The 92080-nt window shown below is 67.7% G+C and carries 106 protein-coding genes; 50 read left to right on the top strand and 56 right to left on the bottom strand.

The window, feature by feature from the left end; genetic code table 11:
• The 9 genes from AC07VC_RS14595 to AC07VC_RS14555 all read right to left on the bottom strand — a co-directional run.
• Nucleotides 1-194 (bottom strand): manganese catalase family protein (locus tag AC07VC_RS14595; RefSeq protein ID WP_494724482.1); only part of this gene is annotated, 194 nt, incomplete at its 3' end.
• Between the two features lie 111 nt (nt 195-305).
• Nucleotides 306-1415 (bottom strand): GAF domain-containing protein, encoded by a 1110-nt coding sequence (locus AC07VC_RS14590; protein WP_494676597.1) that lies wholly within the window; start codon nt 1413-1415, stop codon nt 306-308.
• 455 nt (nt 1416-1870) lie between these two features.
• Nucleotides 1871-2302: a MarR family winged helix-turn-helix transcriptional regulator gene (locus AC07VC_RS14585; RefSeq protein WP_494676598.1), complete on the bottom strand. Its 432-nt coding sequence runs from the start codon at nt 2300-2302 to the stop codon at nt 1871-1873.
• Nucleotides 2303-2620: 318 nt separating this feature from the next.
• On the bottom strand, nt 2621-3301 hold the full coding sequence (locus tag AC07VC_RS14580) for a GDSL-type esterase/lipase family protein (protein WP_494676599.1): 681 nt from the start codon (nt 3299-3301) through the stop codon (nt 2621-2623).
• An 887-nt stretch (nt 3302-4188) separates the two neighbouring features.
• Entirely contained in the window at nt 4189-5292 is a 1104-nt protein-coding gene (locus AC07VC_RS14575) for a fatty acid desaturase family protein (protein ID WP_494676600.1), read from the bottom strand.
• A 135-nt stretch (nt 5293-5427) separates the two neighbouring features.
• A complete protein-coding gene (locus AC07VC_RS14570) occupies nt 5428-6216 on the bottom strand; it encodes an alpha/beta fold hydrolase (RefSeq protein WP_494676601.1) in 789 nt (262 codons plus the stop codon).
• Nucleotides 6213-7202, bottom strand: a complete 990-nt coding sequence (locus AC07VC_RS14565) for a diacylglycerol/lipid kinase family protein (RefSeq protein WP_494676602.1) — start codon at nt 7200-7202, stop codon at nt 6213-6215. The genes AC07VC_RS14570 and AC07VC_RS14565 overlap by 4 nt, the downstream gene beginning before the upstream one ends.
• Before the next feature lie 109 nt (nt 7203-7311).
• Nucleotides 7312-7593 carry a hypothetical protein gene (locus AC07VC_RS14560; protein ID WP_494676603.1) on the bottom strand — a complete coding sequence of 94 codons (282 nt, stop codon included), beginning with the start codon at nt 7591-7593 and terminating at the stop codon, nt 7312-7314.
• A 152-nt stretch (nt 7594-7745) separates the two neighbouring features.
• On the bottom strand, nt 7746-8087 hold the full coding sequence (locus AC07VC_RS14555) for a hypothetical protein (RefSeq protein WP_494676604.1): 342 nt from the start codon (nt 8085-8087) through the stop codon (nt 7746-7748).
• 226 nt (nt 8088-8313) lie between these two features.
• Here AC07VC_RS14555 and AC07VC_RS14550 point away from each other — a divergent pair, with 226 nt between their 5' ends.
• Nucleotides 8314-8616 carry a DUF7882 family protein gene (locus tag AC07VC_RS14550; RefSeq protein WP_494676605.1) on the top strand — a complete coding sequence of 101 codons (303 nt, stop codon included), beginning with the start codon at nt 8314-8316 and terminating at the stop codon, nt 8614-8616.
• Nucleotides 8617-9135: 519 nt separating this feature from the next.
• Here the strand turns inward: AC07VC_RS14550 and AC07VC_RS14545 are convergent.
• A complete protein-coding gene (locus AC07VC_RS14545; protein WP_494676606.1) occupies nt 9136-9483 on the bottom strand; it encodes a hypothetical protein in 348 nt (115 codons plus the stop codon).
• Between the two features lie 761 nt (nt 9484-10244).
• Between AC07VC_RS14545 and AC07VC_RS14540 the strand changes: the two genes are divergently transcribed.
• From AC07VC_RS14540 to AC07VC_RS14520, 5 genes are all read left to right on the top strand, one after another.
• Entirely contained in the window at nt 10245-10922 is a 678-nt protein-coding gene (locus AC07VC_RS14540; protein WP_494676607.1) for a GAF and ANTAR domain-containing protein, read from the top strand.
• 14 nt (nt 10923-10936) lie between these two features.
• Nucleotides 10937-11659, top strand: a complete 723-nt coding sequence (locus tag AC07VC_RS14535) for a GAF and ANTAR domain-containing protein (protein WP_494676608.1) — start codon at nt 10937-10939, stop codon at nt 11657-11659.
• A gap of 543 nt (nt 11660-12202) precedes the next feature.
• Nucleotides 12203-12517 (top strand): hypothetical protein, encoded by a 315-nt coding sequence (locus tag AC07VC_RS14530; protein ID WP_494676609.1) that lies wholly within the window; start codon nt 12203-12205, stop codon nt 12515-12517.
• A gap of 373 nt (nt 12518-12890) precedes the next feature.
• Nucleotides 12891-13394 (top strand): hypothetical protein, encoded by a 504-nt coding sequence (locus tag AC07VC_RS14525; RefSeq protein WP_494724479.1) that lies wholly within the window; start codon nt 12891-12893, stop codon nt 13392-13394.
• Nucleotides 13395-13804: 410 nt separating this feature from the next.
• Complete coding sequence (locus AC07VC_RS14520) at nt 13805-14839, top strand: pentapeptide repeat-containing protein (RefSeq protein WP_494676610.1); 1035 nt, start codon at nt 13805-13807, stop codon at nt 14837-14839.
• A gap of 316 nt (nt 14840-15155) precedes the next feature.
• On the opposite strand, the gene AC07VC_RS14515 is transcribed toward AC07VC_RS14520, so the two are convergent.
• From AC07VC_RS14515 to AC07VC_RS14505, 3 genes are read right to left on the bottom strand one after another with little or no spacing between them, the layout of a single operon-like run.
• The gene (locus AC07VC_RS14515) at nt 15156-16901 is read right to left on the bottom strand and encodes an SAVED domain-containing protein (protein ID WP_494676611.1); all 1746 of its coding nucleotides are present in this window, start codon (nt 16899-16901) and stop codon (nt 15156-15158) included.
• Between the two features lie 23 nt (nt 16902-16924).
• The gene (locus tag AC07VC_RS14510; protein ID WP_494676612.1) at nt 16925-18388 is read right to left on the bottom strand and encodes a HesA/MoeB/ThiF family protein; all 1464 of its coding nucleotides are present in this window, start codon (nt 18386-18388) and stop codon (nt 16925-16927) included.
• Nucleotides 18385-19392: an SMODS domain-containing nucleotidyltransferase gene (locus AC07VC_RS14505; RefSeq protein ID WP_494676613.1), complete on the bottom strand. Its 1008-nt coding sequence runs from the start codon at nt 19390-19392 to the stop codon at nt 18385-18387. Before AC07VC_RS14505 ends, AC07VC_RS14510 begins: the two co-directional genes overlap by 4 nt.
• Nucleotides 19393-21250: 1858 nt before the next feature.
• Here AC07VC_RS14505 and AC07VC_RS14500 point away from each other — a divergent pair.
• From AC07VC_RS14500 to AC07VC_RS14490, 3 genes are all read left to right on the top strand, one after another.
• Nucleotides 21251-21493 (top strand): antitoxin VbhA family protein, encoded by a 243-nt coding sequence (locus AC07VC_RS14500; protein ID WP_494676614.1) that lies wholly within the window; start codon nt 21251-21253, stop codon nt 21491-21493.
• On the top strand, nt 21493-22332 hold the full coding sequence (locus AC07VC_RS14495) for a Fic/DOC family protein (protein WP_494724478.1): 840 nt from the start codon (nt 21493-21495) through the stop codon (nt 22330-22332). The genes AC07VC_RS14500 and AC07VC_RS14495 overlap by 1 nt, the downstream gene beginning before the upstream one ends.
• An 86-nt stretch (nt 22333-22418) precedes the next feature.
• The gene (locus AC07VC_RS14490; protein WP_494724477.1) at nt 22419-22907 is read left to right on the top strand and encodes a hypothetical protein; all 489 of its coding nucleotides are present in this window, start codon (nt 22419-22421) and stop codon (nt 22905-22907) included.
• 28 nt (nt 22908-22935) lie between these two features.
• Here AC07VC_RS14490 and AC07VC_RS14485 read toward each other — a convergent pair whose 3' ends face one another.
• Nucleotides 22936-23331: a hypothetical protein gene (locus AC07VC_RS14485; protein ID WP_494676617.1), complete on the bottom strand. Its 396-nt coding sequence runs from the start codon at nt 23329-23331 to the stop codon at nt 22936-22938.
• Nucleotides 23332-23646: 315 nt separating this feature from the next.
• Between AC07VC_RS14485 and mobF the strand changes: the two genes are divergently transcribed.
• A complete protein-coding gene (mobF, locus tag AC07VC_RS14480) occupies nt 23647-27471 on the top strand; it encodes a MobF family relaxase (protein WP_494676687.1) in 3825 nt (1274 codons plus the stop codon).
• 31 nt (nt 27472-27502) lie between these two features.
• Here the strand turns inward: mobF and AC07VC_RS14475 are convergent, their stop codons facing one another.
• From AC07VC_RS14475 to AC07VC_RS14430, 10 genes are all read right to left on the bottom strand, one after another.
• The gene (locus tag AC07VC_RS14475; protein ID WP_494676618.1) at nt 27503-27940 is read right to left on the bottom strand and encodes a DUF4913 domain-containing protein; all 438 of its coding nucleotides are present in this window, start codon (nt 27938-27940) and stop codon (nt 27503-27505) included.
• Nucleotides 27930-29186, bottom strand: coding sequence for a type IV secretory system conjugative DNA transfer family protein (locus AC07VC_RS14470; protein WP_494724481.1), 1257 nt, complete (start codon nt 29184-29186; stop codon nt 27930-27932). The genes AC07VC_RS14475 and AC07VC_RS14470 overlap by 11 nt, the downstream gene beginning before the upstream one ends.
• A gap of 33 nt (nt 29187-29219) precedes the next feature.
• Nucleotides 29220-29645, bottom strand: a complete 426-nt coding sequence (locus AC07VC_RS14465; protein ID WP_494676619.1) for a hypothetical protein — start codon at nt 29643-29645, stop codon at nt 29220-29222.
• A gap of 34 nt (nt 29646-29679) precedes the next feature.
• Nucleotides 29680-30759: a hypothetical protein gene (locus AC07VC_RS14460; protein WP_494676620.1), complete on the bottom strand. Its 1080-nt coding sequence runs from the start codon at nt 30757-30759 to the stop codon at nt 29680-29682.
• Nucleotides 30760-30771: 12 nt separating this feature from the next.
• Nucleotides 30772-32262, bottom strand: coding sequence for a putative type IV secretion/conjugal transfer ATPase (locus AC07VC_RS14455; RefSeq protein WP_494676621.1), 1491 nt, complete (start codon nt 32260-32262; stop codon nt 30772-30774).
• Complete coding sequence (locus AC07VC_RS14450) at nt 32259-33878, bottom strand: SCO6880 family protein (protein WP_494676689.1); 1620 nt, start codon at nt 33876-33878, stop codon at nt 32259-32261. The genes AC07VC_RS14455 and AC07VC_RS14450 overlap by 4 nt, the downstream gene beginning before the upstream one ends.
• A 91-nt stretch (nt 33879-33969) precedes the next feature.
• On the bottom strand, nt 33970-35403 hold the full coding sequence (locus AC07VC_RS14445) for a hypothetical protein (protein ID WP_494724476.1): 1434 nt from the start codon (nt 35401-35403) through the stop codon (nt 33970-33972).
• 11 nt (nt 35404-35414) lie between these two features.
• Complete coding sequence (locus AC07VC_RS14440) at nt 35415-35876, bottom strand: hypothetical protein (RefSeq protein WP_494676623.1); 462 nt, start codon at nt 35874-35876, stop codon at nt 35415-35417.
• Between the two features lie 274 nt (nt 35877-36150).
• Nucleotides 36151-36465 carry a hypothetical protein gene (locus tag AC07VC_RS14435; protein ID WP_237582511.1) on the bottom strand — a complete coding sequence of 105 codons (315 nt, stop codon included), beginning with the start codon at nt 36463-36465 and terminating at the stop codon, nt 36151-36153.
• 2 nt (nt 36466-36467) lie between these two features.
• Nucleotides 36468-37661 (bottom strand): ParA family protein, encoded by a 1194-nt coding sequence (locus AC07VC_RS14430; protein ID WP_494676624.1) that lies wholly within the window; start codon nt 37659-37661, stop codon nt 36468-36470.
• Nucleotides 37662-37971: 310 nt separating this feature from the next.
• Here AC07VC_RS14430 and AC07VC_RS14425 point away from each other — a divergent pair, with 310 nt between their 5' ends.
• Complete coding sequence (locus AC07VC_RS14425) at nt 37972-38841, top strand: hypothetical protein (protein WP_494676625.1); 870 nt, start codon at nt 37972-37974, stop codon at nt 38839-38841.
• 215 nt (nt 38842-39056) lie between these two features.
• The gene (locus tag AC07VC_RS14420) at nt 39057-39680 is read left to right on the top strand and encodes a hypothetical protein (protein ID WP_494676626.1); all 624 of its coding nucleotides are present in this window, start codon (nt 39057-39059) and stop codon (nt 39678-39680) included.
• A 281-nt stretch (nt 39681-39961) separates the two neighbouring features.
• Here the strand turns inward: AC07VC_RS14420 and AC07VC_RS14415 are convergent, their stop codons facing one another.
• On the bottom strand, nt 39962-40279 hold the full coding sequence (locus AC07VC_RS14415; protein ID WP_494676627.1) for an ArsR/SmtB family transcription factor: 318 nt from the start codon (nt 40277-40279) through the stop codon (nt 39962-39964).
• Nucleotides 40280-40352: 73 nt separating this feature from the next.
• On the opposite strand from AC07VC_RS14415, the gene AC07VC_RS14410 reads away from it, so the two are divergent.
• From AC07VC_RS14410 to AC07VC_RS14390, 5 genes are all read left to right on the top strand, one after another.
• The gene (locus tag AC07VC_RS14410; protein WP_494676628.1) at nt 40353-40697 is read left to right on the top strand and encodes a hypothetical protein; all 345 of its coding nucleotides are present in this window, start codon (nt 40353-40355) and stop codon (nt 40695-40697) included.
• Between the two features lie 37 nt (nt 40698-40734).
• Complete coding sequence (locus AC07VC_RS14405; protein WP_494676629.1) at nt 40735-40974, top strand: hypothetical protein; 240 nt, start codon at nt 40735-40737, stop codon at nt 40972-40974.
• A gap of 249 nt (nt 40975-41223) precedes the next feature.
• Complete coding sequence (locus tag AC07VC_RS14400; RefSeq protein ID WP_494676630.1) at nt 41224-41469, top strand: hypothetical protein; 246 nt, start codon at nt 41224-41226, stop codon at nt 41467-41469.
• A 206-nt stretch (nt 41470-41675) separates the two neighbouring features.
• Nucleotides 41676-43598 (top strand): helix-turn-helix domain-containing protein, encoded by a 1923-nt coding sequence (locus AC07VC_RS14395; protein ID WP_494676631.1) that lies wholly within the window; start codon nt 41676-41678, stop codon nt 43596-43598.
• 887 nt (nt 43599-44485) lie between these two features.
• Nucleotides 44486-45016 (top strand): ParB/RepB/Spo0J family partition protein, encoded by a 531-nt coding sequence (locus AC07VC_RS14390; protein ID WP_494676632.1) that lies wholly within the window; start codon nt 44486-44488, stop codon nt 45014-45016.
• On the opposite strand, the gene AC07VC_RS14385 is transcribed toward AC07VC_RS14390, so the two are convergent.
• Genes AC07VC_RS14385 through AC07VC_RS14375 form a run of 3 tightly spaced genes read right to left on the bottom strand, consistent with a single transcriptional unit; the run spans nt 44982 to nt 45686 of the window.
• Nucleotides 44982-45191, bottom strand: coding sequence for a hypothetical protein (locus AC07VC_RS14385; protein ID WP_494676633.1), 210 nt, complete (start codon nt 45189-45191; stop codon nt 44982-44984). The two genes, AC07VC_RS14390 and AC07VC_RS14385, sit on opposite strands and share 35 nt — an antisense overlap.
• 13 nt (nt 45192-45204) lie before the next feature.
• On the bottom strand, nt 45205-45405 hold the full coding sequence (locus tag AC07VC_RS14380) for a hypothetical protein (protein WP_494676634.1): 201 nt from the start codon (nt 45403-45405) through the stop codon (nt 45205-45207).
• Nucleotides 45402-45686 carry a hypothetical protein gene (locus tag AC07VC_RS14375; RefSeq protein ID WP_494676635.1) on the bottom strand — a complete coding sequence of 95 codons (285 nt, stop codon included), beginning with the start codon at nt 45684-45686 and terminating at the stop codon, nt 45402-45404. The genes AC07VC_RS14380 and AC07VC_RS14375 overlap by 4 nt, the downstream gene beginning before the upstream one ends.
• Nucleotides 45687-45768: 82 nt before the next feature.
• On the opposite strand from AC07VC_RS14375, the gene AC07VC_RS14370 reads away from it, so the two are divergent.
• From AC07VC_RS14370 to AC07VC_RS14355, 4 genes are all read left to right on the top strand, one after another.
• Nucleotides 45769-46137, top strand: a complete 369-nt coding sequence (locus AC07VC_RS14370) for a hypothetical protein (RefSeq protein WP_494676636.1) — start codon at nt 45769-45771, stop codon at nt 46135-46137.
• A gap of 354 nt (nt 46138-46491) precedes the next feature.
• Nucleotides 46492-47262: a ParA family protein gene (locus tag AC07VC_RS14365; protein WP_119372054.1), complete on the top strand. Its 771-nt coding sequence runs from the start codon at nt 46492-46494 to the stop codon at nt 47260-47262.
• Nucleotides 47259-47639, top strand: coding sequence for a hypothetical protein (locus AC07VC_RS14360; protein ID WP_494676637.1), 381 nt, complete (start codon nt 47259-47261; stop codon nt 47637-47639). The genes AC07VC_RS14365 and AC07VC_RS14360 overlap by 4 nt, the downstream gene beginning before the upstream one ends.
• Nucleotides 47640-47692: 53 nt before the next feature.
• Entirely contained in the window at nt 47693-48724 is a 1032-nt protein-coding gene (locus AC07VC_RS14355; RefSeq protein ID WP_494676690.1) for a PDDEXK nuclease domain-containing protein, read from the top strand.
• A gap of 232 nt (nt 48725-48956) precedes the next feature.
• Here the strand turns inward: AC07VC_RS14355 and AC07VC_RS14350 are convergent, their stop codons facing one another.
• From AC07VC_RS14350 to AC07VC_RS14315, 8 genes are all read right to left on the bottom strand, one after another.
• Nucleotides 48957-49373: a hypothetical protein gene (locus tag AC07VC_RS14350; protein WP_494676638.1), complete on the bottom strand. Its 417-nt coding sequence runs from the start codon at nt 49371-49373 to the stop codon at nt 48957-48959.
• A 699-nt stretch (nt 49374-50072) separates the two neighbouring features.
• Complete coding sequence (locus tag AC07VC_RS14345) at nt 50073-50420, bottom strand: histone-like nucleoid-structuring protein Lsr2 (protein WP_494676639.1); 348 nt, start codon at nt 50418-50420, stop codon at nt 50073-50075.
• A gap of 63 nt (nt 50421-50483) precedes the next feature.
• Entirely contained in the window at nt 50484-51173 is a 690-nt protein-coding gene (locus AC07VC_RS14340; RefSeq protein WP_494676640.1) for an SOS response-associated peptidase, read from the bottom strand.
• A gap of 14 nt (nt 51174-51187) precedes the next feature.
• On the bottom strand, nt 51188-51427 hold the full coding sequence (locus tag AC07VC_RS14335; RefSeq protein WP_494676641.1) for a hypothetical protein: 240 nt from the start codon (nt 51425-51427) through the stop codon (nt 51188-51190).
• A gap of 73 nt (nt 51428-51500) precedes the next feature.
• On the bottom strand, nt 51501-52550 hold the full coding sequence (locus AC07VC_RS14330; RefSeq protein ID WP_494676642.1) for a hypothetical protein: 1050 nt from the start codon (nt 52548-52550) through the stop codon (nt 51501-51503).
• A gap of 39 nt (nt 52551-52589) precedes the next feature.
• A complete protein-coding gene (locus AC07VC_RS14325) occupies nt 52590-53405 on the bottom strand; it encodes an abortive infection family protein (protein ID WP_494676643.1) in 816 nt (271 codons plus the stop codon).
• A 71-nt stretch (nt 53406-53476) separates the two neighbouring features.
• Nucleotides 53477-54022, bottom strand: a complete 546-nt coding sequence (locus tag AC07VC_RS14320; RefSeq protein ID WP_494676644.1) for a hypothetical protein — start codon at nt 54020-54022, stop codon at nt 53477-53479.
• Entirely contained in the window at nt 54019-54633 is a 615-nt protein-coding gene (locus AC07VC_RS14315) for a recombinase family protein (protein ID WP_494676645.1), read from the bottom strand. Before AC07VC_RS14315 ends, AC07VC_RS14320 begins: the two co-directional genes overlap by 4 nt.
• 182 nt (nt 54634-54815) lie before the next feature.
• Between AC07VC_RS14315 and cmtR the strand changes: the two genes are divergently transcribed.
• Together cmtR and AC07VC_RS14305 are read left to right on the top strand one after the other, a co-directional pair.
• Nucleotides 54816-55169: a Cd(II)/Pb(II)-sensing metalloregulatory transcriptional regulator CmtR gene (cmtR, locus tag AC07VC_RS14310; protein ID WP_494676646.1), complete on the top strand. Its 354-nt coding sequence runs from the start codon at nt 54816-54818 to the stop codon at nt 55167-55169.
• Nucleotides 55166-55849: a cation diffusion facilitator family transporter gene (locus tag AC07VC_RS14305; RefSeq protein WP_494676647.1), complete on the top strand. Its 684-nt coding sequence runs from the start codon at nt 55166-55168 to the stop codon at nt 55847-55849. The genes cmtR and AC07VC_RS14305 overlap by 4 nt, the downstream gene beginning before the upstream one ends.
• A 22-nt stretch (nt 55850-55871) precedes the next feature.
• Here the strand turns inward: AC07VC_RS14305 and AC07VC_RS14300 are convergent, their stop codons facing one another.
• Together AC07VC_RS14300 and AC07VC_RS14295 are read right to left on the bottom strand one after the other, a co-directional pair.
• Nucleotides 55872-56792, bottom strand: a complete 921-nt coding sequence (locus AC07VC_RS14300) for a cation diffusion facilitator family transporter (RefSeq protein ID WP_494676648.1) — start codon at nt 56790-56792, stop codon at nt 55872-55874.
• Nucleotide 56793: 1 nt separating this feature from the next.
• Nucleotides 56794-57147: an ArsR/SmtB family transcription factor gene (locus AC07VC_RS14295; RefSeq protein WP_494676649.1), complete on the bottom strand. Its 354-nt coding sequence runs from the start codon at nt 57145-57147 to the stop codon at nt 56794-56796.
• Nucleotides 57148-57280: 133 nt separating this feature from the next.
• Between AC07VC_RS14295 and AC07VC_RS14290 the strand changes: the two genes are divergently transcribed.
• The 8 genes from AC07VC_RS14290 (at nt 57281) to AC07VC_RS14255 (ending at nt 62425) form a co-directional block, all read left to right on the top strand.
• Nucleotides 57281-57727 (top strand): hypothetical protein, encoded by a 447-nt coding sequence (locus AC07VC_RS14290; RefSeq protein WP_494676650.1) that lies wholly within the window; start codon nt 57281-57283, stop codon nt 57725-57727.
• Nucleotides 57728-57974: 247 nt separating this feature from the next.
• A complete protein-coding gene (locus tag AC07VC_RS14285) occupies nt 57975-58649 on the top strand; it encodes a DsbA family protein (RefSeq protein WP_494676651.1) in 675 nt (224 codons plus the stop codon).
• Nucleotides 58650-58728: 79 nt separating this feature from the next.
• On the top strand, nt 58729-59007 hold the full coding sequence (locus AC07VC_RS14280) for a hypothetical protein (protein WP_494676652.1): 279 nt from the start codon (nt 58729-58731) through the stop codon (nt 59005-59007).
• Entirely contained in the window at nt 59007-59627 is a 621-nt protein-coding gene (locus tag AC07VC_RS14275) for a TlpA disulfide reductase family protein (RefSeq protein ID WP_494676653.1), read from the top strand. The genes AC07VC_RS14280 and AC07VC_RS14275 overlap by 1 nt, the downstream gene beginning before the upstream one ends.
• Entirely contained in the window at nt 59624-60361 is a 738-nt protein-coding gene (locus AC07VC_RS14270) for a cytochrome c biogenesis CcdA family protein (protein WP_494676654.1), read from the top strand. The genes AC07VC_RS14275 and AC07VC_RS14270 overlap by 4 nt, the downstream gene beginning before the upstream one ends.
• Before the next feature lie 47 nt (nt 60362-60408).
• Nucleotides 60409-60843 (top strand): DUF3093 domain-containing protein, encoded by a 435-nt coding sequence (locus tag AC07VC_RS14265; protein ID WP_494676655.1) that lies wholly within the window; start codon nt 60409-60411, stop codon nt 60841-60843.
• Nucleotides 60844-60845: 2 nt separating this feature from the next.
• Nucleotides 60846-61772 carry a cytochrome c oxidase assembly protein gene (locus AC07VC_RS14260; protein ID WP_494676656.1) on the top strand — a complete coding sequence of 309 codons (927 nt, stop codon included), beginning with the start codon at nt 60846-60848 and terminating at the stop codon, nt 61770-61772.
• Between the two features lie 47 nt (nt 61773-61819).
• Complete coding sequence (locus AC07VC_RS14255; RefSeq protein WP_494676657.1) at nt 61820-62425, top strand: copper resistance CopC family protein; 606 nt, start codon at nt 61820-61822, stop codon at nt 62423-62425.
• 87 nt (nt 62426-62512) lie between these two features.
• On the opposite strand, the gene AC07VC_RS14250 is transcribed toward AC07VC_RS14255, so the two are convergent.
• From AC07VC_RS14250 to AC07VC_RS14220, 7 genes are all read right to left on the bottom strand, one after another.
• The gene (locus tag AC07VC_RS14250) at nt 62513-62689 is read right to left on the bottom strand and encodes a hypothetical protein (protein WP_494676658.1); all 177 of its coding nucleotides are present in this window, start codon (nt 62687-62689) and stop codon (nt 62513-62515) included.
• A 79-nt stretch (nt 62690-62768) separates the two neighbouring features.
• Nucleotides 62769-63461 (bottom strand): M23 family metallopeptidase, encoded by a 693-nt coding sequence (locus AC07VC_RS14245; protein WP_494724480.1) that lies wholly within the window; start codon nt 63459-63461, stop codon nt 62769-62771.
• 316 nt (nt 63462-63777) lie between these two features.
• Entirely contained in the window at nt 63778-64359 is a 582-nt protein-coding gene (locus AC07VC_RS14240) for a DUF305 domain-containing protein (RefSeq protein WP_494676660.1), read from the bottom strand.
• Between the two features lie 94 nt (nt 64360-64453).
• Entirely contained in the window at nt 64454-64939 is a 486-nt protein-coding gene (locus AC07VC_RS14235; protein ID WP_494676661.1) for a hypothetical protein, read from the bottom strand.
• A 204-nt stretch (nt 64940-65143) separates the two neighbouring features.
• Nucleotides 65144-66079, bottom strand: a complete 936-nt coding sequence (locus AC07VC_RS14230) for a M23 family metallopeptidase (protein WP_494724475.1) — start codon at nt 66077-66079, stop codon at nt 65144-65146.
• Between the two features lie 83 nt (nt 66080-66162).
• The gene (locus AC07VC_RS14225; RefSeq protein WP_494676663.1) at nt 66163-66750 is read right to left on the bottom strand and encodes a DUF305 domain-containing protein; all 588 of its coding nucleotides are present in this window, start codon (nt 66748-66750) and stop codon (nt 66163-66165) included.
• A 98-nt stretch (nt 66751-66848) separates the two neighbouring features.
• Nucleotides 66849-67334 (bottom strand): hypothetical protein, encoded by a 486-nt coding sequence (locus tag AC07VC_RS14220; protein ID WP_494676664.1) that lies wholly within the window; start codon nt 67332-67334, stop codon nt 66849-66851.
• Between the two features lie 203 nt (nt 67335-67537).
• On the opposite strand from AC07VC_RS14220, the gene AC07VC_RS14215 reads away from it, so the two are divergent.
• From AC07VC_RS14215 to AC07VC_RS14180, 8 genes are all read left to right on the top strand, one after another.
• The gene (locus AC07VC_RS14215; RefSeq protein ID WP_494676665.1) at nt 67538-69661 is read left to right on the top strand and encodes a heavy metal translocating P-type ATPase; all 2124 of its coding nucleotides are present in this window, start codon (nt 67538-67540) and stop codon (nt 69659-69661) included.
• 103 nt (nt 69662-69764) lie between these two features.
• Nucleotides 69765-70067, top strand: a complete 303-nt coding sequence (locus AC07VC_RS14210) for a MerR family transcriptional regulator (RefSeq protein WP_494676666.1) — start codon at nt 69765-69767, stop codon at nt 70065-70067.
• 775 nt (nt 70068-70842) lie between these two features.
• A complete protein-coding gene (locus tag AC07VC_RS14205; protein WP_160448269.1) occupies nt 70843-71031 on the top strand; it encodes a hypothetical protein in 189 nt (62 codons plus the stop codon).
• Between the two features lie 207 nt (nt 71032-71238).
• Nucleotides 71239-71832 carry a recombinase family protein gene (locus AC07VC_RS14200; RefSeq protein ID WP_494676667.1) on the top strand — a complete coding sequence of 198 codons (594 nt, stop codon included), beginning with the start codon at nt 71239-71241 and terminating at the stop codon, nt 71830-71832.
• An 8-nt stretch (nt 71833-71840) separates the two neighbouring features.
• On the top strand, nt 71841-73226 hold the full coding sequence (locus tag AC07VC_RS14195; RefSeq protein WP_494676668.1) for a TnsB C-terminal domain-containing protein: 1386 nt from the start codon (nt 71841-71843) through the stop codon (nt 73224-73226).
• Nucleotides 73226-74029, top strand: a complete 804-nt coding sequence (locus AC07VC_RS14190; RefSeq protein WP_494676669.1) for an AAA family ATPase — start codon at nt 73226-73228, stop codon at nt 74027-74029. The genes AC07VC_RS14195 and AC07VC_RS14190 overlap by 1 nt, the downstream gene beginning before the upstream one ends.
• A gap of 213 nt (nt 74030-74242) precedes the next feature.
• Nucleotides 74243-74746: a hypothetical protein gene (locus AC07VC_RS14185; protein ID WP_494676670.1), complete on the top strand. Its 504-nt coding sequence runs from the start codon at nt 74243-74245 to the stop codon at nt 74744-74746.
• Nucleotides 74743-75063, top strand: a complete 321-nt coding sequence (locus AC07VC_RS14180; RefSeq protein WP_494676671.1) for a transcriptional regulator — start codon at nt 74743-74745, stop codon at nt 75061-75063. The genes AC07VC_RS14185 and AC07VC_RS14180 overlap by 4 nt, the downstream gene beginning before the upstream one ends.
• A gap of 49 nt (nt 75064-75112) precedes the next feature.
• Here AC07VC_RS14180 and AC07VC_RS14175 read toward each other — a convergent pair whose 3' ends face one another.
• The 3 genes from AC07VC_RS14175 to AC07VC_RS14165 form a co-directional block, all read right to left on the bottom strand.
• Nucleotides 75113-75352: a hypothetical protein gene (locus tag AC07VC_RS14175; protein WP_494676672.1), complete on the bottom strand. Its 240-nt coding sequence runs from the start codon at nt 75350-75352 to the stop codon at nt 75113-75115.
• Between the two features lie 136 nt (nt 75353-75488).
• Complete coding sequence (locus AC07VC_RS14170; protein ID WP_494676673.1) at nt 75489-76481, bottom strand: NADPH:quinone oxidoreductase family protein; 993 nt, start codon at nt 76479-76481, stop codon at nt 75489-75491.
• A 28-nt stretch (nt 76482-76509) separates the two neighbouring features.
• Nucleotides 76510-77277: an NADPH-dependent F420 reductase gene (locus tag AC07VC_RS14165; protein ID WP_494724474.1), complete on the bottom strand. Its 768-nt coding sequence runs from the start codon at nt 77275-77277 to the stop codon at nt 76510-76512.
• 81 nt (nt 77278-77358) lie between these two features.
• Between AC07VC_RS14165 and AC07VC_RS14160 the strand changes: the two genes are divergently transcribed.
• The 6 genes from AC07VC_RS14160 to AC07VC_RS14135 all read left to right on the top strand — a co-directional run bounded on the left by AC07VC_RS14160 (nt 77359) and on the right by AC07VC_RS14135 (nt 81399).
• On the top strand, nt 77359-77943 hold the full coding sequence (locus AC07VC_RS14160) for a TetR/AcrR family transcriptional regulator (RefSeq protein WP_494676675.1): 585 nt from the start codon (nt 77359-77361) through the stop codon (nt 77941-77943).
• A 192-nt stretch (nt 77944-78135) separates the two neighbouring features.
• Nucleotides 78136-78591 carry a MarR family winged helix-turn-helix transcriptional regulator gene (locus AC07VC_RS14155; RefSeq protein ID WP_494676676.1) on the top strand — a complete coding sequence of 152 codons (456 nt, stop codon included), beginning with the start codon at nt 78136-78138 and terminating at the stop codon, nt 78589-78591.
• Nucleotides 78588-79346, top strand: coding sequence for an SDR family NAD(P)-dependent oxidoreductase (locus AC07VC_RS14150; RefSeq protein ID WP_494676677.1), 759 nt, complete (start codon nt 78588-78590; stop codon nt 79344-79346). Before AC07VC_RS14155 ends, AC07VC_RS14150 begins: the two co-directional genes overlap by 4 nt.
• Nucleotides 79343-80050 carry an NAD(P)H-binding protein gene (locus AC07VC_RS14145; RefSeq protein WP_494676678.1) on the top strand — a complete coding sequence of 236 codons (708 nt, stop codon included), beginning with the start codon at nt 79343-79345 and terminating at the stop codon, nt 80048-80050. Before AC07VC_RS14150 ends, AC07VC_RS14145 begins: the two co-directional genes overlap by 4 nt.
• Before the next feature lie 31 nt (nt 80051-80081).
• A complete protein-coding gene (locus tag AC07VC_RS14140) occupies nt 80082-80336 on the top strand; it encodes a hypothetical protein (protein ID WP_494676679.1) in 255 nt (84 codons plus the stop codon).
• 388 nt (nt 80337-80724) lie between these two features.
• The gene (locus tag AC07VC_RS14135) at nt 80725-81399 is read left to right on the top strand and encodes a hypothetical protein (RefSeq protein WP_494676680.1); all 675 of its coding nucleotides are present in this window, start codon (nt 80725-80727) and stop codon (nt 81397-81399) included.
• Nucleotides 81400-81602: 203 nt separating this feature from the next.
• On the opposite strand, the gene AC07VC_RS14130 is transcribed toward AC07VC_RS14135, so the two are convergent.
• A complete protein-coding gene (locus AC07VC_RS14130; protein ID WP_494676681.1) occupies nt 81603-81899 on the bottom strand; it encodes a hypothetical protein in 297 nt (98 codons plus the stop codon).
• A gap of 13 nt (nt 81900-81912) precedes the next feature.
• Here AC07VC_RS14130 and AC07VC_RS14125 point away from each other — a divergent pair, with 13 nt between their 5' ends.
• The gene (locus AC07VC_RS14125) at nt 81913-82734 is read left to right on the top strand and encodes a hypothetical protein (RefSeq protein WP_494676682.1); all 822 of its coding nucleotides are present in this window, start codon (nt 81913-81915) and stop codon (nt 82732-82734) included.
• Nucleotides 82735-82946: 212 nt separating this feature from the next.
• On the opposite strand, the gene AC07VC_RS14120 is transcribed toward AC07VC_RS14125, so the two are convergent.
• From AC07VC_RS14120 to AC07VC_RS14110, 3 genes are all read right to left on the bottom strand, one after another.
• The gene (locus tag AC07VC_RS14120) at nt 82947-83687 is read right to left on the bottom strand and encodes an SGNH/GDSL hydrolase family protein (RefSeq protein ID WP_494676683.1); all 741 of its coding nucleotides are present in this window, start codon (nt 83685-83687) and stop codon (nt 82947-82949) included.
• Nucleotides 83688-84030: 343 nt separating this feature from the next.
• Nucleotides 84031-84459 carry a MarR family winged helix-turn-helix transcriptional regulator gene (locus AC07VC_RS14115; protein WP_494724473.1) on the bottom strand — a complete coding sequence of 143 codons (429 nt, stop codon included), beginning with the start codon at nt 84457-84459 and terminating at the stop codon, nt 84031-84033.
• 30 nt (nt 84460-84489) lie between these two features.
• Nucleotides 84490-84966, bottom strand: a complete 477-nt coding sequence (locus AC07VC_RS14110) for a MarR family winged helix-turn-helix transcriptional regulator (protein WP_494676685.1) — start codon at nt 84964-84966, stop codon at nt 84490-84492.
• 515 nt (nt 84967-85481) lie between these two features.
• On the opposite strand from AC07VC_RS14110, the gene AC07VC_RS14105 reads away from it, so the two are divergent.
• The 4 genes from AC07VC_RS14105 to AC07VC_RS14090 all read left to right on the top strand — a co-directional run bounded on the left by AC07VC_RS14105 (nt 85482) and on the right by AC07VC_RS14090 (nt 88763).
• The gene (locus AC07VC_RS14105; protein ID WP_494724472.1) at nt 85482-86360 is read left to right on the top strand and encodes an AraC family transcriptional regulator; all 879 of its coding nucleotides are present in this window, start codon (nt 85482-85484) and stop codon (nt 86358-86360) included.
• Between the two features lie 146 nt (nt 86361-86506).
• Nucleotides 86507-87397 (top strand): hypothetical protein, encoded by an 891-nt coding sequence (locus tag AC07VC_RS14100; RefSeq protein WP_494724471.1) that lies wholly within the window; start codon nt 86507-86509, stop codon nt 87395-87397.
• 408 nt (nt 87398-87805) lie between these two features.
• Nucleotides 87806-88534, top strand: a complete 729-nt coding sequence (locus tag AC07VC_RS14095) for an SGNH/GDSL hydrolase family protein (RefSeq protein ID WP_494676593.1) — start codon at nt 87806-87808, stop codon at nt 88532-88534.
• 46 nt (nt 88535-88580) lie between these two features.
• The gene (locus AC07VC_RS14090) at nt 88581-88763 is read left to right on the top strand and encodes a hypothetical protein (RefSeq protein ID WP_494676594.1); all 183 of its coding nucleotides are present in this window, start codon (nt 88581-88583) and stop codon (nt 88761-88763) included.
• Nucleotides 88764-89042: 279 nt separating this feature from the next.
• On the opposite strand, the gene AC07VC_RS14085 is transcribed toward AC07VC_RS14090, so the two are convergent.
• The 4 genes from AC07VC_RS14085 to AC07VC_RS14070 all read right to left on the bottom strand — a co-directional run.
• Nucleotides 89043-89606 (bottom strand): DUF3618 domain-containing protein, encoded by a 564-nt coding sequence (locus AC07VC_RS14085; protein ID WP_494676595.1) that lies wholly within the window; start codon nt 89604-89606, stop codon nt 89043-89045.
• Entirely contained in the window at nt 89603-90022 is a 420-nt protein-coding gene (locus AC07VC_RS14080) for a phage holin family protein (protein ID WP_086520053.1), read from the bottom strand. Before AC07VC_RS14080 ends, AC07VC_RS14085 begins: the two co-directional genes overlap by 4 nt.
• A complete protein-coding gene (locus AC07VC_RS14075) occupies nt 90019-90891 on the bottom strand; it encodes a hypothetical protein (RefSeq protein ID WP_494676596.1) in 873 nt (290 codons plus the stop codon). Before AC07VC_RS14075 ends, AC07VC_RS14080 begins: the two co-directional genes overlap by 4 nt.
• A 433-nt stretch (nt 90892-91324) precedes the next feature.
• The coding region (locus AC07VC_RS14070) for a manganese catalase family protein (RefSeq protein WP_494724470.1) at nt 91325-92080 on the bottom strand (756 nt) is incomplete at its 5' end.

Raw genomic sequence — 92080 nt, 5'->3', positions numbered from 1 at the left:
TCCGCGCCGATGCCGTAGAGCATGTCGCGGTACTTGCCGGGGAGCTTCGAGTTCCAGGACTGGAAGCCGTACTGCATCGCGACGGAGATCTCGCCGTACTGGCCGCCGAGCACCTCCTGGAGGTGGCGGGCGTAGATGGGATCGGGCTTGTCGGGGGTGGCGGCGTGCTGCAGCTCCTGCTTGTGGAAGAACATCGTGACCTCTCGTTGAACCATCGACGTGTTGACTCGGCCGGGAGTGGCCGAGTCACCCCTCAGGCTCTGCGCGCACGACACGAGCGCCTACCCCCTTGACGGGCGCCGCTTTCAGGTCCTCGGGAGTCGCCAGAGGTGGTCCTGGGCGAGCTGGGCGAGCCGACGCAGGAGGGCTGCCTCCTCGGCACTGAAGTGCCGGGGCTCGGCGTCCATGATGCAGAACGCTCCGATGCGATATCCGTCAGGAGATTCGATGGGGTAGCCCGCGTAGAACCTGAGCGCGGGGTCACCCGGGACCGTCGACACGGGGTCACGACGGAGGTCCAGGGCGGCGTCTTCGATGACGAGGTGCGTGGCCCGGCGGATGGTGATGTCGCAGAACGACTGGTGACGGGGGATGACCGCGGGCTCCCTGCCCGCAGCGCTCATCATCGTCAGCACGTCGCTGTGGATGAGCGTGATCATCGCGCTCGACGTGCCGAAGGCGTCACGCGCCGTCCGCGTCAGGGCGTCGAGGACAGGGTCCGCAGCCACGCTCGCCGCCCCTGACCTCCTGATCGCGTCCACCCGTCCCGCCTCGTCCACCTCGGCGGTGCTTCCGGCGGGGATCCGGTCGGCATCGAGCTCGGCGCTGACCTGTCCGGCGATCCCGTCTGCCCACACCCGGTACGAGTGCGCGTCCTCTGCCTGGAACTCGAAGGTCCTCGCGTCGCCGATCAGCGTCACCCCGGCGACCCCCTCGACGAGCTCCCGCGTCACCGCGTCCAGCTTCCGCGCGCGCGCGTCGAGCACCCGCGCAAGACCAGGAGGGAGCTCCGTGCGGGGTCCGAAGACGGGGATCGGGAGGAGGAAGACGCTCGTCGCTGCCGGCACCCGGTCGCTGATCTCCTTCAGCAGGGCGTTGACGCTGATCCGCCACGTCCGGGAGCTCATCAGGTGGAGCGCTTCGTTGTGCCCGAGGGAGAAGACGATGACGTCGTACCTGTACAAGTCGATGTCGGTGAGGGCCCGAAGGCAGGTGCGGACCGTCATGCTGTCGTCGACGACGATGTCGACATCGGTTGCACGGCCTGTGCGCGAGGTCAGACTCCGCGCCAGGTGACCCGGGAGGCCGAGGTCGTGCGTGCGCACGCCTCGTCCGGTCGCCACCCCGTCGCCGGCGAGCAGGACGCGATCGGGGTTCGTCCCCGGTGCGTGCACATGCGGGGAGTCATCCGCCATCACGCTGTGCCGCCAGGAGTCAGGACTGTAGGCGAGCCAGAGCCGGATGAGGGGCCGAGCAAGGAAGACCGGGATCGAGCGAGCCACGAGACGCCTTCAGATCGACCGAGAGGCCGACTCCAGGATGCTGGCGTCGGTTCACGTCCACGGGCCACTCGAGAGACGCGTCATGCGACAGGAGCCCAACCCTGCGATTCCACGCCGGGCGCGCACGCCCGACGGTGTCAACGTACGCCCGTCCGAGCTCGACTGCCCGTGCCCGGGAGGGTTGCTCTTCCGCGTCGACGTCCCCGCGGCTCGGCATCGCTGATGACGGTCCGACCTGCGGCCGACTGGGCGTGCGCTCCTCCGCTCAGGAGATCCGTGTCGGAGACCACCGCGGCGGCGTCGAATCCCCTTTCGATCGGATGCCACCCGGTCGACCGGCGCAGGGACGACCGACGAGCGGTCGGTGATCAGACCGCGGCTTCGACGATGTCGCCCAGCATGCGGTGCAGCTGACCGGTGGAGGTCGTGGAGGCGGCCAGAGTCCGCTGCACGTGCTCACCGATCGTCTTCAGCTCCGGCAGGAGCCCACGGCCGCTGGCGCTCAAGGAGATCTCCTGCCGGCGTTCGTCCCGTGGATCGCGTCCGCGCAGCACGAGGCCCAGCGCGTCCATGCGCTGCAGCAGGGGTGTGATGGTCGCGCGCGCCAGGTGCAAGCGCGACCCGAGCTCGGCGCAGGTCTGTGGGTCCGGCCGGTCGAGAGCGAGGAGCGCGAGGTACTGCGGGTGCGTCAGGTGCAACGGCCTCAGCAACGGCCGATAGAAGTCGACGACAGCACGAGCCGTGGCCCCGAGCAGGGCACCGCTCCCGTGCTCGAGGAGGTCGTGAGATCGTGCGGACATCGAGGTCCTCGGCTCATCGTCCCGGCGACCGGCCCGCGGGAACCCCCGACGCGACGCCATGTGCTCGTCGGTTCGCGGCGCATCGTCTCGGTGATGCGTCGTCGGCCGGATCACGGCTTGCGGCGTCGCCGTCGCATGAGACCCCGGAGCACCCGAGGGCGCCGAGAGCACCGGGCTCCATGTCGTCCTGCGTCCTGCGACCTGCGTCGTGGGCGAGGGCGCAAGTAGCTCGAGGTCGAGGCGCGGCGGCGCGCGGGAACGCACGAGCGACATATGGGTGTAGGCCCCCCTCGCCGCACCGACGTCTCTCTGAGGACCTCACGGCGTCAGGTACGGGGAGAGGGCGATCGCCCATTCCGCGTGCATCGCGCGGAACGAGAATGCGCGAGCGGTGCGATCTCGATCCTGCCGAAGCGCGGGAAAGGGTACCCAGATCACGCCCGTCTCCAAATGCTGCATGTTCCTGGTGGCGTCGTTCAAGCGCTTCACCTGCCACCGAAGGAGAGTGCGGGCGACCGGCGGGACCGCCCGGAAGTGGTGCATCGGCGCGATGCCAGCCAGGACGATCGCGCACTCCTCGCCGGCTTGCTCCCTGACGCTGTCGATGACATCGGTCAGCTGCCGCTGCCAGGCATCAGGTGAGGTCATCAGGAGGGCATCGGGAAGACCCAGCGCCAGAACGGCGACATCGAGTCGACGCGCCTTGTCCCGCACGCCAGTCAGCGCCTTCTCCGCGGTCATGTCGAAGGCAGAGACGGTCGTGCTGATGCAGCCGCGGTTCGTGAGCCCGGCGAGCCGAGCGGCGGCTTGCGCGGGCATCGCCATCCCCGGGAGGAGCACGCCATACCCAGCGACCCCTATGTCTCCCACGAAGAGGACCCGGTGAGGATCGGGTCCCAGGACCATGCGTTCCCGGTCATCGACCGGGAACGCTGCCGAGGACATGGCGCGGGTGTACAGGAAGAGGTGGAGCCGCAGATACGGCTTCGCGAGCAGCAAGACAGCATCCAGAGCACGGTCCGCGACCTTGTCGTGTCGAGGCATAGCCGAGCTCCGCTCCAATGACGACGCCACTGGATGTCAGGGACCGCCCGTTCGGATCCACGCGGCCACCGGTAGCGACCAAGGATCAAGCGCTTCGTGCACGCCTGCTCGAGGTCTAGGAGCTGTGTCCGACGTTACGCCCGCACCGGACCGCGCTCGATCGAATGTCCGCTCACGGTCAGGCAGCGCCACGCGAGATGCTCGTCATCGCGGAGGACCACTCCGCGTCGTCCACGTGCGCCGCACGCGGCGCTCTGCGGTAGGGCCGGCTCAGTTCTCATCACGCTCAGGACAACCTCGAGGGTGTGTCGATCGGCAGCCGGAACACCCGGTGAACTTCGGATCCGGAAGGCGTCCCGCACACGCCGTCTGCGGACAGGAGCCTGCCCGCGGAACGCGCGAAGCGAGTCCCGCATACGCGCGCACCCCGCCACATCGAGATGTGCGGGGTGCGGAGTGCGCGATGCAGCGCTCAGCCCGAGGGGTTCTCGACGGGCTTGTCCTCCTTGTCCGTGCCGGTGTGAGGGTCTACCTCCTCGGGATCGCTGGTCGTCTCGGGCTTCGGGCTCGTGTGGGCGTCGCTCATCGCATGCTCCTCTCGGGGATCGCCGGCGGGCAGCCGGTGATGTCTGGACCGTACTCCCGGAAGGCCCGCACCGCGGAGGACGTCGAGCCGGGCGCCTCCGCACGCGCCGACAGCGCAAGCCAGCCCGGCTCGGCGGGCCTCCACGAGGGACGGCTCGAGAGGATCCCTGGCGAGGGGAGGTCCCGGTTCGTCGCCGACGAGCATCGCAGGGCTACGCGAACGCGGACGCGGACGCGGACGCGTCCGGTATGCGGGATCAGCGGCCGAACGCCGCCGATGCGGGGCAGTCGAACGCGTCGCCGCCGGCGGAGACGCCGACGCGGTTGAGGTAGGCGATGACGATGCCGTACGAGGCCAGCAGCGTGGTCTCGGTGTACGGGATGCTGTGCGTCGCGCAGTACTCCTTGGCGATGATCTGCGCCTTCTTGAGCGCGGGCCGCGGCATGTTCGGGAAGAGGTGGTGCTCGATCTGGTAGTTGAGCCCGCCCATGTAGATGTCGGTCAGCCACGTGCTCTTGATGTTGCGCGAGGTGAGCACCTGGCGGCGGAGGAAGTCGACCTTGGAGTCCTTGGGCAGGACGGGCATGCCCTTGTGGTTCGGGGCGAACGAGGCGCCCATGTACACGCCGAAGACCGCGAGCTGCACTCCGACGAAGGCGAACGCCATGCCGAGGGGCAGGAAGAAGAAGACGACCGCGAGGTAGGCGATGATGCGCGTGGAGAGCATCGAGATCTCGAGCCAGCGCTTGTCGACCTTGCCGCGGCCGAAGACAGTGCGCATGGACGTGACGTGCAGGTTCAGTCCCTCGAGCGTGAGCAGGGGGAAGAACAGCCAGCCCTGTCGGCGGATGATCGCGCCGGCGAAGCCGCGGGCGCCCTTTGCGTCCTCCGGGCGGAACACCAGCACGCCGGGCGCGATGTCGGGATCCTTCGCGACCACGTTCGGGTTGGCGTGGTGACGCGAGTGCTTGGTCATCCACCAGGAGTAGCTGATGCCGACGAAGAGGTTGGCGAGCGTGCGGCCCGCGATGTCGTTGGCCTTGCCGGACTCGAACACCTGGCGGTGCGAGGCCTCGTGGGCGAGGAAGGCGAACTGGGTGAAGATGATGCCGAGCCCGGCGGCGATGAGCAGCTGGAACCAGCTGTCGCCGAGGAGCACGAACACCGCGCCGAGGCCTGCCAGCGCGAGCGTGATGCCAGCGAACGCCATCGCGTAGAAACCGACCCGGCGCTCGAGGAGCCCGGCCTCGCGAACGGCGTTCAGCAGCCCAGAGTACTCGGTGGTGGGGTTCGCCCCGCCGCCGCGTCTCGCCCGAGTGAGGATCACGCGAGGCGCGGGAGTCTGAATTTCGGTGGTCATGCGGTTCTCGCTGCTCTCGGATGCTTGTTCGGCACGGAAGAAGCCATACGGCTCGTCCCGTGGGCTGGCGTCGTCGTGGCGGGCACGGAGATCGCGGAGCCTGGGTCCGGGGCACCTGACACCGGTCTACTCCGGTCAGCCATGGTGCTCCTGTGTGAAGACGGCGATGGCCGTCCCGACCTCATGCGGGTGCGAGTGCGGGACGTTGTGGACGGCACCCGGCACGTCCACCGTCCGTCCGTCGCGGACGAGCGTGCTCAGCCGTGCGGTCCAGGGTCCCGGGGCGACGGGATCGCGCGCACCGCGCAGGACCAGCAGCGGCGAGTGGACGCTGCCGATGCGCGCGACCGCCTCGTATCGGAGCATCGAGGTGACGCCGGCGGCGAAGGAGAGCAGGCCGCCGCGCAGGTAGTCGCGGGCGACCATCGCCCCGGTGACAGGCGGCTCGAGCACCATGTCCGCCATCAGCCGACGAGCCTGCCCGATGGCGCTTGCTGCCTCCGGGTCGACGACGGGTCCGATCAGCACCAGGCCGCGCGTCAGGAGCGGCCGCCGACGCGCCACCTCGATCCCCACCTCGGCTCCCAGCGAGTGCCCGACGACGACCAGGCGGCCGGCCCCTATGGATCCGTCGTCCAGGCGGGGGAGCAGGGCGTCGGCCATCTCCTCGATGCCGACGCGGCGGCGGGCACCGGGTGCGCGCCCGAACCCGGGCAGGTCCGGCGCGATGACCGTGCCGTGCGCGATGAGCACGTGGGCGAGCCGGCTGAACGACCGGTGGGAGAGCCCGACGCCGTGGATCAGGAGGAAGACCGGTCGGTCGTCGTCGCTCGCGGGCTCGCGCGCCGGCGCGTGGAACCAGGCGACTCGGGGGAGAGCGGCGGCGGCGGACGGGCGATCCGACTGCGGGCGGCGACGGGTCACGCCGTGTTCGCGTCCTGCGGCACCCGCACGCGCAGCCCCTGCGGCGCGATGGTGGCGCGGAACGCGGTGGCCTCGCCGAAGCCATCGCCGTCGAGCTCGATCTCCTCGGGTCGGTTGAGCTCGACGCGGAGGTCCTGGCCTTTCACGTAGTTCAGGGCGTCGACCTCCTTCGTCATCATCTTCCGGCCCAGGCGCGTGCGGCGCAGGACGCCGTTCTCCCACAGGACCTTGACGAGGATCTGCCCCCAGCCGATGGCGCCCTCGGGGCGGAGCATCACGATCTCGAACTGCCCGTCGTCGATGACGGCGTCCGGCAGCAGGAGGACGTTGCCCGTGAGGGTGCCGCAGTTGCCGACGATGATCGTGTGGGCGCGCATTCCCTTGCTCCGCTTCCCGTCGAGCGTGTAGCGCAGGCGCAGCTGGTTGCGGTCGAAGACGACCTTGGCGATGGCGGCCACGTAGGCGAGCGGACCGATCTTGGTCTTGAGGTCCTCGTCGGTCGCGGCGAGCATCTTCGCGTCGATGCCGGCGCCCGCCATCACGAGGAACGCGTGGCTGCTCGTGGATCCGTCCACGTGGGTGATCTCGATCGTGCCGAGGTCCACGCCGCGGACCCGGCCGGTGAAGGCGGTGCGGATGGAGTGCGGCAGGTCGTCGAGCGTCAGCTTCATGTTGCGGGCGAGCAGGTTGCCGGTGCCGGAAGGCAGCAGGGCCATCTCGACGCCGCGCTCGTCGACGACCTCGGCGATGGCGCGGACGGTGCCGTCACCGCCGGCGGCGATGATCAGGGTGGCGCCGGCGTCGATGGCGTCGGTCGTGGCGCCGCGGCCGGGATCCTCCTTCGAGGTCGGGAACCAGAGCGTCTCGGGCCAGCCGGCGGCGCGCTCCTCCTCGGTGACGACGGCCTTCACCGCATCGAGATCGATCTTGATGGGGTTGTAGACGACGGCGGCGCGCTGGTCATGGGTCTCGGTGCTGGCGGTCATGGCTTCCTCGGAGGGGTCGTGCGCGATCGGGGTGGTGGTCGGACGACGAGGGCCTCCCGCGGTGCGGGAGGCCCTCGTGGTGTCAGCGCGCTGCGCGACGGGTGCTGGGTCAGCGGCGGTCGGCGCTGGCGTCGCGGTCGTAGAACTCGCGGCTGCCCGACTTCGCGATGCCGCGGCTGATCATGTAGCCGACGGTCAGCACGGTCGCGTAGAGCCAGGCGTGGTCGGCGCCGAAGCCCTGGCCGTCGTCGCCGTTGTCGACCATGGCCGACGCGACGAAGATCCCGATGAGGATCGCGATGTAGGCGAAGAACTCGGTGGTCTTGAACGAGGCCTTGGTCTCGGTGGAGAGGCGGGCCGTGCGTCCGGTGGTGGCGGGGGTGCTGCTCATGGAGGTGTTCCTCTGTGTCCGGCCGCTCGCGGGATGCCGCGAGCAGTGCCGAGGACGACCATAGTCATTGATTGGCCCACAAACTAATAGTGGACTAAATGTGGGAATGGGGTTGACTTGCGCGGTTGGCAGCCGGGCGCGACCGAGGCGGATCAGAGGTCGTCCGGGATGCGGAGGACGGCATCGGCTTGGTCGGCCATCTGAATCGGACCCGACGAGTGGACGTCGAGGAGGCCGACCCTTCGCATGACGTCGTCGACGAGGTCCTGATCCAGGAGCTCGACGCCGACGGCGTCCGTGCGCTCGAGCACGATCTGGCTGGCCGGCCCGATCAGGAGCTCCAGCTGCCCATCGGTCCCGTCGTCGCGGCGGAACGGCATGGCGACGGTGTCCGAGGACTCGGCGCGCGCGAGCGCCTTGGCGTACTCGATGACCGCATGCGCGACGGCATCCCCGGTGACGTAGGTGGCCTCGCCGTAATGGATGATCTGCATGCTCGCGAGTCAACTCGCGTACGGAGGACGCAGCACGATGTGTCGTCCCGGGTTGACAGCGGGCCCGTCGAGCGCGACGTGATGCGGAGCGTGGACGTGGGGTGGACGGCGTAGCCTCGTCAACAAGTCCCGCGTGAGCGAGATCCACGCGTGCATCGACAGCCACGCGCATGCGCTGCGATCCGCAGGTCCCGTGTGGTGTGCATCACTCACGAGGGAGCGCCCGATGGGCCAGCTGATCTACGACACGCACGTCCGGACCGAGATCGAGGACCGCGCCCTGGCGCACCTGCAGATCGTCATGCTCAACAAGCTCCGAAGACGGGAGAGCTTCGCCTTCTCGTGGAAGAACCCCGCAGCCGAGGGCGACGGGCGCAGCACCATCTGGGTCGCGCCCGAGCTGTCGCTCTGGTTCAAGTACTCCGGCGGTCGGCCGCCGAGCATCAACGCCGCCTGGGTGCAGGCCCTGATGGTGGAGGCGAATACCGCGGCCGGCCTGCACCTCATGCCGGAGCCGACGGCCTCTTAGCCAGTCGCAGGGGGAGGCGACCGGCCACGTGCTGCGCAATCGAGCTCCGCCCCAAAGCGATCGAGCCATATCGCGCTGCAGTAGCGCCGCCTCTCAGGCCGCGTGCGCTGGCTGACGAACGATCCTGGGAGCTGGCCGCACATGGACAAGCCGTGCGACGTCATGGAGTGGGAGCACGCGGGCCGAGACGGAGCGGAGCAGGTGCTCTCAAGGCCATCGTTCGACAGTCACGGCGCGCCCGCTTCGCCCGTTGGGTCCACTAGAGCCGCCTACCGGCGGTAGGCGGCACCGCCCACATCCCCAGGTGAGCGGCCGGCCACGCGCGCGACGGTGGCGAGCGGGGAGGGGCTGAGCCTCAGCGCGCGGATATGCGAGGAGGGCGAGGCCGAGCTGTTGAACGACGAGGCCGCCGGAGACGTCGTATGGAAGCGCGTCGGGTCGCGTGGACGCGAGCGCTCGTCTCTTGGCCTCAGGCCAGGTCTTGAGGGTCTTCGCGCTACGCGCCGTCGTGCTCCGGCCTCAGGTCGCCATCGCGGCGGGGTAGCTGAGCTGAATGCCGATGCCGTCGATCTCGCCGGTCCAGACCATGTCCGACCCACGGCGGGCCAGTGGCTCGTGGAAGACATCGATGACGTCGGCCAGGTCGAGGTCGGCGATCCACGCCTCGACGATGTCGCGTCGCACTTCGCGGGCGTATGCGTCGGCATGGCCGATGAACAGCACGTAGTCCGTGTCGCCGAGGTGCCAGGCAAGGGGCGAGAGCCCCCGACGGGCCCCGTCTTCGTTCCAGGCGACAGCGATCATCAATTCGATGTCCCGTCGTGTCGCTGCTCGCGGCGGACGGGCGTAGGCGTCATCGGAGCTCATCGGTTCCTCTTCCTTGCAGGTCCTCATCCATCGCTGACAGGTCAGCAGGCTGAAGAAGTAGAAAGGACCCGGCACGCGCGGGGCATCGGGGGAATGTCACGTGCCGGGCCCCTCTCCGCGTCTGCCGCATTCGGGTGGGCCGACGGGAGGTTCGGAGATACCCGTCAGGCGGACATGGGCGCGACGTGCGTGAGGATGCGCCGTCCGTCACGCAGGAAGATCGTCGCGAGGAAAGTGGCTCTGCGGAGCCCTGTGCTACTGCGAATCAACTGGATCGACTTCCGAGCCGGCGCATCAGCGACGAGACCCTCCGTGGTGGGGGCTCTCGGCGAGATGCGGGTGACACCCGGGGCCGTGTCGATACCCGGGCTGGACGGACGTCGACGGCTGGTCGAGGTCCGGTCGAGCGCTGCGGGGTCTGGGCAGGTGCACGAGGCGTTAGTGCACTAACACGGTATTACGGCAGGCTGCATGAGCGCTAGCCCCATTTCGCGACCCAGGGTCCAGGACGCCAACCGCTAGAGGAGCGACGTGGTCTTCGCGTCGGCAGCGTCTTACGGTGCTCGCGACCAACGTCACCAGCATCATGCGCCCAACGCCTACGCGCAGCGGGTATGGTCATCGTGCAGCTACCTCCACGACCCGGCGCTCCGCTCCTGTTGATCACGAGCACGCTCGGTAGACGCTCCAATGGCAGCGAGGAGATTGCACGTGCGATGCGGGGTGATTCTGTGAGCGGTCGTCGTCTGTTCGACGATGCAGTGTCCGCCATCGAGCGCGCCACCAGCCAAGACGCTGATCTGTGCCGTCCATTCGTCCGGGTGATCGAGGTCAGCGGGGCAGCCGTGTCCACACTCGGAAGGACTTTGGGGTCCGAGACGGTGTGCGCGTCGGACGCCCGGGCGGCCCGACTGGACGAGATCCAGCTCGATCTCGGCGAGGGGCCGTGTTGGGAAGCTCTGGCAACGCGCCAGCCCGTCCTCGAGCCTGACGTCCAGCACACGACGAATGAGACATGGCCGCTAGCCCGTCAGGCCATGCACGAAGCCGGACTCGGGGCCGTCTTCGCGTTCCCGCTGGTCGTCGCCGGCATCGACGTCGGCGCCATTGACCTGTACTCCCACAGGCCGCAGTACCTGTCGCGGCATCAGATCAGCGACGCGACGGCACTGTCTCGAGTCCTCGCCCGACAGGTACTCCGCCGCGCATTGGCAGCCGCTGCAACGCCTCAGGAGGGCGACGACGGGTGGAACGGAAGGTACTCGCGGCGGGAAGTGCATCAAGCCACCGGCATGATCATCGCGCAGATGAAGATCAGCCCCGCCGATGCGCTCCTCGTTCTCCGCGGACACGCTTTCGCAAGCGGACGACCGGTCCGCGACATCGCCGCCGACGTCATCGCCCGTGAGCTCGACTTCAGCCCTAACCACCGACCGTGAGGAACCGAGGAACCATGACGAACACGCGAGAGGAGCTCCTCGTCCGTGCCTTCGTCACGCTCGCCGACTCTCTGGTCAGCGACTTCGACGTCATCGACTTGCTCCAGAGCCTGGTCGACCAATCGATTGCGCTCTTTGACGCTTCGGCCGCGGGGATCATCCTCGGACTCGACGTCGATCACCTGGAGGTGGTCGTCTCCACCAGTGAGAAGAGCCACCTTGTCGGACTGCTTCAGCTGCGCGCCGGAGAGGGCCCCTGCGTCGAGGCGGTGAGCACGGGGGCCGTGGTCTCGGTAGCGAACACCGCGGCGATCGCGGAGCGGTGGCCGGCGTTCGCTGCCGAGGCTGCGGGCGCCGGCTACGTGTCCGTCCACGCCATTCCCCTGCGCCTTCGGGAGCAGATCATCGGATCCCTTAACCTGTTCCGCGAGCACGATGGGGCGCTCAACGCTGCAGACGCCATCGCAGCGCAAGCGCTGGCCGATGTGGCGACCATCAGCGTCCTACAGGAGCGGCTCGTCCACAGCACCAACGTGGTCGGCGACCAGCTCCGACATGCGCTCGACAGCCGTGTCCTCATCGAGCAAGCCAAGGGCATCATCGCTCAGGTTCACGGCGTCGACATGGACACTGCCTTCACCCTCATCCGCCAGCACGCCCGAGACCGACAGCAGACACTCCTCTCCGTCTCCCGCGAAGTCGTCAACGGAGAGACCGCCATCGGGGTGCTGCGGTGAAGCGGCAGGTCAACTGCGCTGACGCCTTGTATGTGACATAAGGTACATTATCGGTGACATTGTTGAGGCGCTGAGAGGGGGGCTAGAAGCTGTTCGGCGCGAGCAGCTCGCCGCCGTCTTCAATAACCTCCGGGCCGTCAATGGGTCGACGAATGAGGCGACGTCGGACCAGGGGCCGGCGGCATGGCCGGTGATCCAACAAACGCCGCGAGGGCGCCGGCGCAAAGTATCTCGTTGATATTCATATAATGCTGAGACTGCGGCGCAACAATGGCGACGCCGCAGCGAACCTACCAACGCGGCGTCTTCTGCAGAATATTTTAGCCACGACGCCACTCATGAGTCTATGAAGAGCTCCGCTCCGGCCCCGATCAATTGAGAGACTCGCCCTAGGTGCTGCCGTGCGTGTCACTGCGTTCGTCAAGTCCGCATTAATGAGGACCGCCTCTACGTTACGTAGCACTCGTGTGCGTCGAAGTGAACAGCCCGAACTGGGGTAGGCGAGGCAGGTGCGGCTCTGGTGGGGCGCAGTAGTATTTCGACGTGACTAGAAAAATTAAGCTGGGGTACCCTGACGGCCAAGTCGTCATTATCACGACCAATGACGACTGGCAGGTTCAAGAAGTAGAGCCCTCAGGCTGGGAATACCCCCAGGCGCGAATTGTAGGATTCGATGTTTGGCCTAAAGGTGAGGATATCAACGACAGGTCTGGCGTGATTGTAGACGATAATGTCGTGAGTAGTGCTTCGCTTATGGATGTTTCTGAAGACCCAGAGCTGGCCCGCGGCCTTTATCCTCGGCTGGACGCAAGCAAAGTTCCTATACTCGTTCCCGGACGGGTGATTTCAGTTACGTGACTCGTCGGCGGCCCTAGTGTGACACAACGTCTATTATCGGCGTAGGCGATTACTCCCGGAAGCGGGCGAGTTGATTAGCGGCGGCGTATAAAGCGGTGCTCGAAGCCGGCCTGGCTCACGGGGCCGTTCCTCACCGGCGGGATCAGCAGCCGCCTGCCAGCGATCGCCCGCCCGTCGCAGACGAGCCAACGCCTTGCGCAGGGCTGGGACGTCGCCACCTACTGCCTCGGTGGCACCATCGGTCCCACGGTCGTCGCGACGGCGACGGCGACGGCGACGGCGACCGCGACCGCGACGGGGCCGATACCGGCGCCGTCGCGACCGAGGCCACCCCGCCACTAATCCGGCTAGTTCCCCTATCGAGCCCGTGGCAATGGGCGTTGAGGTGCTGCGGCCGAGCGCGACCTTACAGATCTTCATCACCACGGCTCCACTCCGAAGCATCCTGTACGTCACCATGACCGTCGCGCTCTCGGCCGCCGTGCTGCCGATCGTCGCCGTGGCCTCTACCGCGGACCTCGGTCGAGCGGCCGGAATTGGGGGGGGGGGGCTTTCACCGCCGCGTACGGGCTCGGAGGCCTCGCCGGGGACGCTCGGGGTCATATTCCGGCCGATCCGCGGCAGCGTCGACACCGACATGCCCGCCCTCGTTGTGATCGTAGCTACCGCACTGGGCGCGGTCCCCCTCCCGACCGAGCTCGTCCTCGCCGTCATCATCCACGGCGTTGCCGGACTGGCCAACGCGTACTTCTTCGCCGCCACCCTCGTAGCCCGAAGTGAGCACGCACGCCAGGCGGCGCGCGGGCGGGTGTGCGTCTTGGTCGGCGCACTCAAGATCACCGTTGAATCCCCCGGCACAGGGCCGCCCGCGCAGTGATCGGCGCGGGCGCACACCTGCCCGTCGCCCTTGCCGCGACATCCGCGGCCGCCGTCTCCGCACTCGACCGTCGGTCGACACGATGACCGACGGTACAGCGTCCGAGTAGACACCCCATACGGACATTGCGTCCGGCTTCTGGTTAAGGTCAGACCGTGCGTACACGACGACCGACCCGACGATCGAGAACCGCAGGCGATATCGACTCCCTAGGCTCCTGGATATGGCCGCTACTCCTCGCCCTTTATGCCATCGGGTCCGGGTTTGCTGTGTGGTCGCTACCGCCGGCCCTGGTCACTGCGTCCCTCGTCGGGCCTGGAACCCGTCCCGGCGACGCTCTCACTTTGGCTGAACGAGCGGCATCGATCACGGCAGCGCGCCAGGTAGTCCTATTGGCGGCAGGTGGCCTCTTGGCCGTCATCACGCTTGCGCTCACACAGCGCCGAGATGCGGTGGCGCGCGCGCGTCACGAGATAGAGCGTGACGCCAATCGAACGACGCGCTACACAGAGGCCGTGAAGCAGTTGGGCGACGACAAGGCAGCCGTCCGCTTCGGTGGCATCTATGCACTCGGTCGTATTGCCGAGGACTCCGAGCGTGACCAGCGACCGATCCTGGAGGTCCTGATGGCATACATCCGTGAGGCCGCTCCCGTTGCTGCGGGCACGACAGGTGCTGATCGCGAGGTGGACGACGAGGAGGTCGAGAAGGACCAGACGCATCGCATAGATGGCCGCGACCTCCGTGGCCTGTCTGGATCTGTATCGGTCGTCGATCGCGAGGACGTTCGAGCTCGCGATGCCCGAGAGCTCCAGGTGAGCACCGCCAAGGCGGCTGTCGAGGTGGTGGGTAGAATTTCGCGGATCACGAAGTCTGAGAGGCCGAGCGTCATCCTGAGCCGCACCCGCTTGGAGAACGTCAACCTCGCACGCGCTGTCCTGCCGGCAGCAGGTTTCGAGGGCACCGATTTGACTCGTGCGGACCTCGGAGGCGCTGAGCTTGTGGCGGCACGATTTACGGACGCAGATTTGGAAGGTGCTGTCTTCTTCGAAGCCGTACTCATGATGGCGGACCTTACGCGGGCACGTGCTCCCCGCGCGGCATTCAGTGGGGCTCAAGCCAGCTCCGCTGCGTTCACTAATGGCGTCTTCACTGAGGCCAGCTTCCGAAAGGCCCGTCTAACTCACGTTCAGGCGCAGGGCGCGGACTTCACCGAGGCGGTGTTCGACGGAGCGAATCTCGATGGCGCCAATCTGTCGGGATGTATTCTCGTAGGGGCTTCCTTCAAGGGCGCCAGCTTGCGCGACGCGGACCTGACAGGGGCACTCACTAGTGGAACCAGTTTCCAGGAGGCCGACCTCCGAGGGCTAAAGTGGAACCGACTAATTTCTGAGCTCGGTAACACCACGGGGGTCCGCTTGTCAGACGACTTCATCGAAGGCTAAAGAGAGTCGGCGGCGGCGCGCGAAGCATCGTACGGTGCGACGGGCGAGCAGACGGGATCCGATGATGCCTCTCGTCCCAACATCGCGAACGCCCATGGCCACCAGCGTCTCGGATACCTAAGCGAGTGCGGCGATGAGCCAAGGACAAGCGGCGACGAGAAGGAGCGGGATGGAGTCATGCATCGACCTGCGCATCGCGACCCTGCGTAAGGCCAGTGGCCTTCCCCAGGCGGTCTAAGTGCCGGTCCGTCACGAACTGAACGCGGACGTCGCGGCACAGACGTACCGCGACGTCTAGGTCTGCTTAGATCCGTCGCTACAGGAGGATTTCGGTGATCGGACCACCGGCGACGCCGGGCTCGAGGGTGATCGCTGGCCGGTACCGGGGGCCGTTGATCATGTCGCCGTCCCATTCGTAGACGACGGTGCGGAGCGTGTTCAGGTACCTCCCGACGAGAACAGCCATGGGGAAGGGGCCGTGGAAGGCGAGATGTACTTCGGCCCGCCCGTGATCTGCGGATAGTCGCTTGATGTGCTGCGCGATGGTTTGGCCGAGTCGTCCCGCTTCCTGAGGATCGATGCGACTGGAATTCATGACGGAGACGATTTCTACATCGGCGAAGACCTCTGTGGATTCGTTTACCAGGCGCTGAAACGCAATGAGGTCCGGGGCGGCGGTAAGCGTAATGAAGATTGCGACTCTGTTCGAAGCCTTGCGCGGCTCGGAGACCTCGGTGTCGAGCGCCTCGGCTTTCAGTTCGGTGACGCCCGGATCGTTGCTTGCCGGTGTGGACTCCCAGGCCTTGTTCTCCACATCGAGGACCGCGACCTTACCGATCTTGGTTTCAGGCAATGCTGCGCCCAGCGCGAGCCCGATCGAGAGGTGTGCGCCGCCGGAGACCCGGACCCGCTTCGCGCCTGCCGCGAACACTGCATCACCGGTGAGCGGGAGCGTCCTTCGGAGGAGTTGGATGCCTTCGCGCGACGGGAGGCGCCCTTCGGGGGCCTCTTTTATCCGTAGGTGCAGGTCGTCGTCGTCGGCATCTATCGCGAAAGGGGCAGGGCGACTTTGAACTCGAATGGTGAAGTCTCGAGCCTCTGCGCGGATCCGAGGTCGGCGTTGTTCGATGCGACGCATGAGGAGGTCGCGAGCGATTTCAACCTCGCCGGCGGGGTCGAGCACGTTGGCCTGCTTCTTGTCTGCCAATGTTCGTGCCGGTGCGAGTCGCAGCAGACGGTCGGGGGCGTCGTAATCACATTGCGACTCGCTTCCCTCTCGTGCGACCGTATTAGCAATGCACAGGCTGAACGCGGGGTCCTCGTCGAGCTGGAGCAGTCGGGGGAGTTCGCGTTCGCGGACGATCTCGCTGTCGACAATGTCAGGCGTCACGACGAGCACGCCTGCCGAAAGCCCCTCGGTGAGCGCCTGTTCGAGACGGTCGGTGGTCGTACCTGGTCGCAGGTCGACGAGGTCTCTCCACACGACGAGACCAGCGGCCCTGAGCAAGTTCTCCAACGACTCTGCTTGATGCGTCCCGTCGGACTGGCGGTACGAGATGAACACGGGCCCATCATCGCGAATAGCGCCATCACGAAGCGGGCCCAGCGGACCGAATCGTGGTGCGGGGAGAGAGACGTTCGCATCACGCGTAACGACTCGGCCGAGCCGCTGGCGTCGTGCGATCAGGCCGAAGTACGCGCCAGCGTTGCCGGGCGTGAATACGAGGAGCGCGAGAGAACTGCCAGCGGCCTGGGCAGCGGCGCGCATTGCCTTGCGGTCGATTCCGCTTGGGCCAGACGGCGCGGGATGGCTGTGCCACTCGCCGACGTAGCCGATTGGGTCATCCTCTTCTCTATCCGAGAGGAATTCCGCGAGGCACTTGTTTGCCCGAACGTCGTCGCGGACATATCGGTTCCTTGTCGCGCCATCGCCTTCGACCACTAGCGCGTGAGTGATCACGACGTTGTCGGCCTCGCGGTATCCGAGCATAATCCCGCCGGTTTCAAGGGGCAGCCGTTTGGCTGTCTCGGATGCGATCGCCTCGTGGGCGTCAGCTCTCACGTCGATACTCGGAGCGGATCGAGTCATTGCGCTATCCCTACTGGGTTGACGACGTTTCGTACTTCCCCTGAGGGGTGAACGGGACGCTCGATAAGGAGACCGATGACGTGACGGACGGTTGCGGATGCTGTCTCGACCGCGACGTGGGGTGGTGTTGGCGAGATGGGGCTGCCGCACCCCGCTTCGAACACTGTGGGCCGCTGCTGATCGACTGCGACGCTCGAGCCGGTCAGTGCATCGGCGCCCCCAAGGGAAGGAAGTAGGTCAACGCGGAAGGTGGCGCCGTCGTTCTGAATCGAGGCAGAGATGATCCGCTTCCGCGCGGACGTCGCCGCGACATGCAGTAGCGCGGTCGTGGCAAAGTCGGCGCTGGTGTCTACGACGAGATCGTGATTCGTCAGAAGCTCCATGGCGACGTCGCCGGACGAAACAGCGTCGTCGAGCTCCTCGATGTTCTCTGCGGCGATCTCATGCCGGGAGACCAGATGCCGTTTGACCGCGGTGACTTTCGGCAGCCCCACCATTTCCGGTCCGACAAGGTGACGTATGAGGTTGCCGGGCGTGACGATGTCGTCATCGACGAGCGTCAGGTGTCGGATGCCAGCACGCACGAGCATGTCTGCGGCGAAGGAGCCGATCGCGCCGACGCCGACGATCGCAACCCGGGCTTCGTGAAGTAGAGGCGCCACTAGACCTGCGCGCGCCGTCTTGGCGGCCGAGGTGTCCGCGGCCGCGCGGAGGCGCCGAACGGTAGTTCCCCCGTCTTTCGTCGGGCGTACCTCGAGGACGATCGCGCCGTCATGGATGCCGCGGCGGTAGATAAGTACGACGATGTCGAGGAGGTGGTTTCGGATCCGGCGGTCGAGATCAACGGCGGGGGCGATGCGGGCCGCGACGTCCTGCCACGATCTCGGCGGAACGTCTATGTCGCCCAGCTCGGCGACATAGCCATAGCGGTCCTTGCTGTGCTTGGACGCCTTCGGCGGGCGGGTGCCGCTTCCAATCAGCATGGTGTTGTTGCGACTCGGGCGGAACCGCACGAAGCCGGTGGGGTAGCCAGCGGGGTCATCGTAGAGATACAAGCGCTTGTCCTCGGAGTAGTGGAAGTAGCGTTCGAGATCTAGGTCCGGCCGATCATCGGGCCACCCGGCATCCGCCTGCTCGAACCACGCGGTCACGTGCTCTAGGAAGGCCGGCGCCTCTGTCCACCACAGGTTGTCATGGTCATCTTCGGCCACCAAACAGAGCGCGCCGTCCAGCTCTCGATGCCAGGACCACATGACGGTGTCCGGGTCGCCGGGGACAACGCGTGGCGGCTGGAATGGAAAGCGAGCCCGAAACGAGACCACGACCTCCGTCGACCCACCCGGATGTGCGATCATGCCTCGCCAACCGACATCGCCTTCGATGAAGCCCGCGCGGATCAGTCCCTCCTCGAAATGCTGACGGCAGTATGCGACGTACTCGTCGTACTCGTCTATCGTCAACCGAAAGTCCTGGCGCCCGCCGGCACGACCCGCTTACCTGCGGAGATCGCGAACTCCCGCTTCGATCCGTCGTCGTTGAAGCCCGGCGGCATCGGGAAGACGGTATCGCCGTCGCCGTTCTTGCCGAGCAGCTTCTGGAAAGCCAGCGCAGCTTTGCCCTCGTCCTCCTCGTCGAGCGCTTCTCGTGCGTCTGCGGCGGCGTCAATAAATCGAGTCCGAGCTGCCTCCAGCTCATCATCGGTCGCGCGGATGTTGATGGTATGCCCGGGGATAGTGGGGTCGCTAACCGCAATGTCGTCGGTGACGAAAGTCTCGACGATCTTGCTCACTTCGTCCAGCGCCGAGACGTAGTACTCCGCGTGATCGCGTCCCGTCACGAGACCCGAGGCGAAGGCCTGGTACGCCGCGACCTCGAAGAAAAAGCCCCCTGGCTTCTTCTTGCCGAGAAGCGCGCGCCGGGTTTGGCGGAGCAGCTTCACCGTCGGGACATAGAAACCGTCGTGCGTGGTGTTCATTTCGGTCGACAATGACGTCAAAGACTCGGGGTTGGTGCGCACCCACTGGTTGTCGTCGCCCTTCTGCGGGATCTCCCAAGTCTCGCCATCCCAATGCGGGCGCGCGGGAACGGCGTCGACGTAGAGGTCGTAGTCCGGGAACGAGACCTGCAAACTGCGATCCTGTCGCGTGGTCCGCTGATGCCCATCGCCATCACGCCCGAACTCACCATGTAGGACGGTGAAGAACCGATCAAGGATCTCCTTCGACGTCACGTTGCTCGGCAGATCAGGAAGACGGACGAACACGTCGACGTCCTTCACGCGCTTGATTGACACGCTTCGCTTGTATGAACCGATCAGTACCGGGTTTACCCCGTACTCGGCGAGTTTGGCATCAGCCGTGAGCGCATCACGGACCAGACGATGCGCCTCTGGCGCATTGGCCTTGTCGTCGCCGGGCTCGATGGAGCTCAAGGCATCTTTGAACTGCTGCTTCAGGTGAGCCATTTGGCGCACTCCGATCCTGGTCGGGTTGATCTGTCAAGTTTACGAAGGGGGTCCGACATCGGGACACGGCGGTCGTGGACGCCGACGCGCTTGACCTCACGAACCTTCATAGGAAGGGCTGAGTTGATAGCGTGCCTCCTCAACTCCTGCTTCATGCCTATCGTTCGACGCGACGGACCAGAGGTGGCACGCCATGATATATGTCTCCTCATATATAGCCTATTGGAATGCCGGCTCTGCCCAGCCGGCACCCCCATGGCTATCTCGAGGTTCGTCAACATAGCTGATGAGGTCAATTCGAAGTGTTATTCGGATCACCTGGCGCAGGGCTACGTCAAGGTCAATCTGTTGGCCGTATGCGACATCTTCGGCTGCCAGTTCTTCTCCGGTAGTGGAGTTCAACACTTTGAATCGTACGACCATCGTCGTGTTCGAAGCATCATCGGGTTGTCCTATTGTGGCCGTGAATCGGGTTGCATTCGGCGGCACCAAGTACTCAATAGTTCCGAAAGTCTCCCGGTAGGCGATAGGGCAGGAAAATCCGAAGGCGTACGGAGTGCCGGCAATCGTAGAAATGCCGTTTTTCCAGGAAAATCCAGCTCCGTTTGACTGTTCACAGCGGCTTTGGGTGGTCGCATTGTCGACATTAAGTGCTAGATAGCCGCTCGGGGTTGTGCCCGGGTCGGTCCCGGCGGCTGTTGAAGAAGCCTCGATGGAGGGCCTAGGGGTTGCGGAGTCTGTCGATCCCGGCATCGAACTCGCGGTAGGTAAAGTTGTTAGGGGGTTGTCACTGCGGTTGCCGTTCCAATTGAAGGCCCAAACAACCCATGCCGCTAGAACCGAAGCGACAACTGTTACGACAATTGTGGTGAGTATAGCCCGCATCGGGGACTTGCTGGGAACGCCGCCACTGCTCATGAAGCATGCGCAGCGAATGTATTAGCATCGTTGTCGCTGTCTAGATTTGACATGTTCACACTAATTACCAATCAAGATGCTGTGCTTCGACATTGGAGACCGGGCCTTCGTGCTGCGCATGTCGACGCTCGGCGGGGTGAGTGAGGGAGTTTATACAGAGATCCGCATTTGAAGAGCGTGACCACCTCTTATTGCTTTCCCGCATGCGGGGGTGTCGGCGGTTCAAGAGCGGGTTGTTTACGCAGTAATAGTTTCCAGGAGCGATGATCAGGTAGGCGAGGGTTTGCGGGTGGCGGAAATTATGGCTCGGTCTGGGGGACGGATCATGCGGGTGAGACTGATGAGGTCAGTTTGCCGTGTCCCGGGCACAACCGATGGCCCGCTTTGGGGGGGGGCAGCCATCGTCAGGGCCAGCAGTTCCGTGGCGCGTACGAGACGCGGCGACTGGCGACACCCGGTACGCGGCCCTGCTCGTTGCCGGAGGTCATCCGCCGGTGGCTGAGGGGCGGTTCGGCCTTCTACAGGCCTTCGATGACTGAACGTCGACGTGTCGCCGCGGCGGCGTCGAGCCACGCGCGGGCGTCTTCACAGAGTCGCCGGTACCGACGGGCTCCTTCGAGCTCTACGCGACCTTCGGCGCGCTGGCAGAGTGCCTCGCCGAGCGGGACGGGTGACTCCCCCGGCCTGGACCTCTGACGCGCGGCGCTCTGTGGCGCCGGCTGTGTAGTGGGCGTCGACGCCGAGCCTCTCCCGCGACATCGCCCTCGAGGAGAGACCTCAGTCGTTCTGGGACTGTCTGATCTGGATCATTCTCAGCGGCCTCGCCCGCGCATCGGCCACCAGGCCTCCATAGTTGCCCTTGGGTCGCTGCCGACCCTTGCAGATCCCTGCGTAGGACTCCCCGATTTGGTAGAATATCTGCACCGTAAAGGGGGCTGTCATGGCTGAGAAGTTTGAGATCGAGCAGCGTTGGCCTGAGTTGTTCGCCCAGCTGGACGCGACGCAGCGACGGGTAGTCGTGCAGTCGCTCGCTTCGGCGTGGCACGAGGGCTGGAAGCCCAACCGCGAGGACGTTGAGAACCTGACGGACAAGGTGCGGGGAGCGATCGACCGCGACGAGTACATGCGGCGCTCGCGCGAAGCCGCGGAACGTCGCCGGAAGGTGACGGTCCTCGCCAGCTGATGGCAGCGGAGTGGGACCTCTGGGCGGGGTACTTCTACCCAGAGACCTACGACCCAGTCGCCATGACCGGCACGCTGCGCAACCACTTCGGTGAGCGCGACCGTGATGTCCTCGCGGGGCTCGAGTACGCGGCGACGATCGACCGTCAGACCGAGCTGATGAGCGGACAGGTCGACATCCCCCGGACGTTCGACGCCGACCACGTGCGGGCGATCCACCGCCACCTCTTCCAGGACGTCTACGACTGGGCCGGCGAGTACCGGACGGTCCCCATCTACAAGGGCACTCCAGTCGGCTTCGCCGACGTCTCGAGCGGCGCCATCGACCGCTACCTCACCGACGTGCATCGCCTCGTCGACGCGACACCGTGGATCGAGCTGGATCGCGACGGCTTCGGGGAACGCGCTGCAACGGTGTTCGCCTACCTCAACCAGGCGCATCCGTTCCGGGAGGGCAACGGGCGCACGTCCAAGGTGTTCATGGAGCACGTCGCCGAGCTCTCGAGTTTTACGCTCGAGTACGACCGCGTGGATCCCGACATGTGGAACGAGGCCTCGAAGTGGTCCGGCCCTGACCTGTTCGCGTACGAGCCGCATCCCGCCGAGCTCGTCCCCATCTTCTGGCAGATGGCCGTCGATCGGCCCGTCGAGCGCGCGCCCGAGGCTGCCCCGGGAGAGGACGGGTGCGACAGACGCGCCCAGCGCGATCTGGCTGCCCTCCGCGCGGCCCAAGGGCAGGCGTCTGCCCCGGCTGCTCGTACAGCCCTGCCCGAGCCAGCACGATATGAGAACCCGACCATGCGTGACTCGGCACGCGGCGCCGGAGACCGCGAGCGTTAGTCCAGCTCGCTCGTAACCCCTCCCGCGCGCAGTCATCACCGCGCGCCATCGTGTCCCCCGACATGCACCGCAGGACGATGGCCGCAGTGAACATCTCAGAGCAGGAACGGTTTTGGCGACACGTCGTCAAGGGACCCGACGTGCACGACTGCTGGATCTGGACCGGCGCCGTGTCCGACGACGGGTACGGGAGGTTCTGGATCGACGTCGCCGGGCACGGGCAGAGGGCCGTGCGGCCCTCGCGCTACGCGTATCAGGACGTCACCGGTGAGGTGCTCGCATCGTCGCATCTGCTGCTCCACTCGTGCGACGTCCCCTTGTGCGTGCATGTCGATGTCGACGCCGCGACGTCACACCTCGCGCCCGGTACGCATCGGATGAACATGCTGGATCGCGCGCAGAGGGGACGGCACTCCAACCGGTGGACGACGACGCCCTACCGAGGCCTCCCGCGCGCCGAGCGCGCCCGCCGCTCCCGCGAGCTCCGCGACGCGGTGAAGGCCCACGGGTGGGATCCCGACCGCATCCGTCGAGCCCTCAACGGCATCGGTCCAGATCAACCCACCCTGTGGTGATCGAGACCTAACGCCCACTACGGAGCCGCTACCCGTGCTCCCCATCGTGAGGCTCGTGCGCCTGCGCGTCGTTTTCATCCGCCGACGCGCTCTCGCGTGGACCCGCCGGACTCTTCTTGACGTCGCGTACTGCGATACCGAGCCGGTCGGCGACCTCCTTCCGGGAGACACCGAGCGAGAGCATCGTCTGGGTGACCGCGTCGAGCTCCATGGTCTTGGCCGCCCGCTCTGCGGCCGCGCGCTCGCGCACCGCCCGGATCTCCTGCTCCGCTCGCTCATCGATCTCGTCGAGCACGTCCGCCGCCACGAAGTAGTCGGCCGCAAGCTGCTCGAGTCGATCCTCTCGGGCGCGGAACTCGGCTGCCTGCGTGCGTGCGCGCTTGCGCGCCGCGACCTGTCGAGCGGACTTGCGGGCCTCTGCCATGTGGACCTCCTCGTGGTGTGGGCGGGCATCACTTTGCCGCCCCTCCCCCGACGCCCGTCCGGGCTGTGCACGAGTATGCGGAGCGCTCCGCGCCCGAGCTTCGGGCGAGCCGACCTTGGCCGGCTCGTCGGAAGTGCTACGACGCGCTCCCGCTCGCTCACTGACGGTTGTTCCTCCCTCGGCTCGCTTCCTCCGCGGTCGCAGCCCTTCCGACGCAGCATCTTCGATGCTGGCTGCCCCGGCTCGCTCGTCCCTTGCTCCCCTGTGCATCACACCTCTGGCATCAGTGATCAACGAGGTACCGTCCTGCCCGTGATGACGATGCACATCCTCTCCGCGGGGGACGGGTACGCGTACTACACGAGCGAGATCGCGACCGGTGACGTGCTCCGGGAAGCGGGCCGCGAGCTTGGCGACTACTACACCGCGGAGGGCAACCCTCCCGGCGTCTGGATGGGGTCCGGGCTCGACGCGCTGGGCGTCTCGGGTGCCGTCACGGAGGAGCACATGAAGGCGCTCTACGGCGAGGGCCTGCACCCTGACGCGGAGCGCATCATTGCCGAAGCGCAGGCAGCTGGCGCGAGCGTCGACGAGGCGACCGCAGCGGCCAAGCTCGGCCGCGCGTACTACGCCTACGGTGCCGGCGGCAGCGACCTCCGCCGGAAGATCGACGAGGGCTATGCCCGGTTCGAGCGTATGAACCGCCGGGAGCCCGACGACGCCGAGCGCCGCGCCATCCGCACCCGCGAGGGCGCGCAGGCGTTCCGCGACGCGAAGGGCCGCGAGCCCGCGGACAAGGAGGAGCTCGGCCGGTACATCACCGCCGCGTCACGTCCTACGCAGCAGGCCGTGGCCGGCTTCGACCTCGTGTTTTCCCCCGCCAAGAGCGTCTCCACGCTGTGGGGTCTGGGCGACGACGAGACCCGCCGCGCGATCGAGCAGGCCCACGAAGATGCCATCGCCGACACGGTGAAGTACCTCGAGCGCGAGGCCGTGGCCACGCGCGCCGGCCGCAACGGTGTCGCGCAGATCGACGTCGAAGGCGGGATCGTCGCGACGCGGTTCCGGCACTACGACTCCCGCACCGGCGACCCGCAGCTGCATGACCACCTCGTCGTCGCGAACAAGGTCAAGGGGTCCGACGGCAGGTGGCGCACCATCGACTCCAAGCTCCTCCACCGCCAGGGCGTGGCCGCATCTGAGTTCTACAACTCCCGCGTGATGGAGCGAGTCTGTGACGCCCTCGGCGTCACCACCGAGCACCGCGTCGTCACCGCCGGCAAGCGGCCCGTGGTGGAGCTCGCGGGCATCGACCGGGGCCTCCTGATGGGCTTCTCGACCCGCTCGACCGACATCCGCAAGCAGCTCGCCAAGCTCGAGCGGGAGTACACCGCCGAGCATGCGCGCACCCCGAGCCAGGCGGCCCGCATCAAGCTCGCGCAGCAGGCGACCCTCGACACCCGCCCCATGAAGGACAGCGGCCGATCCCTCGCCGCGCTCCGCGACGCGTGGCGCGCACGAGCGACCGAGGCCGTCGGGAGGCGCACGGTACGGGGCCTTCTCGCGAGCGCGCGGGCGGCCGCCGAGGCCCGTGCTGCGGGACCCCGGGAGCCGGAGGCTCTCGACGTCGACGAGGCCGCGCGGCAGGTCGTGGAGACCGTGTCCGAGTACCACCCCGTCTGGGGCCCGCACATGATCGAGGCCGAGGCCCGCCGCTACATCCAGGGCGCGCGCATCGCCGGCGTCGACGTCCCCGAGGACGCCGCGGAGGCCATCACCCGCCGCGCGCTCGGCACGGACTCCCTCGCCCTCACCCCGGACGGCCCGCACGCCGCATTCGCCCCGCTCACGCGCCGCGACGGCACCAGCATCTACGAACACAAGGGCCGGCAGCTCTTCACCTCGAGCACCGTCCTCAAGGCGGAGGACCTGCTGCTGGACGCCGCCCGCGACCGCACCGTCCGGCCCGTGAGCCGCGAGACCTTCGACCGTGTAGCGGAGGAGCAACAGGCCGCCAGCGCGCACAAGCTCGACGCCGGGCAGCTCGCCCTCGCTGGCGAGTTTGCGACATCCAGCACCCGCCTGCTCGTCGGATCCGGCCCTGCCGGCACCGGCAAGACGACCGCGCTCCGCGTCGCCGCGCGCGCGGTCGAGGCCGAGGGTGGCCGGCTCCTGGCGCTCGCCCCCTCGGCCGCGGCCGCGCAGGTCATGGCCGACGCGCTCGAGGTCTCCGCCCGCACGATCCACTCGTTCACCTACGGCCTCGGGAGCCTCGACGAGCTGAACCGGCACGAGGGTCCGATCGAGGGCGTCGACGTCTCCCCCGGTGACGTGATCGTCGTCGACGAGGCCGGCATGGCCGGCACCGTGAACCTCGCCAAGGTCGTCCGTGTCGCCGAGCTCCACGGCGCCCATGTCCGGTTCATCGGCGACGACCGCCAGCTCGCGGCCGTCGAAGCCGGCGGCGCGCTCCGCCTCCTCGAGCGCGAGGTCAGGTCCATCAAGCTCGACACGATCCACCGGTTCCGGAACCCCGACGGCTCCACGAACACCGCCGAGGCGGCCGCCTCGGAGCGCCTCCGGGACCCCCTGCAGTTCGGCGACCCGTTCGCCTGGTACCTCGGCGAAGGCCGCATCATCGCCGGCGACGTCGACCGGATGACCGGCGCCGTGTTCGGCGCCTGGCAGGACGACGTCCTCGCCGGCAAGGAGTCCGTGATGCTCGCGCAGCGGAACGAGACCGTGGCCGAGCTCAACGGCCGCGCGCAGGCGTTCCGCATGAGCGACGGCACCGTCACCGGCCGTGCCCGGGCCGACCTCCGCGACGGCCTCAGCGCGCACAAGGGCGACGTCATCGTCAGTCGCGTCAACTCCCACGAGCTCCGCACCGACCGCGGCCGCGACCGCGTGAAGAACGGCGACCGGTGGAGTGTCGACAAGGTCCTCCGCGACGGATCCCTCGCCGTGACCCACCTCGGGCACGGCGGCCGCGTCGTCCTGCCGGCCGAGTACGTCGCCAGCAGCGTCGAGCTCGGCTACGCCGCCACCGTCCACCGCGCACAGGGCCTCACCGCCGACACCTCCCACGTCCTCGCCGACACCTCCACGACCCGCGCGATGGCCTACGTGGCCATGACCCGTGGCAAGGAGTCGAACCGCCTCTACGTCGAGGCCGACGACGCGCAGACGATGGGCGATGTCCTCGAGCAGATCGCGAACAACTCCGACGGCATGCTCAGCGCGCACGAGACCATCCGAGCCGAGCAGACCCGCGTCGGAGACCTCGTCGTGCTGGTCGACCAGTACCAGGACGTCGCCGAGCGGGCCGACGCGACCCGGTTCGAGCGCATCGCCCGGCAGGCCGTGGGCCGCCGTGTCGCCCGCGAGCTCGTCGGCGACGAGGCGTGGGGCGCACTCGAGGCCTCGCTCCGTCGCGCTGAGCGCGCCGGCTACGACCCCGCTGATGCCCTGTACCAGGCGTGGGAGAAGGACACGCTCGACAACGCCCGCAACAAGCCGGCCGTGCTCGCCTCCCGCGTCGACGCCGACGTGCGCGCCTACACCGACGCCTTCCCGCCGGCGCCGCGCGACGAAGCCGTGCCGACCTGGATCGCAGATCGCGCACCCGTCGACTCCCGGCACACCGATCCCGCGTGGCGCGCTCACCTCGCCGAACGCTACGACTACCTCGCCGCCCGCCTCGAGGAGCGCGGTGAAGCCCTCGCGACGGAACCACCGGCGTGGGCGCAGCGCCTCGGCACCGTGCCCGAGGACGAGCGGCGCGCGGACTGGTCCCGTCTCGCGGCGGAGGTCGACTTGTTCCGGCGCCGCTACGGCATCGACGAAACCGAGCCCGACGCGGTGCCATACGACTACCGCGAGAAGTCCCTCGGCGCCGAGCTGCAGAGCCGCGTCACGGCCCTCCACAAGTCCACCGTGCTCCGTGAGCCGGCCGCGGCGGCGCCCCTCACGCTTGCTGACCGGCTTCGCGAGCAGAAGCGCGTGAAGGCCGAAGCTCGCCTCGAGCAGCTCCGCCATGCGGGCCTGACCGCCCATACCCAGGAGAGCACCACCGACGACCAGGAGCACCGGCTGCGTGACGACGATCGCGCTCGAGGGGATGACGGCCGAGAAAGGTAGCCGTCCCCCCTCGTCTGGTCGACACAGCGTCCTACTGCGTCGGGGTCGAGCGTCTCCAGCTTGGCGGGGGCCGCTCCGCTTCCACCGCGGGCACGTGCTTTCCATCGAAATCGTGCAGGTGTCCCAGCGCCTTGTCGCAATTGCGGAACGGCCCCGTGCGCGAGTCGAAAAGGATCGGCGCGTGGTGGTCCCAGTGGTAGATCCACCAGGACGAGACAGCCGCGAGGTCGTCATCGTTCGCGTAGGCCTGCGTCCGGGCCGTCCAGAGCGCGAACAGGCGCTCCACGGCCTCCGGATGCTTCCACCACTCCGGGCACCACGCCGGGCGCTTCTCGCTCCACACGTACTCCACGATCGAGCAGTGCTCGATCACCCAGTCCACGAACAGGTCATCCAATGTCGGGTCGGCAGCAGCATGCTCGCCGACGTCGTCGACCTCCTGGTCCGCATGACTCTCTCTACCCGTCATGCGCCGCTTTCTTCTGGGTCATGACCTGCTCAGCGATGTCGGCATCCTCCGCCAAGATCAGCGCGCGGATCCTCTTGTCGCGGAACCAGGGCAGCGCGTCGACGATCACCGGGCGGGTGTTCGAGTTGAACACCACCGCGCGCCACAGGGGCAGGTTGGCCAGGTCGTCGACCGAGAGGATCGGGATCCGTCTGGTGCTCGTCGAGGTCGACGACCCACCGGTGTCCTGCATGGATCCGCTGTACGTCACCTCGTCGCGCTCCCCGATCAGATTCGACAGTCCACGCAGGAAGTCGGGATCCATGGCGCCGCCGCCGAACACGCGGGTCACCGCGGCACCCCAGATCGCTCCCCACCCGTTCTGCCCGAACGCTTCTACCGCCTGGTCCTTCGACTGGAAGTAGGTGTTGATCGGCATGCCCAGCGAGCCGTAGAACGAGTACACGGACGGCAGCGCCGGCCAGCGCACGATGTTGGCGCACTCGTCGAGCTCGATCACCAGCGGGACCGGGAGCCGGCCGCCGGAGCGCTGGGCGATCCGCTCGCCGGTCTTGCAAATGGCGCGCACCAACGACGTGAGGATGGCGCCGGCGGAGCCAACTCCATCCTTCGAGAGCAGCACCAACAGGTCCTCCGAGCGCACGAACGCCTCGACGTCGAACCGGCGCACCCCCTTGGCCGACGTCCACTCGAGAAGCTCGTCGTAAGCGAGCGCGCCGGCCATGCGCTGCGACGTCGCGTAGACGCTCTGACGCGTCCGGTCGGCCCACTTCTCGATTCCCAGCAGTGTCTCCGCCGGCCCTCGCTTCCCGTGGCGGTTGAGGATCTCCACCACCGTGTCGGCGTCCTGCTTCGTGATCCACCGATACACCCGGGACAGCGGCAGCTCATCGAGTGCGGCCGCGAAGAGGAAGTAGGCGAGCATGTCGCGGCCCGGCTCGTCGAACTGCGGATCCCCGCCGCGGTCGCCCTCCTTCCGCGTCGACGCCTCGAAGATCTCCGCGAGCTCGCGCGCGTCTTCGGCTGAGGCCACGTACTCGAGCGGGTTGAACACGAAGTCGGGGCCGGCCTCGTGCCGGTAGATCCGGTTCGGGTCGAAGACGTACGCCTGGCCGCGGCCGCGGCGTCCACGCAGGACCTGCTCCACGCCGTCCACCTTGTTCGACGTCATGATTGCCGCCCCGGGCGCCTCGACGACATGGCGGACGACGACGCCCGACGTCTTCCCTCGGCGGGTGCCGAACAGGTAGACGCCCGTCTCCTCCCACCCCTGGTAGATCTACGTTCGCGTGCCGATGAGGCGGGCCACCTTCTGCCCAGGACCCACCTGCGGTGCGGTCGGATGCAGCCGCCGGGCCTCCGTAGACCGCACACGACGGCGCAGGATCGCGTTCTCGGGCGTCGCGGACATCAGCTTGATTGACGCCTTGTTGCGCCGTCGCGCCGTTCGTCGCGCCGACCACATCAAGACGGCCGTGAACCCGGCCAGAGCGAGGACGGCGAACACGACGGTCGCGATGGTGGCCGCCGTACCCGGCCACGGCGCACCACGGAGGAACTCGATCCCGAGCTGTGCTGCGTTCCACGAGTACGCCTCCCCGATCCCGGCGAGCTCCGCGCCGATGTGGACACCGAGGTACACGGCACCGAGGAGCATCCCGATGAGTGCCACTGTGAGGGCGTTCGCACGCGTCATCCCGTTCACGGGCAGCTCCTCTGTCTGTGCTCTGCGCCGGCCATCACAAGGTTCCAGATGCCGTCAGCTTCATCGGCTCGTCGCCCCACGGGTCGACCTGCACGTGGATGTGGTTGCAGGTGTCCGGGAACTGCGCCATCGGCAAGTCGAGTGCGTCACCTGCGGCCGCGCGGCACTGCGACTGGCCCGTGCCGGAGCCGTCGGCCATGACCGGCCCGAGCGTACGGAGCAGCTTGATCGCGTTCGCATCGGCACCCGTGGTCGGGGTCCCGTCGAAGGCGTAGAAGTCGACAGCGTGGCCGCCGCCGTTGACGACGTGCGCGGACGCATCGCCAGCGCCGGGCCGCTCTCCGCTGCAGAGCCGGTTCACGTCGGAGACCCCGACGGAGGAGAACGTACGGGTGGCCACGGTGATGACCTGCAGGATGCGGGTGTCGACGCCGCAGTTCGGTACCACCTGCCCGTCGGCGATCGCCTGCACCTCCGAGCGGTGCGTCGCCGACAACCAGGTCACCTTGCCCTGGGCGGTGAGATCCATGATGTGCGCCGCTAGCGCTCGGGCATCCCCGGAGACACCCGCGGTGCACGCAGAGGAGCCACCGCTCAGCGCTCGGACGACGGCGGTCGCCGCAGGGAAGTACGGGGCGTAGTGGTCCGGGTCGGCGTTGCGCTGGACCGCGTGCGCGGCCGCCGTCGGGGTCAGCGTGCGCCAGTTCGGCACCCGCAGGAGGCGCTGAAAGAAGACCGTCGCCGCCTGCCGCGGGTCCATTCGCTGCGCGAGGGTGCCCCAGGTGTCCCGCTGCTGGAACAAGCCGCGCGAGTCCGGACCGACGGCGTCACCGTGATCGATGTTCGTCAGCGACGACTCGCCCATCGCCGTCATGACGCCCAAGGCCTGCCCCTGTGCGTCGACGCCCAGCGCAGCCCCCGCGTTCATGATCGCCGCAGCGTTCGCGAGCTGGTCACCGGAGTACCCGGCGACAGCGTCATGAGTTGACGCCGCCTGGGGATCCGCGTTGATGACGCACGCGCCCTGCGCCGACCCGCCCCCGGTGATCAGCACGACACCGCCGAACACGACGATGAGGATGCACGTCAGCACGAGCATCAAGCCCTTGCTCATGAGGGCTCCCGCTCACGACTCGGCGTCATCATTGGGCTCGGCGCCGGTGCCGGCCATGCCGGTGTCCGTGTTCGTGACCGCGGCCTCCCACCTCGACCGGAGGTGGCGCATGTGGGTCTCGGGGTTCGAGCCGTACTTGAAGATGCAGTGCCCGGGGCGGAGGTTCATGAGCAGGTCCGCGGTGTCCGGGGCGAGGTTGAAGGTCTCCTGCACCCATCGCGCGTCCTCGGGGCGGTCCTGGCGGTAGGCGTAGATCGTCTGGGCCTCCTGGATCACGGTGTACCCCTCGGACTCCTTGGGGATGTCCGTGCCCTTGTGCATCACGAACCAGTTCGAGATCCCCAACGCCCGGGAGAGCTTCTGGTTCGACTTCACCAAGCGAGCCGACGGGCCGCCGATCATGTGCCAGCCCTCCTCGTAGACCACGTTCGTGATGAAGCCACGCTCGCGGCGCAGCCGCCCGAGGAGCCACTGGTGCCCCACGGCCATGACGGTCGGGATCGCCGGCCCAGCATCAGGGAGCTGCGAGACGTCGAACACGGTGAGCTTGCCCGCGAGGTCCACCTGCGCCGACGTCTCGCCATCGAAGACACCGGCATACGTCTCGAGCAGGTTCTCCAACCCGAACCGGATCGACAGACCCGCCTGATGGAAGCGCTCACCCGAGGCACCGGTCAGGCCCTCGTCGGCCGGCACCGTACCGAGGTACGGCATGAGGTCCGTCGTCGTGAACGACCGGGGCGACGTCTCGTGGTCGGCGTACATCTGCCGCAGCGCGAAGCGGGTCGCCTTCTCCTCCCACTCCGTCGCCGCGACGTCGTTCCGTGCGATGCGCGCCACGGCGTTGATGAGCTCCATTTGCCCCTGCAGCCCGGACCCCCGCATGATGAGCGGATCCAGCAGGTTCAGGCGCACCCCTCCCCCCGCCGGGTCGAAGCGCAACGGCTCCGCGCCGAGGCGGTGCGCCATCCCCGTGTACTCGCCGGCACCGCCCTCGTCCTTCTTGTCGAAGACGACCGCTCGACGATGCGCGAGCCCGAGCGGACGGGCGACACCCACGGTCTTCGTCAGCGACGACTTCCCGTAGCCGACCGTGCCGAGCACGATCACGTTCGGCGAGGAGATGAGCCGCTCCGGTGTCGTGTTGTACGCGGTCGGGGCGTCGAAGGAGATCATCGACTGCGAGAGGTTGTCCCGGCCGTTGACGATGCCCTCGTCCCCCGTGGGGTTGCCGATCACCGCCGTGTTGAGGATCTCCGCCTGCTTCGTCGTCGTCGGCGATCCGGTCAGACGCGGCGCGTACCAGCCGCGGCTCGCCGCTCGGGGCGAGAGCCGCAGCTGTCCGCCGGGCAGGTCGAAGGGCGCGACCTCGATGCCGGCGTCCGACGATCCCGGGGTGGAGGCGTCAGCATCATGCGCGAGCGCGGGCGGAGCCAGGAAGCGCAACCCGGGCACGTTCGCGTACCAGGGCGATCTCGAGGGCGTCTTCGTGTTGGTGCTCATGACAGGGCCTCCTTGTCGCCGCGACCCGCGAGCACGGACATCAACCGCGCGGCTGCCGACGAGCTGTGCGGACGCAGCCCCCGGCCGATCGGCCAGGTCGTGCCCGATGCCGCCGCCTGGAAGGAGTCCTGCCAGTCGAGGCGATCGATGCCCAGCCCCGTGTCGCACACGCTCTGCAACCGACGCGACGCCTGAGCCAGTTCCTCGCGCGTCGGCGCCGTGATGGTGACGTACCCGATCCACGCGACTCCGTGATGATGCGACCCCGCCGCGAGATCCCGACGTCGCCGCTCTGCCGCCGAGAGGAGCCCCTCGGACTCGTCCGACACCAGGACGCCCTTCTTCCTCTGCGCGTACAGGCCCGCAGCATCGCGCACGACGTCCTGCCGCGCGGCCGCCTTCGCCTCCGACGCCGGCACCAGATCCAGATGGAACGACACCGAGCGGATGAAGCCCAGCTCGCGCCCGATCATGAGGTTCAAGGTCCACAGCGGCGATCGTCCGGCACTGGCCAGGTCCTCGCCGTGGATGGCCGCGGTCCTGTGCCACCAGGTCACCGCGGGTGCCGCCTCGATCGGATCCTCCTCGCGCAGCACCGTCGGGTCGTAGCCGCCATCGACGATGTGAGCGGAGTACTCGTCGTGGGAGCCGATGCCGACGGCGAGCGGTGTGATGTGCCGGCTTGAGCGCATGTCGATGGGGATCGACGGGTTCTGCTGATGCATGATCAGCGCCGCCGTCTGCCGTGCCGTCAGGGGCGAGACCTGCCCCATCCGCGCCTCCCGCAGATCCCGCGCGGACGCGGCGATCTGCTCGGCCATGAGCTCCCGCCACCCGTCGCGTCCAGGACCGTACTTCGCCGCCGACTCGAGGAACGCGGGCGTCAGCGGCCAGGACAGCACCACGAAGTGCCGTTGCACCATCGCATCCGCTGCTGCACGCCGCCGCACCTCCGCGTAGGAGGACTGCTGCGCGTCGTACAGAGCCAACGCCTCCGGACTCACCGTCGCATCGCGAGGCTCGCGCATGCCGTCGTACCAGATGTCGTGCTTCGCCGTGTCCGGCGGGAGCACCCGCGTCAGCGTCTGCACGCCGCGGACGAGCGACACCGGTGCAGCGCAGTGCGCCAGGAACTTGCCCCACGACGTCGCGGCACGATGCAACGCACCAGCGGTCTCCATGCCGCGCAGCTGCCCGGAGACGGAGAACGCCACCGACAGGTACGGCTCCTCGCCGACCGGTGCATGCCAGGCGATGCCCGGCACGTTCGCACCGTGCTGGAGCCAGCCCATGCCGTCCGATCCATCTGGATTGGCACGCATCTGTCGCGCGGCGACTTCCGCGCGTCGCCGTTCGCGTCTGTCCTTGCTTCTCGCTGCAGCTTGGATCTGATCCCACCCGGCCAGCGCGAAGGGGACGAACGTGTCCGTTCCCAAGCGTTTGCGCGCCGCCCAGCGCGATCGCTTGCGGCGGCGCTCCTGGATCGTGCCGTTGTGCGTCCGCTGCGTCACCACCATGCTGAAGCCGACCCCGACCAGCCCGGCGATCAACGCGGGAACCCCGCCGCCCAGGATTAGCCACAGCATTGCCCCGCCGATGGAGAGGGCCAAGCCCACGACCCGCGTCGGTGACTGCGTGCCCCCGAAGAAGGATCGGTGCCCCGCCTCGCCGCCGACCCACCGGAGGTGCGGAGCCGTCTTCCGCCCCTCATCCACCGGTGGAATCCCGTCCGTACTGCTGCTCATGGTCCTCGACTGGACCGGCCGCCATGTCGGCGGTCGCGTTCGCTGCGCTCTGCGCCTTGTCGAGTGCAAGGGCCGCGGCGGCCACCATCATCGTCGGTACGCCGACGACCGCTCCGACGCCCGTCGATGACTCGGCAGCGCCAGCCGCAACTGCGCCCTCCTCCGCGGCCGCGGCCGAAGCGCTGTCTGCACCCGCGGCCGCGGCGCCTCCCCTGGTCGCACCGGCGGGCCCCGCTGCCGCGTCCGTCAGCGTCGTGCTCGACGTCTTCTCGGCTCCACCCGCATCGGAGGCGTCACCCTCCTCCAGCGAGCCCGTCTTCTCAGGGCTATACGAGCTCCCGGTCTGATCGGATGCCAGGTCACCGTCGTCATCCGACGCGCTGTAGCGCTGATCGGCTTCCTGCATCGAGTTCGAACCGATGCTCGGACCGCTGTCCGCGCTGGCACCGCCCATTGGCAGGACCGGGGCGAATCGGAACAGCAACAGAGGAGACAGCCCCGAGATGAGCAGCGACAGCATGGACACGACGAGGGTGACCGTCTTGTCGAGGCTCGCCGAGCTCGAGAACACGTCCACGTTCGCGCCGACGAAGGAGAACGTGATGCCGAGCATGAAGAACAGCAGTGGATGGGAGGCGAGGATCCCGAGCCAGAGGAACGCGATCTTCGACCCGAACTTCCGCTTCCGCGCGTCAACGATCCACACCCACCCCAGAGGGAAGAGCACGCCGGAGAAGTAGAGCCCGATGAGCTGGACGATCAAGACCAGCAGCGCCAGCAGCAGGGCGATGATCATGAAGAACATGAGGATCGTGCCGACGACGGCTCCTCCGACGATGCCGCTCGCGTCGTCGTCACCGATCATCGTCGCGAACTTCCCCGCGATCGTGCCCTCCGTCGTGGAGAGCATCGTCTGGATGAGAGCGTCCGAGAGGGCGCCGAAGAACTGGACGATGAACCACGCCACGGCTGGCCCGAAGATCCCGCCGATGAGGAAGGCCGGGCCGTACTGCGTCAGCGTCTCCGCGAGCTCCTGACCCGACATGCGGCCGCGCGCCGTCTCGACGAACTGGGTGACGAGGATCACCACGAGCACGAAGATCGCGAGTCCGAAGGACAGGGCGTACGCCTTGAGGAACCAGTCCGCGCTCACATCCAGCAGCGTCGCGTGCGTCAGGGCCGGGAGGACGTCGTTCGTGAGGCTCTTCGCGGACGCGACGAGCATCTTGTACGTGTTGCCCGCGGGATCCGACCAGAAGTCAGCGACGCCGGTCGCCGTCCGCACAGCATCCGCCGTGCCGTTGACGGCGCTGCCTATCGCGTCTTGAGCCTTCTTGCCGACGCAGCCCCAGAAGTCAGTACATGTTCCCCCGGCATCGGCCGCTGTGATCTTCACGGGAGACAGCATCAGCAGCCGCCCGTGTAGCGCACGCCGCCAGCCGACAGCGTCTTCCCATCTGGTTGCGTGCCCCCAGCAACACGCCATGCCCCGTTCTCCCACCGCATGATGAAGCCCTGGAAAGTCGATTTCGACGAGCTGAGGGCGCCGTCGACCACGTACCCGGCGGCGATGTCCACTGTCACCTGATCGCTCGTCGAATCCGGGTCGACCATCCAGATCCCGTTCGTCGTCGAGAGGTGGAACGGCAGCGAGTCCGCGACGTCGCCATGGCTCACATTCGGATGCGCCCGGTAGACGCCGAAGAGATCCCGGTACGACGCGGATGCCGCGGGTGAGATGACGTCATCGACGATGCGCTGTATGTCCGCCGTCGCAGGTACTGGGGACTGCCACACGAAGCGGTAGAACGCGGTCGCGACCTCGACCGCCCCATAGGGCGTGTGCGCCGCTTCCTTCTGCGCGGTCACGACCATGGCTGCGTCACGGTCCAAGCCGCCGAGACAACCCGTCGGCGGAGCTCCCTCCTCGTCGTCACTGACTCCCGTGTCGGCTGCGGCCGAGCTGGATGGCGGAACGTCCGTGGGCGTCGGTGAGAGTACGGTCGCGGCTGGAGCGTCGTGGTGTGTGAGGGCGAAGGTCACTCCCCCACCAAGGCCGACGACCGCTACGAGACCGCCGACGAGGACGGGCCACCGGGACCGACCGGTCGCCGAGTACATGCGGGGCATCAGCAGCTCCGCCTCAGCCCGCGAGGGAGAGCGTGACCCCGACGATGACCGCAAGCGCGGCTAACCCCACAAGGGAGATGAACGCCGCCAGCGCCTTCGCCTTACCCTGCGCATGCGCTTGGGGATTCGGGTTGAGGTCCCCTGATGCCCCGGCCATGGCCACCAGACCGCGGATCAGGTAGACGATCGCCACGATGATCGCGATCGCCCAGATAGCTGCGATTAGCTTCTGCCACAGCTCCGTGAACTGCTGGCCGCCGAAGGAGAAGTCCGGCACGATCCCGTCGATCGGGTTCTTGATCTGCGCAGCGAGGATGAGATGACGCATGGTCAGGCCTTCCGGGTGAGGTCAGTTGCAGGGGCGACGGCCTCCTGCAGGATGCGGACGACCGCCGCCGCGGCCGCCGCGAAAGCGTCGCGTGTGGACGGCGTGAGCGAACCGAGGGTGAGCTGGCCGCGCTCGGCGATGTGCGCGTCGTACGGGATCTCGAACAGCGCCTGCACGCCCGCCTCGCGGAGGAGCCGCGCGACCTCGTCCCGGACGAGATCGCTCTCAGGGCGGCCGTCGGTGAGCCGGATGGCGATCACCCGCTGTGCGAGCTCGGCCGCGTGGCCGCCGTCCTCGCGCAGCTCCTCGAGTAGCTGGATCGCCTCCAGCACCGAGTCGCCGGCGTTCAACACCGGGATCACCAGGACGTCCGCGACAGAGACGGCACCACGGAACGCAGATGAGGTCGGCTGGTTCCCGGTGTCCATGACACGGATGCCATAGAACTCGTCGATGACGCGCGACACCGCGACGACGGCCTCGCCCGTCAGGCGCTCCCGGCGTCCCGTGGAGCCGATCACGTTCGCGAACGAGGTCTGCGGAGCCGTGTATCCGGTGAGCTGCCCCGCTGTGCGGATCGCGTCCACGTCGCGTACGAGCTCGCCCACGCCAAGCCGCGGGGCTCCCTCGGCGCGGTAGCTCAAGGCCCCCGGATCGTCGGAGAACTCGACGATCGCGGTCGAGCCTCCGCGGATCGACGCGATGATGCCACCGAGCAGCAATGCTGTAGGCGTCTTACCCGTCCCGCCCTTCGGGTTGCCGACCAGGATCGACACCGCTCGGGTCCACGTCGCCTGGCGGATCGTCATGGCATCCCGTTCGCGGCGCTCTTCCGCGTCCGCCACCGCAGCCAGATCCGCCGCCTCGCGCGCGCCTGGCGCTACTGGCAGGCCTAGTCCCGCCAGCAACCCACGGAGGCCCATCGTCGCCCGACGCGGAGTCGAAGGGGTCGAGGCCGGCACGATGCCGCCGAACAGCACCGACGTCGATCGGTCGACAGGGCCGCGGGACAGATGGTCGCCGCCGCTGGCCTCCCTCGATCTGGGGGCGCCAGAGTCGTCACGAAGACCCAAGGTCGCCGGCGCTTCGATGGAGACGGCCCCGACCATTGCGGCGGTGTCTTCCTCCACGTAGTCGCTCGCCCGGGATGCGGCCCCGAAGGCCTCCCCCACCGGTACACGTGATGCCTCGCTCACCCTCGACTCCTCCCCAAACGGTCATCGGCACGACTGCACAACGCGCAGACGGCCTATGAAGACGAGACGCGCGGTGCCCGTCGCGCCCTCGCGCGGGGGCACGTTAGCGATTCGCGCGGCTGGAGGAATGAAGTTGTACACGGACCACCAACTGGCGGCGGCGCTTGGTGGCGAGGGGCGTGTCGATGCGCGAGCGACACGGTGGGTGCGGCCGCGCGACCACGACTGCTGTGGTGCTCTTGGCAAGTCACAATGGCAACAGCCGTCGCTTGGGCTGCAGGTTCATGCGCGAGCCACCTACAGTGACCCCATGACCCCTCACGAGAACCTGGAGACCAATTCGGCGGCGGCACTGCCGTTGAAGTCTCGTTGCCGGTTCTGTCAGACCACAGACGGCAAGCGCTCAAATGAGCATGTCCTGCGCAGGAAGTTTAAAAAGCTGATGTGGACCTTCCCGGACACCATGTACACCTACGTGGAGAACGGCATGATGCAGACTTCGAGGAAGGTCCCTGCCTCGGCCTTCGATGTTCGCGTAAACGAAGTGTGCAAGGAATGCAATGAGGGCTGGCTTGAAGACTTGGAAGACGCGGTGGAACCAATGCTGCTTTCCCTGGCACGCGGCAAGGAAGCGACGTGGAAAGATGACGATTGGGCAACCCTTGCGCTGTGGATGACAGTCCGCTGCATGCTACGCACTCTGACTGACCCAGAGCAGAATCGCGCACCCAAATACCTTTTCCAACAGGTATACAAGCAGCGACAGATTCCCGATGGCTTCATGGTCCTGTGGGCTAGGCCAGCGGGATATTTCCTTCCTGGAGGGAGGAACATGATGCGCTGGCACAAGAAGCCAGGCCATAAGCCAGGAGATCGCCCCAACGGCTTCGACTCAGTAGTGAGCTACGGTTTCAGTCGCCTTTACTTCCAGGTGTACATGTGCAGCGGAAGTCGTGCTTCCAAAGCCGAGACAGTGCGGAATGCGCACTACGTGGTCGCCCGCAATCCAGACGCCTGGATGATGATCCACCCAGAAGTGACAGAGACGCCGGCGCCGGACTCCTACCTGGATGAGCAGGAAGCATTGACGGCGTCAGCGGCGCCACAACGGCAAAACCCTAAGCTGAACGTCTGGGGGATCGAGCAAGCTCACGGTCCCTTTGGGGAGCGCCTGAGGTGACAGTGACGACCCGAGTCATAACCCAGCCGTGACGACGAGCCTGGAGACCGACGGCCTCTTGACGAGTACCCGCGATCAAGAGCTGGAGTAAATCCTGAGGACTCGTAGTGACTCCCGACGCGCGCGCGCGCAGGAGGCTCGGGCGAGAAGGGTGGCGCGCAAGCAAGCGCGCCAGGGACGGCACGACGCCGAGGACAGCTAGCTAGGGTTCTGAGATGGCCTTCTTCCTACTGTTGTGTCAGCTGTTCGGGCTTCCCGCTGTGCTGGCTGGGGTGTGGGACTTCATCACTGGGTTCCTCATGCCCGCCGCCGCCATCACCTCATCTGGCCTACTGGCTATCTGGCTACAGCAGAAGGAACAGCGTCGGCAGCACGATCAGAAGCTCAAGGACGACAAGAGGAGCGAAGATGAACGAGTACAGGCAGAGCAAGCCAGGATCGTAGAACGAGCTGTAGCCGAGCACAAGCACTTCATCGCCCATGCCCTCTCGACCAACGATGCGCTTACCGTCCAGGTTCTTGAGCTGGTGCAGAGTGCCACAGCCGACTTCATCATGGCGGAGCTACCAGGGTCCACTGGGGTTGGTATCTGGCTCGGCACCAAGCGCCTTCGAGCCTTCGCGTACGTTCAGGAGCTGGGGCACAGCACCAGCACGGCGTTCCTCATCACCAGCTACTTCGCGAATATCAAGACACTCTTAGGCATGTGGCGAATCGGAGCGATCGACACCGCCTGGTTCAGGGCCGATGAACGTCGAGTGGGTCTCGGCGCTTTCACACTTGAAGAGGAAGAGGCCATGTACCGCTCGACGATCGAAAGCTCCCAGGGATGGCCCTAGGGCGACACGGCTCACTTGCACCTGTAGTGCAGGCTTCGACCTAGGATCCGCCACATGGACCTTTGAGGACTGTGTAGTTCTCCTTCTTGGCGAGCGCGTCGAGGGTGGACACCTGCGTCGCGATGCTGTGTTAATCCTCGTCGACGTTCGAGAGTCGGGCGTAGATCACGGCACGGGTCATTGTCAGACGGTAATACCGCGGTGCGGGTGTTGAGCGCCGCCGGCTCGGTCGTGGCACGAGCGTCACCGCCCCTTGGGCGGTGCCTGCGGGACCAATCGTCCTAGAGGTAGCCAGTCAGCGCCATCGACAAGGTCTTCAACATCGTGTCCACCCGGTCCCGCTCCACGACGTACCGACGCGGCTTCCGATCCGGTTCCGACCGAGGCGGATCCAGCGTCACGACCCCGAGCTCCTCGAGCACGTCGAGGTTCTTCGCCACCATCGAGCTCGACAGCTCCATCTCCCGCGCCAGCTCCGGCCGCGTCTTCGGGCCATGCGCCAGCAGATGGCGGATCAGACCCACCCGTACGCGGCTGCCCAGGGCGTCCACGCTGATGCCGACCTCGGTGGGCAGGGGCGGGTCGACGCGTTTGGGCACCTCGCGAGTGTGGCCATTTCGTGCGCGCGTAGCATCTACTGGTCTATAAAGTACCAATAGGCGAGGAGGGGTCATGCGGGTTCGGATGCACGGGACGATCGTCGACGGGCCAGTGCTCGCGGACACGGAGGGTGGCGCGCTCACGGCGACCTTCACCTACGCCGACACCGCCGGCGTCGCGGCGTGGCCACTCCCCCAAGCCTGCTGTGAGGTCGTCTGCCGCGGTTCTCTCGCCGTTGCCGTCCTGCTCAACCTCCGCGCAGGCGCCCACGTCCGGATCGACGGCGAGCTCCGGCTACACCGCCCGCCGCGCACCGGGGAGGATGAGGATCTCGTGCTCGCCACGGTGGACGCACGCAGCGTGTCATCGGAGATGCCGCGTGTCGCGCGACTCGGATCGGACACGCCGCCGCAGTGACCTGTTTCTGAATCAGGCCGCCACTACTGTCCGAGACATGGCTGCACAGCGACACCACGGAGGACGACCCGCGAAGGGCGACCGTCAGGCGCTCCTCTCCCGGGTCCCCGCGCCCCTCGGCGAGGCCGTCAAGGCCCAAGCCGACATGCGCGACATGACAGTGAGCGACTACATCGCCGCACTGCTCGCGCAGAGCCTCGGCATGCCCGAGCTCGTCTCCAAGCCGCTCGCAGTCATCCCCACACGTCAGGAGCTGCCCATCGCGGACGTCGCCTAAAACGAAGGAGCCCGCCGCTTCCGCGACGGGCTCCTGCACGTGTTGTAGCTCTCACCCTCACTGCTTGCCGGCGCCGAGGTTCGAGCTAGTCCAGATCAACCAGCCTTCACAGGAGGTCTCTCTATGTCCGCGAGCATAACCCACGAACTTCGAGTTGTCGCCGAACACGCCACGGAATCTGCCTACGGATTCGGCGACACGGCCACCCGCCTCCGACTTAGTGGACCCCTTAATCGCCAGGCTTACGGCATGACGAGCATCCACGCCGGCACCCGTCGCAACCGACGTCCCACCGGCGAGATCGCCGTCCCCCGCAAGATCCGACTGGCACCCGAGACCGAGGCCGCCTTCCAGGCCGCAGCCGAAGCCTCCGGCAACCTCTCGATGTCGCTCTACCTCGAGCGCCTCGCAGCACAGCTGCGCACCGACTTGGGAGCACTGCCCGTGCTCTCCCCCTCGACCGCTTCCGAGGAGGCCGACACGAAGACGACTTAACGAATAAGAGCCCGTCGCTACCAACGACGGGCTCTTGAAGATTCGTAGCTCTGACCCACCTACCGGCTACCAACCACGGGTCCGAGCTCCAGCACATACCTACCGGCTACCAACCGGGGCTTTGCCATACCTCCAGAGGAGATGTCGCCATAGTAGCTTCATCGCGCCCGCAAGCGCCAGAACCACGACCTGAGAAGACCATCGGCGTGTCGCCGTCCGTCGACTCCGCGTGGGAACTGACGCGCCGCCTGAGTCCACGCGACCAGGTGCGCGCGATGATCCGCGACGCCTACGGCCGGCTGGACAGCAACAGCTACCCCCGGCTTCACCCGCTCGGCCCCGTGGCGCCGTCAACGCCGTGGGCGATCCGCCTCGCGGACTCCGCCGGTCGGTACCGGCTGCTGTGCTTCGACTTCGACGGTAAGGACAGCACGGGCGTCGTCCCCGAGCTCATGGAGCAGGCCCAGGACCAGGCCGCCGTGCTCTCTCGCACGCTCGACGAGCTCGGCATCGCGCACGTGCTCTGCCGCTCCTCCGGTGCCGGCGGCCGCCACGTCTGGATCGCCGTCGACGGCGGCGCCGAGGCCGCCCAGGTCGGCGCCCTCGCGGCCGCTGCGCACGCATGCTTCCGCACGCTCGACCACGGAATGCTCCGCAACCCGGCCGAGGGCGCCGCCCGTCCCCCGCTCTCCCCGCACCGCGACGGCACCAGCTCACGCGTCCTGGCCGGCGACGTCGCCGCGCTCCTGGCGCCGTCGACGACGCCGGCAGACCTGGACGCGCTGACCGCGCTGCTCCTCGAGCGGGCGCCGGCGCCGCGTGCCGCCGACAGCGCCCCGTCCGGCCCCGTCGACGTCCGCCACCGAGCGCACCGGGAGTTGAGCCGTGCGGGAGCTGCGCACATGGCCACGATCGACGGCGGCGGGAACCCGTCGTGGACGGGCTTCATGTGCCTCCTGGCGGCCGCGAACGCCGGATGGACCCTCGGCGACGTCGAGCACGCCGCCCGGACGGCGCCGGGCATGGAGCACTACCGGACCAAGAACACCGGCCGCGGCAGCCGCCGTACCCGCAGCGCGTCCGAGGCGCGCGAGCGCCTGGAGCGGCAGTGGACCAAGGCCCAGCAGTTCGCGGCCGTTCAGCGGCCGCTCCCGGCCCGGCGCGAGCCGCAGGACCTCACGGAGCTTGCGGCGATCGTCGCCGACGTCGATGCCATCCTCACGTCCTTCCGGGTCACCCCCGGCCGGTGGGGACGCAGTGAGGCCGATGCATCCCGCCGATCGATCCTCACCGCACTCACCTACTTCACGCTCCAGACCGGAAAGCGGACCGTGGCGGCCTCGATCCGGGATCTCGCCCTTATGGCAGGCCTCGGCCGCAGCACCGCGCAGCGGGCCCTCCAGGCCCTCACGGAGGCCGGATTCGTCATCCGCGTCACCGCGGCTGACGCCGGTAACGCCGCCGAATGGCGGGTGACCTGGCGAGTTTCCACAGCACACAGTGAAGTTGGGTCACAACCACTCGATAACCCCCGCCCCCCGGCCGAACTCTTCGCGCATCGCGCCGAGCTCGTCGCTCTCCTCGAGCACGAACTCGTCGACCAGCGACACGACCTCTTCACCCGTCCCGGCCTGGGACACCTCGCCGGCAGGCTCTACGCCACGCTCGGCCAGCACACCGCCCTCACCGTCGACGGCGCCGCTCGGATCCTGGGCGTGAGTACCCGCCACACCGCGACGATTTTCAGCCGGCTCCGCCAGCACCGCCTCATCAAGACCCACAGAGACGGGTGGGCCCGAGCCGTACGAGATCTCCGAGACGCCGCGGCCCGTGCCGTCGACGTCGCCGGGATCCTCGCCGACCGCGCCCACCGGTATCAGGCGGAGCGGGAGGTCTGGGCATGGTGGAACGCCGAGCTCACGACGATGCACACCACTCCCCGAGCCCGACCCCGACGCCCCACCGTGTCCAGCCGGCCCCTCTTCGCAGCACCGACCGCGGGCGAGCGCGTCTGGCCCCGCTATCCCCGAGCGGCCACCCGCGCGGACCACCGTGCAGCTCGAGCGCTCGTCCTCGACGGCGCCCTCAACCCCGAGGCGCGCTGGCAGTACCTCGGTGAGGTCGCTTAGTCTTTTTCGCCTCAGCTTTTGCCGCTTTCTTTTGCTCTCGATCCTTCAAATCGTTTGTATCAGTTCCGGTAAAGTAGTCTTGCGCCATCAAGGCTACGAGCGAGAGGGCGCCACCCGCATAGTAAAACCATGGAATATTGGACGGTAACGTAATTACTACGGCGATCACGGCCACAACTATTGCTACCCCTGCCGTGCTGTGTCGCTTGCTCGTCCAGCCTGCCGGATGGATGCTCATAACGAGGCGTCCCAGGCTTATGGCTACTGCATACAACAGGATGCCCGCGGATCTTACTACGCCGTTGTAATCAAATTGCGGGGTCGGGCTATTGCTTGCTCTTTGCAGCGCCTCCCAACCGCCGGACGTCAGTATTATAATGCTGAGGGCCGTTATTACTACGTTCCACCATCGGCCTCGTGTTTTCGATTTTGTGGTCGCGGGTTCTATTTTACGCATTTTAAAAGGCTAGCGAGAAGCGGTCACAAGGGTTTGTGATCTTGCTGGTTCAGGTGCCCCCACTTCGGGCGGGCCCTGGCGGGCGTGCAGTGTCGTGGCGGGCGTGCAGTGTCGTGGCGGGCGTGCAGTGTCCTGGCGGGCGTGCAGTGTCCTGGCGGGCGTGCAGTGCCCTGGCGGGCACTCCTGCGCCGGCGGGGCCGGCGGGTGAGGCCGTGCCGGCCCCGGGAGCCGCTACGCGGCGCTGAACCGCCTGTTTTTTTCGTCTGTCCGGCCGGTCATCCTAGTTCGCTCCGTGCCTGCGTGCCCAACAAGTCGGACGCGGTCGCAAGCTCCCTTATTCGCCCGACTTCTCGTGCACTCCGGCACTCCCGCTCTCTATCGATTCTCTTGCCGGACAGGCAAAAAATTGGTTGAAGGGGAGAGAGACCCCATGAGCATCATCGAGAACACCCCCACTACCAGCGGGGTCATCGAGCACATCGACCCGAACAGACTGGTCATCGAGGCGAACGTGCGACCCAGCGCCGCGCTCACCGTCGAGTTCATCCAGAGCATCAAGGCCAGCTGCGTCATCACGCCCATCCTCGCGCGACGGGATGAGCACGGAAACGTCCTCGTGCGGTCCGGGCAGCGCCGTACCCTCGGAGCGCGCGAGGCAGGTGTGGCCACGATCCCGGTCTACGTCATCGACGCGGACGAGACCACGACCGACCGCAGCGTTCAGCAGATGATCGAGAACGACCAGCGCGAGGCGCTGACCACAGCCGACCATGCGGCCGTTTTACAGCAGCTCTCCTTCGAGGGGCGCCGAGCAGAGGCAAGGCAGGTGGGCCCTCCCAGCGAGGGAGGGCGGACACGGCCGCCTGGCGGCCGGCGAGGGGTGATCCCCCTCGCGCTCCCCCGTGCGCGGACAGGCGTCGAATCGGTCAGCGCCGCCGGTGCCGCGACCGCAGGCCGATGACGATCATGGCGATCCCGCAGGCGAAGAAGACACCGACGAACACGAACACGGGCATGCCGCCCTTGCTGCGCCCGCTGGGATCGGCGACGCCGTCGATGAGGGCCCAGAGGCCGAACAGGAGGAACACGACCCCTCCCCCGAACGCCATGCCAGGCTGTGTGGTCTTCTCGCTCATCGCGGGCGTCTCCTCATGGGCCCGGGTATCCGTTGACCAGAGCGTCGATTGCGATATAGCCCCATCCGCCGAAGAAGACCGCGGCGACCAGAAGGATCAGTCCCCCGAGCCCGCCCTCGATCGAGCCTTGGCGGATGCACAGAATCGCGCCGATCACGCAGATGATCGCGATGACGATCACGACGATCGCGGTCGGGAGTCCGAAGATGCTCATCGTGTCCCGAGGGCGGCATGAAGGCCGGCCATGAGTGTGTTCGAGCCGAACCCGAGGATCCCGACGTCGAACATGCGCGCGGACCAGAACAGCCGTTGCTCCGCGGAGTCGCGGGCGATGTACGCCACCACCTCGTCGCCGAGCACCACCTCGGGCTCCGCCCGACGCTCGAACAGCTCGAGCCGGGACAGGCGCTCCGACGCCCGCACGATCAGCACGTGGCCGTCGTACGCGACGCGCACCGGCTCCTCGCGGATCCGCTTCACGCGGTCGTCGGTCATCAGGTACTCCACGCTGACGACGATAGGTGCCCGGGCGGAATCGACCTGTGAAATGCGGCTCGCCCGTGGATACGGTGAGTCCGTGCGCTCCATGTTGCCCCCTGTCCCTGACGCTGCGTTCGAGCCCTTCGACGACGGCGTCGGCGTCTTGTCCCGTGATGGTGTCCGGGTCGGTCACGTCGCCTTCGTGCGGGGGACCTATCACGGCCTGTTCGACCGGCAGTGGAAGTGGTGGATCTGGTACATCGTCGTTTGGGAGGACGGGACCCGGGAGCGGTCTCAGGAGGATTACGAGCCGTACCTCGCCCTGCAGGAGATCCAATCCGGATACCTGGAAGTGGATGTCGCTGCCGAAAGGTCGAGGACCGGACGGTATGACTTCGAGTGGCTCCCTCGCGAGGAAGCTCAAGCGACGAGGGTTCGCTTGGGGATCCAGGACAGCGACTTCTGATTGCACGCGCCAGGAGCGCTCCTGCTTACCGACGAGTGCCGCGATCCGCGCGAAGTACGGCGAGATGAGCTGGCGGCGGCTTCGATGAGAAGTGCGTAGGCAGGCTCAGTAGCGCCGCTCCCCCGTTGCCCACGTCCATGCATGCATGCATGCAAGAACTTGTGGGAACCAGCGATTGACAAAAGAAGCGCTTTGACCACACTACGTCAAGTACTTGCATGCTTGCAGGCAAGCCAGACCGCATGAAAGATGACCAGCGGGCTGGCATGCATGCTGTCGGGCATGCATGTGTGCATGACAGGTGGCATCTCTGCATACTTGCAGGCTGCCAACGCAGCAGGCATACTTGCTTGCATGCAAACTGTCATGGTGTACAGCGAGTCCGGCGGCGTCTCGAAGACCACCACGGCGGTGTCGCTCGCGATGATTGCCGCGACGCGAGGTCTCCGCACGCTCCTTGTGGACCTCGACCCTCGCGCCGCGTCGACGAAATGGCTGGACGTAGCGCCCACCGAAGAGGGACTGCACGTGGGTGCCATCCTCGGTGACGAGAACCCCGAGGGATGGGCAGAGGACATCGCCGTTTCGACGACATGGTCGGACCGCCTCCGTGTCATTCCCTCGGCGCGCAACGTCTCCAATCGCGAGGCGGACCGTGCCGACCACGCCGAGCTCCGACTGCGGACGTCCCTCGAGGATGTCCAAGCCGACCTCGTCGTCATCGACTGCCCCAATCGTCAGGGCGGACCCCTGACCCTGGCCGCGCTGAATGCCGCCGACACCGTCGTCTACGCGTCCACGGCTACCAGCGACGGGATTGACGGCGTCAGCGGTGCCCGACGGACGGTCGAGCAGTTCCGACACAGCCGCGCACGCATCGGAGCACCCGTCACGCTCCAAGAAGCAGGCATCGTCGTCGGGGGAGTGAGCGACACGATCATGTCCCGACCGGCGGTCGCGAGCATCGACGAGCTCCGCGAGACCGGCATGCTCCTTCTCCCTCTCGTGCCCCAGCGGGCGATCGTCCAAGAGGTCCGCCTCACGGGGGAGTGGTACGGAAACTTCAGGAAAGGGGCCCCCGTGCTCGACGCATACAGCGCCATCGCCGACCAGGTGATCCGATGACCGACACGCAGCCGGACCGGCCCGCTGACCTCCGTGCTCGCCGGCGCGCACAGCCCGCTCCGGACGAGCGGATCGACCCTGTCGACTACCGACGTGAGCCCGACTCGGTGACCTCGCCAGCTGCCGCTGCGGCAGCTACCCCCGCGGCGGCACCCGCAGCGGATTCCACGCCCGTGGCTGCAGCGGCCCCGGCCCCGGCGCCTTCGCGTGGCAACACCCGCCGCGAGGTCGCCATCCCGTTCAGCACCCGGCTCGCACCCGACGTGCTCGAGCTAATCGACCGTGCCGTCTCCGAAGGGCGAGACACCGGCGACGGGCCGCAGACGCAGCGTGCGGTGGTGGAGAAGGCCATCCGGGACGCATACCGCCGGCAGTGACCAGCCAGACGTACCGAACGAGCCGCGGCGACTAGCCTGATCCGGTGTCCGAGATGCTGCCGCTGCCGACCGACTACGCCAGCGTCCTCGCCGCGCTGAAGCAGCAGGTTCGAACGGCGCAGCTCACGGCGCAGCGTCGCGTCAACACGCAGCTCATCGAGCTGTACTGGTCGATCGGCCACGTCATCCTGGAGCGCCAGGAGGATGAGGGCTGGGGGAGTGCCGTCGTCGCGCGCCTCGCCGGAGACCTCCGCGCGGAGTTCCCCTCGATGAAGGGCTTCTCCCGTTCGAACCTCTTCTACATGCGCGCCTTCGCGGAGGCGTGGCCCGACCGTGCCGAAGTTGTCCAACAGGCTGTTGGACAACTTCCCTGGGGGCACGTCACCGTCCTCCTCGGCAAGCTCGACGACCGCGCGGCACGCGACTGGTACGCAGCTCGCGCCGCCGAACACGGCTGGTCGCGCAACGTGCTCACGAACCAGATCATGAACCGGACCCTCGAACGGACCGGGGCCCCGCCGACCAACTTCGCCGGCCAGCTCGCCCCCGCCGACTCCGACCTCGCCCGCGAGCTCGGCAAGGACCCCTACGTCTTCGACTTTCTCGACCTCACCGACGAGGTCTCCGAACGCGAGCTCGAGCAGGCGCTCATGGATCGGATCGTCGACACCCTCCGCGAGCTCGGCGCCGGCTTCGCGTTCGTCGGCCGGCAGGTGCACTTCGACGTCGACGGTGACGACTTCTACGTCGACCTCCTCTTCTTCCACACAGAGCAGCTCCGCTACGTCGTCATCGAGCTTAAGACCGGCAAGTTCGAACCCGCCTTCGCCGGCCAGCTGGGCTTCTACGTCGCCGTCGTCGACGACAAGATGCGCCGCGAGTTCCACCGGCCCACAGTCGGGATCCTCATCTGCGGCAGCCGAAACGAGCACACCGTGCGCTACGCGCTCGGACAGGCATCGGCGCCGATGGCCGTGTCGACGTACACGTACGAGACGCTGCCGGCGGCCGAACAGGAAGCGCTGCCGGGTGCTGACCAGATCATCGCCGCGCTGGACTGGACCGACGACGACACAGCAACCTGACCGTTCTCCGTCTCAGGACCTTGGTCTAAGCGCCCCAAGGCCAACCGGTGAAGTGGACCGTTTTGAGTTGAGCAGCCGTCGACCAGATCCGCCTGCGGATCATGGCCGAGCACGTCCCCTTCTGCGTCCGCCCCGTACGCTGACGCATATGTCCTGGGGCCACTTCATCCTCGTGTTCAGCCCCTCGTTCCTGGCGCTGATCATCGGCTACGTCATCGTCGGTCGCGCGGTACTATTTCGCCGTAAGGGGGTTCCCGAGAAGGACCCCCGGATCGTGCGCCTCGTCTGGGCTCTCATTGGGGTCGGTGTGCTCGGGCTCCTGGTCCAGTTCCTCGTCCTCGGCCCGCCGTGATCGTGCGGCGAAGCTGACGAGCCGATCGGCGTTCTGCATCATCCACGCCACCGAGGAGTTCAGCGAGTCCTCGCGGCGCACCCAGATCCGCTGTCCGCGCGCGTTCCGTGCGTCTGCGTAGATCTCGAACGTGAACGGGTCGCCGAGCTCCGCTCGTTGCCGCATCACGTACCCGAGGACCGGTTGGTCCTCGACCTGCACCCGCCAGTAGCCAGCCTCGAGGTGCGCCCACGGGTGCTGTCCCGTGCTGCGCACGAGGCTGTCGATGCCGTCGAGCTTGCCTTTGACCTTGCTCACCGGTGGTCTCCTTCGTCGATCGAGTCGATGTAGGAGCATCCGGCCACGCTCGTCGACCAGCGTATGAGGGCGCACCGACAGGGGGAGCGCACCTAGCAGCGTGAAGCGCGTGCCTGGAGTGAGGTGTGCAGGATCCCGGCCAGGTGTGCAGGATCCTATTCAAATCATGATTTGACCAGGACTTCGCTTCATCTAGTTCTTTTGCGCTCGTCGGCGCGTCGGGCTTGCCATCTGGCGGTAGGTGCCCTGAGACTGATCTGCAGGCCGGCTGTGCGGGCCTCGGAACCAGCGTCATCGGATCCGGCGGACCAGAGGTACACGAAAGGCCCACCTGGCAGTGGGCCTCTCGCAACAACTTTGATCATCCGCTCTTTGGTAAGAGCAACTTCGGATGGGTACAACATCCGTCGTGACAGGTAGATGTTATGCCACCCCCTTCGCTCCCTGCAAGGTGGGCTCTCCGAAGCACAGTTCCTTCCAATGCGCGCAGTAGCAGGAAGGAGGTGCAGCCCTTGAGTGACATTCCGAAGCCCAAGAAGAGCACCACCGACTGGGCACTGACAGGACTGGTTGGCGTAGCCACCCACATCGTCGCCCGGGTCGCGTGGGAGCTGCTCAGGCCCTACCTCGGGTTCTGATCCCAGCGATAGCGTGGCGTCCCTTCCCGCCCTCGGGCGGGGAGGGCGTCGCCGCCTGCCTCTACCGGTTGCGGAACAGCGCGATCAGCTCCGCGGAGATCCGCCCGCGCACGCCGACCTTGTGTCCGTTGTCGCGGAGCCAGGCGCGTGCCTCGCTGCGCTCGGCCGCGTCACCGCTCGTTGCGGCCTTCGACAGCGGCCGCGGCGCCGGTCCGCGGCGACCGCCGGCAGCCTTCCGGCCGGCACCTATATACGGCGCGAACGCCTCACGCAGCTCGTCCGCGTGCTCGGCGCCGAGGTCGATCTCGTAGTCCACGCCGTCGACGGAGAACGACACCGTGCTCCCGTCCTCTCCGAGGACGGTGCCGTCGATGTCGTCGACGAGCTGTGTGGTGGTCTTCTTCGCCATGCGTGCCCCCCCGGCAGTAGATAGGTGTACTCGGAGTCTAGGGAGCCGGGGAGATGCGGCCGGTCAGGACGGGAGCGGGTCGACGAGATCCGGCCGGTTGTTCCGCACGCTGTTCACGTCTCGGGTCACCTCGTAGTGCTCCAGGTCGTGCGCGACCTGGAGTGACTCCCGGTCGAGGAGCTTGAGCAGGTCCTCTACCGGCAGGTGGTCGCCGAGCCAGTCGTCGTAGGCGTCCGGCGTCAGGCACGCAGGCATCCGGTCGAGGACGTCGCCCGGTGCCACGTGCGCGTCACGGGTGATGATCGCCATCGGGAGGCGCCACTTGTCCGGGTCGTCCTCCTCCTTGGTCGGATCCGGCCAGGCGGAGACGATGCCGGCCATCGCGAGCGCGGCGTCCGGCTGATGGATGAAGTGCGGCTGCTTGCCAGTTTCGGTCACCACCCACTCGTAGTAGCCGGCCGCCGGGATGATCGCCCGCGCCGTCGCGAACGACTTCCGGAACATGGGCGACGTCGACACGGTCTCGATCCGAGCGTTGATCGGCTGAGGCCGCTGCTTCGTGAAGTCCTTCGCCCACCCGGGCACGAACCCCCAGTGCACGGCCGGCATCGACCGCTCGCCCTCGCGCTTGCGCACGAGCGCGACGTCGCGCGTCGGCGCGACGTCGAAGTCATCCCGCATCGGATCGAACGCATCCAGCAGATCGGGCAGGAGATCCCCGGAGGCCCGGGTCACGACGAAGCGTCCACACATGCGCTCAGCCTCGTCTACTTGCCCGCGGCGGCGCGCCCGAGGCGGCGCAGACGCACGACCTCGATCGTGCCGAGCGTGACCATGAGCGCTCCGGCGGCGACGAGGAGGACCCATCCGACCAGGACGCCGCCGCCAGCCGTGAAGGCAGCGTAGGTGCGCTCTCCGGCGAAGCCGAGGAAGAACACCGCGAGGCCGAACCACACCATCGCGTTCGTGATGCGGGCGGTCCGGGCGAGGTTTTGAGGCTGAAACATGCCCCTAGGATCCCAGTGCCCCTATGGGGCGTCTAGGCACGACAAGCGCCCGCGGGCTTACTTGAGAGCCCAACTAGTCGAGGGGCGGATTCACTGAATAATTGATGTATCGAACGTCGTCGTATTCAAGGATCCCTGGGTATGACGGTGCCCCATCGCGGTATCGGTGGTATGAGCGAGAGGTCGCGATGGAGATGGCGATTAGTAAGCGCTCCGACACGTCACGGTCCTGCACTTCGTAGCTGAACTCAACGTCATGTCCTGCGGCGCTACTATCTGTTACTTCTATTCTCCTTGGCGGTGCGGAACCGGCAAGAGCATTGATGTACCATAAGACGTCATCCCCGCGTGAGTCATAGGCGGAGCCCTTGAATGTAATTATATCCCCTACTTCAAGGCGACCCACGGGCGGATATATAGACGAGCTAGGATCGGCGATATTCCCCATATTGTCAGCAATGCGTTCAATACGCGGGTAGTACTGGTCGCTACCAGACCCGTTCGCGCTTCGATATTCAGTCACCATAGCTCTGATGTGTCCTTCCACTCCTGCAAGTAAGCGCTCCTCGAAAGTGACCAGCGGGCGACTATGTGCGAGGGCATTCCGCACATCTTCGACCACGCCGAAGTAGACTTCCGTGCGCTTCTTGTCATCAAATACGACTTTGAAATCCTCCCAGTTGCGAAGGATCATTGCGCTCATCGTGAACAACATCGAGTAATCAAGAAGCTCGGAAGACACGACGACGCCGTTTCTACGCTTGTCCTCCTCGACGCGCCTTTGTTCCAGGTCGTCAATAGATGGGGCTCCGGGCTTTGACAACCAAGCGCTTCCATAGACTTGCAATATGATCAGCCGTATAGCAGTTTCAATCGAATGTAATGCTTTCGCGGCGTCCATGGTTGTATTAAAGTCGTTTTGATCAGTGCCCGCAACTGCATTGGCGGGTTCGAGCCACCAGACTCGCGCAGGCGCAGGCGCAGGCGCAGGCGCAGGCGCAGGCGCAGGCGCAGGCGCAGGCGCAGGCGTAGTGCTCGTGTCGGGTTTGTGAAGTCTCGGCGCGGCGCTGACGCTGAAAAATGAGCCGGTGATCGTACCTGCGCCCGCGAGGCCGCCAGGCATGAGCATACGATTTTTGCGTTGGGGTCATGCCGGCGGATGCTATGCCTTAGAACGGCTCCAAGGCGCTTGCTCGTCGCCGTACGTGTCGAGTACAAGCTCACACCAGGTCCTAGCTGCGTTGAGGGCCAGGCGTGCGTGTCGTGGAGCCAATCGTGGCGCGGCCTGTTGGCCATGTCCAGCGCCGCCGCCCTTGTTGCGAAGCTCATTCACGCCAAGAGCAATGGCGCTGGCTCCGCCAAGTATTTTTCGCGAGGCCATGGTGGCATGCGCGTCTCGATCGAGTCCAGCGGGATGCAAGCCGAGTCGTTTTTGAACGGTTGCGACCAGATCAGGGATGTCCGCTTTGGGATCTACCACTTCTCCAAGTTCGGTCAGCACCGTCTTAGCTGTGGCTTCAATGAGTTCCTTACTGGCTCCTACGACGCCCGCTGGGTTCTCGCCAAGTAGCAGTTCCGCCCTGCGGAAGGCGTCGAGGATTCCGCTTGGATCGCGAAGGGTTGCAATGCCTGACAGTTCGCCTAGGAGCGGGCTAATGCGGTGGATCGTGCGATTCTGATCAATTTCCCATCCATCGCGCGCCAGCAAGCGCTTGATTCGCGCTAGATATTCGTCGGGAGTATCGAGGATTGTACTTTCGAAGACTCGGAGTGCTCGTGCAACGTCATCAGTGCGTGTCCAATCGACCGAATCCTCGTAGGAGCGCCACAGCGTGCGGCGCTCGCCCTGCTCTTGCTGCCCGCGGTTTGACGGAGTAAAGCCTTCGGCTTCCCAGTTTCGGCTTATGACAGCGAGGGTGGAGCCAGCCGCGTCGTCACGGAAGGCGGCTCGGATACGTCCTGGAATTAGATCGGGCACGGCGACATTGTAGGACGCTGTTGAAGATGAAGTCATCCGGTTGCCGCGGCACCGCGCGGCGACGCTTGGCGTCAGCCCCGCCGGCCGTCCCTGAGGGCGCTGCGAAGGAGCTCACGAAGCTGCGCACGTGCGTCCTTCTCCCGAGTGCTCGCCTCTTCGAAGTCGGCCGCCGTTGCGCGCCGTTCTCCCTCGAAGTACCACGATTCGGCGTTCAAGATGAGCTCCTCCACGCGTTCGAGGGCCCTAGCCCAGCGTTCATGCGCTGTGACGATGCCAGGGGATCCGTAGACGGCGATGAGGGCTTCTGCCTCGGCGAGCTCTTCGTGCGAGCGATCATGCGCCGATCGGGGTCGGGGAGCGTAGGGATCATTGGGCTCACCTGTCACGGGGTCGTGAGCACCCGCGCCCGGTATGCGCGCCTCTGTGAGATTGAAGATGGTGTCCGTGGCGCCTTGGCTATTGACGGTGACGATCTGGAGAGCTCGGGCTAGGGCCGTGGCGCTCTCGTGCGCGCGTTGTTGGGTAAGCGCGCTGCGATGGTTGAGGAGCGGGGCGCCGAGCCCCACGAGAACAGCCACGAGCGATGCGACGACGGCGGCCGCGCCGGGGTCGATCACGTGTCGACCCGCGGCAGCGTCACGGCCGTATCGTCCTCGGCCGGGTGGCGGTCCACTGCGCGGTAGACGGTGGCGCGGCCGATCGAGAACAGGTCGCACAGCTCACTGATCGAGTGATCGCCGGCCCGGTACAGGGCGACGAGGTGTCGTTCGGCGGCGGGGGAGAGCTTGGGCTTGCCGCCCTTGAGCTTGCCCTTCTTAGCGGCGACCTTCATGCCCTCGCGCGTGCGCGCGCGGATGAGGTCGGACTCGAACTCGGCAAACATCGCGAGCATGTTGAACAGGAGCCGCCCGGTCGGGTCGGTCGGGTCGTGCACGGATCCGCCGATGTTCAGCGCGACGCCCTTGGCCGCGAGTTCGTCGGCGATGGTGCGGGCGTCACTGATCGAGCGGGCGAGCCGGTCGAGCTTGGTGACCACGAACGTGTCGCCGGCCCAGCACGCCTCGAGCGCCTTCCCAAGCTCGGGACGGTTCCGGTTCGTGCCGGTGAGGCCGTGGTCGACGTAGATCCGCTCCGGCGTAATGCCGAGAGCGGTCAAGGCGTCCCGCTGCGCGGTGACGTCCTGTTCGTCGGTCGAGACGCGGGCGTACCCGATGAGCTGTCCAGCCATGGACTTATTGTCTCAGGTGGGGCCCCCTCGCCGGAATAGATGCCGGACCACCTACCTGTGTGGGTTGCGCCGATATGTGGCGGCAAAAGTGGGAGGGATCCTGTCGGCGCATCCGTGCGTTCGAGGATGAGCGCTTGGGCTCAGCCTCGCCATTGGTTCAGTGACTGCTGTATGGTCAGCGTATGCTGACACTTGCTTCACGGGTAGACGTGATGAACCGTCTCGGCCGGGCGATGGCTGACCCGACCCGTTCTCGGATCCTGCTGCACCTGCTCGACGGCCCGGGGTACCCGAGCCTCCTCGCGGAGGAGCTGCAGCTCACGCGCTCGAACGTGTCCAACCACCTCACCTGCCTGCGCGGGTGCGGGATCGTCGTGGCCGTACCCGAGGGTCGGTCCACCAGGTACGAGATCGCCGACGCGCACCTGACCCGGGCGCTGACCGCGCTGGTCGACGTCGTGCTCGCGGTCGATGATGGCGCCCCGTGCACCGATGACGACTGCGACGTGCCCTTCTGCTGTGAGACGAACGCGTGAGCACCCTGACGGCAAACGCCGCTGCCCTGGCCCCGGCCCGCCGCGTCGTACTCCAGCGCCGCATCCGGTGGATCGTCGCAGCCACCATCACTTACAACGTCATCGAGGCGATCATCGCGATCTCCGCCGGCACCATCGCGTCCTCCACGGCGTTGATCGGGTTCGGCCTGGACTCGATCGTCGAGGTCCTGTCGGCAGCCGCTGTCGCGTGGCAGTTCGCGGCGCCGGATCCGGAGAAGCGGGAACGGGTCGCACTGCGTGTGATCGCCGTGTCCTTCTTCGGCCTCGCCGCCTACGTGAGCGTCGACGCCGTGCTTGCACTGACCGGGATCCGTGAGCCGGACCACTCGCCCGTCGGGATCGTGCTCGCGGCTGTGAGCTTGGCGATCATGCCGTTCCTCAGCCTCCTCGAGCGCCGCACCGGCACCGAGCTCGGCTCCGCGTCCGCGATCGCCGACTCGAAGCAGACCCTGATCTGCAGCTACCTGTCCGCGGCCGTGCTCATCGGCCTCGTGCTGAACCTCACCCTCGGCTGGACCTGGGCCGACCCGGTCGCGGGTCTTGTCATCGTCGTGTTCGCCGTCCGGGAGGGCCTGGAGGCTTGGCGCGGCGACGCGTGCAAGACCCCGGTGTCTGCTCTCACAGGCGAGCGCGACGTCGACACCTGCGACTGCTGCTGACCGTTCCCACATCCACCGGTCGTCAGGCGTGGGTGTGGTGTTCGTGCTGGCTGTGCCGGGCGGGTTCGAGCTGGAACGTGGAGTGCTCGACGCTGATCGAGAAGTGCTCCGCGACGCATTTCTGGAGGTCATCGAGGATCTCCGGCGCGTGGCCGTCCTGGAAGCAGGACTCCTCCACGGTCACGTGCGCGCTGAGGATGGGCAACCCCGTGGCGACGAGGGACGCATGCAGGTCGTGGACGCCCGAGACGTGCGGGAGCTCGAGGATGTGGCGCCGAACATCGTCGAGGTCCAACCCCTTGGGGGTTGATTCCATCAGGACACCGGTGGTCTCGCGCAGCAGGTTGATGGTCCTCGGGATGATGAGGACGCTGATCAGCATGCCCGCGAGGGCGTCGGCCTGGCCCCAGCCGGTGGTCATGATGATGATCGCGCTGGCGATGACGGCGACGCTGCCGAGGGCGTCGTTGACGACCTCCAGGAACGCGGCCCGCATGTTCATGTTCGCCGACCGCCCCGCGGTCAGGACGGTGATCGAGGCGATGTTGCCGACCAGGCCGATGATGCCGAACACGAGCAGCTCTCCGGAAGGGACTGCGGGCGGTTCGAAGAGCCGTCGTGCGCCTTCGATGAGGGCGAACATCCCGACCGCGAGCAGGACGGCGGCCTGCGCGGTCGCGGCCAGCACCTCCGCGCGCTGGAACCCCCAGGTGCGCCGAGAGGTGGCAGGGCGTCGCATGAGGTTCGCCGCGAGCAGGGCCATGAACAGGCCGCCGGCGTCGGTGAGCATGTGTGCCGCATCGACCAGCAGCGACAGGCTGCCGGTGATGACGGCGCCGATGATCTCCGCGATCAGGATCGTTGAGGTGATCCCGAACGCGATGGCGAGTCGGGTGCGGTGAGTGTCGCTCTGCCCGGCTGCGTGGTCGTGGCCCGCGCCCATGTCACTGTCCTTCGTGGTGGTGGCGGATGACTCCGCCGACGGAGTGCTCGGCCTGGAAGATCGCGTCCTGCACGAGCTTGCTGGCGTGGTCGTTCGCGAGTCGGTAAAAGACCCGATTGCCCGCCTGCCGGGTCGAGACCATCCGCGCCATCCTCAGCTTCGCCAGATGCTGGGACACAGCAGTCGGGGACTTGTCGACGAGATCGGCGAGATGGTTCACCGAGAGCTCCTCCTCGCCGAGCGCGAGGATCATCCGGACTCGGGTCGCGTCGGCGAGCATGGAGAACACCTCCACCGCCACCTCGACGAACGCCTCATCCAGATGCTGCTCCTGCTCCTGCGTATCTTCATGCATGCGAAGATTGTGGCATGGTTGGTGGAGAGCGTCTAGACGAGTGCCCGCAGTCAGCTGTCCCGGATTGCCGTTGGCTACCCTGGGCCCTGATCGAGCTGGTCACGTGACGGCGGTTGCCGCGGAGGGAGATCCGATGTTCGTTCGGGCTTCCCTGCCGTCGCGCCTGCGCTGGACGGTTCAGCTCTGGACGATCCTCCTGTCCGTGACGGCCGCAGTGCTCGTCGCGGTCGTGGGTCTGCATGCTCTCGCCGATGACACCATCGACACGGCCGCAGCGGCGACCGTCGCCAGCTCCCCTTCGGTGCTGATGGCATCCGCCAGCGGTGCGCAGGACTCCGCGGCGCCTGTACCCGTGGACGCAGTCGGCGCCTTCTTCGCTGACTCTGGTGACGCGTTGACCTGCGGGTTGCTCGCCTTGCTCTGTGTTGCCGCTCTCGCTGCCCTGGTCATCCGGGTACGGGGACGTGCCGCACTCGCTCTTGCCGGCACCGGGCCGATGCCGCCTGTGCCTGTTCATGCCTTCTACCGCGACCGCTCGGTATTCGCCGGGCTCACCGCGTTGAGCATCGCCCGCATCTAGGAGCAGCTGCCCCGCTCCAGCTCGCATCTCCCGCCCACCACGGGCTCGGGGGTGAGGGCGCGCTCCTCCCGTCCTGCCGCTGGGCTGGCCTGTGCCTTCGTGGCGGGCCCCGAGGCACACGGTGCGCGCTCGAGTTCCCGCGCGGGAGCTACACGACGCAGGTCTCTCGCGGCGCGCACATACGTGCTGCACCGCCACCCGGCCTTGATCTCTCATCCGTCATCGACTTCACCCAAGGATCCTGAACATGCTGAAGAAGCAGCTCATCGTCGCCCTCATAGTTCTACTGGCCATCGCCGGCGTCATCATCGCGGTCGTCGCCTCCAACAGCACCCGCACCGACACCCCCCAAGCGTTGACGGCGGACCCCACCGTCGCGCCCACGACCGCAGAGCTCCTCCGCGAGGACACCCGGTACCTCGACCAGGTCGGTGACGACGCCATCACCGTGGTGGAGTTCCTCGACTTCGAATGCGAGGCATGCGCGGCGATGTACCCGTACGTCGAGCAGATGCGGGAGAAGTACGCCGGCCAGATCAACGTCGCCGTCCGGTACTTCCCCATCCCCTCTCACCGCAACTCCGAGAACGCGGCCGTCGCCGTGGAAGCCGCCGCGCAACAGGACCAGATGCAGGCGATGTACTCGAAGATGTACGAGACGCAGCTGGAGTGGGGCGAGAAGCAGACCTCCGAGGCGGACCGGTTCCGTGGCTTCGCCGAGGAGCTCGGCTTGGACATGACTGCGTTCGACGCCGCCGTGGCCGATCCGGCCACCCTGGAGCGGGTCATCAGCGACCGTGCGGAGGGAACAGCTCTCGGCGTCACCGGCACCCCGACCTTCTTCGTCGACGGGAAGATGATCGGCCTGAACGCGTTCGAGGACCTCGACCTGGCCGTGCAGAGCGCCCTGAACAATGGCTAACTCCAGCAAGAAGCGCCGACGACAGCAGCTCGCCGCCGGCCCGACCGTCGTGGCAGCTCCGCCCACGCCGGGACCGAACGTGAAGTCCGTCGCCGTGCTGGGGCTGATCCTGTCCTGTGTCGCGGGACCGGTCGGTCTGATCATCAGCCTGGTGGCGCTGATCCGGTCCCGCCGGGCAGGTGAGAAGAACACCGCGGCGCTGGCTGGGCTGATCGTGGGCCTGGTCACCACGGGCGCGTTCATCGGCGGTGTCTTCTACTTCCGTGCCGTTCTCGAGGGCGACATCGGCGTCTGCGCGGAGCTTGGGCCCGGCGTCCAGGACGGCATCCGCGGCACCTTCACCTGCCCGGGGACCTGATGCCGCACATCACCCGCACCCGGACATCCGCTCGCGGTCTCCTTGCTGCCGCCATCGCACTCATGGTGGGCATCGGTGTGACCGGATGCACGAGCAACGACCCTCTCGCGCAGCAGTACAGCGACGGGTCGACGAAGAACTACATCGCCGGCGACGGAACAGTCATCGAGATCCCGGTCGAGAACCGAGCCGACCCCATCGTGTTCCAGGGCGTCACCGAGCACGGGGACCCGGTGGCATCGACGGACTACGCCGGCCGGATCCTCGTCGTGAACTTCTGGTACGCCGAATGCCCGCCGTGCCGCCTGGAAGCACCGGATCTGGAAGCGCTGAACCAGCAGTACCAGGACCAGGGCGTCGCATTCCTCGGCGTGAACGTCCGCGACGAGGCCGACACCGCCCGGGCATTCGCGACCCAGTTCGGCATCACTTACCCATCCATCATCGACACCACCGACAGTGCCGTGCAGCTCGCCTTCGCCGGGAAGATCGCCCCCAACGCGGTCCCCTCGACGATCATCCTCGACGGGCAGGGCCGCCTCGCCGCGCGGGTGACGGGGCTTGCCGAGAAGTCGGTGCTGAACGCCCTGATTAGCACCGTCCTGGAGACCGCGCCATGACGTGGGCGGAGACCGTGTTCGACGGGCAGCTCCTGCTCGCGATTCCCATCGCACTGCTCGCGGGCCTGGTGTCGTTCGTGTCCCCGTGTGTGCTTCCGCTCGTGCCGGGCTACCTCGGCTACGTCGGCGGTCTCGCCGATGCAAACGCGACAACGGGCCGGCGGCGTCTCCTGCTCGGCGTGGGCTTGTTCGTGGCCGGCTTCGCGGTCGTGTTCATCGCGTACGGGGCTCTGTTCGGGGCCCTGAGCGTGTGGTTGCTGCAATGGCAGGACGTCGTGACCCGCATCCTCGGGGTGTTCGTGATCCTCATGGGTCTCGTGTTCGTCGGCCAGATCGGGATCCTGCAACGCTCCTTCACACCCCGCTGGCGGCCGGCCGCGGGACTCGCAGGAGCCCCGGTTCTCGGGGTCGTGTTCGGGCTCGGCTGGACACCCTGCTTCGGACCGACCCTCGCCGCGATCTCCGCACTCAGCCTCAGCAGCGGATCCGCGGGCCGCGGCGCACTGCTGGGGTTCATGTACTGCCTGGGGCTGGGGATCCCGTTCCTGCTCGTCGCACTGGGCTTGAGCTGGGTGACGGGATCGATCGCGTTCGTGCGCCGGCACATCCGCGCCATCAACCTCGCCGGCGGCCTCGTGCTCGTCCTCGTCGGCATCGCCATGACCACTGGGCTGTGGACGCAGCTGATCTACCAGATCCAGGGACTCGTCAACGGGTTCGTCCTTCCCATATGAGCACGCAGAGAGCACCGATGACACCCCACACCTGGCACCGTGAACGCTTGACGCCCTCACCGGGCGTGTACGTCGCGACAGCCCTCGTGATCCCTGCCGCGTACCTCGTCTTCCTCCCCATCAACGCCACCGCCGGCATCATCGTCGCGGCCGTGTTCTACCTCGGCGCCGTCGCGGTGCTGCTGCTGAACTCACCCATCGTGTCCGTGAGCTCGAGCGGGTTCCGGGCCGGCCCTGCCCACCTGCGGCCTGAGGTCATCGGTGGCGTCGCGACATACCGAGACGGCGCGGCGACCCAGCAGCGCGGGCCCGTGCTCGACGCCCGCGCGTGGACACTGTTCCGCGGATGGGTGAACCCCGTCGTCAGGATCGAGGTCCTGGATGAGAGCGACCCTGCCCCGTACTGGCTCATCTCCACCCGGCACCCCGACCGTGTCAGGGCAGCCCTCGACTCCCTCGCCGCGACGCGGAGCGGTGACTGACCGTGCCCGATCTGGATCCCAGCGTCCTGCTGGCGGTGACCGACGCGCCGCTGGCCACCGCGGCCGTGCTCGCGGTGCTGCTCGCCGTCGGCTACGTCGCGCTGTTCTACCGTGCCCGCCGGCATGGCGCGGCGGTCCCGAGGTGGCGGGCGACGCTGTTCGTGCTGGGCTGCGTTGTGGTTATCGCCGTCACCGCAACCGGCATCGACACCTACGCCCGCGACCTGTTCTCCGCCTTCGTGTTCCAGCAGCTCACGCTCATGCTGATCGTGCCGCCGCTGCTGATCCTCGGCTCTCCAGGAACGGTCCTCCTTCGCGGGCTGCCCCGCCGAGGGGCAGGCCTGATCGCGCTGCGCGCCGCCATCTCCGGGCTGCGGTCCCCGATCGCCCGAGCGCTCCTGCACCCCTTCGCTGTCGTACCACTGCTGGTGCTCCCGCTGTTCGGCCTGTACCTCACCGGTGCCGCCGACCTGCTCCTGGCCACCGACGCCGGGCGGACCTTCCTGCACCTGGCATTCCTCGCGATCGGCGTCATAGTAATGACCCCCCTCGTTTCGACCGAGCTTCTGCCACGCCGGACCTCCTACCTGGCACGCGTGGTCGACGCGTTCCTCGAGATGCAGATCCACGCCGCGTTCGGGCTCACCCTCATCTTCAGCAGCCCCCTCGTCTCGGCCTTCGCCAACCCGCCGGCCGAGCTGGGGTTGGACGCGCTGCGCGACCAACAGCTCGCCGGCGCCTTGGTATGGACCTACGGCGAGCTCCCGGTCCTGGTGATCCTGCTCGCGTCCCTCATCCGGTGGCAACGCCAAGACACCCGCCGTGCCGACCGGGCAACCCGTCGCGCCGACGTGGAAGGCGACCTCGACCTGGACCGGTACAACGCGTACCTCCGCACGCTGAACCGCCGCCCGCCCGACGCCCCGTGACCGCACAGACCCACCTCCACCAGCCACCTGAACCGAAAGCACCGCACATGCGCCCCTTCCGCCTCATGACCGCCGCCATGACCGCCGCGATCCTCACCGCCGGCCTCGTCGCCGCCGGTGCACTCCCTGCCACCGCGCACGACGTCCTCATCTCCACCGACCCCGCCCCGGACAGCACCGTCGATGGCACCAAGGACCGCATCACGCTCGTGTTCACCGAGCCGCCCCTCGCCGGGCTCGAGAGCGCCATCACCATCCAGGTCACCGACCTGGCCGGAACCGACGTGACCGACGGCACCGTGAACGTCGAAGGCGCCACCCTCAGCACCGGCGTCGACCTCAGCACCGGCGGGATCTACCAGGTGGGCTGGCGATCCGTGTCCGTCGACGGACACCCCATCTCCGGCACGTCGACCTTCACCTCGACAGGCGCCGCCGAGCCCGCACCGTCCGCGTCTGCTCCTGAGGCCACCCCGTCCGAGAGTGCCGAAGCCGCCCCTGCAGAGACCCAGACCACGGCCCCGCATACGGAGACGACGGCCGATGACTCGACCGCGATCATGCTCTGGATCCTCGGTGGACTGGCCGGGCTCTTCATCATCGGCTTGGCCGTCATCGGCTACTTCGGACGCAAGAGCGCTCGTGGACCGTAGGCATCGCCGCCGAAGTCACCCCGCGAGTAGCTCCTACCCTCCGGCAGCACGTCCCCTCCGTGGCGCCATCAGGACACCCATCGGGCGTTAGTGCTCGCCGGTCTTGCGGGTAGCACGCGCGCGCTTTTTCGCCTCCCGTCGCGCGCGTGCCTCAGCGTCCTGCGTCTTCTGAGTCGGGCTCGTGCGGAAGCTGCCGTAGATCGCGAATGCGAGCAGGACCAGAACCACCACCAGGGCTACCGGTGTGAGATACGTTGCGAGCACGTGGCCTCCTTCCTCACGCGCCGGTTGAGAGGGCTGGGGTCCTGATCTGGGCGACAGGCGTCGATCACGAGAGGCCGCGTCACGAGGTCATGTTGGTGCTAAGCCACTGGTAGGGGTCGATGCGTCGCGTGCCGTAGGCGAGCTCGAGGTGAAGATGCGGACCGGTGCTCGCGCCGGTGGTTCCCACCCGCCCGATCCGGTCGCCTGCTTCGATGACCTGCCCCGCGCGCAGGAGGACAGATCCGTACTGCATGTGCGCGTACGTGCTGCTGAGCCTCTCCCCATTGACCTCATGATCGATGATCACGTGCATGCCCAGTCCCGTGTTGGAGCTCACGACCTGCCGGACCACGCCACGCGCGACGGCTTGGATGGGAGCCCCGTTTCCGGGGTCCAGGTCCAGCCCCTTGTGGTTCGAGGAGCACCCGCCGCAAGGGGCCACGCGAGGCCCGAATGAGCCGGAGATTCGCGTGGACGTCGGGGTCGGCCACCGTACGTCGGTACCGGCCGGGACACGTCCCACCGCGTCCGCCGCCCCAGAAGGTTCGAACGTCTGAGCAGGAACGACGGGCGGCGGTGGCGGTGGCGGTGGAGGTGCTGTCGAGGTGAAGCCCGCTTCCGCGGTCACAGAGAACGTCGCACCGTCGACCTGAAGGGTCTGAATCTCCCCGGTATCGGGGTTTTGCACGGTCACCGCCCCTCCTTCGACATCGTCGGGCACCGCGTACGCGGGGAGGCCGTACGTCACAGCGATCGCCCCCGCCGCGAGCATCGCGACGAATGCGCTCGTCCACGGGTTCCGGCGTGACGTGTGCCGGGGCGCGGCCGGGGACGTGGTGTCCTGGAACAGGAGCGCGCGCTGGCGCGCCTCCTGCTGCCAGGTCGTGGAACGCCGGGAAGTGCTGTGTCGAGGGTCGGGGTGCTCGTACGTCGTTCTACGAGAAGCTGCCATGCGATCAGCACGGGATCGTCGGCCAGCCATTCTTCTTGCTGGGACTGAGTTGTGGTGCACGTAGGGCCTTCCTAGGGCGCACAGGCGCGACGGGGCATCAAGAGGGCGCCGCGGCTGCGAAAAGGTGGGAGTCGGGCTAGGAGTCGAGGAGGTCGCGAATGCGCGCGATCTCGGACTCCTGAGTGGAGGCGATGGCCTCAGCCATGGCGACGGCATCCGGGTTCTCGCCGTCCTGGATCTCCGCGCGGGCCATCGCGATGGCACCCGTGTGGTGCTCGATCATCTGAGTAAGGAAAAGCCCCTCGGCATCCGCGCCCTCCGCGGCGGACAGCTCGTCCATGTCGGCGTCCGACATCATGCCGCTCATGTCGTGATCCATGCCCGACATCGCCGCGACGCCCCACTCGCCCGCCCACGCGGACAGTTGCTCGATTTCCGGCAGCTGTCCAGTACGGATCTCTTCTGCAAGAGCCGTGACCGCCGGGTCGATGCCCTGCTTCTGCAGCAGCGTGTCGCTCATCGCGACGGCCTGCTCATGATGCGGCCGCATCTGCTGCACAAACTCCCGATCCGCGTCGTTCGCTTGAGCTTCGGGGGTTGCGTCAGGTGACACCGGCGAGGTCACGGCCGGGGCGGGAGCGGATGCGCCAGTAGCGCATCCGGTGAGCGTCAGCGCAGATGCGACGGCGACGGCAAGTAGGTAGGTGCTCTTCTTCACGATCTGATGTCTCCTGTCCATGCGTGGTTGATGGCAGGGCAGTGCGATCGCAAGCGCGACGCAACCGCCCCGTGTCACGGGGATGCAGGACGGATCAGATGCGGAACACCGACAGAGACGCCGGCGTGGGGGGAACAGGGGGCCACGAGCACCGTGGGATGGCGCGCACGACAGCGGTGGCAGCGGCGAGGAGACGCCGGAACCAGCGGGCGACGGCGGCGGGGCCAGCGATGGTGACCGCGGCGATCAGCATCATGAACATCGCCACCGCCCCTTCCACACCTCGCAGCAGCGCATCAACGGGAGACGATGCGGGTGCCTGGTCGAGGCTGGTGACGGCGGTGTCGGGAACGAACGTCGCCGCACGGGCATCAGCGACACCGTGACCTGTTCCCGCAGCATGCAGATCGGTCGCGGCATGCGAGTGCGACGCGCTGACGGGCTCGGTCTGCATCTGCCGGGCGGAGCTCATCACGGCGCAGCACAGCACGACGGAGACGAGAAGCAGCGCGCCGACCAGCATCCGAGCCCACCGCAGCAGCACAGGTCGCTGCGAGGTCGAAGACGACGAGGTGGACACGTCATCTCCTCTCATCAGCCAACGCGAACCCGGCGTACGTTACCCGACCGTGATGTGAACACCGACCAGTCGTCATGTCTTCGCTGGCCGTTCTCGTGTGAGTCGCATCGATGAGTGGCGACGGATCGTGAGTGCTATGAGGCGGCGAGCGGTCTTGGGGCCGTGCGGGCCCGCCGGAGGAGGCGAGCCCGCAGGGCTTGGAGGTCATCGGACGTGGGTGCTGAGCCACTGGTAGGGGTCGGTGCGCTTGGAACCGTAGGCGAGCTCGAAGTGCAGGTGCGGGCCCGTGCTGGCACCGGTGGTGCCGACACGTCCAACAGGGTCGCCTGCTTCAACGACCTGTCCGGCGCGCAGGGGGACGGACCCGAACTGCATGTGGGCGTACGTGCTGCTGATCCGCGTCCCGTCGATCTCATGATCGATGACCACATGCACGCCGAGCCCTGTGTTCGAGCTGACCACCTGGCGAACGACTCCCGCCGCGATGGACTGGATCGCGGCGCCGTTCCCGGGGTCGAAGTCGAGGCCCTGGTGGTACGACGAGCACCCGGAGCACGGGGATACACGAGGGCCAAAGCCACTCGAGAGCCTCAGCGACGACGGGACAGGCCAGCGCACCTCGGTGCCTGCGGGAACGTTGGACAGCGCGGCGCTGGAACCGGAGGTGGTGCTGAGCGTCTGCACGGGAACGACGGGCGGGGGCGGCGGAGGTGGCGGCAGCGTAACGGAGAAGCCTTGCTCACTGGTGACCGTGTACGCGGCTCCGTCGACTTGCAGGGTCTGGATCTCACCGGTCGCGGGGTCGTGGAAGGCCACGGCTCCGCCAGCGATGTCGTCGGGAACGGCGTAGGCGGGGAGGCCGTAGGTCACGGCGATCGCGCCGGCGGCGAGCATCGCGCCGACGGCGGTCTTCCACGGGCTGGTACCGGTGCGGCGGCCGCTTGCTGCCGGTGCGGTGTTCGCCTGGATGGTGCGGGCCCGACGGCGCGCTTCCTGCTGCCAGGTGAGAGACCGGCGGGTGACCGGGGTGGGCTCGGGGTGTTCGAACGTCGTACGTCGTGCGGAGGCGGCGTGGGCCGGCGGAGCAACGCGGGCACGGCGCCCGCTCGACCTACGCATGGGGGGTGTGTCGTTGTGCACTAAGTGCCTTTCAGAGGGCAGGCAGGCATGACGGCATCACGGTGTGACCGTCCGCACTGCGGGAAGCGAAGGAGGAGAGGGCGCTAGGAGCCGAGGAGCGCGCGCATGCGGGAGATCTCGTCCTCCTGCGTGGTGACGATGCCGTCCGCCATCTCGATGGCGTCCGGGTTCTGGCCGTCGTCCATCTCGGTCTGCGCCATCTCGATGGCACCGGTGTGGTGCTCGATCATCTGGGTGAGGAACAGCCGCTCAGCCTCCGTACCCTCGGCGGCGTCGAGGTCCTGCATGTCGGAGTCGGACATCATGCCGCCCATGCTGTGGTCCATGCCGGACATCTGATCGATGCCCCACTGATCCGCCCACGCGGTCAGCTGCTCGATCTCCGGCACCTGCGCTTCCTTGATCTCCGTCGCCAGAGCAGTCACCTCGGGGCTGATGCCGGTCTTGGCCAGGAGCATGTCGCTCATCTCGATGGCCTGCTCGTGGTGCGGGCGCATCATCTGCACGAACATCTCGTCCGCGTCGTTGACCTGCTTGCTGGTGGCCTCGGCGAACGCGGAGGTACCGGCATCGGGTGTCGTTCCGGTACTGCTGGCAGCGCAACCGGTCAGCGTCAGCGCAGCCGCAAGGGCGATGCCGGCGCGAAGCAGAGGGGTGGTGTCCTTCATCATCTGTCTGGTCCTGTTCATGCGATCGGGATGGCAGGGCCACGCCCGTGCAGCGCACAGCGCCACGGGTGAGCCCAGGTCTCTGGTCGATGCAGAACGGGTCAGATGCGGAAGACAGACAGCGCGGCAGGCGTCGGCGGAGACTGCGGCCATGCCGTCGTAGAGGCGATGCGTGGAAGAAGCCGACGACCCAGCGGGTCGTCGCCATGAGGGGCGCTACGGAGCGCGTGGAGGAGCGCGATGCCCAGGGCGGCGAGGAGCATGATGCTGGCAGATGCGGCCAGGACCACGCCGCCAAGCGTGCCGGGAGAGAAGACGTCGGATGCAGGCGCTTCGGTGACGAAGGCTGGTTCCACCGCGACGTCTGAGCGGCTGTCGGCGACACCGTGGCCAGTGCCGGCCGCGTGCAGGTCATCGGCCGCGTGCAGATGTGGCGTACCGAGCGACTCGCCCCAGCCCTGCGCGGTCGGGCTCATCACGACGAGGCCGACGACCACTGCGATCAGAGCCACGAGCTTCACCAGCAACCCGAGCAACGGAGTCCTCGCGAGGCGGTCATGCAGGGTCGGAGTCGACACGGTGACCATGCGAACCCCTTCCTGTTGCCGCTGATACTCGGCGTACGTTACCCGATCGTGATGCCAACACCACACGGACCACAGGTGTTCACACTCACTTGCCTGCTACCCGCCACCACCGCCCACACAGGGTGACGCCCGCCGCACTACAGCTCCGCAAGCGTACCCCAGGGGGGTATCGCAATACCCCAGGGGGGTATATGTTCGGCGGCATGGACGATCGACGATCTAGCTCTTCTCCCGTGCAGACGCAGCATCAACACGCGACTTCGACGACGGGCGAGCAGCACGCATCCGCTGGCTGTACGTCACACGAGCACCACGGCGCGGCGGGCGGCCACGGCCACGCGGGGCATGGCGGCGAGCATGGCGATCACGTCGCGCAGTTCCGGCGGCTGTTCTGGATCATGTTGATCCTCGCGATCCCGGTCGTCGGCGCCAGCGGGATGTTCGCGATGATCCTCGGCTACACGCTCCCGGACGTCGCTGCCCTCGGCTGGGTCTCACCCGTGCTCGGCACGCTCATGTACGTCTGGGGAGGCCGCCCCTTCCTCACGGGTGCCGTCAGCGAGCTGAAGAGCCGCCGTCCGGGGATGATGCTGCTGATCGCGCTGGCGATCACCGTCGCCTTCCTCGCCTCGTGGGGAGCGAGCCTCGGGCTGCTAGATCACGAGCTCGACTTCTGGTGGGAGCTCGCGCTACTGATCGTGATCATGCTGCTGGGGCACTGGATCGAGATGCGGTCCCTCGCGCAGACCTCCTCGGCACTGGAGTCCCTCGCGGCGCTGCTTCCCGACGAAGCAGAACGCGTCGACGATGACGACGTCGTCACGGTACCGCCGTCCGAGCTCCGCGTGGGAGACATGGTCATCGTTCGACCCGGTGGCCGGATCCCCGCTGACGGCCTGATCGTGCAGGGCACGGCCGATGTGGATGAGTCGATGATCACCGGCGAATCGCAGCCGGTGTCCCGAGCGCCGGGATCCCGGGTGGTCGCCGGAACCGTCGCGACCGACACCGCGATCCGGGTCCAGGTCACCGCGATCGGCGATGACACGGCGCTGGCCGGGATCCAGCGGCTCGTGACCGAGGCGCAGAGCTCCACCTCGCGCGCGCAGCGTCTCGCCGACACCGCCGCCGGGTGGTTGTTCTGGTTCGCCCTCGGCGCCGGGATCCTCACCGCGATCGCGTGGACACTGCTCGGCCGGCCCGAAGACGCGGTGATCCGCACCATCACCGTCCTGGTCATCGCCTGCCCGCACGCACTCGGCCTCGCGATCCCCCTCGTGGTGTCCATCGCCACCGAACGCGCCGCCCAGGCCGGGATCCTCATCAAGGACCGCCTCGCACTGGAGACCATGCGCACCGTGGACACGGTCCTGTTCGACAAGACCGGCACCCTCACCAAGGGCGAGCCCACCGTCGTCGACGTCCTCAGCACCGGACGACGCGACGCTGACCATGTCCTCGCCGTCGCGGCCTCAGTCGAGGCAGACAGCGAACACCCGCTCGCCCGCGCCATCATCACCGCCGCTACCCGGCGCGACCTCACCGTCCCCCGCGCCACGGGCTTCCAGGCATCGACCGCAGTCGGCGTCACAGCACAGGTAGAAGGAGCGACCGTCAGCGTCGGCGGGCCGGCGATGCTCGACTCTCACCACGCGACCCCGCTGGATGGGGCGAAGCGGTGGGCGCAGGAAGGCCGCATCATCCTCCACGTCCTCGAGGACGGGGACGTGATCGGCGCGATCGCTCTCGCGGACGAGGTACGCGAGGAATCTCGGCACGCTGTCCGGGCCCTTCACGACGCAGGCGTGCAGGTGGTCATGATCACCGGCGACGCCGAAGCCGTCGCGCACACCGTCGGGGACGAGCTCGGCATCGACCGGGTCTTCGCCGGCGTCCGACCCGAGGACAAGGCCGCCAAGGTCCGCGAGCTCCAAGACGAGGGCCGGAAGGTCGCGATGGTCGGTGACGGCGTGAACGACGCCCCCGCCCTCGCACAGGCCGACGTCGGCATCGCGATCGGCGCCGGCACCGATGTGGCCATCGCGTCCGCCGGCGTGATCCTCGCGTCCGACGACCCGCGCTCCGTGCTGTCCGTGATGGAGCTCTCCCGTGCGAGCTACCGGAAGATGAAGCAGAACCTCTGGTGGGCCGCCGGGTACAACCTCATCTCCGTCCCCCTCGCCGCAGGCGTCCTCGCGCCGATCGGGTTCGTGATGCCCATGTCCATCGGAGCGCTGCTGATGAGCGCATCCACCATCGTCGTCGCCGTGAACGCGCAGCTCCTTCGCCGGCTCAACCTCACCCAGGCGCCCGCGCAGCACCGCTGATCAGCGGAGGCGGTGCGCGGACACGCGAGGATCCTTGACGCCCATGACAATCGCAAGTCGTAGGCTCGCATCGCCTCCTAGGGGATCGCTATGGTGACACCCCATGGCCGACAGGCACCAGATCCGCGTCTTCACGACCGCGGATCACCCACAGACGGATGATCGCTCCGCCTACGAGCGCCACGATGATCTCTATACGATCAGCGCGGCCGCACAGCGAATCCACGTTCGCCGGGCCACCATCCGCTCCTGGATCCAACGCGGCTTGCTGCCCTATCGACAGCGCGAGGGCGACCACGCGAAGTACGTCCAGCTGCGCGAGCTCCAAGCCGCCTTCCGCAGCCAGATCACCGCGCGCGCCATCCGCCCGCGCGATGAGACCGGAAGATTCATCCCATGGAGTTGACACGATCCATACCGTCCACCCCACCCTGTAAGCAGTGAGGACTGCGCCCGAACGCCCTCTCTGGACAGGGCGAGGCTGCACCGGAATGGCAGCGCGTCACATCGAGCGTTACCCCCTAGGTGCGGATGCTTGACAAAAAGGGCAATCGGGGTCGGTAGACTCGCGCGACGTCGTGCAGGATATCCATGCTCGACGACCTGCAAGTTCCTTCTCCGCCACCCGCCCGTCGGGCGCCGAGCAACTGGCCGAGCAACCTCCAGGCCGCGGTACTTTCCCCGTAGAATGAGAGCGTCGGTGGAGGCCTCTGCCCACCGCGTCTTTCCTGCTCAGGCCCGCAATCATGCGGGCCTTTCGTGTTCGCAGGCCCGAACTGCTCCGAGCGCATGTCCGCGCGGGACCTGTGACTGCCTCAAGATCGACGCGATCTGCGGTTCACCGGCGCGCGCTTGACACCCGTGTCACAGTGGCTCGATACGCTCGAGCGACGCTACGTGCGGTCGCCGTGCCCGACTTTCCACAGACACCCCTGCTCCTACAGCCAGCCCCGACGGGCTGGCTTTTTTCATGCCGAGGCTCGAGTCCAGCACGAGCCAAGAACTCGTCAGCAACTTCGCCGTCGTGCGGCGTAGTTCCCATCAGTTGAGCAGCGCCGTCCACTTGGCGCTCTCCTCTTTCGTCACAGCAACAGCCGTTGCTGTCACGCCCAGAACTCATCGCGCCGACCGGCACGATGTCATACGAGAGCGTTCACGCTCTCGGCCCAGTGGAGGTACGAATGCCGGACCTGCTTCTCGGGTGGCTCATGCAGGATCTCCCCACCGTGGGAGGGCTCCTCTTCGTCGTAACTCGCTTGTGGACTCGCGTCGTCGAGACCATCGCGGTGTTCTGCAAGAGCGACAAGCCCAACCAGCGCCTGGTGGACCTGCAGAACGCGCGCGCCAAGAGCGCCCGCCGACGCCGCTAGCCCGAAAAACGCACATCTCCCCTGGGCAGGGAGAGCTCTGTCTGCGAGCGTCTCGAAAAGCAATAGCTTTCCGAGACACCATGATCTTCCTGTCCGAGCCGCGTCGAGCGAGCCTGTTCGCTGGGCCTTTGACGTCTCGTCAAGTCATCTCACCGTGAAGTGTCTCGGAGAGCCCCGCGGCGGGTGTTTCTGAGGCAGACTGCTCGGGTGAGGCTTCTGGGATACACGCGGGTGAGCACGACGAGTCAGGATGCGCAGCTCCAGCTCGACGCGCTGGTGAAGGACGGCGTGCAGAAGCGGGACGTCTTCGCCGACGTCACCTCCGGCAGTCGGGCCGCGATCGAGCGGCCGGGCATGAAGAAGCTGCTCGAGTACGCCGAGGACGGCGACACCATCGTCGTCTGGCGCATCGACCGGCTGGGCCGCTCCATGCTCGACGTGCTCAGCACCGTGAAGCTCCTGCGCGAGCGCGGCGTGCAGATCCGGTCGATCTCCGACGGCATCGACCCGGCGACCACCTCGGGCCGGCTGATGCTGGGGATGCTCGCGAGCCTGGCCGAGTACGAACGCGAGCTCATCGTCGAGCGCGTGAACGCCGGCATCGCCGTTGCACGCGACAACGGGACCCGCTTCGGCCGGCCCTTGGCGGATCCGGCCGTGATCGCCGACAAGCTCCAGATCGCAAGTGATGCCCGCGCGCGCGGTCGAACGGCCGAGGACGCGGCGAAGCTCGTCGGGTGGAGCCGGGCGACGTTCTACCGGCACCAGTCGAACGCTGCGCGCGAGAGCGCCGCGATGTAGGTGCCGGTGTGGACGGGCTCGAGCGGTGGCGGATCCTTCGGCTGCATGTCGAAGACCAGATCCCGCTCGCAGCTCTCGCCCGCACCACCGGGATCAGCGCCCGGACCCTGCAGCGCTGGCACCAGCTCTACCGCGTCGGCGGCATCGCCGCCCTCGACTCCCACGTGCGGGTCGACTCGGGGCGGCGGCGGACCGCGCCGGCGACGGTCGCGTTCGTCGAGCGACTGGCGCTCACCAGGCCCCGCCCGAGCATCGCGACCCTGCACCGGCTCGCCGCCGCGGACGCAGAACTCCGGGGTGATCCGGCGCCGAGCTACTCCACGGTGCGGGAGATCGTGCGGGCGCTCGACCCCGCGTTGGTGACGCTTGCTCTGGAGGGGCCGGCGTCGTATCGGGATCGGCACGAGCTCGTGTACCGGCGCCGGGCAGAGCGCCCGAACCAGACGTGGCAGGCCGACCACACCGAGCTCGACATCCTCATCGTCGGCGCCGGCGGGAAGCTCGATCGACCCTGGCTGACCGTGATCATGGACGACTACTCCCGCTCGATCTGCGGGTACACCGTCTTCACGGGCGCCCCGTCGGCGATGAACACCGCCCTGGCGCTGCGGCAGGCGATCTGGCGGAAGCCCGATCCCGGCTGGGCGATGTGCGGGATCCCCGACATCCTCCACGTCGACCACGGCACCGACTTCACCAGCCGGCACCTCGAGCACACGGCCGCGGAGCTTCGGATCCGGATCATCCACTCCACCGTCGGCCGTCCCCAGGGTCGCGGGAAGATCGAGCGGTTCTTCGGCACCATCACCACGGAACTGCTCCCGCTCCTGCCTGGCCACCTCGGCCCCGGGAATCGGCGCCCGGATCCGGTGCTCGACCTGGCCGGCCTCGACACGGCCATCGGGACCTTCATCGCCACCTACAACGACCGCCCACACAAGGAGCTCGGCACCACGCCCCGGACAGCGTGGGTCGGCGACGGATGGCTGCCACGCATGCCGGAGAGCCTCGTGGAACTCGACGGGCTCCTACTCACCGTGCCGAAGAGCCGCATCGTGCAGCGCGACGGGATCCACTTCCAGGGCCAGCGGTACCTCGCCCCCACCCTCGCGCCGTTCGTCGGCCGGACCGTGACCATCCGGTACGACCCGCGCGACATCTCCGAGATCCGCGTCTACGACCACAACACCTTCGTCTGCATCGCCGTCGACGAAGCCCACCCGAACCTGCGGATGAGCCTCCGCGATGTCGAAACCGCACGCCGCGCCCGCCGCAAGCAGCTCCGCCGCGACCTCAACGACCGCATCCCCACCACAGCCAGCCGCGCCGAGCTGCCCACGACACCGGCATCGTCGCGGCGGCCGCGGCTGCGTACCTACGAAGAGGACGGATGATGCCCGACACGTTCATCACCACGAAGGAGCACCGGCGGTTCGTCGAGTTCGCCAACGCCGTCCGCAAGGAGCAGACCATCGGGATCTGCCACGGCGATGCCGGAGTCGGGAAGACCAACTCCGCTCGCCGCTACGCGCACTGGGATGCGCTGGAGCCCTACGTCCAGGAGTGGGGACGCCGCGGCGCCGACGACCCGAAGCTCGACGCCGCCGCGAACCGTTCGCGCGCCGTGTTCTACACGCCCGAGGTCCTGCCTCGGCCGAAGGACCTCATGAGGGAACTGGACCGCTGGACGGTCGACCTCGGCATCAGGATCGAAGACCACCAGCGCACGATCGGGAAGATCACCGGCACCGGCGGCGACGCCCGCCGCTGGGTAGAGCTGCTCATCATCGACGAAGCCGAACGCCTCACACCCACAGCCCTCGAGCTCCTCCGCGATCGGCACGACCGCGAGCACCTCGCGATCATCCTCATCGGCATGCCCGGCATCGACCAACGCTTCCGCCACTACCCCCAGCTCTACAGCCGCCTCGGCTTCGCCCACCGCTACCGCGCCCTCGGCCAAGACGAGCTCCTCTTCGTCCTCGACCGCCACTGGAAGCGCCTCGGCTACACCCTCAACCCCGACGACTTCACCGACGCGCAAGCCATCGCCGCGATCCAACGCATCACCCGCGGCAACTTCCGCCTCCTCGAACGACTCTTCCCGCAGATCGCTCGCGTCCTCAAGATCAATCAGCTCGAGACCATCACCGACGACGTCATCGAAGCCGCCGCCAGCATCCTCGTCACCGGATGACGACACCGAGCGGCAACAAAAGCGCGCCATGAAGCGGCACCGCCCACATACCTGAGACGCAGGATCCCGCGGCTGACACTCAGTGACGAAGTGGTCCGGGGAGGGATCCCCTGCCGGACACCATCAGTGTCCGAGATCAGTGGTCCATTGGTCACGTGATGGAGCTGTTGAACGTCTTGCGAAGATCGCAACTCACTGAATAGAGTTGCGACCATGGCAAACGAGTTCAATGAGGATCGACCGGACGCCCACCCCGATGCAATGACGCAGGCGGGGGCTCGCGCGACCCTGGGAGACATCGAGCAGGACGGAGCGACCCTCGCGGCGCGCATCGTCACGCCGCAGTGGTACCACCCGGCTCTGGGTGTCATCACCGGCGTTTTCGCCGGCGCTCACGCGCTTCCAGGTGCTTGGCCGGTAGTCGCGATTGCGATTGGCATAGTCGCCATTCCGGTGCTCACCACTACCTATACCCGTCGGTACGGTGTCGCCGTCTCCAAGCCGACCGGTCCGGGCAGCCGGCGTCTGATGCTGGTCATGCTCGCCGTGCTCGTTGCCGCGATGGTGTCGAGCCTGGCGATCAAGCTCGTCGGGCTCGAGCCGGGGTGGGCGCTCGTCCCAGCACTGATCACCTTCATCACGACGGTCGTCGTGGGGCGGCGCTACGACAGCGCGCTTCGGCAGGAAATCGCTGCGTCGAGCGATGTGCGGCTGTGACGAGCGCGGCCGAGCCTGCGTTCAGCGAGGTCATCCACGCGCCGCTGCGCCTCCGGCTCTGCGGTTTGCTGCGCCACGTCGACGAGCTCGACTTCGCCATCATCCGCGATGCACTGCAGATCGATGACGCAAAGCTCTCCAAGCACCTCAAGATCCTCACCGACGCAGGGTTCATCGCGCTTCGCAAGGAGCGCTCTCCCGCGCGCAACGACGCGCGGCGGGTGACCTGGGTCAAGCTCACACCCACCGGCTCCTCCGCGCTCGAGGCACACCTGGCAGCCCTCGCCAGCATCGCCAACGGCACACCCGTGAACTAGCGTCTCCGGTCGCGGATCCGCAATTCCCATGCCTTCGGCGGAGGATCTCCTACTGGATGCGGCTTGTCCACCGTCTCATGGCACCGGCGAGCAAGAGGACGACGCCGAGGAGCATGACGGCCATGGCGACCATCATCACCGTCGCATCGCCGTCGAGCATCGAGCATCCGGCAGCGGTGTCCTCGTAGGGGCAGGTCCGCCACGGCTGGAAGAAGTACAGCACTGTCACGGCCGCACCGATGAGCGTCAGAGCGGCACCGAGGGCGAGCCAGACGTTCCTTCGCATCATCACTATGACCCCGACGCTACGGACGGGACGCAGCCCGCGAGTCAATCGACAGGACGATCTACCGTGAGCGTCCGGTAGGGGATGCCCTACCGGACCACCTCGGTCGGCGTCTCACGCACTTCGCACGCGCGAACCGTCAAGGTCGCGGGGGGCTGGTCATCGTGATGACGGTCTGTCCGTACGCCCCGGATGCCCGCTCGCGGAGCGCGAGGGGCACGTCCTCGAAGGAGTGCACGGCGGTGACGGGCGGATCGATGCTCTTCTCGGCCAGCATGGTGGTGAGCTCGTCGACGGTCTCGGCCTTCTCCGCGTCATCACGGAACACGGAGAGGACGCCGATCATGGAGTAGTCGCGCATGAGGAGGTCCCGGGCGTCGAGGGAGACGGGATCGCCGCTGGCGAACCCGACGATGAGGAAGCGCCCGCCACGCGCGAGCGTGCGGGCTGCGTCGGCGGCGGCTCGTCCGCCGACGGTGTCGTAGACGACGTCGACACCGCGGCCTCCCGTGATGCGACCGATGTCCTCCTGTGCCGAGGCTGCGCTGAGGTCGAGGACGTGATCGGCGCCCTGGTCGCGGCTGAAGGCGGCCGCGGAGTCGTTGCGCGCGGTGGCGATGACCGTCGCGCCCATGGCCTTCCCGAGCTGGATGGCGGCGGATCCCGTGCGTCCTGCTCCTCCGAGCACGAGCAGTACCTCGCCTTCGGACAGGTGAGCCCGGTGGCGGAGGCCGATGTGCGCCACTGCGAAGGAGCCCGGGAACCCGGCTGCCTGCTCGTCGCTGAGCCCGCCGATGACGGGCATCGCGCTCCACCCGGGAACGAGGGCGTACTCCGCGAACCCGCCGATGCCGATGTCCGCGCGGCTGTTGCCCGCGATCCGCGCGCCGACCGGGTGGGGGAACCCCTCGCCGGCGGCATCGACGATGCCGACGACCTCTTGGCCGGGGGACGCCGGTGGCTCGGGCAGGTACGGGTACTCGCCGCGGATCATCATGAGGTCGGGCAGAGCGAGGCTCGCCGCGAGGACGCGCACGCGTGCTTCGCCGGGTCCCGGCTGGGGCCGCTCGACGTCCTCGAGCCGGAGGACGTCATCCACCTCGCCGAACCGGGTTGCCTGCCAGCGCTTCATTAGCGGTTCTCCTGTCGTCGTCATGGGTCTAGAAGATGGCCCGGGTGAGGGCGAGCTGACGGGCGGGGTCGGGCTCGTGCCCGTCGGCCTCGATGCGCTCGAGGTAGATGCTCATCATCAGGTCGCGGCGCAGGGCCGAGCGGTCGCGCTGCGCGCGCTCGAGAGCCGCGGGGAGCTCGCCGGCGGTGAGGTCGTTGGTGTACACCGGCGTGCCGGGCTGCTGCCGCCACGAGTCGGCGATGACGCCGGCGTCGAACGCGTCGAACCCGGTCTCCTCGACGAGGCGCATGCCGATGCTGCGCTGGGAGGCGTCATCGGCGACGACGGGCAGGGCGATCCGGGTAGACGGATCCGACGAGTACGCCTTGTCGCGGAAGGACGCGGTGGTGATCGTGTTCCATGCCTTGACGATGGGGCGACCGTACTGCTCCTGGACCCACTCGCTCTCGACCTGGCCGTCTTCGACGGCGCTGATGGTGCCGTCCCGCAAGGGGAAGTAGTTGGACGTGTCGATGATCACGGCATCCGCGGGTGCTGCCGCGACCAACGCGGCCATGTCGGGGAGCTGACCGAAGTTCACCGACACGATCACCACGTCGGCGTCCTTCGCGGCATCGGCGGCCCACACAGCCGTCGCTCCCGTCGCGAGGGCAGAGGCGTCCACGGTCTCCGGGGCGCGGGAGTTCGCGATGGACACGAGGTGGCCTGCGCGCGCAAGCCGCTCGGCGAGGATCCGTCCGATGTTGCCTGCTCCGATGATGCCGATCCTCATGCTTCGTCCTTCGCGTCGTGGCACAGTTGCAGATTGATGCGGAGATATCCTCCGCACAGCACAATACACGGAGAAAGTCTCCGAATAGTCGAGGAGTTCGAACGGATGACGACCACCCCGACCGGCCGAGCTCCACGCGCCGATGCCAGACGCAACCGTCAGCACATCCTCGACATCGCGCAGCAGCACTTCACCGAGCACGGGGTCACGGGGTCCCTCGACGCCATCGCGAAGGAGGCCGGGGTGGGGCCCGGGACCCTCTACCGACACTTCCCCTCCCGCGACGAGCTCCTCGCGGCACTCCTCGCCGCCCGTGATGAGGCGATCGGGGTCCGACGTGAGGAGATCGACGCGACGGCGAAGAGCGCTCCGTCGGCCCTGAGCGCGTGGCTGGATGCGCTGATCGACTGGGCGGGAGCGTTCGACGGGCTCCCGGAGCCGCTTCGCGCGGCGATGGGAGAAGCCACATCCCCGCTGTCCTCCACCTGCGAGGGGTACATCGCCGTCACCGACGAGTACCTCGAGCGTGCTCGAGCGGTGGGGGCGGCCCGGTCGGATGTGCGGGGCCGCGACCTCTTCCTCATGGCACTCGCGGTCAGCTGGGCACGTGGCGCGGCGATGGCCGACACGACGTCGGCGGCGGCGATGGCAAGCGTCCTCCGCTCGGGGTGGAACACGCCGGACGCCTGAGCGGCCGGCCCCGCCGATCCGGGCGCTTGCAGAGGACTCCGGGTGGCCACGCCTCGCCGGGTTCCTCGTGCGCATGCGTGGGGGTCGTCGGACGATCGAGCTCTGCTCTGCACGCGGTCGATCGGCTATTCCATGAGAGATCGCCGGAGGCGCTCGGCCCCCGTTCCGACTCACAATATAACCTTGGGTTATATGGATGACGCTACGCCGCTGCTCGGTCACGACATCGGCATCGCCGCGACACGGTTCCATCGGGTCATGCGGCAGGTCGTGCAGGACGCGCTGGACCCGTTCGGGCTCTCCGGCACCGAGTACGGCGCGCTCGTGCACATCGAGGGCAACCCGGGGTCGAGCAATGCCGACCTGGCCCGGTTCCTGCTGATCACGCCGCAGGCGCTCGGTCGCGTGACGTCCCGGTTGCAGGACCGCGGGCTCCTCACGCGCACGGCCGGCGACGACGGCAGCCGACGCCTGCCCCTCACGCTCTCTCCCGCGGGCACGCGTGCGCTCCGAGCGGCTGAGCCCGCGGTCGAGGCCGCACAACGGCAGCTCCTGAGCCCGCTCTCCGCCAGCGAGGAGGCGGCGTTCTTCCACGCGCTCGACGCGTGCACCTCCCACACCGACACCCGATCGAAGGACTCCGCATGACCTCCTCTCACACCTCTCTCGTCGTCGTCATCGGCGGAGGCACCGGCATGGGACGGGACGTCGCCCTCGACCAGAGCTCCCTCGGCCGGGACGTCCTGATCGTCGGGCGTCGATCGGACCCGCTCGTCGAGACCGAGAGCGCCGCAGCGGGCCCTGGCCGCGTCTCGACCGTCGTCGCGGACGCATCCACCGCGGACGGCGTCGCGCGGATCCTCGGCGCCGTCGGCGACCGGCCGGTCGTCGGCATCGTCGCGGCCGCGGGTGGTCAGGGCGGCTTCCGCCAGCCCGGATCCGGCCCGGCGGCCGTCGAGGATGCGTGGACGCAGGCTATGCGGGTCAATCTCCTGACCGCCGTGCTGCCGATCGAGGCGCTGCTCGAGCAGGTGCCCGACACGACGGGTCGGATCGTCCTGATCGGCTCCACGGCGGGTCTGGATGGTGCAGGTGGTCCGTACGCGACGGCGAAGGCCGCTCTCGCCGGCTACGGTCGTGACCTCGCGACTCGTGCGGGTGCGCGCGGGATCACGGTCAATACGATCGCTCCGGGGTTCGTCGCCGACACCGGCTTCTTCGAGGCTGGCGGCTTCGGGGACAGCTCTCCCATGATCGACACGGCCGCGGCCCGCACCCTGGTCGGCCGCGTCGGCCAGCCCGCGGACATCACCGCCGGCGTCCGCTGGCTGCTGAGCGAGGACGCCGGCTGGGTCACCGGCCAGACCATCGCCGTCGACGGCGGCTCCGTCATGCTCCGATGAGGACGGCCCTCGTCATCGGCGCGCACGGCCGGACGGGATCGCGGGTGGTCGACGAGCTCCTGAGCGCGGGGTGGCACGTCACCGGGACCGTGCGGCTCCCCGAGCAAGTGGATGATCTCCGGAAGGTCGGTACCCGCGGGGAGGTGCTCGACCTGCTCACCGCGACGCGCGATGACCTCCGTGGGCTGATGGTGGGCGTGGACGCGATCGTGTACGCCGCAGGGAGCAGCGCGGGATCCACTGCCGAGGTCGTCGACCGGGTCGACGGGGAGATGATCATCGCCGCTGCGGATGCTGCAGTCCTCGCGAGCGTCGGGCGGTTCGTCCTCGTCTCCGCCCACCGCGCCGACGAGGACTTCGGTGGCGACCATGTCGTGCGCCTCCTCCGGGCGAAGCGCGCAGCCGACGCGCACCTCCGGAGCACGGCGCTGGGCTGGACGATCCTCCGCCCCGACGCCCTCACCGAGGAACCCCCGACGGGCGCCGTCCGACTGGGCCCGACCGTCCCGCATGGAGCGATGCCGCGAGCTGACCTTGCCCACCTGATCCGCGTCGCGCTGGAGTCACCCGCAGCCGTTCGCCAGCAGCTCGAAGTGACCGACGGGGTGATGCCGATCGGTGCTGCCTTCGACGAATTCCTATGGTGGGCGCGTCCGGGTAGGGATCCCCTACCGGACGACTTTGAGCGCAGTCGAGGCGGTTGACTCCAACCCAGACGGCGCGGACGCTGGAGACATGGATAAGCCGGAGATCGTGACGCTCGAAGACCGCACGATGCTGATCGGCGTGCTCGCCAACCTCAGCGCAGCCTTCCTCGGAGTGACCGGGGAAGCTCGGGCCGACGCGAGGTCGATGCTTCACATAACGGACCGGTACCGCAGCGACTTCGCCGCGAGGCTCGGTCGCGCGCCGTCCGATGAGGAGTGTCGAGTGGAGCTCGAGGCTCAGGTCGCGCGGCTGCGGCGTTCGATCGGAGAAGAGCGCGGCTGATGCCACCTGCGCTGTACGGGGAGGGATCCTCTACCGGACGCGCGCGAGGCGTCTTGAGTGGACCGTTCGACGTGGTGCCCACGGTGGAGAAGACCTTGCATCTGTTGGTCCGCGACAAGGAGCGCAGGCGCCTGCCGCTGGGTGATCGGCGCCCGAGAACACGGCATTGCCGCAGGGGTGCTCGGGGCTTCGTGTGGGGCTCGTCAGGTCTACTTGACCACTGAGGGGAGCCACTTGACGCGGCGCAGCACGTCGCGTGCTGTACCGTGGGCAAAAAAATTGCCCCGGCGCGCCGACACGTTTTCGTGCCTCGTCCGGGGCTTACGTCGACCAAGATAGCACGCAACTACACAAGAGGCCAGAGCGACGGTCTCGCGACTGGAGCCCCGTGAACCCTGTCGATCCCGCTTCCCTCCTCGCGCTCCCACGAGTGATCGGTAGCGACCGCTTCGCGCCGTACCTAGCCAAGTGCAACGGCAACTCCGACGAAGCACTCCGCTTGTACTCCTGGAACGTCGAGGCGTCTGCTGCTCTTCTCGGTGCCTACGCGGCGCTAGAGGTAGGTCTTAGGAACGCGATGGATGATCGCCTGTCTGTTGTTTTCGGTCAACCTGACTGGTGGAGTAGCGCCCCCTTGGCGGTTAAGGACAGCGACGCCGTGGCAGCAGCGGAGACCTACCTCAACGACCGCAAGGGGGTCGGGGGCTGGGGACACGGCCATGTGGTGGCTGAGCTGAAAACGTCATTTTGGGAGGGGCTGCTGGCACGGCGGTATCACACGGCACTGTGGGACGCCGGCCTAGAAGGGGCCTTTCCGCACTACACCGGCTTGCGTGAGGATCTTCGACTGAGGATGCAGCGCCTGCGACTGCTTCGCAACCGCGCAGCTCACCATGAGCCAATTTTTGAGCGAGATCTGAGGATCGACCACCGGTTCATGTGTGAGCTAGCGGGCTTTGCTGAGCCAGACCTTGAGACGTGGATCGCCAGCCACTCCAGGGTTCCCGGGGTCGGCGCATCCCAGGCGGCGACACTCTCCGGGTCGCGCCTCACCCGCTTCTGACGTCGTGATGCTGCACTCCTAAGCAGCGGTCGGCACCGTGCGGTTCGCTGCCATGCCATGCCATGCCATGCCATGCCATGCCATGCCATGCCGTCCTGCTCCATGCTGCAGGGCCGGGCGGGTTCCCTTCCCCGGGCGCCTCGATGCCCACGTCGGTTTGAGACGAGAACGGACCGCAACAAAGCAGATGCCCGTGGGGCTGACTAAGAGGGCAGCGAGGCGATGAACTGAGTCAGTTGATCGGATACGAGACCGCCAAGCGCGCCGCCGACACCGGATCCCAGTACACGCTGTGCCCCCTGCGCGACGGCACGGAAGCGACCCGGCTTCCCGTCACCGTCAGCTTCCGCCTCGAGCTCGGACGCAGCGTCGCTGAGCTCGCGGCGATTCGTCGCGTCCACAAGGGCCGAGACCCAGCGCCTCAGCGCCGAGCGCGACGCCGCGGTGGCGAAGGTCTCCGTCGTCGAGCGGCCCGAGTTCTGGGAGCGCTCGTCGCTCATGGAGCACGCGTCCATGCACGAGACCGCGCAGCAGTGGAAGGACGTCGACCCCCGCGCGCAGGCCGCCTCGGAGACCATCGGCCGGGAGCTGCGCGAGCGGTACGGGATCGACGTCACGAACCCGCAGGCGAACCCCGACGCCGTACGCGCTGCGCTGATCCTCCGCGAGCGTGCCGAGGCCGAGGCGGCACAGAACGCTGCGGCCGCCGAGAAGTCCGGTCGCGGCGAGGCGGCCGTCGAGACGGCCCTCGCCGCCGCCGCGCTCGACGAGGCCGCACGGCTCGACGCTCGCGCCGCGGCCGAGCGCAACGACGGCCAGGCCATCGCCACCGAGCCGAACGCGGACGTCGACACCAGCCGCACCGACCGCGCCGCCGAGCTCGAGCTCCAGGCCCGCGAGTACGACTCTCAGGCCGACGCCGGCGGCACCCCCGACCGCAGCCCCGACGAGCTCCGTGAGTTCGCCGAGGACGCCCGCGCACAGGCGCAGCTCCACCGCGAGCCGGCAGAGGTCGGCGCCGCGCAGAGCGCCCCGCAGCAGGCCGCACAGGCCGGCGCCGAGACGAACGCCGCCGCCGACCAGGGGCGCGCCAACGCCGAGCACAGCGCGGGGAAGACCCACTACGACAGCGCCGAGCGCAGGACGGCGATGGCCGCCGAGCTCGGCCGTCAGGGGGTCCCGCAGCAGACCGTCGACGTCCGCATGCGCGCCGAGGTCTCGCACGGGAGGCCGGCGTCCGAGGCGCCCGTCCAGGGGCAGCAGGTGAACGTGCCGCAGACCAAGCGGGGCCGCGGTGGGAACCGTTCGGCGGAGCGCACGCAACAGGACCGCTAGTGGATAGGTACCCCATGCGCGCCGTTACTCGCTAATGACGTCCCCACCGAGTAATCACCAGTGATGCACAGAGCCCCGTCCGCAACGCGGACGGGGCTCTGTCGTATTCACGGCGAGGGCCACCTCCATCGAGTCACGTTTCTGACTACCCATCCCCTGCCGGACACCGTCAGCGCCGAGGAAGTGCGCCCCGTGCTGGTCTGAGGTGAGGATCAGCTGCGCATGTGGAGGTATGCGTCCGCAAGGTGAGCGCCCCAGATCCGGTAGGTGTCGCGGTACCGCTGTTCGACGGATTCGGGGAGCCAGAGGGAGCGGGTCAGCTCCTCGGGGAAGGGGATCGCCTGAGCGGTGGGGTAGTCGGCGGCGACGGCTCGCGTGTTCCGGTCGAGGGAGCGCCCGAGGATCCCGGCGGCGACGCGCGCGGGCCGGGAGAGGCTGCCGGCGTTGTCCAGCGGCGGGGTGTCGGAGATGAGGATCGGAGTGTCGCGAGGGATGTACGCGACGAGGGCGTCGAGGGTGGTGCGAAGGTGCCGCTCCCACGCGCTGACGCCGGTCACGCGGAGCACGTCGGTGATGCCCACCAGCATCACGACCGCGTCGACGTGCTCGAGTTCGCCCTGGTCTCGGTCGATGACCTTGCGCGCGCTCAGGAGGCGCGAGTTCGGGAGGGCGCTGATGCTCCAGGCGACGCCGCGGTGGCTGCGTGCGGCGACGCGCCGGGAGAAGAAGGCGGGCAGCGATAGCTCATGGGTCCGGATGCCGAGGCTGATCTGCCCCAGCTCACCTAAGAAGAGGACGCGGTCGGGGTCCGGTCCGGGGACGACGCCGTGGTCGGGGTCATCGGGGTGGATGTCGCCGGACTCATCCGCCCGGCGGAACAGGAACTCCGCCGCATGAGCGGCTGTCGTGGACAGCGTGCGGGCGGCGGTGATGGGGTGCGGAAGGCGGAGCATCGGGTTGTGTCTCCTGACGAGCAGTTCGCGGCGGTCCCTCGACCTCGCGTGCGCTTCACGGGAGGAGGGCCTCGGGCGCGGCACGTGAGGGGGAGCGATGGCCCGACGTTTGAGACGGGGTCCGTTCTGTCCCGCGGGGCCATCTGCGCTCGAAGGCGCAGGGCCCGACCTCGGGGGGAGGGCGAACTCTTCACGAACTCTACTGCCGGCGGCTTGGATCCCTCCGGGCCGTGGTGCGACGCGCGTGGCGGACAGTACCGCTCGCTACGCCGTGACCGCGTCCTGGTAAGAGCCTCCTTACCGGACACGAGGCCGAGGGTCGTGTGGGGACGGGCGCCCAGCGCTAGGACGCGTTGTGACCTCGGCGCGCGAGAAGTCGCTCGATGGCGTGCGTGGTGGCGCCCATCTCGTGCTCGGACCAGCCGGCGGCCGCGTCGAGGATCCATCGCGCGCGCCGCTGCTCGATGCGCTGCAGCAGGGCTCGACCCGAGGCGGTGACGGACAGCATGGCGTCGGGTCCTGGCGGATACATGTCGATCAGCCCGTCCCGGAGGAGCCGAGACAGAACGGGGACGAGGGCTGCACGAGAGGTGCGCATCTCGCGGCTGAGATCGCTCCGGCCGACCTCCCCGAGTCGCGCGATGGTCCGTAGCGTCCCGGTCTGCAGCCCCGTGAGTGTGCCCCACGCGGTAGCGACATCCGCGTCCATCTGCTCGGACAGGCGTTGGATCAGGAGGGCGAGTCGGTGGGCGTCGTTCGTGCCGTCGCTCATCGCGTCGTCTCTGGGTGAGGTCACGGCCACCTAGAGGACCGTCTTCTCGGCCGCGGAGGCAGCGTCGCGGGCGGATATGCGGGTGATGCGACGGGCGACCTGCTGCAGGGTGTCGCGTAGCTTCGAGAGCTCGGCGAGGCTCATGCCGGCCTTCTCGGCCACCTGCGCGGGGACGCCGTGTGCGCGATCACGGAGGGCGAGGCCCTGCTCGGTGAGGAGGATCAGGAGGATGCGCTCGTCCTCGGCTTTGCGCGCGCGATGGACGAGTCCTGCGGCTTCGAGCCGCTTCACCAGCGGGGTCAGCGTCGCCGGCTCCATCTGCACGATGTCGCTGAGGCTCGACAGGGACTCGTTGTGCCCGTCCCAGAGGGCGAGCATCACGAGGTACTGCGGGTGGGTCAGGCCGAGAGGCGCGAGGACCGGCCGGTACAGGCCGACGATGCTGCGCGCCGCGGTCACGGCAGCGAACGACACCTGGTTCTCCAACGCCAACGGGTGCCGGTCCATCTGCGGTGCATCTCCTGTCCGGGGCCGCGCCGACCCGTCGGTCTTCCCTTTCGTTCTTACACGAATCGATCGTCCACTGACTACGACAGATCTCGTGTCTGACGAGTGTTTGGGCGCCGGTAGCGGTCGGAACACACCTAGGGGCGCCGTCGACGCAGGCGCCGAGCACCGCCGTGCCCGCCGGTCGTCTGCGTCCTCTGCGGCCTGGCCGCTGCGCGAACGAACGCGGCCCGCGGGCCGCGCCGGAGTGACGTCGTGCCGACGAGGTGCGTCTACTGGATGTCGCTCCCTTTGCGGGCCCCTCGGCAACGGGCACGGCGCGGGGCCTGAACGAGAGAAGCCCCACGATCTACAGCACCGACCCGGCCCAGACCCCGCCAGGCCCCACCCCTCCCGTCCCGTCCCTGTTCACGAGCAGCACCGGCTCCTCGATGCCGGAGGGCACGAGCCGGACCGAGCACCGTACGGAACACGCGGGTGCGTGCATCAGCGAAGCCGACGAGGTGTACAGCGCCGTGTATGGCGGCACCCTGTCCACGAGCGCGGGGGAGTCCCCGTTCTCCTACCGGTACGCGACGGTCGGCAACGCTCGGGTGTCGCTGCGCACCTCCGAGCTGTCCGGCCGGATCCGCGGGGAGATCCCGCACCTCACCGATTACGTGGTCGGGTGGTTCCGCACCGGGAGCGGCTCCCTGCACCTGCGGGATCACGACCGCGCCGGGACGGTGGAAGCGCCGTTCCTCCTCCCATCCGAGCGGCACTTCCGGCTCGACTTCCTCTCCCACCGGCAGCACCTCATCCACTTGGGCCCGGCGTTCCTGGAGGACATCGCCACTGAGACCCACGGCGGACCGCCACGCCACGTGTCCTTCGACCATCGAGCACCGGCGAATCCGTGGACGCTCTCCGCGTGGCGCGATGCCGTGTCGGTCATGACCCACGCCATCGTCCGGGCCAGCGTCACTCCGCTGATGCGATTCGCGGCGGAGATGTCGCTGGCGCGAGTGCTGCTGCGCCTGTTCCCGTGGCGGGCGTGGGCTGTCCCACCCGAGCTCCGCGTCCCGCAGGGCGCACGGGTGCGCGAAGCGCTGGACTTCCTGCACCATCACGCCCACGAGCCCATCGCGCCCGCTGATGCGGCCCGCGCGGCCGGCATGCACACCCGCAGCCTCCAGCTCGCCACCTCCCGACACCTCGGCATGACCCCGTCCGCGTACCTGCGGGAGATCCGGATGCAACGCGTCCACGACGAGCTACGTTCCGCAGTTCCGCGCTCGGTCACGGTGAGGGACGTCGCGCGCCGATGGGCGTTCGGCAACCTCGGGCGCTTCGCCGCGGAGTACGCCCACCGCTTCGACGAGAAGCCCAACGAGACCCTCCGCCGAGCACCATGAACCGTCAGGAGGTGGAAGGTCGATGTCCTGTCCTCGTGACGACCGACGCCTTGTGCTCGAGGCATCGATGGGTAACGTGAGCTGTCGAAAAGGGTGGCATGGACGGGCGCGGATGAGAGCCGCGATGCGGGGACGGGCAGAGGACGATGATCACAACCGCTGTCCCGACAGCTGAGCCCTCCGCGAACCGGCTCCTCGCGGAACTCCTCCTGGAGGCGCGCCCGCTCCCCGACGACGTCGCACGGGTGCGGGCATGGACGGCGCTCACCGCGGAGCGGGTCTTCGACGCCCTGCAACCGCTGCGCGTGATCCCCACCGGCTCCTGGCGCCAGGGGAGCGGGCTACGTCATGGCGCGCCCGTCGATCTCACGGTGGCGCTGCCCGGCGCGGAACCCCCGACCACGCAGCACGCCCTCCACACCGTGCACGAAGCGGCGCGGGTGATGGCGCCCGCGGCCACCGTGCGCAGCGCCGCCGGCGCGGTCACGGTGGTCGAGCCCGGCGTCCGCTTCGCCCTGGTCGTCCGCCCCGCGTTCGACGGCCCCGATGACTCCTACCGGATCCCCGATCCGACCGGCCAGGACGCCTGGGCGACTACCCGCCCTGATGCCCACGCCCGACGGATGGCGGAGTGGGACGCCAGCACGAACGGCCGGTCCGTCCGCCTGATCCGACTCATGAAGGCGTGGCGGCGGCAGCACGAAGTTCCGATGTCCTCGTTCTACCTGGAGATGGCAGCCGTCCGACAGGCGCTCACGACCCAGGACGCAGGTGCCTTGGAGGACCTCCACACGATCTTCACACGCCTGGATTCGAACCGTGTCGCGGCTACGACCGACCCGATCGATGCGGACGTGCGGGTGGGGGCGCTGTTCCGGCCCCGTGATGCCGACCGGGTGCAGGCGGCAGTGGCGCACGCGGCGCGGACTACGACCCGCGCTGCTGATCTCGAGCACGCCGGCCGCCATCACGACGCCGCTCACGCGATGGCGGCGGCGATGGGAACGATGCCGGGCGCCTCCTCATGGAACACGTGACGGCGGAACTCTCAGCTCCTTTAAGGTCGGTGACGCTCGTCCGCGGCCAGCGTGAGTAGGGCATGTCCATCAAGCGAAGCATTCCCCAAGCCGTGTCCTCGCTTTGGGGGACACGAACTAACTGCGTCATCGACATCCCTTCCCCCGAGCGGATGCCCGGAAGCGCGCCGGTCCTGATCCCCCATCAGCACGTGGGCGCCACCGACATGGTGATGCGGCTGACCCGAATCCTGTCCGCGTCGCCTGCCCATCGCCGCCGTGACCCGCACGGCGGCGGTGGGCCCACGACGGTAGCTGCCCCTGCAGCTGCCGCTTACAGGACACCGCGTGACGGACCACGAGCGGCTGACTCTCCTAGGCTCGTCTTCACCGCCGCATCTGGTGGCGGGTCATGGGGGAGGCGCTCACATGCGGCTGTTCTCCTCCACGCGAGCGGGCCTGCAGTTCGCCTTCCTCGGCCTCGTGCCCTACCGGATGATGCGCCGACGCATGCAACACGCTCCCTTCCCTGCCGGGGACGTCGACGGCCACCTACCCGGCCCGCTGCCGATCTTCATCGCCGTGATCGGGGAGGCGACCGCCATCGGCTACCAGACGCTGACGACCAACCTGACCGTCGGCGCGCAGCTCGGACGCCGCCTGCACCAGCGGAGCAACAGGGGCGTCCGGTGGCAGGCGATGGCCACGTCCGACTTCACGATCCGCACCGCGCGCATCCTCCTCCGCGAGAACCCGAGACTCGTCGTCGTCGACGTCATGATCGTGATCCTCGGCATAGGCGACGCCGTCCGGTTCACCACACCCGCTGCGTGGCGCGCGCACCTCACCGGTCTGCTCGCCGACTTACAGCAGCATCTCGCATCGACTGCCACCATCCTCATCGCAGAGATCCCGCCCTTGGAGCTGTCGCCCGAGGTCCCGAAGGCCATCTCCCACCGCGTCGGACATCACGCCCACGTGCTCAACGTCATCACCCGAGACGTGGTCGCGGACATCGACATGGCGCAGTGCGTCCCCTTCCCATCCGCCCTCGTCCACGACTTCGAGACCCCGGACGGGCACGACTCCTTCTACGGCCGCGTGTATCGCTCATGGGCAGCCGTCATGGCCGAGCAGATCGTCGTGCGGACGCTGTGACGAGACTTCACCCCGGCCTCGACGTGGAGAATGGTGATCTGCCAAAGTGGCGCTCGTGGATGCGCATGTCGATTACGAACGCCTCATCGACGACGCGGTGAGCCGGATCCGGCCCATGCTGCCGAACTTCACGGTCGCCGAATGCCGCGACATCGTTGAGGACGAGCTCGCGCAGATGCTCGCCGCGCGCGTCGACGAGCGGACTCGTCTTTGGTTCATCCACCGCTAGGGCAGATCCCTTAAAGACCCCAATCGATGAACGCGCCACCAGGCGCGTCCCATCCTCAGACCCCGCGCGAGCGACCGACAATGTCGGCACCGTGGGTGGCCGCACTACATCGATCTCGAGTCGGCGTTTCCCCGGCGCCTCGAACTCACGATCACGGCGGCCGCCGCGTGATCCGTCCGTCGAACTGCGAGCCGGACATGACGGGATCCCGTCGGCCTTCTCGCATGATGAAGGGGAGCCGGGCCTCGAGGCTCGGCTCCCCTTCGGGAGTGCACCGGATCAGCTGCGTGCGTCGTCCTGCACGGCCTGCTTCGCGTCCTGGGCGCTGCCCTTGACGTCGTCCGCGGTGGACTGCGCCTCCGCCTTGACGGTGCCGGCGGAGTCGGTCGCGGTGTCCTTGACGGCCGCGGCTGCCTGCTGCGCGGGCTCCTTCAGCTCGGACGCGACGTCCTTCGCGGCGTCGGTCGCCTTCTCGACGAGGGGCTGTGCCTTGTCCTTGACGGTCGAGGCGAGCTCCTTCTCCTTGTCGCTCGCTGGGATCAACGAGGCGATGAGGAGCCCGGCGCCGAACGCGACGAGGCCGAGGCCGAGGGGGTTGCCCTGCGCCTTCGCCTTCGCGCCGCCCGCGGTGCCGGAGACGGCGTCGCCGACGCTCGAGCGCGCATCGCTCGCCGAGCCGAGGACGCTGTCCTTGACGCTCGAGAAGGCGCCGCGCACCTTCTCGGTCTGCCGCTGAGCCACCTTCGCGGGAGTGACCTTGTCGGCCACCGCGTCCACGTCGATGCTCAGCTCGTTGCGGGTGCGCTCGATCTCCGCACGGATCTGCTCGGGGTTGTCGCTCATCGGTCTGCCTCGTTCCTCTTCATCGCTTCGGGGATCTTCTTGACGCTCTCGGCCGTGCGGGGCGCACCCTGCACGGTCTTGAGCTGCTTGCGGCCCTGCAGGTACATGACCAGGCCGATGACGGCCCAAATGACGGCCACGACGACCGCGCCCCAGGCCTGGTTGTCGAACAGGTAGCCCAGTCCGACCATGAGGGCGACGGAGAGGAAGAACACGGCCATCAGCCCCGCGTACCCCGCGCCGCCCAGGAGGCCGGCGCCCTTCCCGGCCTTCTTCGCCGAGTCGCTGATCTCCGCCTTGGCGAGGGCGATCTCCTGGCGCATGAGCGTGGAGACGTCCTTCGTGACGTTCCCGAGGAGGTCGCCGAGGCTCGTGGTCGCGGCCTTCTCCTCGGAGGGGGTGCGTCCGTCGGTCATGCGCGCGATCCGTCGGTGCGGTCGCCCGCGCCGAAGGTCTCGGTCAGCGGGTCGACGGGACGCGTCTGGTCGTAGAGCGGGGTCGACGCATCCGTCGCCGGGGCGTCGTACGGTCCGACGCCGATCGGCTCGTCCGCGCTGAGCGCGGTGGGCGCGTGGGCGCTCGTGGTCGGGACCGCCGGCGTGACGTAGTTCGAGGTCGTGTCGGCCGTGCCGGTCGTCGCAGCGCCCATCTCGTCAGCGTCCGCGTCGGCGGCCTTCTGGTCGTGCGCAGCGCTCGTCAGCGAGCGGGTGAGGCGGCCGGCCGCGACGCCCGCGATGACCGCGAGGCCGACGAACAGGCCCGGGCGACGGCGCGCGAAGTCGGTCACATCCTGGAGGAGTGTCCCCGGGTCACGGCCCTCGAGGTAGGACGCGGCACTCCCCGCGCGCTGCGCCACCTGGGAGACGAGCTCGCCGGCGAGACCCGTGCTCTCCGACTTGTCGCCCATCTCCTGCAGCTCGTCGCTGAGCGTGCGCAGGCTGCCGGCGGCGCGCTCCTGCTGAACGCCGGTCTGCTCGCGGAGCTGGTCGCGGGTCTGCGCGAGGAGGTCCTGCGCCTGCGACTTCGCCTCAGAGGCGACCTTCGAGGCCTCGTCCTTCGCGACGCCGGCCACGTGCTCGGTGCCGGCCTTCGCGTCTCCGGCGACGCTGGCGGCCTGCTCCTTCGCGGTGTCCTTCGCGCTGCTGCTGCCGCCGCTGCCGCTCGTGGATGCGCTGCCCGCGCTCGGGGTCGTGCCCAGGGTAGACGCCGGGACGACGGCCGCGTAGGCGGCGTCGGAGGCGGGTCCGCCGTTCGCGGGCGACGCCGGTGTGAGGTCGTTCGACATGTGGTTCCCTCTCGGTGCTCGTGGTGTTCGAGTTGCCGCAGGACTCGGGCCCTGCGGGCCTCACGCAACTCCCGGTCCCGAGCAGTGCATAGGCCTTGACTTCCGGTGGCTGTGTCCTGACTTCTCGTGCGCAGACCCATGCTCTCGATCCGCCCTCGCCCTTCCGCCTCCTTCAGGGACCCACGAGACCGCCTTCCCGTGCAGCGCCCCGGAGCGCCGACGTCATGACGGGCTGTCAGCGGAACGGCGAAAATCGGTCGCCCTGTCTCGCGGAAGCCCGCTCGTCGTCGCGCCGACATCACGAGCGGCACCGGATCCAGCCGGTCGGAGCACGGGGCGACCACCTGTGTCGGCAGCCGCCCCGTGACGCACGCGACAGATCGGGCGGAACGAGCGCTCCGCCCGGGGCCGTCGACAGCGGGACAAGCCGGCGTTACGGCGTGACGGCGTCCTTGATCGCCCCCGCGGCCTTCGACAGCAAGCCGCCTTCCTTCGGCGGGATGGTGCCGTGCAGCAGCGGGTTGCCGAGCGGCGGGGCTGGCATGGGCACCGACGAGGTCGGGCCGTCGTGGTAGGTGAAGGTGCCCTTCCCATCGGGCGTGGGGCCGGACGCCCACGAGCCCTCAGCGGCGGCGGGCCCGTCGGAGAAGTTGAGGTACTGGTACGAGACGTCCCGGTCCTCGAGCTCGATGGGGAAGTCGCTCGGTACGGGAAGGTTCTCCGTGCCCTCGGCCTGCAGCTCTGCGATCGCGGCGACCCACTGGTTCTGGTGCATTGTGTCGCGCGCGAGCAGGAAGGACAGGAGGTCCTTCACGCCGTGGTCGTCGGTCATGTGATACAGCCGGGCGACCTGGAGGCGGCCCTGCATCTCGGCGTTGGCGTTGGCGTGGAAGTCGGCGAGGAGGTTGCCGCTCGCGGTGATGAAGGATCCCTGCCACGGGTTCCCGTTGGCGTCGACGGGGCGCGCGCCAGCGCCCGCGACGATCGCGTGCTGGATGTCGCCGCCGCCGATGACCGCGGCGAGGGTCGGGTCCTTCATCGCGTCCTCGGTCGCCTCGACGGGCGCGGTCTCGAGCAGCTTGGCGATCATGATCGCGAGCATCTCGACGTGGCCGAACTCCTCCGCGCCGATGCCGTAGAGCATGTCGCGGTACTTGCCGGGGAGCTTCGAGTTCCAGGACTGGAAGCC

The organism is Clavibacter sp. GW821-FHT01D01, assembly GCF_059422605.1.
Note: the sequence above shows the minus strand (reverse complement) of the source record. Positions and strands in the feature narration are given on the sequence as shown.

What these genes read in the sequence shown, in the direction of transcription:
- AC07VC_RS14590 (WP_494676597.1), bottom strand. Translation starts at nt 1,415, where the DNA reads ATGGCGGATGACTCCCCGCATGTGCACGCACCGGGGACGAACCCCGAT.
- AC07VC_RS14585 (WP_494676598.1), bottom strand. Translation starts at nt 2,302, where the DNA reads ATGTCCGCACGATCTCACGACCTCCTCGAGCACGGGAGCGGTGCCCTG.
- AC07VC_RS14575 (WP_494676600.1), bottom strand. Translation starts at nt 5,292, where the DNA reads ATGACCACCGAAATTCAGACTCCCGCGCCTCGCGTGATCCTCACTCGG.
- AC07VC_RS14565 (WP_494676602.1), bottom strand. Translation starts at nt 7,202, where the DNA reads ATGACCGCCAGCACCGAGACCCATGACCAGCGCGCCGCCGTCGTCTAC.
- AC07VC_RS14560 (WP_494676603.1), bottom strand. Translation starts at nt 7,593, where the DNA reads ATGAGCAGCACCCCCGCCACCACCGGACGCACGGCCCGCCTCTCCACC.
- AC07VC_RS14555 (WP_494676604.1), bottom strand. Translation starts at nt 8,087, where the DNA reads ATGCAGATCATCCATTACGGCGAGGCCACCTACGTCACCGGGGATGCC.
- AC07VC_RS14550 (WP_494676605.1), top strand. Translation starts at nt 8,314, where the DNA reads ATGGGCCAGCTGATCTACGACACGCACGTCCGGACCGAGATCGAGGAC.
- AC07VC_RS14545 (WP_494676606.1), bottom strand. Translation starts at nt 9,483, where the DNA reads ATGAGCTCCGATGACGCCTACGCCCGTCCGCCGCGAGCAGCGACACGA.
- AC07VC_RS14535 (WP_494676608.1), top strand. Translation starts at nt 10,937, where the DNA reads ATGACGAACACGCGAGAGGAGCTCCTCGTCCGTGCCTTCGTCACGCTC.
- AC07VC_RS14525 (WP_494724479.1), top strand. Translation starts at nt 12,891, where the DNA reads ATGGGCGTTGAGGTGCTGCGGCCGAGCGCGACCTTACAGATCTTCATC.
- AC07VC_RS14505 (WP_494676613.1), bottom strand. Translation starts at nt 19,392, where the DNA reads ATGGCTCACCTGAAGCAGCAGTTCAAAGATGCCTTGAGCTCCATCGAG.
- AC07VC_RS14500 (WP_494676614.1), top strand. Translation starts at nt 21,251, where the DNA reads ATGGCTGAGAAGTTTGAGATCGAGCAGCGTTGGCCTGAGTTGTTCGCC.
- AC07VC_RS14495 (WP_494724478.1), top strand. Translation starts at nt 21,493, where the DNA reads ATGGCAGCGGAGTGGGACCTCTGGGCGGGGTACTTCTACCCAGAGACC.
- AC07VC_RS14485 (WP_494676617.1), bottom strand. Translation starts at nt 23,331, where the DNA reads ATGGCAGAGGCCCGCAAGTCCGCTCGACAGGTCGCGGCGCGCAAGCGC.
- mobF (WP_494676687.1), top strand. Translation starts at nt 23,647, where the DNA reads ATGACGATGCACATCCTCTCCGCGGGGGACGGGTACGCGTACTACACG.
- AC07VC_RS14475 (WP_494676618.1), bottom strand. Translation starts at nt 27,940, where the DNA reads ATGACGGGTAGAGAGAGTCATGCGGACCAGGAGGTCGACGACGTCGGC.
- AC07VC_RS14460 (WP_494676620.1), bottom strand. Translation starts at nt 30,759, where the DNA reads ATGAGCAAGGGCTTGATGCTCGTGCTGACGTGCATCCTCATCGTCGTG.
- AC07VC_RS14455 (WP_494676621.1), bottom strand. Translation starts at nt 32,262, where the DNA reads ATGAGCACCAACACGAAGACGCCCTCGAGATCGCCCTGGTACGCGAAC.
- AC07VC_RS14435 (WP_237582511.1), bottom strand. Translation starts at nt 36,465, where the DNA reads ATGCGTCATCTCATCCTCGCTGCGCAGATCAAGAACCCGATCGACGGG.
- AC07VC_RS14425 (WP_494676625.1), top strand. Translation starts at nt 37,972, where the DNA reads ATGACCCCTCACGAGAACCTGGAGACCAATTCGGCGGCGGCACTGCCG.
- AC07VC_RS14420 (WP_494676626.1), top strand. Translation starts at nt 39,057, where the DNA reads ATGGCCTTCTTCCTACTGTTGTGTCAGCTGTTCGGGCTTCCCGCTGTG.
- AC07VC_RS14410 (WP_494676628.1), top strand. Translation starts at nt 40,353, where the DNA reads ATGCGGGTTCGGATGCACGGGACGATCGTCGACGGGCCAGTGCTCGCG.
- AC07VC_RS14405 (WP_494676629.1), top strand. Translation starts at nt 40,735, where the DNA reads ATGGCTGCACAGCGACACCACGGAGGACGACCCGCGAAGGGCGACCGT.
- AC07VC_RS14400 (WP_494676630.1), top strand. Translation starts at nt 41,224, where the DNA reads ATGACGAGCATCCACGCCGGCACCCGTCGCAACCGACGTCCCACCGGC.
- AC07VC_RS14390 (WP_494676632.1), top strand. Translation starts at nt 44,486, where the DNA reads ATGAGCATCATCGAGAACACCCCCACTACCAGCGGGGTCATCGAGCAC.
- AC07VC_RS14385 (WP_494676633.1), bottom strand. Translation starts at nt 45,191, where the DNA reads ATGAGCGAGAAGACCACACAGCCTGGCATGGCGTTCGGGGGAGGGGTC.
- AC07VC_RS14380 (WP_494676634.1), bottom strand. Translation starts at nt 45,405, where the DNA reads ATGAGCATCTTCGGACTCCCGACCGCGATCGTCGTGATCGTCATCGCG.
- AC07VC_RS14375 (WP_494676635.1), bottom strand. Translation starts at nt 45,686, where the DNA reads ATGACCGACGACCGCGTGAAGCGGATCCGCGAGGAGCCGGTGCGCGTC.
- AC07VC_RS14365 (WP_119372054.1), top strand. Translation starts at nt 46,492, where the DNA reads ATGCAAACTGTCATGGTGTACAGCGAGTCCGGCGGCGTCTCGAAGACC.
- AC07VC_RS14360 (WP_494676637.1), top strand. Translation starts at nt 47,259, where the DNA reads ATGACCGACACGCAGCCGGACCGGCCCGCTGACCTCCGTGCTCGCCGG.
- AC07VC_RS14355 (WP_494676690.1), top strand. Translation starts at nt 47,693, where the DNA reads ATGCTGCCGCTGCCGACCGACTACGCCAGCGTCCTCGCCGCGCTGAAG.
- AC07VC_RS14345 (WP_494676639.1), bottom strand. Translation starts at nt 50,420, where the DNA reads ATGGCGAAGAAGACCACCACACAGCTCGTCGACGACATCGACGGCACC.
- AC07VC_RS14340 (WP_494676640.1), bottom strand. Translation starts at nt 51,173, where the DNA reads ATGTGTGGACGCTTCGTCGTGACCCGGGCCTCCGGGGATCTCCTGCCC.
- AC07VC_RS14335 (WP_494676641.1), bottom strand. Translation starts at nt 51,427, where the DNA reads ATGTTTCAGCCTCAAAACCTCGCCCGGACCGCCCGCATCACGAACGCG.
- AC07VC_RS14330 (WP_494676642.1), bottom strand. Translation starts at nt 52,550, where the DNA reads ATGCCTGGCGGCCTCGCGGGCGCAGGTACGATCACCGGCTCATTTTTC.
- AC07VC_RS14315 (WP_494676645.1), bottom strand. Translation starts at nt 54,633, where the DNA reads ATGGCTGGACAGCTCATCGGGTACGCCCGCGTCTCGACCGACGAACAG.
- cmtR (WP_494676646.1), top strand. Translation starts at nt 54,816, where the DNA reads ATGCTGACACTTGCTTCACGGGTAGACGTGATGAACCGTCTCGGCCGG.
- AC07VC_RS14300 (WP_494676648.1), bottom strand. Translation starts at nt 56,792, where the DNA reads ATGGGCGCGGGCCACGACCACGCAGCCGGGCAGAGCGACACTCACCGC.
- AC07VC_RS14295 (WP_494676649.1), bottom strand. Translation starts at nt 57,147, where the DNA reads ATGCATGAAGATACGCAGGAGCAGGAGCAGCATCTGGATGAGGCGTTC.
- AC07VC_RS14290 (WP_494676650.1), top strand. Translation starts at nt 57,281, where the DNA reads ATGTTCGTTCGGGCTTCCCTGCCGTCGCGCCTGCGCTGGACGGTTCAG.
- AC07VC_RS14285 (WP_494676651.1), top strand. Translation starts at nt 57,975, where the DNA reads ATGCTGAAGAAGCAGCTCATCGTCGCCCTCATAGTTCTACTGGCCATC.
- AC07VC_RS14275 (WP_494676653.1), top strand. Translation starts at nt 59,007, where the DNA reads ATGCCGCACATCACCCGCACCCGGACATCCGCTCGCGGTCTCCTTGCT.
- AC07VC_RS14270 (WP_494676654.1), top strand. Translation starts at nt 59,624, where the DNA reads ATGACGTGGGCGGAGACCGTGTTCGACGGGCAGCTCCTGCTCGCGATT.
- AC07VC_RS14255 (WP_494676657.1), top strand. Translation starts at nt 61,820, where the DNA reads ATGCGCCCCTTCCGCCTCATGACCGCCGCCATGACCGCCGCGATCCTC.
- AC07VC_RS14245 (WP_494724480.1), bottom strand. Translation starts at nt 63,461, where the DNA reads ATGCTCGCGGCGGGGGCGATCGCTGTGACGTACGGCCTCCCCGCGTAC.
- AC07VC_RS14225 (WP_494676663.1), bottom strand. Translation starts at nt 66,750, where the DNA reads ATGATGAAGGACACCACCCCTCTGCTTCGCGCCGGCATCGCCCTTGCG.
- AC07VC_RS14220 (WP_494676664.1), bottom strand. Translation starts at nt 67,334, where the DNA reads ATGGTCACCGTGTCGACTCCGACCCTGCATGACCGCCTCGCGAGGACT.
- AC07VC_RS14215 (WP_494676665.1), top strand. Translation starts at nt 67,538, where the DNA reads ATGGACGATCGACGATCTAGCTCTTCTCCCGTGCAGACGCAGCATCAA.
- AC07VC_RS14210 (WP_494676666.1), top strand. Translation starts at nt 69,765, where the DNA reads ATGGCCGACAGGCACCAGATCCGCGTCTTCACGACCGCGGATCACCCA.
- AC07VC_RS14205 (WP_160448269.1), top strand. Translation starts at nt 70,843, where the DNA reads ATGCCGGACCTGCTTCTCGGGTGGCTCATGCAGGATCTCCCCACCGTG.
- AC07VC_RS14190 (WP_494676669.1), top strand. Translation starts at nt 73,226, where the DNA reads ATGCCCGACACGTTCATCACCACGAAGGAGCACCGGCGGTTCGTCGAG.
- AC07VC_RS14185 (WP_494676670.1), top strand. Translation starts at nt 74,243, where the DNA reads ATGGCAAACGAGTTCAATGAGGATCGACCGGACGCCCACCCCGATGCA.
- AC07VC_RS14175 (WP_494676672.1), bottom strand. Translation starts at nt 75,352, where the DNA reads ATGATGCGAAGGAACGTCTGGCTCGCCCTCGGTGCCGCTCTGACGCTC.
- AC07VC_RS14170 (WP_494676673.1), bottom strand. Translation starts at nt 76,481, where the DNA reads ATGAAGCGCTGGCAGGCAACCCGGTTCGGCGAGGTGGATGACGTCCTC.
- AC07VC_RS14160 (WP_494676675.1), top strand. Translation starts at nt 77,359, where the DNA reads ATGACGACCACCCCGACCGGCCGAGCTCCACGCGCCGATGCCAGACGC.
- AC07VC_RS14155 (WP_494676676.1), top strand. Translation starts at nt 78,136, where the DNA reads ATGGATGACGCTACGCCGCTGCTCGGTCACGACATCGGCATCGCCGCG.
- AC07VC_RS14150 (WP_494676677.1), top strand. Translation starts at nt 78,588, where the DNA reads ATGACCTCCTCTCACACCTCTCTCGTCGTCGTCATCGGCGGAGGCACC.
- AC07VC_RS14145 (WP_494676678.1), top strand. Translation starts at nt 79,343, where the DNA reads ATGAGGACGGCCCTCGTCATCGGCGCGCACGGCCGGACGGGATCGCGG.
- AC07VC_RS14140 (WP_494676679.1), top strand. Translation starts at nt 80,082, where the DNA reads ATGGATAAGCCGGAGATCGTGACGCTCGAAGACCGCACGATGCTGATC.
- AC07VC_RS14130 (WP_494676681.1), bottom strand. Translation starts at nt 81,899, where the DNA reads ATGAGCGACGAGCGCTCCCAGAACTCGGGCCGCTCGACGACGGAGACC.
- AC07VC_RS14125 (WP_494676682.1), top strand. Translation starts at nt 81,913, where the DNA reads ATGCACGAGACCGCGCAGCAGTGGAAGGACGTCGACCCCCGCGCGCAG.
- AC07VC_RS14120 (WP_494676683.1), bottom strand. Translation starts at nt 83,687, where the DNA reads ATGCTCCGCCTTCCGCACCCCATCACCGCCGCCCGCACGCTGTCCACG.
- AC07VC_RS14115 (WP_494724473.1), bottom strand. Translation starts at nt 84,459, where the DNA reads ATGAGCGACGGCACGAACGACGCCCACCGACTCGCCCTCCTGATCCAA.
- AC07VC_RS14110 (WP_494676685.1), bottom strand. Translation starts at nt 84,966, where the DNA reads ATGGACCGGCACCCGTTGGCGTTGGAGAACCAGGTGTCGTTCGCTGCC.
- AC07VC_RS14100 (WP_494724471.1), top strand. Translation starts at nt 86,507, where the DNA reads ATGATCACAACCGCTGTCCCGACAGCTGAGCCCTCCGCGAACCGGCTC.
- AC07VC_RS14095 (WP_494676593.1), top strand. Translation starts at nt 87,806, where the DNA reads ATGCGGCTGTTCTCCTCCACGCGAGCGGGCCTGCAGTTCGCCTTCCTC.
- AC07VC_RS14085 (WP_494676595.1), bottom strand. Translation starts at nt 89,606, where the DNA reads ATGAGCGACAACCCCGAGCAGATCCGTGCGGAGATCGAGCGCACCCGC.
- AC07VC_RS14080 (WP_086520053.1), bottom strand. Translation starts at nt 90,022, where the DNA reads ATGACCGACGGACGCACCCCCTCCGAGGAGAAGGCCGCGACCACGAGC.
- AC07VC_RS14075 (WP_494676596.1), bottom strand. Translation starts at nt 90,891, where the DNA reads ATGTCGAACGACCTCACACCGGCGTCGCCCGCGAACGGCGGACCCGCC.